General features: G+C 71.5%; 107 protein-coding genes (1 of these 107 only partly in view). 62 read left to right on the forward strand and 45 right to left on the reverse strand.

All coding sequences use genetic code 11. From position 1 onward, the window contains the following. Positions 1–57 precede the first annotated feature (57 nt). The 5 genes from AB0F13_RS01840 (at position 58) to AB0F13_RS01860 (ending at position 5,921) form a co-directional block, all read left to right on the forward strand. Positions 58–1,698 (forward strand): APC family permease, encoded by a 1,641-nt coding sequence (locus AB0F13_RS01840; RefSeq protein WP_362073479.1) that lies wholly within the window; start codon positions 58–60, stop codon positions 1,696–1,698. 156 nt (positions 1,699–1,854) lie between these two features. Further along, positions 1,855–2,034: an SPOR domain-containing protein gene (locus AB0F13_RS01845; protein ID WP_362073482.1), complete on the forward strand. Its 180-nt coding sequence runs from the start codon at positions 1,855–1,857 to the stop codon at positions 2,032–2,034. 177 nt (positions 2,035–2,211) lie between these two features. Beyond that, a complete protein-coding gene (locus AB0F13_RS01850; protein WP_362073485.1) occupies positions 2,212–2,634 on the forward strand; it encodes a (deoxy)nucleoside triphosphate pyrophosphohydrolase in 423 nt (140 codons plus the stop codon). A gap of 163 nt (positions 2,635–2,797) precedes the next feature. Next, a complete protein-coding gene (locus AB0F13_RS01855) occupies positions 2,798–3,217 on the forward strand; it encodes an ATP-binding protein (protein ID WP_362074455.1) in 420 nt (139 codons plus the stop codon). Between the two features lie 130 nt (positions 3,218–3,347). Next, entirely contained in the window at positions 3,348–5,921 is a 2,574-nt protein-coding gene (locus tag AB0F13_RS01860; protein ID WP_362073488.1) for a SpoIIE family protein phosphatase, read from the forward strand. A 103-nt stretch (positions 5,922–6,024) separates the two neighbouring features. On the opposite strand, the gene AB0F13_RS01865 is transcribed toward AB0F13_RS01860, so the two are convergent. The 5 genes from AB0F13_RS01865 to AB0F13_RS01885 form a co-directional block, all read right to left on the reverse strand. Further along, a complete protein-coding gene (locus tag AB0F13_RS01865) occupies positions 6,025–7,794 on the reverse strand; it encodes a TPM domain-containing protein (RefSeq protein WP_362073490.1) in 1,770 nt (589 codons plus the stop codon). A 167-nt stretch (positions 7,795–7,961) separates the two neighbouring features. Next, positions 7,962–8,729, reverse strand: a complete 768-nt coding sequence (locus AB0F13_RS01870; protein WP_362073493.1) for a succinate dehydrogenase/fumarate reductase iron-sulfur subunit — start codon at positions 8,727–8,729, stop codon at positions 7,962–7,964. Continuing rightward, the gene (locus AB0F13_RS01875; RefSeq protein WP_362073496.1) at positions 8,726–10,711 is read right to left on the reverse strand and encodes a fumarate reductase/succinate dehydrogenase flavoprotein subunit; all 1,986 of its coding nucleotides are present in this window, start codon (positions 10,709–10,711) and stop codon (positions 8,726–8,728) included. Before AB0F13_RS01875 ends, AB0F13_RS01870 begins: the two co-directional genes overlap by 4 nt. A gap of 17 nt (positions 10,712–10,728) precedes the next feature. Then, complete coding sequence (locus tag AB0F13_RS01880) at positions 10,729–11,574, reverse strand: hypothetical protein (RefSeq protein ID WP_362073499.1); 846 nt, start codon at positions 11,572–11,574, stop codon at positions 10,729–10,731. A gap of 50 nt (positions 11,575–11,624) precedes the next feature. Continuing rightward, positions 11,625–11,933: a hypothetical protein gene (locus AB0F13_RS01885; protein ID WP_362073502.1), complete on the reverse strand. Its 309-nt coding sequence runs from the start codon at positions 11,931–11,933 to the stop codon at positions 11,625–11,627. 273 nt (positions 11,934–12,206) lie between these two features. Here AB0F13_RS01885 and AB0F13_RS01890 point away from each other — a divergent pair, with 273 nt between their 5' ends. The 7 genes from AB0F13_RS01890 (at position 12,207) to AB0F13_RS01920 (ending at position 22,670) form a co-directional block, all read left to right on the forward strand. After that, entirely contained in the window at positions 12,207–14,252 is a 2,046-nt protein-coding gene (locus AB0F13_RS01890) for an ABC transporter substrate-binding protein (protein ID WP_362073505.1), read from the forward strand. A gap of 243 nt (positions 14,253–14,495) precedes the next feature. Continuing rightward, complete coding sequence (gene typA / locus AB0F13_RS01895; RefSeq protein ID WP_362073508.1) at positions 14,496–16,400, forward strand: translational GTPase TypA; 1,905 nt, start codon at positions 14,496–14,498, stop codon at positions 16,398–16,400. Between the two features lie 381 nt (positions 16,401–16,781). Beyond that, positions 16,782–18,395, forward strand: a complete 1,614-nt coding sequence (locus tag AB0F13_RS01900) for an ABC transporter substrate-binding protein (RefSeq protein WP_362073511.1) — start codon at positions 16,782–16,784, stop codon at positions 18,393–18,395. Positions 18,396–18,541: 146 nt separating this feature from the next. Continuing rightward, entirely contained in the window at positions 18,542–19,471 is a 930-nt protein-coding gene (locus AB0F13_RS01905; protein WP_362073514.1) for an ABC transporter permease, read from the forward strand. Beyond that, positions 19,464–20,456 (forward strand): ABC transporter permease, encoded by a 993-nt coding sequence (locus AB0F13_RS01910; protein ID WP_362073517.1) that lies wholly within the window; start codon positions 19,464–19,466, stop codon positions 20,454–20,456. Before AB0F13_RS01905 ends, AB0F13_RS01910 begins: the two co-directional genes overlap by 8 nt. Positions 20,457–20,467: 11 nt before the next feature. Beyond that, positions 20,468–21,526, forward strand: coding sequence for an ABC transporter ATP-binding protein (locus AB0F13_RS01915; RefSeq protein WP_362073520.1), 1,059 nt, complete (start codon positions 20,468–20,470; stop codon positions 21,524–21,526). Then, a complete protein-coding gene (locus AB0F13_RS01920) occupies positions 21,519–22,670 on the forward strand; it encodes a dipeptide ABC transporter ATP-binding protein (RefSeq protein WP_362073523.1) in 1,152 nt (383 codons plus the stop codon). The genes AB0F13_RS01915 and AB0F13_RS01920 overlap by 8 nt, the downstream gene beginning before the upstream one ends. Positions 22,671–22,807: 137 nt before the next feature. Here AB0F13_RS01920 and AB0F13_RS01925 read toward each other — a convergent pair whose 3' ends face one another. Beyond that, positions 22,808–23,221: a nuclear transport factor 2 family protein gene (locus AB0F13_RS01925; protein ID WP_362073526.1), complete on the reverse strand. Its 414-nt coding sequence runs from the start codon at positions 23,219–23,221 to the stop codon at positions 22,808–22,810. A gap of 212 nt (positions 23,222–23,433) precedes the next feature. On the opposite strand from AB0F13_RS01925, the gene AB0F13_RS01930 reads away from it, so the two are divergent. Further along, entirely contained in the window at positions 23,434–23,709 is a 276-nt protein-coding gene (locus AB0F13_RS01930; RefSeq protein ID WP_362073529.1) for a hypothetical protein, read from the forward strand. Positions 23,710–23,919: 210 nt separating this feature from the next. On the opposite strand, the gene AB0F13_RS01935 is transcribed toward AB0F13_RS01930, so the two are convergent. The 5 genes from AB0F13_RS01935 to AB0F13_RS01955 form a co-directional block, all read right to left on the reverse strand. Next, entirely contained in the window at positions 23,920–24,453 is a 534-nt protein-coding gene (locus AB0F13_RS01935; RefSeq protein ID WP_362073532.1) for a MepB family protein, read from the reverse strand. A 189-nt stretch (positions 24,454–24,642) separates the two neighbouring features. Continuing rightward, entirely contained in the window at positions 24,643–24,840 is a 198-nt protein-coding gene (locus AB0F13_RS01940; RefSeq protein WP_362073535.1) for a hypothetical protein, read from the reverse strand. Continuing rightward, positions 24,833–25,186 (reverse strand): hypothetical protein, encoded by a 354-nt coding sequence (locus AB0F13_RS01945; RefSeq protein WP_362073538.1) that lies wholly within the window; start codon positions 25,184–25,186, stop codon positions 24,833–24,835. The genes AB0F13_RS01940 and AB0F13_RS01945 overlap by 8 nt, the downstream gene beginning before the upstream one ends. 54 nt (positions 25,187–25,240) lie before the next feature. After that, positions 25,241–25,870, reverse strand: coding sequence for an XRE family transcriptional regulator (locus AB0F13_RS01950; protein WP_362073541.1), 630 nt, complete (start codon positions 25,868–25,870; stop codon positions 25,241–25,243). Positions 25,871–25,893: 23 nt separating this feature from the next. After that, positions 25,894–26,136 carry a winged helix-turn-helix domain-containing protein gene (locus AB0F13_RS01955; RefSeq protein WP_362073544.1) on the reverse strand — a complete coding sequence of 81 codons (243 nt, stop codon included), beginning with the start codon at positions 26,134–26,136 and terminating at the stop codon, positions 25,894–25,896. A 362-nt stretch (positions 26,137–26,498) separates the two neighbouring features. Here AB0F13_RS01955 and AB0F13_RS01960 point away from each other — a divergent pair, with 362 nt between their 5' ends. After that, positions 26,499–26,741, forward strand: a complete 243-nt coding sequence (locus AB0F13_RS01960; protein WP_362073547.1) for a hypothetical protein — start codon at positions 26,499–26,501, stop codon at positions 26,739–26,741. Between the two features lie 38 nt (positions 26,742–26,779). On the opposite strand, the gene AB0F13_RS01965 is transcribed toward AB0F13_RS01960, so the two are convergent. Further along, complete coding sequence (locus AB0F13_RS01965; RefSeq protein WP_362073550.1) at positions 26,780–28,198, reverse strand: DUF6177 family protein; 1,419 nt, start codon at positions 28,196–28,198, stop codon at positions 26,780–26,782. Positions 28,199–28,249: 51 nt separating this feature from the next. Between AB0F13_RS01965 and AB0F13_RS01970 the strand changes: the two genes are divergently transcribed. Further along, positions 28,250–28,675, forward strand: a complete 426-nt coding sequence (locus tag AB0F13_RS01970) for a hypothetical protein (RefSeq protein WP_362073553.1) — start codon at positions 28,250–28,252, stop codon at positions 28,673–28,675. Positions 28,676–28,956: 281 nt separating this feature from the next. Here AB0F13_RS01970 and AB0F13_RS01975 read toward each other — a convergent pair whose 3' ends face one another. From AB0F13_RS01975 to AB0F13_RS01990, 4 genes are all read right to left on the reverse strand, one after another. After that, positions 28,957–29,190, reverse strand: a complete 234-nt coding sequence (locus AB0F13_RS01975; protein ID WP_362073556.1) for a hypothetical protein — start codon at positions 29,188–29,190, stop codon at positions 28,957–28,959. Positions 29,191–29,296: 106 nt separating this feature from the next. Then, positions 29,297–29,524, reverse strand: a complete 228-nt coding sequence (locus AB0F13_RS01980) for a hypothetical protein (RefSeq protein WP_362073559.1) — start codon at positions 29,522–29,524, stop codon at positions 29,297–29,299. Next, positions 29,521–32,184 carry a hypothetical protein gene (locus AB0F13_RS01985; protein WP_362073562.1) on the reverse strand — a complete coding sequence of 888 codons (2,664 nt, stop codon included), beginning with the start codon at positions 32,182–32,184 and terminating at the stop codon, positions 29,521–29,523. Before AB0F13_RS01985 ends, AB0F13_RS01980 begins: the two co-directional genes overlap by 4 nt. Continuing rightward, on the reverse strand, positions 32,181–32,555 hold the full coding sequence (locus AB0F13_RS01990) for a DUF6507 family protein (RefSeq protein WP_362073565.1): 375 nt from the start codon (positions 32,553–32,555) through the stop codon (positions 32,181–32,183). The genes AB0F13_RS01985 and AB0F13_RS01990 overlap by 4 nt, the downstream gene beginning before the upstream one ends. A gap of 337 nt (positions 32,556–32,892) precedes the next feature. Here AB0F13_RS01990 and AB0F13_RS01995 point away from each other — a divergent pair, with 337 nt between their 5' ends. From AB0F13_RS01995 to AB0F13_RS02015, 5 genes are all read left to right on the forward strand, one after another. Further along, positions 32,893–34,518 (forward strand): ABC transporter substrate-binding protein, encoded by a 1,626-nt coding sequence (locus AB0F13_RS01995; RefSeq protein ID WP_362073568.1) that lies wholly within the window; start codon positions 32,893–32,895, stop codon positions 34,516–34,518. A 138-nt stretch (positions 34,519–34,656) separates the two neighbouring features. Beyond that, entirely contained in the window at positions 34,657–35,580 is a 924-nt protein-coding gene (locus tag AB0F13_RS02000; RefSeq protein ID WP_362073571.1) for an ABC transporter permease, read from the forward strand. After that, positions 35,573–36,547 (forward strand): ABC transporter permease, encoded by a 975-nt coding sequence (locus AB0F13_RS02005; protein ID WP_362073574.1) that lies wholly within the window; start codon positions 35,573–35,575, stop codon positions 36,545–36,547. The genes AB0F13_RS02000 and AB0F13_RS02005 overlap by 8 nt, the downstream gene beginning before the upstream one ends. A gap of 13 nt (positions 36,548–36,560) precedes the next feature. Further along, complete coding sequence (locus tag AB0F13_RS02010) at positions 36,561–37,544, forward strand: ABC transporter ATP-binding protein (RefSeq protein ID WP_362073576.1); 984 nt, start codon at positions 36,561–36,563, stop codon at positions 37,542–37,544. Further along, positions 37,534–38,598 carry a dipeptide ABC transporter ATP-binding protein gene (locus AB0F13_RS02015; RefSeq protein ID WP_362073578.1) on the forward strand — a complete coding sequence of 355 codons (1,065 nt, stop codon included), beginning with the start codon at positions 37,534–37,536 and terminating at the stop codon, positions 38,596–38,598. The genes AB0F13_RS02010 and AB0F13_RS02015 overlap by 11 nt, the downstream gene beginning before the upstream one ends. Before the next feature lie 50 nt (positions 38,599–38,648). Here the strand turns inward: AB0F13_RS02015 and AB0F13_RS02020 are convergent, their stop codons facing one another. From AB0F13_RS02020 to AB0F13_RS02045, 6 genes are all read right to left on the reverse strand, one after another. Beyond that, positions 38,649–39,692 carry an oligopeptide/dipeptide ABC transporter ATP-binding protein gene (locus AB0F13_RS02020; protein ID WP_362073581.1) on the reverse strand — a complete coding sequence of 348 codons (1,044 nt, stop codon included), beginning with the start codon at positions 39,690–39,692 and terminating at the stop codon, positions 38,649–38,651. A gap of 18 nt (positions 39,693–39,710) precedes the next feature. Next, positions 39,711–40,775: an ABC transporter ATP-binding protein gene (locus AB0F13_RS02025; protein WP_362073584.1), complete on the reverse strand. Its 1,065-nt coding sequence runs from the start codon at positions 40,773–40,775 to the stop codon at positions 39,711–39,713. A gap of 19 nt (positions 40,776–40,794) precedes the next feature. Beyond that, a complete protein-coding gene (locus tag AB0F13_RS02030; protein WP_362073587.1) occupies positions 40,795–41,772 on the reverse strand; it encodes an ABC transporter permease in 978 nt (325 codons plus the stop codon). Between the two features lie 58 nt (positions 41,773–41,830). Continuing rightward, positions 41,831–43,636 (reverse strand): ABC transporter substrate-binding protein, encoded by a 1,806-nt coding sequence (locus AB0F13_RS02035; RefSeq protein WP_362073589.1) that lies wholly within the window; start codon positions 43,634–43,636, stop codon positions 41,831–41,833. Between the two features lie 62 nt (positions 43,637–43,698). After that, the gene (locus tag AB0F13_RS02040; protein ID WP_362073592.1) at positions 43,699–44,718 is read right to left on the reverse strand and encodes an ABC transporter permease; all 1,020 of its coding nucleotides are present in this window, start codon (positions 44,716–44,718) and stop codon (positions 43,699–43,701) included. 233 nt (positions 44,719–44,951) lie between these two features. Further along, entirely contained in the window at positions 44,952–47,072 is a 2,121-nt protein-coding gene (locus tag AB0F13_RS02045) for a prolyl oligopeptidase family serine peptidase (RefSeq protein WP_362073595.1), read from the reverse strand. 211 nt (positions 47,073–47,283) lie between these two features. Between AB0F13_RS02045 and AB0F13_RS02050 the strand changes: the two genes are divergently transcribed. The 8 genes from AB0F13_RS02050 (at position 47,284) to AB0F13_RS02085 (ending at position 55,330) form a co-directional block, all read left to right on the forward strand. Beyond that, positions 47,284–47,478, forward strand: coding sequence for a hypothetical protein (locus AB0F13_RS02050; RefSeq protein ID WP_362073598.1), 195 nt, complete (start codon positions 47,284–47,286; stop codon positions 47,476–47,478). 79 nt (positions 47,479–47,557) lie between these two features. After that, complete coding sequence (gene mshB, locus AB0F13_RS02055) at positions 47,558–48,454, forward strand: N-acetyl-1-D-myo-inositol-2-amino-2-deoxy-alpha-D-glucopyranoside deacetylase (protein WP_362073601.1); 897 nt, start codon at positions 47,558–47,560, stop codon at positions 48,452–48,454. Between the two features lie 17 nt (positions 48,455–48,471). After that, positions 48,472–48,864: a DUF6113 family protein gene (locus tag AB0F13_RS02060; protein WP_362074458.1), complete on the forward strand. Its 393-nt coding sequence runs from the start codon at positions 48,472–48,474 to the stop codon at positions 48,862–48,864. Between the two features lie 181 nt (positions 48,865–49,045). Continuing rightward, complete coding sequence (locus AB0F13_RS02065; protein WP_362073604.1) at positions 49,046–51,511, forward strand: hypothetical protein; 2,466 nt, start codon at positions 49,046–49,048, stop codon at positions 51,509–51,511. Positions 51,512–51,661: 150 nt separating this feature from the next. Further along, positions 51,662–52,615 (forward strand): ABC transporter ATP-binding protein, encoded by a 954-nt coding sequence (locus AB0F13_RS02070; protein ID WP_362073607.1) that lies wholly within the window; start codon positions 51,662–51,664, stop codon positions 52,613–52,615. Then, complete coding sequence (locus AB0F13_RS02075; RefSeq protein WP_362073610.1) at positions 52,612–53,352, forward strand: ABC transporter permease; 741 nt, start codon at positions 52,612–52,614, stop codon at positions 53,350–53,352. The genes AB0F13_RS02070 and AB0F13_RS02075 overlap by 4 nt, the downstream gene beginning before the upstream one ends. Before the next feature lie 93 nt (positions 53,353–53,445). Continuing rightward, entirely contained in the window at positions 53,446–54,642 is a 1,197-nt protein-coding gene (locus AB0F13_RS02080) for a sensor histidine kinase (protein ID WP_362074461.1), read from the forward strand. Positions 54,643–54,676: 34 nt separating this feature from the next. Beyond that, positions 54,677–55,330: a response regulator transcription factor gene (locus AB0F13_RS02085; protein WP_362073613.1), complete on the forward strand. Its 654-nt coding sequence runs from the start codon at positions 54,677–54,679 to the stop codon at positions 55,328–55,330. A 13-nt stretch (positions 55,331–55,343) separates the two neighbouring features. Here AB0F13_RS02085 and AB0F13_RS02090 read toward each other — a convergent pair whose 3' ends face one another. Both AB0F13_RS02090 and AB0F13_RS02095 read right to left on the reverse strand, forming a co-directional pair. Then, on the reverse strand, positions 55,344–56,183 hold the full coding sequence (locus AB0F13_RS02090; protein WP_362073616.1) for a transglutaminase-like domain-containing protein: 840 nt from the start codon (positions 56,181–56,183) through the stop codon (positions 55,344–55,346). Between the two features lie 65 nt (positions 56,184–56,248). Beyond that, positions 56,249–57,271 carry a GNAT family N-acetyltransferase gene (locus AB0F13_RS02095; protein WP_362073619.1) on the reverse strand — a complete coding sequence of 341 codons (1,023 nt, stop codon included), beginning with the start codon at positions 57,269–57,271 and terminating at the stop codon, positions 56,249–56,251. Between the two features lie 114 nt (positions 57,272–57,385). Between AB0F13_RS02095 and fdxA the strand changes: the two genes are divergently transcribed. Further along, a complete protein-coding gene (fdxA, locus tag AB0F13_RS02100; RefSeq protein WP_362073622.1) occupies positions 57,386–57,709 on the forward strand; it encodes a ferredoxin in 324 nt (107 codons plus the stop codon). A gap of 111 nt (positions 57,710–57,820) precedes the next feature. Beyond that, positions 57,821–58,918, forward strand: coding sequence for a succinyldiaminopimelate transaminase (gene dapC / locus AB0F13_RS02105; RefSeq protein WP_362073624.1), 1,098 nt, complete (start codon positions 57,821–57,823; stop codon positions 58,916–58,918). Between the two features lie 79 nt (positions 58,919–58,997). Here the strand turns inward: dapC and AB0F13_RS02110 are convergent, their stop codons facing one another. Both AB0F13_RS02110 and AB0F13_RS02115 read right to left on the reverse strand, forming a co-directional pair. After that, positions 58,998–59,396: an ATP-binding protein gene (locus AB0F13_RS02110; protein ID WP_362073627.1), complete on the reverse strand. Its 399-nt coding sequence runs from the start codon at positions 59,394–59,396 to the stop codon at positions 58,998–59,000. A gap of 288 nt (positions 59,397–59,684) precedes the next feature. Next, positions 59,685–60,644, reverse strand: coding sequence for a hypothetical protein (locus AB0F13_RS02115; protein ID WP_362073630.1), 960 nt, complete (start codon positions 60,642–60,644; stop codon positions 59,685–59,687). 73 nt (positions 60,645–60,717) lie between these two features. Between AB0F13_RS02115 and dapE the strand changes: the two genes are divergently transcribed. After that, the gene (gene dapE / locus AB0F13_RS02120) at positions 60,718–61,797 is read left to right on the forward strand and encodes a succinyl-diaminopimelate desuccinylase (RefSeq protein WP_362073633.1); all 1,080 of its coding nucleotides are present in this window, start codon (positions 60,718–60,720) and stop codon (positions 61,795–61,797) included. A 94-nt stretch (positions 61,798–61,891) separates the two neighbouring features. Next, positions 61,892–62,641: a TIGR00730 family Rossman fold protein gene (locus AB0F13_RS02125; protein ID WP_362073636.1), complete on the forward strand. Its 750-nt coding sequence runs from the start codon at positions 61,892–61,894 to the stop codon at positions 62,639–62,641. A 46-nt stretch (positions 62,642–62,687) separates the two neighbouring features. On the opposite strand, the gene folP is transcribed toward AB0F13_RS02125, so the two are convergent. After that, positions 62,688–63,548, reverse strand: a complete 861-nt coding sequence (folP, locus tag AB0F13_RS02130) for a dihydropteroate synthase (RefSeq protein ID WP_362073639.1) — start codon at positions 63,546–63,548, stop codon at positions 62,688–62,690. 79 nt (positions 63,549–63,627) lie between these two features. Between folP and AB0F13_RS02135 the strand changes: the two genes are divergently transcribed. Together AB0F13_RS02135 and AB0F13_RS02140 are read left to right on the forward strand one after the other, a co-directional pair. Then, positions 63,628–64,116, forward strand: a complete 489-nt coding sequence (locus tag AB0F13_RS02135; RefSeq protein WP_362073642.1) for a cell division protein DivIVA — start codon at positions 63,628–63,630, stop codon at positions 64,114–64,116. Then, positions 64,113–64,706, forward strand: a complete 594-nt coding sequence (locus AB0F13_RS02140) for a DNA-3-methyladenine glycosylase I (protein ID WP_362073646.1) — start codon at positions 64,113–64,115, stop codon at positions 64,704–64,706. The genes AB0F13_RS02135 and AB0F13_RS02140 overlap by 4 nt, the downstream gene beginning before the upstream one ends. Positions 64,707–64,734: 28 nt before the next feature. On the opposite strand, the gene AB0F13_RS02145 is transcribed toward AB0F13_RS02140, so the two are convergent. Then, the gene (locus AB0F13_RS02145) at positions 64,735–65,535 is read right to left on the reverse strand and encodes an enoyl-CoA hydratase-related protein (protein WP_362073649.1); all 801 of its coding nucleotides are present in this window, start codon (positions 65,533–65,535) and stop codon (positions 64,735–64,737) included. Between the two features lie 341 nt (positions 65,536–65,876). Here AB0F13_RS02145 and AB0F13_RS02150 point away from each other — a divergent pair, with 341 nt between their 5' ends. Beyond that, on the forward strand, positions 65,877–66,044 hold the full coding sequence (locus AB0F13_RS02150; RefSeq protein WP_179198936.1) for a DUF3117 domain-containing protein: 168 nt from the start codon (positions 65,877–65,879) through the stop codon (positions 66,042–66,044). A 109-nt stretch (positions 66,045–66,153) separates the two neighbouring features. Here AB0F13_RS02150 and AB0F13_RS02155 read toward each other — a convergent pair whose 3' ends face one another. Next, positions 66,154–66,822, reverse strand: coding sequence for a class I SAM-dependent methyltransferase (locus AB0F13_RS02155; protein WP_362073652.1), 669 nt, complete (start codon positions 66,820–66,822; stop codon positions 66,154–66,156). Between the two features lie 177 nt (positions 66,823–66,999). Between AB0F13_RS02155 and sigE the strand changes: the two genes are divergently transcribed. The 5 genes from sigE to AB0F13_RS02180 all read left to right on the forward strand — a co-directional run bounded on the left by sigE (position 67,000) and on the right by AB0F13_RS02180 (position 71,945). Then, complete coding sequence (sigE, locus tag AB0F13_RS02160) at positions 67,000–67,812, forward strand: RNA polymerase sigma factor SigE (RefSeq protein ID WP_362073655.1); 813 nt, start codon at positions 67,000–67,002, stop codon at positions 67,810–67,812. After that, complete coding sequence (locus tag AB0F13_RS02165) at positions 67,809–68,558, forward strand: zf-HC2 domain-containing protein (RefSeq protein ID WP_362073658.1); 750 nt, start codon at positions 67,809–67,811, stop codon at positions 68,556–68,558. The genes sigE and AB0F13_RS02165 overlap by 4 nt, the downstream gene beginning before the upstream one ends. A gap of 106 nt (positions 68,559–68,664) precedes the next feature. Then, positions 68,665–70,539, forward strand: a complete 1,875-nt coding sequence (locus AB0F13_RS02170; protein ID WP_362073661.1) for a trypsin-like peptidase domain-containing protein — start codon at positions 68,665–68,667, stop codon at positions 70,537–70,539. A gap of 106 nt (positions 70,540–70,645) precedes the next feature. Then, positions 70,646–71,089 carry a sec-independent translocase gene (locus tag AB0F13_RS02175; protein WP_362073664.1) on the forward strand — a complete coding sequence of 148 codons (444 nt, stop codon included), beginning with the start codon at positions 70,646–70,648 and terminating at the stop codon, positions 71,087–71,089. Between the two features lie 115 nt (positions 71,090–71,204). Next, positions 71,205–71,945 carry a hypothetical protein gene (locus tag AB0F13_RS02180; RefSeq protein ID WP_362073667.1) on the forward strand — a complete coding sequence of 247 codons (741 nt, stop codon included), beginning with the start codon at positions 71,205–71,207 and terminating at the stop codon, positions 71,943–71,945. 128 nt (positions 71,946–72,073) lie between these two features. On the opposite strand, the gene AB0F13_RS02185 is transcribed toward AB0F13_RS02180, so the two are convergent. From AB0F13_RS02185 to AB0F13_RS02195, 3 genes are read right to left on the reverse strand one after another with little or no spacing between them, the layout of a single operon-like run. After that, on the reverse strand, positions 72,074–73,231 hold the full coding sequence (locus AB0F13_RS02185; protein WP_362073670.1) for an Mrp/NBP35 family ATP-binding protein: 1,158 nt from the start codon (positions 73,229–73,231) through the stop codon (positions 72,074–72,076). A gap of 43 nt (positions 73,232–73,274) precedes the next feature. Further along, positions 73,275–73,859 carry a DUF1003 domain-containing protein gene (locus tag AB0F13_RS02190; protein WP_362073673.1) on the reverse strand — a complete coding sequence of 195 codons (585 nt, stop codon included), beginning with the start codon at positions 73,857–73,859 and terminating at the stop codon, positions 73,275–73,277. After that, positions 73,846–75,159, reverse strand: a complete 1,314-nt coding sequence (locus tag AB0F13_RS02195) for a CBS domain-containing protein (protein ID WP_362073676.1) — start codon at positions 75,157–75,159, stop codon at positions 73,846–73,848. The genes AB0F13_RS02190 and AB0F13_RS02195 overlap by 14 nt, the downstream gene beginning before the upstream one ends. A gap of 181 nt (positions 75,160–75,340) precedes the next feature. Here AB0F13_RS02195 and AB0F13_RS02200 point away from each other — a divergent pair, with 181 nt between their 5' ends. Beyond that, positions 75,341–76,102, forward strand: coding sequence for a hypothetical protein (locus tag AB0F13_RS02200; RefSeq protein WP_362073679.1), 762 nt, complete (start codon positions 75,341–75,343; stop codon positions 76,100–76,102). Between the two features lie 268 nt (positions 76,103–76,370). On the opposite strand, the gene AB0F13_RS02205 is transcribed toward AB0F13_RS02200, so the two are convergent. Next, complete coding sequence (locus AB0F13_RS02205; protein WP_362073682.1) at positions 76,371–76,877, reverse strand: hypothetical protein; 507 nt, start codon at positions 76,875–76,877, stop codon at positions 76,371–76,373. Between the two features lie 176 nt (positions 76,878–77,053). On the opposite strand from AB0F13_RS02205, the gene AB0F13_RS02210 reads away from it, so the two are divergent. Further along, positions 77,054–77,929: a DMT family transporter gene (locus tag AB0F13_RS02210; RefSeq protein ID WP_362074464.1), complete on the forward strand. Its 876-nt coding sequence runs from the start codon at positions 77,054–77,056 to the stop codon at positions 77,927–77,929. Between the two features lie 10 nt (positions 77,930–77,939). Here AB0F13_RS02210 and AB0F13_RS02215 read toward each other — a convergent pair whose 3' ends face one another. Further along, positions 77,940–79,049 carry a magnesium and cobalt transport protein CorA gene (locus AB0F13_RS02215; protein WP_362073685.1) on the reverse strand — a complete coding sequence of 370 codons (1,110 nt, stop codon included), beginning with the start codon at positions 79,047–79,049 and terminating at the stop codon, positions 77,940–77,942. A 487-nt stretch (positions 79,050–79,536) separates the two neighbouring features. On the opposite strand from AB0F13_RS02215, the gene AB0F13_RS02220 reads away from it, so the two are divergent. The 4 genes from AB0F13_RS02220 (at position 79,537) to AB0F13_RS02235 (ending at position 82,678) form a co-directional block, all read left to right on the forward strand. After that, positions 79,537–80,133, forward strand: coding sequence for a suppressor of fused domain protein (locus AB0F13_RS02220; RefSeq protein ID WP_362073688.1), 597 nt, complete (start codon positions 79,537–79,539; stop codon positions 80,131–80,133). 109 nt (positions 80,134–80,242) lie between these two features. Further along, on the forward strand, positions 80,243–80,884 hold the full coding sequence (locus AB0F13_RS02225) for a DUF6758 family protein (protein WP_362073691.1): 642 nt from the start codon (positions 80,243–80,245) through the stop codon (positions 80,882–80,884). Positions 80,885–81,026: 142 nt separating this feature from the next. Beyond that, positions 81,027–81,899, forward strand: coding sequence for a PHP domain-containing protein (locus tag AB0F13_RS02230; RefSeq protein WP_362073694.1), 873 nt, complete (start codon positions 81,027–81,029; stop codon positions 81,897–81,899). Positions 81,900–82,072: 173 nt separating this feature from the next. Continuing rightward, the gene (locus AB0F13_RS02235; protein ID WP_362073697.1) at positions 82,073–82,678 is read left to right on the forward strand and encodes a MarC family protein; all 606 of its coding nucleotides are present in this window, start codon (positions 82,073–82,075) and stop codon (positions 82,676–82,678) included. A gap of 71 nt (positions 82,679–82,749) precedes the next feature. Here the strand turns inward: AB0F13_RS02235 and AB0F13_RS02240 are convergent, their stop codons facing one another. Beyond that, positions 82,750–82,902, reverse strand: coding sequence for a hypothetical protein (locus tag AB0F13_RS02240; protein ID WP_362073700.1), 153 nt, complete (start codon positions 82,900–82,902; stop codon positions 82,750–82,752). Positions 82,903–83,068: 166 nt separating this feature from the next. Between AB0F13_RS02240 and AB0F13_RS02245 the strand changes: the two genes are divergently transcribed. Both AB0F13_RS02245 and AB0F13_RS02250 read left to right on the forward strand, forming a co-directional pair. Beyond that, a complete protein-coding gene (locus tag AB0F13_RS02245) occupies positions 83,069–84,010 on the forward strand; it encodes an NYN domain-containing protein (RefSeq protein ID WP_362073703.1) in 942 nt (313 codons plus the stop codon). A 204-nt stretch (positions 84,011–84,214) separates the two neighbouring features. Further along, the gene (locus AB0F13_RS02250; protein ID WP_362073706.1) at positions 84,215–85,000 is read left to right on the forward strand and encodes a VOC family protein; all 786 of its coding nucleotides are present in this window, start codon (positions 84,215–84,217) and stop codon (positions 84,998–85,000) included. 31 nt (positions 85,001–85,031) lie between these two features. Here the strand turns inward: AB0F13_RS02250 and AB0F13_RS02255 are convergent, their stop codons facing one another. Continuing rightward, complete coding sequence (locus AB0F13_RS02255; protein WP_362073709.1) at positions 85,032–85,904, reverse strand: alpha/beta fold hydrolase; 873 nt, start codon at positions 85,902–85,904, stop codon at positions 85,032–85,034. A gap of 76 nt (positions 85,905–85,980) precedes the next feature. Here AB0F13_RS02255 and AB0F13_RS02260 point away from each other — a divergent pair, with 76 nt between their 5' ends. Next, on the forward strand, positions 85,981–86,721 hold the full coding sequence (locus AB0F13_RS02260) for an SDR family oxidoreductase (protein ID WP_362074467.1): 741 nt from the start codon (positions 85,981–85,983) through the stop codon (positions 86,719–86,721). A gap of 91 nt (positions 86,722–86,812) precedes the next feature. Here AB0F13_RS02260 and AB0F13_RS02265 read toward each other — a convergent pair whose 3' ends face one another. After that, the gene (locus AB0F13_RS02265; RefSeq protein WP_362074470.1) at positions 86,813–89,317 is read right to left on the reverse strand and encodes a DEAD/DEAH box helicase; all 2,505 of its coding nucleotides are present in this window, start codon (positions 89,315–89,317) and stop codon (positions 86,813–86,815) included. A 514-nt stretch (positions 89,318–89,831) separates the two neighbouring features. Between AB0F13_RS02265 and AB0F13_RS02270 the strand changes: the two genes are divergently transcribed. Then, complete coding sequence (locus AB0F13_RS02270) at positions 89,832–90,590, forward strand: ferritin-like fold-containing protein (RefSeq protein ID WP_362073712.1); 759 nt, start codon at positions 89,832–89,834, stop codon at positions 90,588–90,590. 56 nt (positions 90,591–90,646) lie between these two features. Here AB0F13_RS02270 and AB0F13_RS02275 read toward each other — a convergent pair whose 3' ends face one another. From AB0F13_RS02275 to AB0F13_RS02290, 4 genes are all read right to left on the reverse strand, one after another. Beyond that, on the reverse strand, positions 90,647–90,925 hold the full coding sequence (locus AB0F13_RS02275; protein ID WP_362073715.1) for a hypothetical protein: 279 nt from the start codon (positions 90,923–90,925) through the stop codon (positions 90,647–90,649). 225 nt (positions 90,926–91,150) lie between these two features. Further along, positions 91,151–91,378, reverse strand: a complete 228-nt coding sequence (locus AB0F13_RS02280; RefSeq protein ID WP_362073718.1) for a DUF3107 domain-containing protein — start codon at positions 91,376–91,378, stop codon at positions 91,151–91,153. A gap of 164 nt (positions 91,379–91,542) precedes the next feature. Further along, positions 91,543–92,181: a TetR/AcrR family transcriptional regulator gene (locus tag AB0F13_RS02285; RefSeq protein WP_362073721.1), complete on the reverse strand. Its 639-nt coding sequence runs from the start codon at positions 92,179–92,181 to the stop codon at positions 91,543–91,545. A 192-nt stretch (positions 92,182–92,373) separates the two neighbouring features. After that, positions 92,374–92,592, reverse strand: a complete 219-nt coding sequence (locus AB0F13_RS02290) for a hypothetical protein (protein WP_362073724.1) — start codon at positions 92,590–92,592, stop codon at positions 92,374–92,376. 153 nt (positions 92,593–92,745) lie between these two features. On the opposite strand from AB0F13_RS02290, the gene AB0F13_RS02295 reads away from it, so the two are divergent. From AB0F13_RS02295 to moeZ, 12 genes are all read left to right on the forward strand, one after another. Next, positions 92,746–93,741, forward strand: a complete 996-nt coding sequence (locus tag AB0F13_RS02295; RefSeq protein WP_362073727.1) for an alpha/beta hydrolase — start codon at positions 92,746–92,748, stop codon at positions 93,739–93,741. Continuing rightward, positions 93,734–95,173 (forward strand): DUF3152 domain-containing protein, encoded by a 1,440-nt coding sequence (locus AB0F13_RS02300; RefSeq protein WP_362073730.1) that lies wholly within the window; start codon positions 93,734–93,736, stop codon positions 95,171–95,173. The genes AB0F13_RS02295 and AB0F13_RS02300 overlap by 8 nt, the downstream gene beginning before the upstream one ends. Before the next feature lie 65 nt (positions 95,174–95,238). Beyond that, positions 95,239–95,331, forward strand: a complete 93-nt coding sequence (locus tag AB0F13_RS02305; protein ID WP_362073733.1) for an Ms4533A family Cys-rich leader peptide — start codon at positions 95,239–95,241, stop codon at positions 95,329–95,331. 159 nt (positions 95,332–95,490) lie between these two features. Further along, the gene (locus AB0F13_RS02310) at positions 95,491–97,215 is read left to right on the forward strand and encodes an ABC transporter substrate-binding protein (protein ID WP_362073736.1); all 1,725 of its coding nucleotides are present in this window, start codon (positions 95,491–95,493) and stop codon (positions 97,213–97,215) included. Further along, positions 97,212–98,204 (forward strand): ABC transporter permease, encoded by a 993-nt coding sequence (locus AB0F13_RS02315; protein WP_362073739.1) that lies wholly within the window; start codon positions 97,212–97,214, stop codon positions 98,202–98,204. Before AB0F13_RS02310 ends, AB0F13_RS02315 begins: the two co-directional genes overlap by 4 nt. Next, the gene (locus tag AB0F13_RS02320) at positions 98,201–99,190 is read left to right on the forward strand and encodes an ABC transporter permease (RefSeq protein WP_362073742.1); all 990 of its coding nucleotides are present in this window, start codon (positions 98,201–98,203) and stop codon (positions 99,188–99,190) included. The genes AB0F13_RS02315 and AB0F13_RS02320 overlap by 4 nt, the downstream gene beginning before the upstream one ends. Next, a complete protein-coding gene (locus tag AB0F13_RS02325; protein WP_362073745.1) occupies positions 99,187–100,845 on the forward strand; it encodes an ABC transporter ATP-binding protein in 1,659 nt (552 codons plus the stop codon). Before AB0F13_RS02320 ends, AB0F13_RS02325 begins: the two co-directional genes overlap by 4 nt. Positions 100,846–101,000: 155 nt before the next feature. Continuing rightward, the gene (locus AB0F13_RS02330; protein ID WP_362073748.1) at positions 101,001–102,536 is read left to right on the forward strand and encodes a DUF3492 domain-containing protein; all 1,536 of its coding nucleotides are present in this window, start codon (positions 101,001–101,003) and stop codon (positions 102,534–102,536) included. Then, positions 102,533–103,723 carry a hypothetical protein gene (locus tag AB0F13_RS02335; RefSeq protein ID WP_362073751.1) on the forward strand — a complete coding sequence of 397 codons (1,191 nt, stop codon included), beginning with the start codon at positions 102,533–102,535 and terminating at the stop codon, positions 103,721–103,723. The genes AB0F13_RS02330 and AB0F13_RS02335 overlap by 4 nt, the downstream gene beginning before the upstream one ends. Before the next feature lie 46 nt (positions 103,724–103,769). Continuing rightward, a complete protein-coding gene (locus AB0F13_RS02340; RefSeq protein WP_362073754.1) occupies positions 103,770–104,684 on the forward strand; it encodes an NAD-dependent epimerase/dehydratase family protein in 915 nt (304 codons plus the stop codon). After that, complete coding sequence (locus AB0F13_RS02345) at positions 104,681–105,451, forward strand: spherulation-specific family 4 protein (RefSeq protein WP_362074473.1); 771 nt, start codon at positions 104,681–104,683, stop codon at positions 105,449–105,451. Before AB0F13_RS02340 ends, AB0F13_RS02345 begins: the two co-directional genes overlap by 4 nt. A 97-nt stretch (positions 105,452–105,548) precedes the next feature. Next, positions 105,549–106,727, forward strand: a complete 1,179-nt coding sequence (gene moeZ / locus AB0F13_RS02350; protein ID WP_362073757.1) for an adenylyltransferase/sulfurtransferase MoeZ — start codon at positions 105,549–105,551, stop codon at positions 106,725–106,727. 138 nt (positions 106,728–106,865) lie between these two features. Here the strand turns inward: moeZ and AB0F13_RS02355 are convergent, their stop codons facing one another. The 4 genes from AB0F13_RS02355 to AB0F13_RS02370 all read right to left on the reverse strand — a co-directional run. Next, the gene (locus AB0F13_RS02355) at positions 106,866–108,419 is read right to left on the reverse strand and encodes an alpha/beta hydrolase (protein WP_362073760.1); all 1,554 of its coding nucleotides are present in this window, start codon (positions 108,417–108,419) and stop codon (positions 106,866–106,868) included. Positions 108,420–108,482: 63 nt separating this feature from the next. Further along, positions 108,483–109,589, reverse strand: coding sequence for a hypothetical protein (locus AB0F13_RS02360; protein ID WP_362073763.1), 1,107 nt, complete (start codon positions 109,587–109,589; stop codon positions 108,483–108,485). A 192-nt stretch (positions 109,590–109,781) separates the two neighbouring features. Further along, positions 109,782–111,323, reverse strand: coding sequence for an alpha/beta hydrolase (locus tag AB0F13_RS02365; RefSeq protein ID WP_362073766.1), 1,542 nt, complete (start codon positions 111,321–111,323; stop codon positions 109,782–109,784). 144 nt (positions 111,324–111,467) lie between these two features. After that, a protein-coding gene (locus AB0F13_RS02370) for an ABC transporter permease (protein WP_362073769.1) crosses the window boundary here: on the reverse strand, positions 111,468–113,150 show its 3' portion. Its footprint extends 366 nt past the window's final position; only the last 1,683 of its 2,049 coding nucleotides appear in the window; its start codon lies off the right edge, out of view; the stop codon is at positions 111,468–111,470.

The raw sequence follows: 113,150 nt of genomic DNA on the forward strand, positions 1-113,150 counted from the left end.
GATGGCGCGGTTTGTATTCCGCCCGTGAGGGAGCAGAGAGAAAAGGAGATCCGGGGTTTGAGCACCGAACAGGGTTCCCACTCGAATTACCGCCGGACCCTCGGCACGACGGCTCTGACCGCCGTCGGGCTCGGGTCGATCATCGGCTCCGGCTGGCTGTTCGGTGCTGAGCGTGCCGCCGTGCTGGCCGGTCCGGCCGCCATCTTTTCCTGGGTCATCGGCGCCGTCGTCGCGCTGACCATCGCCCTCACCTACACCGAGCTCGGCTCGATGTTCCCGAAGGCCGGCGGCATGGTCCGGTTCGGGCAGTTCTCGCACGGCTCGCTGGCCGGTTACATGGCCGCCTGGGCCAACTGGATCGCGATCGTCTCCGTCATTCCCGGTGAGGCGACCGCTTCCATCCAGTACATGAGCTCCTGGAAGTTCGACTGGGCCGAGCGCCTGTTCGACGGCAAGGAGCTCACGGGCACCGGTCTCGCCGCCGCCAGCGTGCTGGTGGTCTTCTACTTCTTCCTGAACTGGTTCGCGATCACCCTGTTCGCCAAGACGAACAACGCGATCACCGTGTTCAAGGTCGTCGTGCCGGTGCTGACCGCGGGCGCGCTGATCTTCGCGCACTTCGACACCAGCAACGTCACCGACCACGGCGGTTTCGCGCCCAACGGCTGGAGCGCCGTCTTCAGCGCCGTCGCCGTCGCCGGCATCGTCTGGGCCTTCAACGGCTTCCAGTCGCCGCTGAACATGGCCGCCGAGGCCCGTAACCCCGGCAAGTCGCTGCCGAAGGCCGTCATCGGCTCGATCCTGATCGCGCTGGTCATCTACATCGCCCTGCAGATCGCCTTCCTGATGGCCGTCCCGGCGGCGGACCTGTCCGGCGGCTGGAACGCGCTGGCCTACAAGTCCCCGCTCGCGGACCTCTCCGTCGCCTGGGGCCTGAACTGGCTCGCGCTGCTGCTCTACGCGGACGCCTTCGTCTCCCCGTCCGGCACCGGCATGATCTACGCGGCCACCACCTCGCGCATGATCCACGGCGTTCAGGAGAACGGCCACCTGCCGAAGATCTTCGGCAAGGTCGACCCGAAGACCGGTGTGCCGAAGCCGGCCCTGCTGCTCAACCTGGCGATCTCCTTCATCTTCCTGGCCGTCTTCCGCGGCTGGGGCTCGATCGCCGAGATCGTCGGTGTCGCCACCGTCATCTCGTACATCACCGGCCCGGTCGCCGTGATGTCGCTGCGCCGCATCGCGCCCGACATGAAGCGCCCGGTCAAGCTGAAGGCCATGCCGGTTATCGCCCCCATCGCGATGATCTTCGGCTCCCTGGTCATGTACTGGGCCCGCTGGCCGCTGACGGGCAAGGTCATCTTCATCATGGCCATCGGCCTGCCCATCTGGGCCTGGTACGAGCTGCGCAAGCCGTGGGCCGAGCTGAAGCCGCACCTGCAGGCCGGTGCCTGGATGGTGACCTACCTTCTGGTCATGGCGTTCGTCTCGTGGGCCGGCGGCACCGAGTTCGGCGGCAAGGGCTACCTCGCCCAGGGCTGGGACATCGTCGTCGTTGTCCTGATCGCACTCGCCTTCTACATGTGGGGTGTGCGCAGCGCGTGGCGCAACCCGACGCTTGTTCAGGTCGAGAAGGAAATGACGGAGGCGCACGCGGCCGAGGAGTCCCAGGAAGCGGAGCTCGCGCAGGCCAAGTAACCCTCACGGGTGGCCGAATGCGTACCTCTTCGTGAAAAACCGTATCCGCTGCGTAAAGGTCGGGCGTACGCTCGGGCATATGCGGACTGCGGTTTCTTCGGAGGTCACCGAAGGGCGTGCGCCGGTGCGCGCGGCGACGGCGGAAGGGCAGGAACGATGACTGACACCGGACCGGTCCTGCCCTGGCTGGTGATCCGCCAGGACGAGAACGGCAACCGCTACCGCGTCGGGCGCTACGCCACGAGAACGGAAGCCGAGCGCGTGGCCGACCGGCTGGACGCCCACGGGCACCAGCAGCTCTACACGGTCGAGAGGGTCGGCCGCACCGTCTCCTAGCCGCTTCCCGGGGAGGCCGGCGCGCGAAGGCGCACCGCATCCCCGGGTGTGTGCCCCGGGCGCCGCCCACCCGGGCCCGGTGCCGTCCCGGGCCGGTGCCGTCCCGGGCCGGTGCCGTCCCGGGCCGGTGCCGTCCTGGGTCCGCCGCGCTCCGGCCGGGCCGTAGGCTTGCCCCTCATGACGACGGTGCGTGTGGTGGTGGGCGGAGCGGTGTTCCACCAGGGTCGGCTGCTGGCCGCGCGGCGCAGCGCCCCGCCCGAGCTGGCAGGGCGCTGGGAGCTGCCCGGCGGCAAGATGGAGCCCGGTGAGTCGCCCCGGGAGGCGCTCGTGCGGGAGCTGCGCGAGGAGCTCGGCATCGAGGCCGAGCCGCTGGAGCGGATCGACGGTGAGTGGCCCCTGAAGCCCCCGTACGTCCTCCAGGTCTGGACGGCGCGGCTGCTGGCGGGCGAGGCCCGCCCCCTCGAGGACCACGACGAACTGCGCTGGCTCACCCCCGACCGCGTCGGCGAGGTCGACTGGCTCGAGCAGGACCGCCCCGCCGTGGCGGTGGCCGCCCGGCTGCTCGCCGAGGCCGGCTCCGCGCCCCCTCGCACCCGCTGACCTGCGGCTCATGCGCCTGGAGCGCACATCGCCTACGCCGAATGCGGCATCCGTGACGGACAGGGCCGCAGGCGGGAGATAGGCCGACCCCTATACCGGGTATGTGCTGATTATTATCCCCAAAGCCGGACATGCCGGAGTGGGGCCGACAGCGGTCTGGGAAGTGGTCGGCGTGAGCGACAGCGCAGGGACCTTGGCATGGACGCCCGGCTTCGCCGAGTGGAGCTTTCCCGCCGAGGCCGGCGCCGTACGGACCGCCCGGACCCTCGTCCGCGACACCTTGCGCCAGTGGGGCCTGGAAGCCGTCACCGATGTGACGGTGCTGCTGGTCAGCGAGCTCGTCACCAACTCCCTGCGGTACGCCAGCGGACCCATCGGCGTCCGGATGTACTCCCACGCCGGTCCCACCCTTCTGGTGGAGGTCTCCGACCCGCTGCCCGACCCGCCCCGTGAGCGCGTCGCCGACGCCGACGACGAGGGCGGACGCGGGCTGCAGCTGGTGGCTTTGGCCTCCAGGCGCTGGGGAACCCGTCCGGGCAACACCGGCAAGACGGTGTGGTTCGAGCTGAGCCTGCCCGGTTAGTAACCGGGGAGGAGACATAGCGGGATGAGACCGTGCTGTGATCGTGAAGTCCGTGTTCCGAAGGGCCCCTGTGCTGGATACTCGGCCTTCTGATGCCGGTGCGAGCACATGAGCCGGAGGGGACGGGCACGTGAGCGAAAAGCCAGCGGGTACTGCGGGCAGGTCAGAGGGTAAGGACGCCACCTCGCTGTGGCAGAACAGCCCGCCCGGCTCCCTCTACGACTACATTCGCGTGGCATCTTTCTCCCTGGGTTCGGACGGCCGGATCGAGCAGTGGAGCGAGCGGGCGACCGAGCTGTTCGGAATAGCGGCCCGGAAGGCCGTGGGCAGGGACCCCATGGAGGTGTTCGCGCCCGTCGACGCCCACCAGGGGCCATGGCGCCCCACCGCGCCCTTTCTCGCCGAGGGCGGTCTCGACGGCCGGGCGTGGACCGGACTCGTCCCGTACCAGCGGGACGACCGCCAACCCGGCCTCGCCGAGATCTATGTGATGCCCAGTGAGAACAGCGACGGCGACCGTGCCGCGCTCTGCGTCGCCGTCGATGTCCGGGCGCTGCGCGGAATAGAGACGGACATCGCCGCTTCGGAAGCCGTTTTCGGCCAATCTCCCCTCGGCTTCTTCTTCTTCGGCACCGACTTGACCCTGTTGCGCGTCAACGAGAGTTTCGCCCAGACTTTCGGACGCCCCGCAGCCTGGCACCGCGGGCGTACGCCGCACGACTTCCTGCCGCGCACGGAGGCCGAGCGGCTGACCGCCGCCCTGCGCCAAGTCCTCGACAGCGGAAAGCCGGTGGCCGACATTCAGCTCGTCGGGCCGGTGCCCGGGCACAGCGAACGGCGGCGCTGGTCGGTATCGCTCTACCGGCTGCACAGCGGCAGCGGCCGGCCGATCGGGGTGGCCGCCATCGCCACCGACGTCACCGGCCGCCGGCGCGCCGAGCGGGAGGCCGCGGGCGTACGCCGCAACCTGGCGCTGCTCAACGAGGCGGGCGCGCGCATCGGCAACTCCCTCGACCTGGAGACCACCGCGCGCGAGCTGCTCGACGTGGCCGTCCCGCAGTTCTGCGACCTGGCCTCCGTCGACCTCTACCAGGGCCTGCTCGTGGGCGACGAGGCACCGCCCGGCCTGGCCGACGGCAGCGCCGAGCTGCGCCGCGTCGCGTACTCCAGTGCCGTCTCCGGGGCGCCGGTCGACCCCGACGACAAGCCCATCCAGGTCGGCGAGGTGCACCGCTACGCCTTCCACTCGCCGTGCGCCCAGGCCCTGCGGACGGCCCATGTGCAGGTCCTCCCCGGCCGCGAGAGCGAAGAGGGCGGCTCCGAGCTGGGCGCGGTCGTGCAGTCCACCCTCGCCGTGCCGATGGTGGCGCGGGACACGGTCGTGGGGCTCGCGCAGTTCTCCCGGACCAAGGGCAGCGAGCCGTTCGGCGAGCGGGACACCGCTCTCGCCGTCGAGCTGGCGGCGCGGGCCGCCGTCTGCATCGACAACGCCCGCCTCTACCGCCGCGAGCACGAGCGCGCCCTGATACTGCAGCGCAGCCTGCTGCCCCCCGGCGACCCGGAGGCCGCCGGCGTCGACATCGCCTGCCGCTACCTGCCCGGCAACGCCGCCACCGAGGTGGGCGGCGACTGGTTCGACGTCATCGAGCTGCCCGGGCACCGCACGGCGCTCGTCGTCGGCGACGTCATGGGCCGCGGGCTGCGGGCCGCCGTCGCCATGGGCGAGCTGCGCACCGCCGTGCGCACCCTGGCCATGCTCGACCTGGAGCCCGCCGAGGTGCTCTCCGCGCTCGACGAGATCGCCCACGGCCTGGGCCGGCCCGGCGGCAAGCAGTCCGCCTCACGCGGCGTGCGCGGCAGCGTACGCCCCGCCGACCTCTCCGAGGTCTACCTCGCCACCTGCGTCTACGCCGTCTACGACCCCGTCACGCGGCGCTGCACGGTCGCCAACGCCGGCCACCTGCCGCCGGTGCTGGTCGAGGCGGGCGAGCCCGCGATGCTCCTGGACGTGCCGCCCGGCATGCCGCTGGGCGTCGGCGGCGAGCCCTTCGAGGAGACCGAGGTCGAGCTGCCGGACGGTGCGCTGCTGGCCCTCTACACGGACGGTCTGGTCGAGTCCCGCGACCATCCCCTGGACGAGGGCCTGCAGGCCTTCCGCGACGCCCTCACCGACCCCGACCGGCCGCTGGAGGACGTCTGCGACCACGTCCTGAGCGCCCTGGACACCCACCACGGCGAGGACGACATCGCCCTCCTCATGGCCCGCCTGCGGGGCCTGAAGCCCGGCTGCGCCGGCGACTGGACGCTACCGCCCGAGCCGCGCTCGGTGGCCCGGGCCCGCGAACTGGCCCGCGACCAGCTGGAGGCCTGGGACCTGACCGACCTGGTCGACACCACCGAGCTGCTGGTCAGCGAGCTCGTCACCAACGCCCTGCGCTACGGCGAGGGCGAGATCCGCCTGCGTCTGCTGCTGGACCGCACCCTCGTCTGCGAGGTCTGGGACGGCGGCCACGTCCAGCCGCGGCGGCGGCGGGCCCGCGACACGGACGAGGGCGGGCGGGGGCTTCAGCTCGTGGGCCTGCTGAGCGCGGCGTGGGGCAGCCGTCGCACGCCGCACGGCAAGACGGTCTGGTTCGAACTCGGCCTGCCGGAGGAGGGCTCGCCGGCTCCGGACGCGGTGGAGGCCCTGCTGAGCCTGTACTGAGGCCTCAATCTCCCCCGGCTACCGCTGGGAGGTGCCCCCGGACGGGCTCACAGTGGGCCCGTCCGGCGATTGAGGACACAAGCACAGCAGCGGGTACGGGAAATCACCCCGCCAGCCGCCCCCGCGTCCCCCCTCCGCCGAACGTCGCCGGCAGCAGCCCCGCCAAAATGATGCCCCCCAGCAGGGCCCCGCCCAGGATCCGCGTGGGATGCGGAGCGGTCGGCGCGGCGTACGCGATGACGTCGTCCTCGGCCAGTTCGCGGGCCTCGCGCGCGAGCTCGGTGGCGCGTACGGCCTCCTCGACGGCGGACGCGTCCGTGGCCAGCGACAGGCGGCGCTCCGCCTCGGACAGCCGGGTGCGGGCGCGGCAGCCGATCGCCCCCCGGTGGGTGGTGATGTAGTCGCGTGCCGCTGCCACCTCGCCGCGGGCGCCGAGCACCGTCCGCCCGGCCCGGGCCGCGGGGCCCGTCCGGGCGGGCTCGGTCATGGTCAGGCCGTGGGCGTGGCGCAGTACGGCCGAGGTGAGGATGCGGGCCTGGGAGAGGGCGGCTTCGGCGGCGCGCAGGGAGACCGCGGCGTGGTCGGTGTCGCCCGTGGTGAGCGCGGCGTGCGCCTCGGCGAGGGCGGTGTCGGCGAAGGCGAGCCGGTCGCGGGCCTCGCCGGGGTGCGCGGCGACGGGGGCCAGCGCGCTGTCCGCCCGGTACGGCGCGAGCGCGGCCAGGGCGGCCTCGGCGGTGGCGACGCGCGGCGTGAGGGTCCGGGCCGTCGCCTCGGCCTGGGCGAGGATGAGCGTGCCGTTGGCCTTGAGGTCGCGCAGCCGGTCGAAGGCCTCGGACTCGGCGTCCAGGCGCCGGTTGGCGCTGGTGCACCGGGAGCAGATCTCGTCCAGCACGTGCCGTCGTATGCCCTCGTCCTGGTACGGCGCGTCGTCGAGCCGCTGCTGCAGCCGGAAGGCGTCGGCCAGCTCGCCCCGGGCCCAGTCCACGGCCTCCGCGAAGGGCCGGGTGGCGGCCTCGCCCAGCTGGCCGGTGGCGAAGACGAGTTCCTCGGCGCTGGTGCGGACGGCGTCGTCGGTGCAGACGAGGCTCACCGCCGCCTCCGCGGCCAGATCGGGCAGCGGAGTCAGCGGTTGCGCCATCCGGGCGAGCCCGGGCCGGGTGGTCGTGGGGACGAGGGCCGGGCGGTCCCGTGCCGGGCCCCGCAGCCGCCGGGCGGCCCGGGTGCGCCGGGAACACACGTACAGCCCGGTCAGGCAGAGCGCGGCAGCCCCGGCGACGGGCAGCCAGACGCCCCGTTTGCCCGGGACGAGGCCGTCGCCGCCGGGGTCGCTGCTGCCGGGGTGGATGACGGGCGTGCGCACCGGCTCGCCCTGGAGCACGGCCCGGTAGCCGTCGGCGGCGCCGACGGCGGCCCCCGCCCAGTCGTGCTGCTTGAGGGCGGGCTCGATGGCCGTGGTGGCGACCTGTTTGAGCTGGCCCTTGTGGAAGCCGGACTCCTTGTCGGCGGAGACGGCGTACTGGCGCGGGTAGGTGGCGATGGCCAGCAGCACGTCCTGCGGGCCGAGGCCGTTGCGGTCGGCGGTGGCGTCGGCCCAGCCGCGGCCGGGGCGGCCGGAGAAGTCGCGCACGTAGGTGACGTACAGCTGGATGTGGTGGGAGGCGTGCAGCCGTTCGAGCGCGGCCTCGACCTGGCCGCGGCGGCGGCCGAGGGCGCCGACCGTGTCGGTGATCCGGCCGGAGGCGTCCAGGTCGAGGGGCGTGTCGGCGCGCGCGGCGGGTGTCGTGGGGAGCAGGAAGGCGCCCAGCGCGAGGAGGGCGCAGATCATGGCCCAGCTCGGCGCCCTCGGCCCCCACCACCACGAAAGCCGCGTCACATTTTGGAGAATATGACCGGATTGGCCGATCCGCTACCGGGAGGGAGCGACCTTCTACGGAGCGTGTTCACACCTGTTCCGGGGATCCCGGAGGCCACTCCCACCGGGGGTTATGCACCCCGGGCGCTGCGCTCCCCGGGTTTCGCGCCCCCTCTCGCGCCCTTGGCTCACACTCCCCGGCGGCGGATCTTGCTGCCCAGCCAGACCAGCGGATCGTAGGAGCGGTCGACCACCCGTTCCTTCAGGGGGATCAGCGCATTGTCGGTGATCTTGATGTGTTCGGGGCAGACCTCCGTGCAGCACTTGGTGATGTTGCAGTACCCCAGCCCGTGGTCCTCGCGCGCCCCGCGCCGGCGGTCGACGCCGGCCTCGGCGGCCGCGTCCAGCGGGTGCATGTCCAGCTCGGCGACGCGCATCAGGAAGCGCGGACCGGCGAAGGCGCCCTTGTTCTCCTCGTGGTCCCGCACCACATGGCAGGTGTCCTGGCACAGGAAGCACTCGATGCACTTGCGGAACTCCTGCACCCGGCCCACGTCCTCCTGGTGCATCCGGTACTGCCCGGGCCCCAGCTCGGCGGGCGGGGCGAACGCCGGGACCTCGCGCGCCTTGGCGTAGTTGTACGACACGTCCGTCACCAGGTCCCGCACGACCGGGAACGCCCGCATCGGGGTGACCGTGATCGTCTCGGCGGGGTCGAACACCGACATCCGGGTCATGCACATCAGCCGCGGCCGCCCGTTGATCTCGGCGCTGCACGAGCCGCACTTGCCGGCCTTGCAGTTCCAGCGCACGGCCAGATCGGGCGCGGTGGTGGCCTGCAGGCGGTGGATGATGTCGAGGACGACCTCGCCCTCGTTGACGGCCACCTCGTAGCCGGCGAGGGAGCCGCCGTCCGCATCACCCCGCCACACCTTGAAGCGGGCCTGATAACTCATGACGTGAGCTCCTCGTCCGTCAGGTACTTCGTCAGCTCTTCCTTCTCGAAGAGCGCCAGCAGATCGGGCCGGATCGGCGGCGTCTCGCACCGCTCCAGCCGCACCAGGCCCAGCGCGGAGTCGCTCACGGCGGGCTGCGCGGACTCGTCCGCCAGCCGGCACACCAGATGCACCCGCCGCCACCGCCGGTCCATCGCCGGGTGGTCGTCGCGCGTGTGCCCGCCCCGGCTCTCCGTGCGCTCCAGGGCCGCCCGCGCCACGCACTCGCTGACCAGCAGCATGTTGCGCAGGTCCAGGGCCAGGTGCCAGCCGGGGTTGAACTGCCGGTGCCCCTCCACGCCCGCCCGCCGGGCCCGGGCGCGCAGCCCGGCCAGGCGGTGCAGCGCCTCCTCGATCTCGCCGGCCCGGCGGATGATGCCCACCAGGTCGCTCATGGCCTGCTGCAGCTCCTGGTGCAGGGTGTACGGGTTCTCGGGAGCGCTCTCCGGCCCGCCCGCCGCACCGCCCTCCGCCCCGAACGGGCGCAGCGCCTCCGCCTCCGCCAGCTCGATGTCGGCATCCGAGACCGCAGGCACGGCACCGGTGGCGAAGCCGGCCGCGTAGCGGGCCGCGTGCAGCCCGGCGCGACGGCCGAAGACCAGCAGGTCGGACAGGGAGTTGCCGCCGAGCCGGTTCGAGCCGTGCATGCCGCCCGCGACCTCGCCCGCCGCGAAGAGCCCGGGCACCCCGGCCGCGGCGGCGGTGTCCGGGTCGACCTCGATGCCGCCCATCACGTAATGGCAGGTGGGGCCGACCTCCATCGGCTCCGCGGTGATGTCCACGTCCGCCAGCTCCTTGAACTGGTGGTGCATGGACGGCAGCTTCCGCTTGATCAGCTCGGCGGGCATCCGGGTGGAGACGTCCAGGAAGACGCCGCCGTGCGGGGAGCCGCGCCCGGCCTTCACCTCGGAGTTGATGGCGCGGGCCACCTCGTCGCGGGGCAGCAGCTCGGGCGGGCGGCGGTTGTGGTCGGGGTCGGTGTACCAGCGGTCGCCCTCGGCCTCGGACTCGGCGTACTTCTCCTTGAAGACGTCCGGGACGTAGTCGAACATGAACCGCTTGCCCTCGCTGTTGCGCAGCACCCCGCCGTCACCGCGCACCGACTCGGTGACCAGGATGCCCTTGACGGACGGCGGCCAGACCATGCCCGTGGGGTGGAACTGCACGAACTCCATGTTCACCAGGCGCGCCCCGGCCAGCAGCGCCAGGGCGTGGCCGTCCCCGGTGTACTCCCAGGAGTTGGACGTCACCTTGAAGGACTTGCCGATGCCGCCCGTGGCGAGCACGACGGCCGGGGCCTCGATGACGAAGAAGCGCCCCGATTCGCGTTCATAGCCGAAGACGCCGGACACGCGCCCCCCGAGCCTCCGGCCGGGGGAGACCCCCGTCTCGCTCCGCTCGTCCTCCTTCAGCACGCGCGTGACGGTGTACTCCTGAAAGACCTTCAGCCGGGCCTCGTAGTCGCCGTACTCGCGGTGGTCCTCCTGCTGGAGGGCGACGATCTTCTGCTGGAGCGTGCGGATCAGCTCCAGGCCCGTACGGTCGCCCACGTGCGCCAGGCGCGGGTACTCATGGCCGCCGAAGTTGCGCTGCGAGATCCGCCCGTCGGGCGTACGGTCGAAGACCGCGCCCCAGGTCTCCAGCTCCCAGACCCGGTCCGGGGCCTCCTGGGCGTGCAGCTCGGCCATCCGCCAGTTGTTGAGGAACTTGCCGCCGCGCATGGTGTCGCGGAAGTGCACCTGCCAGTTGTCGTTGTGATTGACGTTGCCCATGGAGGCGGCGATGCCGCCCTCCGCCATGACGGTGTGGGCCTTGCCGAACAGCGACTTGCAGATGACCGCGCAGCGCAGCCCCTGTTCGCGCGCCTCGATGGCGGCGCGCAGCCCGGCGCCCCCGGCGCCCACCACGACCACGTCCCAGGACTGCCGGTCCACCCGTGTCATCGAAAAAGGTCCCTCTCCTAGAAGAAGCGCGGGTCGTCGAAGGCGCCACTGGCGACCAGGTACACGTAGAAGTCGGCCACCGCCACGCTCACCAGAGAGGCCCACGCCAGCAGCATGTGGCGGGCGTTGAGCGCGCTCACCCAGCCCCACATGCGGTAGCGGACCGGGTGCTTGGAGAAATTGCGCAGCCGCCCGCCGACGATGTGCCGGCAGGAGTGGCAGGAGAGGGTGTACGCCCAGATCAGCGCGATGTTGGCCAGCAGCACGAGCGTGCCGAGGCCCATGTGGCCCCACGCGCCGTCATCGTCGCGGAAGCCCAGGACCGCGTCGTAGGTCAGGATGCCCGCGACGAGCACCGCGAAGTAGAAGAAGTAGCGGTGGACGTTCTGCAGGACCAGCGGGAAGCGGCTCTCGCCGGTGTACTTCGCGTGCGGCTCGGGGACCGCGCAGGCCGGGGGCGACGCCCAGAAGCCCCGGTAGTAGGCCTTGCGGTAGTAGTAGCAGGTCAGCCGGAAGCCCAGCGGGAAGATCAGCACCAGCAGCGCGGGCGACAGCGCCCACCACGAGCCGACGATCTCCCAGTCCGCCCCGGCCGGCATCTCCGCGCAGTTCTCCGCGAGGCAGGGCGAGTAGAACGGCGAGACGTAGGGGGCGGCGTAATAGTCGTCACCGGCGAACGCGCGCCAGGTGGAGTACACGATGAACGCCAGCAGCCCGGCGGCCGTGGCGGCGGGCTGCAGCCACCAGCGGTCGGCCCGCAGATGACGGGCCGGGATCGCGGCGCGCGTGGCGTGGTGGACGCCGCGCGCGGGCGGATCCCCCGCGTCGGCGGCGGATACTTCGGGGTCGGTACCAGTGGCCAAGGGGGACTCCGGTCAGGAGTGGGACGGGGGGATCGCCGCTGCCGGGGTGGTCAGGGCGCACGCCGGTCCCGGCACCCGAGCCCCTCGTCGTCCGCGTCCTGCCACAGCGAGGCGTCGTAGGGGGCGTCGGGGATCGGCACCATCTGCTGCAGGCCGGGCCGGCCGGCGTGCGGCGGGTCCGCGGGTCCGCCGCGGCCCGCCCGCAGCAGGGCGACGCTCTCGCGCAGATGACCGGCGTCCGTGCGGATCCGGCGCACGTCGAGCACGCCCTTGCCCAGGTGCTGCTCCAGCCGCCCGATCGCGCGGTCGAGGTCGTCGAGGCACCGCTGAACAGCGGTCAGTTCGTCTTTGACGGACATGATGTGGCCTTCCGCGTCGGGGGTTGCGGGTGGCGCCCGGTCATGCGACTGAGAGTGTCGCGCGTCACACCCCTCGAGGGGAAGATAGCCGCCGCGATCCCACCTTTACGGGAGCGCATTCACTGGCCGCCCCCTTTTGGCCTCCTCCTCGTTCGTCCGTGCGGGTGGCGTGCGCGGCGGCAGCGTCGTGTCGGCGCATTTTCGTACAAGTCGTCGCTTTCAGTTGACGCCGTCTGTGCACGATCCCGGACCGGCCCGGCGGAGGTAGCCCCCATGTCGTCCCAGCGCACGCGGTCCCGTACCCACCGCTCCGCCGTCCTGTTCACCGTCGGCCTGCTGCTCCCCCTGCCGGTCCTGGCCGGCTGCGCGGGCGTGGGCGGCGACGAGGCCGACGGCCCGGCCGCCCCGCAGGACATCGGCACGGCCCCCCGCGCCAAGGTCGCCGACAAGGGCACCTTGACCTGGGCCGTCAACACGCTGCCCGCCACCTTCAACACCTTCCAGGCCGACGCCGACGAAGCCGCCCAGCGGGTCGCCGGCGCCGTCCTGCCCACCCTCTTCACCCTCGACGGCCGCGGCCGCCCGCAGCGCAACCCCGACTATCTGGCCTCCGCCGCCGTCAGCCGGCGCGAGCCGCGCCAGGTCGTGGTCTACAAGCTCAACCCCAAGGCCGTGTGGAACGACGGCAGCGCGATCACCGCCGCCGACTTCGAGGCCCAGTGGAAGGCGCTGCGCGGCAAGGACAGCACCTTCTGGACGGCCCGCAACGCCGGCTACGAGCGGATCGACCGGGTCGAGCGGGGTGCGAACGCCCAGGAGGTCAAGGTCACCTTCGCGAAGAGCTACGCCGACTGGGCCTCGCTCTTCGCCCCGCTGTACCCGAAGTCGGTCATGGGCAGCGGCAGCGCCTTCAACGACTCCGCCCGCAAGGAGCTGAAGGTCGCCGCCGGGCCCTTCAAGGTCGGCGCGACCGACAGGAAGCAGGGCACGCTGACGCTCGTCCGCAACCCCAAGTGGTGGGGCGAGCCGGCCAAGCTCGACCGGCTCGTCCTGCGGGCCGTGCCGCCCGAGCAGCGGGTCGAGGCGCTGGCGAGCGGAAAGCTGGACCTCGCCGAGATCACCCCTGGTGCGGCCGAGCGCATCACCAAGGCGAACACGCCGTCGAAGAAGGACAAGTCCGACAAGGGCCGCGCGGGCGCCGGCACCGGCGCCAGCGCCAGGCCGGAGGGCGCCCGGGCGGCCCAGAGCCGGCTGGACGGCGCGAACAAGCCCGTCGCGGCCGATGTGACGGCCCTGCGCGGCCTGGTCGTCCGCCGCTCCCTGGAGCCCGCCTACACCCAGCTCGCCCTCAACGGCTCCTCCGGCCCGCTCGCCGACGAGCGCGTGCGGCGCGCGATCGCCCGGGCCATCGACCGCAAGGCCATCGCCGAGTACGTGCTGGCGCCGCTCGGGCTGCCCGCCGAGCCGCTCGGCAGCCACGTCCTGGTGGCCGGCCAGCGGGGATACGAGGACACCAGCGCCGCCATCGGCCCGGTGGACCCCAAGGCGGCCCAGGCACTGCTCGCGGACGCCGGCTGGAAGGAGGGCCACGGCGCCGCGCCGCAGAAGAAGGCGGCGGACGTGGGATCCCCGGTCAGGGAGCAGGACCTGCCGGCCGAGGAGGACCCGCAGGCCGGGCCCGACGGCAGCGAGCAGGAAGGCGCGCCGGGGGAGGAGCGGGAGAGCGGCGCGGAAGGCGACGGCAAGGGCTCCCTCGACACCGGCGACAAGGCCGGCGCCTCACCCGCCCGCTACAAGGACGGCAAGAAGCTGATTCTCCGCTTCGTTCTGCCGAAGGGCGCCGGAGCCGAGCCGCTGCGCGCCGTGGGGGAGCGCATCGCACGCCGGCTGGACGCGATCGGCATCCGCACGGAGATCATCAAGGTCGACGACGCCTCCTATTTCAAGGACCACATCGCCTCCGGCGACTTCGACCTCGCCCTCTACGGCTGGCCCACCGGGGCCTTCCCGGCCACCGACGCCCGGCCGATCTTCGCCAAGCCGCAGCCCGCCCCCGACGGCTCGCTGATCGTGGAGCAGAACTACACCCGGGTCGGCACGGACCAGATCGACCGCCTCTTCGACCAGGCCTCCACCGAGCTGGACGCGGACGCCTCCCACGACCTGGTCACCCGGGCCGACGCCCGCATCTGGGCGGCGGCCGGCTCGATCCCGCTGTACCAGCGCCCGGAGCTGGTGGGCACGCGGAGGACCGTCGTCAACGCCGGGGCCTTCGGTCTGGCGACGCCCCGGTACCAGGACATCGGCTTCCTGCGCTGAGCGGACTGATTTTCAGCCCGTCCGGGGGCACCTCCCAGCGGTGGCTGGGGGAGTTCGAGGACCGGGTCCGGGGCGGAGCCCCGGGGTATCAGTGCAGGTCAGAGCCGCTACCAGCGGCCTGGGGCGGCCAAACGGGGCAGCGCCCCGTACCATGGAGAGTGGCCGCGGCGTGATCTGCCCGGCGGGCGCGCGTACCGGACCGTACGCGACGCCATCCTCAACCCGGGAGAAGCGCCGCAAGTTATGCCCACCCGCCACGACATTCGTAACGTCGCCATCGTCGCCCACGTCGACCACGGCAAGACGACCATCGTCGACGCCATGCTCAAGCAGGCCGGTGCCTTCGCCGCGCACGCCGCCGAGTCCCTCGACGACCGCATGATGGACAGCAACGACCTGGAGCGTGAGAAGGGCATCACGATCCTGGCCAAGAACACCGCGGTCAAGTACCACCCGAAGGACGGTGGCGACCCGATCACGATCAACATCATCGACACCCCCGGCCACGCCGACTTCGGTGGCGAGGTCGAGCGCGGTCTGTCGATGGTGGACGCGGTCGTGCTGCTCGTCGACGCCTCCGAGGGTCCGCTGCCGCAGACCCGCTTCGTGCTGCGCAAGGCGCTCGCCAAGCGGCTGCCGGTCATCCTGTGCATCAACAAGACGGACCGTCCGGACTCCCGCATCGACGAGGTCGTCAACGAGACGTACGACCTCTTCCTCGACCTGGACGCCGACGAGGACCAGATCGAGTTCCCGATCGTCTACGCCTGTGGCCGTGACGGCGTCGCCTCGCTGACCAAGCCGGAGGACGGCACCGTCCCCGCGGACAGCACCAACCTGGAGCCGTTCTTCTCCACCATCCTGGAGCACGTCCCGGCCCCGACGTTCGAGGAGGACGCGCCGCTCCAGGCCCACGTCACCAACCTCGACGCCGACAACTTCCTCGGCCGTATCGCGCTGCTCCGCGTCGAGCAGGGCGAGCTGCGCAAGGGCCAGACCGTCGCGTGGATCAAGCGTGACGGCACGGTCTCCAGCGTCCGCATCACCGAGCTGATGATGACCGAGGCCCTCACCCGCAAGCCCGCCGAGGTGGCCGGCCCGGGTGACATCTGCGCCGTCGCCGGTATCCCCGACATCATGATCGGCGAGACCCTGGCCGACCCGGAGAACCCGATCGCGCTGCCGCTGATCACGGTCGACGAGCCCGCGATCTCCATGACCATCGGCACCAACACCTCGCCGCTGGTCGGCCGCGGTGGCACGGGCAAGGGCGCGGAGGCCAAGTCCGCGGTCAAGGACCGCAAGGTCACCGCCCGCCAGGTCAAGGACCGCCTCGACCGCGAGCTGATCGGTAACGTCTCGCTGCGCGTCCTGGACACCGAGCGCCCCGACGCCTGGGAGGTGCAGGGCCGCGGTGAGCTGGCGCTGGCCATCCTGGTCGAGCAGATGCGCCGCGAGGGCTTCGAGATGACCATCGGCAAGCCGCAGGTCGTCACCAAGCAGGTCGACGGCAAGACCTACGAGCCGGTCGAGCGCCTCACGGTCGACGTGCCCGAGGAGCACATGGGCGCGGTCACCCAGCTCATGGGCACCCGCAAGGGCCGTATGGACAACATGTCCAACCACGGCTCCGGCTGGGTCCGCATGGAGTTCGTCGTCCCGTCCCGTGGCCTGATCGGCTTCCGTACGGAGTTCCTGACGAACACCCGCGGTACCGGTATCGCCCACTCCATCCACGAGGGCCACGAGCCGTGGTTCGGCGAGCTGAAGACCCGTAACAACGGCTCCCTGGTCGCCGACCGCGCCGGTGCCGTCACCGCCTTCGCGATGACGAACCTCCAGGAGCGTGGCGTGCTGTTCACCGACCCGGGCACCGAGGTGTACGAGGGCATGATCGTCGGCGAGAACTCGCGCGCCGACGACATGGACGTCAACATCACCAAGGAGAAGAAGCTCACCAACATGCGCTCCTCCTCCGCCGACTCCTTCGAGGCGATCGTCCCGCCGCGCAAGCTGTCGCTGGAGCAGTCCCTGGAGTTCTGCCGCGACGACGAGTGCGTCGAGGTGACCCCGGAGTCGGTCCGCATCCGCAAGGTCGTCCTGGACCAGAAGGAGCGCGGCCGCACCGCGTCGCGCGCCAAGCGCTGACGCTTCGTCGCCTTCATGGAGGCCCGGCACCGGATATCCGGTGCCGGGCCTCCGGCGTATCTGTCCGGATACCGGTCCCCACGCTCCGGATGTCGTGTTAACAGTCCGTTTCGGGGGTGTCTGTCTGCACTGTCTTTGTCCGCATTTCGGACGAGACGCGATGATCGATGTGACCAAAGCGAGACCCTATAAGAGTGGTTTAAAGGGCGGTGTTACTTAATAGTTGGGTTCACTGAGCTCGGGTCAATGGGTCACGCGCTGTGGGGAGCGCCGACTCACGAGCACACTGAAGGTGCCGGTTCCGTCTCCGCTGTCAGGGGTGTCAGCGTGGGGCCGGTGCCTCTCTTGTAGCGATTAGTGGACTCTTGAGGAGGCATACCCATGCGCGGTGCCAAGAGCGCCAAGTGGGTCGCGGGCGCGATAGTCGTAGCGCTGGCCGCGACCGCTTGCAACGGCGGCGACGGTAAGAGCAGTTCTGGTTCGGGCAAGCCCGAGGGATACGTGTCCGTCGATGTCGGCGAGCCGCAGAACCCGCTCTACCCGACGGACACCAACGAGACGTTGGGCCACAACGTCATCACCGCCATCTACTCACCGCTCGTGAAGTTCGACGACAAGGGCAAGATCGTCAACGTCGCCGCGGAGTCCATCACCACCGAGGACTCCAAGACGTGGACCATCAAGCTCAAGGCGGGCTGGACTTTCCACAACGGCGAGAAGGTCACCGCACAGTCGTATGTCGACGCCTGGAACTGGGGCGCCAACATCAAGAACAACCAGAAGAACGGCCTCTGGTTCAACGACATCAAGGGCTACGAGGACGTCCACCCGGAGAAGGGTGACCCCAAGTCCGACAAGATGTCGGGTCTGACGGCCAAGGACGAGCTCACGCTGAGCGTCGAACTCAACCACCCCGTCCCGTACTTCCAGTACAAGCTCGGCTACGTGCCCTTCATGCCGCAGCCGCAGGCCTTCTTCAAGGACCCGAAGGGCTTCGGTCAGAAGCCGGTCGGCCAGGGCCCGTACAAGTTCGAGAAGTGGGACCACAAGAAGCTCATCCAGGTCGCCGCGTACGACGGCTACAAGGGTGACGACAAGCCCAAGAACAAGGGCATCCAGTTCAAGCAGTACTCCACGGTCGAGGCGGCTTACCAGGAGCTCCGGTCGGGCAACCTGGACATGATTCGCCAGATCGGCCCGAAGGACCTGCCCAAGTACAAGTCCGACCTGGGCGACCGGGCGATCGACCAGCCGTACGCGGCCGTGCAGTCCATCGTCCCGGCCTTCTACAGCGAGCCGTTCAAGAACGTCGACCCCAAGGTCATCCAGGGCCTGTCGATGGCGATCGACCGCGAGACCATCACCAAGACGGTCCTCAACGGCACCCGCACGCCGGCCACCAGCTTCACCCCGCCCGGCGTCGAGGGCAACCAGAACGACCTGGGCGTCGACGTCTTCAAGTTCAACCCGCAGAAGGCCAAGGACCTCATCAAGGAGGGCGGCGGCGTTCCGGGCAACAAGATCTGGATCCAGTTCAACGGCGACGGCGGCCACAAGGAGTGGGTCACGGCCGTCTGCGAGAACATCCGCCAGAACACCGGCGTCGAGTGCCTCGCCGACCCCAAGCCCGACTTCCAGGCCGACCTGGACCTGCGTGACCAGAACAAGGTCAAGGCGATGTACCGCGGCGGCTGGGTCGCCGACTACCCGCTGAACGTCAACTTCATGCGTGAGCTGTACCGTTCGGGCGCCGAGGCCAACAGCGGCCGCTTCTCCGACAAGAGCATCGACGAGCTCTTCGACAAGGGCGACAACGCCAAGACGCTGGACGAGTCGGTCAAGCTGTACCAGGAGGCCGAGAAGGCCATGGCGCAGAAGATGCCGTCCATCCCGCTGTGGAACTACCGGATCAACGGTGGCCACTCCAAGAACGTCGACAACGTGAAGGCCGACTTCCGTGGGGACTACGTCCTCACCGACGTCACGCCCAAGTAGTCCGTCCGCGGAGTAATCCCGCATCCGGTTCCCCCGCATCCCCCGCAACCCGGTAAGGGCGGGAAGGTACCGGGGACCGCTCCTCCCGCAGTGTTCGCACTGTGCGCGAGCGGTCCCCGGTGCCGTCGTATCCACATGGAGGCACCATGGGGCGCTATGTCGCACGGCGACTGCTCCAGATGATCCCGGTGTTCATCGGGTCAACCTTGCTGATCTTCCTCATGATGTACGCGCTGCCCGGTGATCCGGTGCGGGCGATGTGGGGAGAACAGGCCATCGACGAGGCGCAGATCGCCGCGGTGAAGCACGATCTCGGCCTCGACCTGCCGTTGTGGCACCAGTACTGGAACTACCTCAGCGGCTTGTTCCAGGGTGACTTCGGCACCCAGATCGCCAGCCAGAGGCCCGTCGCCGACGTCATCGCGGACGCGATTCCGGTGACCCTGCGACTGGCGCTGTTCGCCTTCACCTTCACCGTCGTCGTGGGCGTCAGCCTCGGCGTTCTCGCCGGCCTGAAGGCCGACCGGTGGCTGGACAAGGGCGTTCTGTTCCTCACCCTGCTGCTGGTCTCGGTGCCGTCCTTCGTGCTCGGCTACCTCTTCCAGTTCATCTTCGCCATGCAGCTGGACTGGCTGACCCCCACCGTGCAGAACTCCGAGGACTTCGGGCAGTTGTTCATGCCGGCCGTAGTGCTGGGTTCGCTGTCGCTGGCGTACGTCACCCGGCTGACCCGCACGTCCATCGCCGAGAACTCCCGCGCCGACTACATCCGCACCGCCGTCGCCAAGGGCCTGCCCCGTCGCCGCGTCATCGGCGTCCACCTGCTGCGCAACTCCATGATCCCCGTGGTCACCTTCCTCGGTACGGACCTCGGCGCCCTGCTGGGCGGCGCGGTCGTCACCGAGGGAATCTTCAACGTCCAGGGCATCGGCCGGGAAATCTACGAGGCCCTCAACCGACACGAGGGTTCCACCGTCGTCGGCATCGTCTCGCTGCTCGTCATCGTCTATCTCTGTGCCAGTCTGATCGTCGACCTGCTTTACGCGGTCCTGGACCCGAGGATCCGTTATGCCTGAGGCAATCGAGGGCTCCTTCGTGGACCCGGCGACCATCGCCGAGAAGGTCGAGAGCCGGAACTCCGAGGGCGGGAAGGACACGGCGAAGGCCGCCGGCCCCGGCAGCGGTGGTTCGGTCGGCAAGCCGCGCAGCCTGTGGAGCGACGCCTGGCGCGACCTGCGCCGCAACCCGCTGTTCGTGGCGTCCACGGTCCTGATCGTGCTGCTGCTGACGATGACCTGCTTCCCCGGCCTGTTCACCAGCGCCTCGCCGCGCAACGGCAACCTGACCGGTGCCTTCCTCAAGGAGCCCGAGTTCGGGAAGGTCTTCTCGGCCGAATGGCTCGGCTACGACGGCCAGGGCCGCAGCATCTGGGCCCGTCTCGTCTACGGTGCCCGCGCCTCCGTGATCGTGGGCGTCGTGGTCACAGCCACCGTCACCCTCTTCGGGGGCCTCGTGGGCATGCTGGCCGGATACTTCGGCGGCTGGATCGACAGCCTGCTCTCCCGCCTCACCGACGTCTTCGCGGGTATCCCGTTCCTCCTGGGTGCCATGGTCGTCCTCACCTCATTCGAGGTGCGCACGGTGTGGGTGGTCTCGGGGGCTCTGATCGTCCTGGGCTGGACCCAGATCGCCCGTGTCATGCGCGGCTCGGTGATCTCCATCAAGCAGCAGGACTACGTCATGGCCGCCAAGGCGCTGGGCGCCGGCACCGGCCGGATCCTGATCCGCCACATCCTGCCGAACGCTGTCGCACCGGTCATCATCGTCGCGACCACCGCGCTCGGCGGTTACATCTCCGCCGAGGCCACGCTGTCGTACCTGGGTATCGGTCTGGCCGACCCGGCCATTTCCTGGGGCATCGACGTCTCGGCGGGCAAGGACCAGTTGCGCAACGCACCGCACGTGCTGCTGCTCCCCTCCCTGATGGTTTCGATCACCGTCCTTGCCTTCATCATGCTCGGCGATGCGGTGCGCAACGCCCTCGACCCCAAGCTGCGCTGAGGGAGGCGTACGTGACCACCATGGAGAAGACCGCGAAGGTTCCCGAGCCCCGGCCGTCCGACGCCGCGGGCACCCCCCTGCTCGAAGTCCGCGACCTGCACGTGGAGTTCCACACCCGCGACGGCGTCGCCAAGGCCGTCAACGGCGTCAACTACACCGTCAACGCGGGCGAGACCCTCGCCGTGCTCGGCGAGTCCGGGTCCGGCAAGTCCGTGACCGCGCAGGCCGTCATGGGCATCCTCGACATGCCGCCGGGAAAGATCCCGCAGGGTGAGATCCTCTTCCGCGGCAAGGACATGCTGAAGATGTCCGCCGAGGAGCGCCGCAAGATCCGCGGCAGCAAGATCGCCATGATCTTCCAGGACGCGCTGTCCTCCCTGAACCCCGTGCTGAGCGTGGGCTACCAGCTCGGCGAGATGTTCCGGGTGCACCAGGGGCTGTCCAAGAAGGCCGCCAAGGCCAAGTCCATCGAGCTGATGGACCGCGTCCGTATCCCGGCCGCCAAGGAGCGCGTCAGCGACTATCCGCACCAGTTCTCGGGCGGTATGCGCCAGCGCATCATGATCGCGATGGCGCTGGCCCTGGAGCCGGACCTGATCATCGCGGACGAGCCGACGACGGCCCTGGACGTGACCGTTCAGGCCCAGGTGATGGACCTGCTCGCCGAGCTGCAGCGCGAGTTCAACATGGGCCTGATCCTCATCACCCACGACCTGGGCGTGGTCGCGGACGTCGCCGACAAGATCGCGGTGATGTACGCCGGCCGGATCGTCGAGACCGCCCCCGTCCACGAGCTGTACAAGCGCCCGGCCCACCCCTACACCAAGGGCCTGCTGGACTCGATCCCGCGCCTGGACCAGAAGGGCCAGGAGCTCTACGCGATCAAGGGCCTGCCGCCCAACCTGCTGCACATCCCGCCGGGCTGCGCCTTCAACCCGCGCTGCCCCCTGGCGCAGGACATCTGCCGCACGGACGTGCCCGTCCTGCACCAGGTGGCCGAGCGGGACGGCGCGGAGCTCGACGGCCGCGGCAGCGCGTGCCACTTCTGGAAGGAGACGATCCATGGCTGAGACCGGCAAGAAGGACGAGGCCATGGCCGAGGCGACGCCCAACGTCACCGACGTGGAGGTCAGCGACGCGAGCACGACCGCCGAGGTCGAGGCCGTCCTGGACGCCCCCGTCGAGCGCGGCGAGCCGATCCTGCAGGTCCGCAACCTCGTCAAGCACTTCCCGCTGACCCAGGGCATCCTCTTCAAGCGGCAGGTCGGCGCCGTCAAGGCGGTCGACGGGGTCTCCTTCGACCTCTACCAGGGCGAGACGCTGGGCATCGTCGGCGAGTCCGGCTGCGGCAAGTCCACGGTCGCCAAGCTGCTGATGACCCTGGAGACGGCCACCTCCGGCGAGGTCTTCTACAAGGGCCAGGACATCACCAAGCTGTCCGGGCGCGCGCTGAAGGCCGTACGCCGCAACATCCAGATGGTCTTCCAGGACCCGTACACCTCGCTGAACCCGCGCATGACGGTCGGCGACATCATCGGCGAGACCTTCGAGATCCACCCTGAGGTGGCCCCGAAGGGCGACCGGCGGCGCAAGGTCCAGGAACTCCTGGACGTCGTGGGCCTCAACCCCGAGTACATCAACCGCTACCCGCACCAGTTCTCGGGCGGTCAGCGGCAGCGCATCGGCATCGCGCGCGGCCTGGCGCTCAACCCGGAGATCATCATCTGCGACGAGCCGGTCTCCGCGCTCGACGTCTCCGTCCAGGCGCAGGTCGTCAACCTGATGGAGAAGCTGCAGGACGAGTTCAACCTCTCCTACATCTTCATCGCCCACGACCTGTCCATCGTGCGCCACATCTCCGACCGCGTCGGCGTGATGTACCTGGGCAAGATGGCCGAGATCGGCACGGACGTGCAGATCTACGACCACCCGACCCACCCCTACACCCAGGCACTGCTCTCCGCCGTCCCCGTCCCGGACCCGGACGCGCGCGAGCGCCGCGAGCGCATCATCCTGACCGGCGACGTCCCGTCCCCGGCGAACCCGCCGTCCGGCTGCCGCTTCCGCACGCGCTGCTGGAAGGCGCAGGACAAGTGCGCCGAGGAGATCCCGCTGCTGGCGGTGCCGGAGGTCTTCGCCGGCCGCGACACCCCGGCGGCGCACGAGTCGGCGTGCCACTTCGCCGAGGAGAAGGACGTGGTGGGGGCGGCGTAGGGGCTGCTTCCGCTGTGTTGTGCGGGTTGGGGGCTGTTGGGGGCTCTCCTGGCGAATGCCGGGGGAGCCCCCGCTCTCGTGTGGTGGGCCGGTGCCGCGCGGCCTGACTCAGGAGGAGCGCCTCGGCCGCCTCGGCGTCAGGAGAAGGTCCGGCCCCCTGCGCCCGAGGAGACCGACCACACTTCGGTGATGCGCCCGCCGATGAAGGTGAGAATGTCGGTCCCACTGCGGGACACGGTCTGCCCGCTCTCATTGAGGAAGCTCGCGAGATAGGGCCGGGCCACGCTTCCCTGTGGCGCCGCTCCGTCGGGCATCGCTATGTCGACAACCGCGGGCCCTTCGGCGGTGAATCGCAGCCCGGGGCGTTGGCGATGCCAGCCCGCGATGGCGGCGCTGAGCTGCGCGGGATGCCGGATGTCATCGAACGCCTCGGTGCCCGCCTGTGCATAACGCAGGCGGAACTCCGGCGCCATGATCTCCGCGGCAAGCCCCGTGTCCCCGTTCCACAGGGCAGTCCACCGGTCGTACAGCTCAACTCCGAATTGGCGCATGCGAATCTCTCCCCCGTCGGTCCTGCCCCGTCAGCGATCCGGACTACTGGAACGGACTGTAGTGGGAGGGTCTGACAACACCTGTCCGGTGCGGGTGGAGCCGCCTCCACCGGAGGGTCCGGGTGGCTCGGATGGCGGGTGTGGCGGGAGTCACCTACGGTTGTCTGGGATGTTCGAAATTTCGAACACATGAGCCTTTCATGGAGGTCACCATGAACTGCCTTCGAACCCTCGCCCTGACGGCCGCGCCCGCCGCGATGCTGATAGGCCTGGCGGCTCCCGCGATGGCCGCAGATGATCCCGCACCGAAACCGCCGGCAACCGTGAGCACCAGCCCCGTGCAGGCCCAGGTCAAAACGTGGCACTGGATGGGCAACTACGGATCGGTCTACGACGTGGCCAATGCCGCGAACGGCTTCGGAGCCGGGGCCGGGGAACTCATCACCCAGAACATCGGCGGCGCGTACGCGACATTCATGTACTACTGAGCCAAGGCGGCTCGGTAGTCCCGGCACCATCACCCAAGAAGCGCGCAGTGCCCGTCCGTGGCCGCACGCCACGGGCGGGCACCTGCGCGGCTTCTGGCTTCTGGCTCCGGGCGTGAGCGGCCGGCAATCGGCTCATGGACGTCGCCGACGTCGCCGAGCTGCTCGAATCCGTTTTCTTGCGGCTCTGCCGGGGCGTGGGGGTGCGGCGCCCTACGGGTGGTAGAGGGCCCGGGCGCGGGCGGAGTCGATCGGCTGGCCCTCGGGTATGTCCAGGAAGTACGTCAGCTGCCAGGTCTGCGAGCTGCGGGCCTGACGGTTGGGCGTCGTCACCCAGGGCGGGTAGACGCGGAACCCGCGCTTTCCGCCGGAACCGTTCCTCGATATGACGCCCCGCTCGCAGAGCACGTCCCGGGGAAACACGAACTGCCCGAAGTGGCCACCGTCGCGGGTGCTGATGACGAAGAGGTCGACAGGGTCGTCGGCGTCGAACGGCTGGATGGGCCCGCCGCCCTCGGCCCGCTTCCACACCGTCACGAACTGGCCGACCTTCGTCGGCGTCGTCTTCGCGGCCCGGAACCTGACGGACAGGCCGTCCAGCCTGAACTCGTACGCCCCGTACTCGGCGCTCTCCGCCTCCGGCGTCGGCTGGGAGCAGGCGAATCCGCACGGGTCGAACACCAGCGACTTCGCCGCGAGGAGGTCGCCGTGGACCGGTTTCGAAGATTCCCCGCGTTGCGTCGTCATTCCGTCATCCTGTCATTGCGGTCTGTCGACTGCGCTGACTGCCCGGTCCCCCTCGGCCTGGGTAGTCGTCAGGCTCGCGCGTGCTCTCTTCAAGTCGGCACCGCAGAGCGGGGGATCATAAGCGATGGACCGTTTACCGTGCCGGGTGGCCGGGAAACAAGGTCGGCCACGTCAAGGACATGACCGACATCAAGAAAGCCGGTGGCGCGGCGCTGCTCCTACTGGACGGAGTCCCGGCCCGGAACCGGTGTAGGACACGCCGTCGAGGAAGACCATGGAGTCGCGCATGGCGATCTCTTTGGCCAGGCGTTCGACCTCAGCAGTCGCTTCAGGAGGAAGGCCGTCGAGGAGGTCGTCCGGATTGTGCTCCCAGTGCCAGTCAGCCACCCTCGACCTCACGACGTGCGGCGCGGACGATCTCACCGATCTCTCGGATCGCCTGTTCTCTCGTGTCCGTGTCATCGCTGTCCATCGATCGTTCCGCGTCGTGCAGACGTCGCGCGGTCACCGGGTGGCGTTCGATCTCGACGACCACGCCCCAGCGCCGGTAGAACATCCGGATCGGGACGACGCTGCCTTCCTCACCGGCCTGGACGAAGGCGTTCTGCATGTCCTCGAAGAACTCGGACAGGCGCGATGGTGCCACGGCGGCGAGGGCCTGACGCAGGGCGGGCAGGGTGAGGGCGGGCTTGGGGACGATCGGGCCGTCGTGCTCGGCGTGCTCTGCGGTCATGCGCCGTCCCTCTCCATTGCGGAATTCCCTGGCAGCCGGCGGTCAGGACAGCGCTTACGGCTGGGGCGGCAGGCCGGGCTGTCCTGGCTTGAGCGATGGTTCCGCGATCGGGACACCCCGGGACCACAGCTCCTCGGCGTGCTCCACGAAGCGGGAGAACATCCCTCGGTCGCCGCGCCGCCGGAGATGTAGCAGGGGAGAATCATGGCCTACCAGCCGTGCCAGGTGCGGGGTGACGAGCACTTCGTCGTCGAAGCGGAAGACTGACAGGGAGACGTGATTCGTGGCGTCGGCAGGGGCGGAGAAACGGGCCTCCAGCCCCTCGACCTCGCCCATCCGGGCCAACTGCTCCATCGTCGTCCTGATGCGCGTGGACACCGTCATGGCCACGTCTTCGATCTCTTCCCGCTGGCGGGTGACCGAACTGTTCGGATCCCCGAGCAGGAAGCGGACGCGGCAGCCGTTCGCCGCCTTCTGCCGGAGCAGTTCCGGCAGGGCGGGCACGTGGGTCCAGAGGAAGTAGGACGTGTACCCGCCGAAGAACAGGTCGCGGGTGGCGTCAGCGATGAGGTCACCCCACACCGTGGACGGGCACGCCGACCGGTACGCGTAGCTCTGGACGATCTCCTGGTCGCCGCCAGCCCTGGGCCAGCTGCCCCGGACGGCCTTCAGCCATGACTTCACGTCAGCCCTCCCGCTTATGGCGGTCAGTCGACTTGCGCGTCCTTCGAGACGTAGGACCCCATGCCGGGCTCGGTGTAGATGAGGCCCTCGGCGCGCAGGGAGCGGTGCACCTTATGGGCCGTCATGGTGGCGATGCCGAACTCTTCCATGAGTTGGACGATGGACGGTACACGCGATCGAGGTGGGTACGTGCCGTCCTTTATGCGCTGCCGAATCACATCGGCGACTTGACGCCAGCGCGGAATATCAGGAGCAAATTCGATCACATCAGCACGCTACGTGCACTAAGCGTTTCGTGCAATGGATAGCTTTGCTCGTTTTGTCGATGCTCTAAGTGCTCTATAGAGCTACTCTGCTAGGGTCTCGATCCACTGGAAACCCCGGCGGCCGCTGACACGGCCCCGGGGCATGGCCAACGCTGCCCAAGGAGCGCCGACATGGCGAAGCTTAACGTCCGATGGTTCGGCTGGACGAGAGCTCTGCTCGCGTTCACGAAACTCAACCGCACCGCCCGTTCTTGTGCCGCAGCCCCCACGGTGCGGCCGCCTGCGACGCCGCCGCAGCCGGACTTCACCGTTCGCGTGTCCGTACACGGCATCGACTTCATCCCCCGCCCGGAGGTGGCCCGATGACCGAGGCCCAGTCGGCACGCACTGGCGACGCGCTACGCGCGAAGGTCGCCGACGCCAACGAGCGGAGTCGGCGGGGGAGAGGGCACCCCGGGGCGGCGGTGCCCCCACTACCGCGGTGCCAGACCTGCTGGGACATCAAACGCCGGCGCTACCGGGCCCTCGACGCCGGTGATCGGCAGGAAGCCGCCCGTATGGCGGAGGTCATGGGCCTTCACCAGCGGGAGGCGCACTCGGAGTGACTGACGGAGGGGCGCTGTCCGGGGGCGGCGCCCCTCGCTCAGCTCGCCGGGTCCACCTTGAGGTGGGCGGCGAGTTGCTGGAGGACCGTCCACGCCTGGGCGTCGGTCCCGTCGCCGAGGGCGTAGTGAAGGGCGGGCGCGGCCTCCGGCCCGAGTGGTACCGGCCGGAGGTCGAGCGGTGGGCGGCGCGCGTGGTCGAGGCCGACGCTGCGGACGTCGGTCGCGCCGAGGGTGAACGAGAGGGGGATGGGCGGCGCCTCGAAGTGCGCGGGCACGGTGAGGTCCCGGCGGCCCCGGCGCAGGGAGGCCAGCATGGAGACGAGACCGTGCTCGGTGACGAGGGCGCGGGCGAGGGGCTCGACTGCGTCCAGCGGCGGAGTCTCGTCCTCGCCGTAGCCGAGGGTGAGGGTGATGTCCTCGGCGACGCCGTTCTCGGTGCGAGTGATGCGGTGGGTCGCGAGGGCAGGGCGGCCGGGATCGCCGACGGCGAGCAGGTGGGTCGGCTCGGGGGAGCGCTCGCGCGCGAGGTCGGTCAACTGGGACGTTGACCAACGGAGGTTGATGGGCTCGGCGGTGCCCCACCCGGCGGGAGCGGCGCCGGTCAGAGCCGTCCAGGCGGCCTCGAGGGCCCGGCCGAGAACGAGACTGTCACTGGGCTCGTGCAGGACGCGGTACGCGACGACGAGCTGCCGTTCCTCGGCGAGCGCGGCCCCGGTGAAGGCCTCGGCCACGGGCGTCTCCCCGGCCTCGTCACGCGCGGGGGCGAAGGTGCCGTTCTGCCAGCGCAGGACGGCACCGGAGAGCCCGTCGTAGTAACCGCAGCCGGGGTCCTGGACGACCCACCGGTTGGGCGCACCGGCCAGTGCCGCGCGCAGCGGCAGGCTCAGGCGTACGTGGGGCGGGGTGACGATCTGCAGGGCGAGGCCGCCAGCGGTGACCGTGCGCAGGACCTCGGACAGCCAGGCGTTGAGGGCGACGACGGGCCGGTCGGCCAGGACGACGGCCGTGCTGTCGGTGAGGACGTCCACGGCGAGCTGCGCGTCGTCGGACGCCGCGCTCGCGGTGACGTCCCCCTCGGCGGACGTCTCGACCACGTCGGTCGTGGCCGCCCCGGGAGGCCACACCGTGCCGCCGAGCAGCGCGGTCAGACGCCCGGCGACGGACCCGGCGAGCGGCGCCGCCTCGGGAACGGCGGTAGAGGCCCGCACCTCGGTCCACCAGTACGGCACCTGAGGCGCGGAAACGCCGCTGCCGAGCAGACGCTCCGCCTCGCCGGGCACGTGGACGAGCAGCGGCGCTTCGAGGGAGACGAGCGGACGGCCGTCCCGGCCGAACAACTGCACCACGGCACCGTCGTGAACGCTGCCGACGTCGAGATCGGGCCCGCCCGCGTACAGCCCGGCCACGACCGACCAGGAGTCGGGCATCTTCGGGGTGAGGGCTATGACGTCTTTCATGGGGCGTCCTATCGGGCGGGGCGGGCGTTACGGGTTTCTAGGCTGCCAGGCATGAGCGATCTGTATGAACTCCAGCTGGCGTGGGAGCTGGACGACACCTTGCCGGGCGAGGTCCTTGACGAACTCCGGTGGCACTTGGGGCTCCGGCCCCCTGCTGGCAGTGACCTTGACCGGGAACCACTACTGGCGCTGCAGGGAGGGGCGTTGCGTATCGGCGGAATCTTGGGCAGTGAGTTCCAGCCCGGTGAACGCGGCTGGTATCTCGCCGCCAGGCAGGAACTGCACGCCCAGGAACTCCCGGACCTGTACGAGCTCTTGAGCAGCGTTGCTCCCTATGCCGTCACGACTGACCCGGTGGGTCAACTGAGGCACTACGAGGACGACATCGCGGATCTCTTGCTGGTCCATGGCGGCACGGTCGTCCGCCAACCGCAACATCCCGCTGACGCGCAGCCCGCGCCCTCCCTCAACGCCTGACCCGACAGCGCGCCGCATCCGGTACGCCGCCCGTCGCCGCAGAGCCATCCGGCTCCGCTTCCATTGGCGACGGGCGCGGCCCGTTCTGCCGACTCAGTCGGAACCGCGGAGTCAGCCCGCTTGAGCGTCCACCGCGTCGAGAGCGGACCGGTCGAGCGAAATGATTGGCTCCGCTGCGACGTTTGCTCTGAAGGCTCCAACTCTCTGTATTCAGTCATGGCCATTCCCTAAGCCGCTCTCACTGCGCCCCACGACTGGATCAGATGGGCGATGAGGCAAGATCAGTCGCTTCGCTCCGTCTTTGTGCTTTCTGCTTCAGCCTCTTGGCGAATCTGGGCGTAGATTGCATCCATTCCTGCCTCGTATTCATCCTGCTGCTCGGGACTGGCCTCGTCCGGATAGTCGACGCTGTACTTCTCGCAGAATTCGTAGAACCATTCGGATGTCAGCCGGTGTCGCTTGGTCACCAGGAAGTGCACCGGATCCGATGGTCCGAGCCTGCCGCGCTCCGTCACAACCAGTTCCTCAGCTTTTCCACTCCGCGTGGCCATAGGTCGGCACCGGGCGCAGCCCGCCCTGACTGCGCCCAAACAACCCAGTTCAGCAACCAGGTGAGTTGGATCAGTCGCCCTGCTTCGCCATTTCGGCGTCATACTCTTCGCGGATTTTGGCATAGATTGCTTCCATGCCTGCGTCGTATTCATCTTGCTGTTCAGGAGTCGCCTCGTCCGGCTCGTCCACGCCGTACTTGGCGCAGAACTCGTAGAACCATTCCGACGAAAGCCGGTCTCGCTTGGCCAACAAGGGGTGGACCGGATCTGACGGCCCCAGCTTGCCGCGCTGTGTCACAACTGCTTCCTACCTTCCCAATTCTGTTTCACGAGAACGCGCTTCCCGAAGAAGTCATCCCGACCCGTTCCTCGCCCTATTCTCGAAATTTCAATGGGGGCAGGGTAGTTGGGGCTTCCGAAGGGGTTGGTTCTCGCGCGGTTCACTATATCCTGAGCAGCCTCAAACTCCTCCTTGGTGAGCGACCACTCGGCGTCCCTCATCTTCACATTGATGCGGTTTATGATTTTCTTGGCCGATTTCTCATCGGCCCAGCTGTAGCCTCGCCGTGCCCACGTGTAGGCACCGTTCTCCTTGCCCGCCGTGAGCCGGATCTCCGAGACGCCGGACTGGCGGTACCAGTTCTCCAGTTCTCGACTGATGGCCGTTCCGACTCCCTTCCCGCGGAAGGCCGGATCGTCGATCTTCATAATCATGTGTTTTACGGCCAGCGTACCGTCTTCTTTTCGGATGAAGTCGCGCTCCATTCTTCCGACAGAGTGCCCGGCCTCGTCGACCAAGCTTGCACTCCAGCCCAGGACGTTGTCCGAGGGGTACACGCCCTCAATCTTGATCCGAAGTCCCCCGTAGTTCCCGTCAAGGGCCTTCTGCAGCTGTTCCTGGAGCTGCTCCGGGGTCAGCTGCGTGCCCTTGCCGCCCGGAATGAGATCACCGACAGGTTGGCGGGGCGGGCCCGGGGCGTGCGGCGGCGGGGTGGCGTCACCCGGGACGTGAGCGTCGCCGGGGGCGGAGTGGTTCGGCCCGCCGGTCTCGGGCGTGTGGGCGCCGTCGCCGTTGTGCGTGTTGCCCGAGGGAGCGTCGTGGCCGTTGCCGTGGCTGCCGTCGTGGGGCGGACGCGCGTCGTCCGCCGGGCGGGGCGCCTCGTGGTCATGCGGGCCCGACGGGGAGTCGTGTCCGCCGTGGCTTCCACCGTTGTGGCCACTCGTGCCGGATCCCGGGGTGTCGTGGGCGGGATGGGTGGGCGTGCCGTGGCCACCGCTTCCACCACTCCCGCTCGGGGTCTCGTGACCGGCCCGGGGCGGCAGGTTCTCGCCGGAGTGGGCGCTGCCCCCAGGGGTGTGGTGGGCGGAGCCACCCGGCGCGTGGCTCGCCGCGCCGCCCGGCGTATGGTCCGCCGACCCACGTGGCATGTGGTCCGCCGACCCGCCCGGCGCATGGCCACCCGCCCCACCCGCCCCGTGCGCGGGCACGTGCTCGCCGCCGTGCCCCACCGACGCCCGTACGTCGCCGCCGGAGCGCGCGCCCGCGCCCACCAGCAATGGGTCCCGCTGCGTCCGGACCTCCGGCTGCTTCGCCGCGGCGGAACGTTCCTCCGCTGACAGTTCCTTCTTGACGTCCTTGGCGGGCTGGAACTCCTTGCCGTGCTCGTCGTACAGCGCGCCGGTCTTCTTGTCCATGTAGACCGGCTTGTCGTTGTGGTCGAGGAACGTGGACACGTCCTCCGGCAGGTTTGCCGGTCGCTTCGGCAGGGCGGGGGTGGCGGCATCACCCGGAACCCTGAACGCCTCGTCCGCGATGTGGACGGTCGTGCCGACCCGCAGGTTCTTCAGTCCCGACAGCAGATCGCCGACCTTGACGTAGCCGAACTTGGCGGCCTTGCCGACGTATGTGATCGGGTCGACGATGCGGCCGGCCTTGCCCAGGACCGAGACGGTCTTGGCGATCGCGCCGCCCTTCGCCGCGGTGCCCGAGCCGCCCGTGAAGACGGTGGTGAGGACGTTGAAGGTGACGCCACCGGCGGCGCGGGCCGGGTTCTTGCCCCACTGGTCGTAGGCGACGAGGGCCTTGCCGGTCTCCTTGACCGCGGTGCGGGAGTCGCGCACCCAGCGGGGCAGTTTGTCGTCCGGGAGCAGCCAGTACGCGGCCCCCAGGGGACTGGACGAGATGACCAGGCCCGTGGCCAGCTTGCCCAGGCCCGTCCAGGCCTGGCCCGCCTTGTCCCAGCCGTCGGTGCCGACGAGGGTGCCCAGGCCCGTGATGGTGCCCCAGACGCCGTCGACGATGAAGCCGTCCCAGACGAAGCTCTTGACCTGATGGCCCAGCCAGGCGAGGCCCGTGTACTCGCGCTCGGCCATCGAGCCCCAGGGCGTCTTCTCCGCGTGGTCGAGGTCGCTCGCCTTGTAGCCGTACATGTTCGGCTTGTGCGAGCCGTCGTCGGGTATGAGCGGAGTGCCGCCCTTGACCAGCGCGACGATCTTGTCGTGGCAGGCGCGCTCGGCGTCGTGGAAGGCGGCCACGGTGGCGTTGACGCTGTGCCACAACGTGTTGTTGTGCTCGACCTTCTTCTTGTCCCTGCGCCAGTGGTCGTCGCCCTCGACGCTGCTGACGAACGCCACGGCCTCCTCCTTGAGGCTGCCGAGCCTGTCCGCCAGGGGCCGCACCGTGGACGCGTAGGAGCTCAGCGCGGAGGAGACCTTCTCCAGGTCGTCCGCGAACGCGTCCGACTTCGTGGCCACCGGCGCGGTGGTGGCGAACAGCTTGTCCGCCTCCGGCGCCTTGTAGCAGGCCGAGAGCCCCTGGAACGTGGAGTGCACCGACGCACCCGAGTCCCGGAAGAGCTTGGCGTCGGCGGTCAGGGCCTTGGTGTCGGTCTCCAGGGTGCCCAGGTTGCCGATGAACTGCGGGATGCCCGACGGGATGATGAGTTCTTTGTCGCTCACTTCTTCCCCTCCCCGGGCATGTCTATCTTGGGCTCGGCCAGCGCCTCGTGCTGTGCGTTCGCGGCCAGCTCAAGGTCGCCCTCGACGTACTTCCTGGTGGCCTCGGCGGCCCCGTTCAGTGACGCGGCGGTACGTTTCGCCACGTACTGAAGATCCGCCCCCCACTTGTTGGCGAACTCGGCCAGCGCCGCCCCGACGGGGCCGCTCGGGGCCGGTCCGCAGTACATGCCGCTGATCGTGCCGGCCGCGCCCGCGGCGCTCGGCAGGGTCTTCTGTACACCCTGGCCGGCCTTCGACAGGCCCTCGGCCGCCGTCGCCGCCTTGCTGAGGACGCCGCTCACCTCGGATGGCCTGATGTCCCAGGACGTCATGAAACTCCCCCCGATCCTGATCCCTGATCCCTGACTGATCCCTGATCCCGATCCCCGGTCCCCGTTCCCCTGGCGTGCGCCCTCGTCACACATGGCTGCACCCCGGAGGGCTCTCATGTCTATCGAATGTATGTAGCAGCTGCAATGTGATTATGGATCAATTGCCCTCATCTGCACCCTGGTGGGGCTCTTCTCCGCTCACACCTCCAGACGCACTCACGCATACGGGCGGTTTCTCGCCCCATGCGCACCGGGAGCACCACTTCGAGTCACTTCATAAGGTGTTATTTGGGCCTGAGTGAGACTTCGCACGACTTGGGACCCGAGGAGGCACTCCATGCGTGGACGCATGCGCGCCACAGCCGCCCTGGCCGCCTGTGCGGCCGGGGTCGCGCTGGCGGCCACCGGATGCGGCGGCGGAGGCGGCAGCAGCGGGGCAGGGTGGGTGCGGGCCTCGTGGGGGGACCCGCAGGGGCCGCTCGAACCGGCCAATACCAATGAGGTGCAGGGCGGCAAGGTTCTCTCGTTGATCTTCCGGGGGCTGAAGGAGTACGACCCCAAGACCGGCGAGGCCAAGAACGTGCTCGCCGAGAAGATCGACAGCACCGACCAGCAGACGTTCACCATCACGGTCAAGGACGGCTGGACGTTCAGCAACGGAGAGAAGATCACCGCGAAGTCCTTCGTCGACGCCTGGAACTATGCGTCGCTGGTCGAGAACAAGCAGAAGAACGCCTCCTTCTTCCAGGACATCGAGGGCTACGACAGGGTCCACCCGGCCAGCGGCTCCGGCAGCGCCAAGACCCTCTCCGGCCTCGTGGTGAAGGACGAGCGCACCTTCACCGTCAAGCTGCGCACCAAGTTCTCCACATGGCCGGACACCCTGGGCTACGCCGCCTACGCGCCGCTGCCCCGGGCGTTCTACGACGACCACGCGAACTGGCTGAAGAAGCCCGTCGGCAACGGCCCGTACATGATCGACTCGTACACCAAGGGCTCGTCGATGAGGCTCAGCCGGTGGCAGGGGTACCCCGGGGAGGACAAGGCGCAGAACAGCGGGGTGGAGCTGCGCGTCTATACGGACAACAACACCGCCTACACCGACCTGCAGGCCGGCAACATCGACCTCGTCGACGACATCCCCAGCGCACAGCTGAAGAACGTCAAGAACGACCTCGGCGACCGTTACATCAACCAGCCCGCCGGCATCATCCAGACCGTCGTCTTCCCCATGTACGACGCGAACTGGTCCACGGCCGGGATGGAGAAGGTCCGCCGGGGGCTGTCCATGGCCATCAACCGTGACCAGATCACCGAGCAGATCTACCAGAAGACCCGGACCCCGGCCACGGACTGGACCTCTCCGGTACTGGGCGACAAGGGCGGCTACAAGGCGGGCCTGTGCGGCGACGTCTGCACGTACGACCCCGGCCGGGCGAAGAAGCTGATCCAGGAGGCCGGCGGCCTGCCGGGCGGCAAGGTCACCATCACCTCGAACGTCGACACCGGCTCCCACCGGGTGTGGATGGACGCCGTCTGCAACAGCATCAACAACGCCCTGGGCAACGACCAGGCGTGCACGGTCAACCCCGTCGGCACCTTCGCGGACTTCCGCAACCAGGTCTCCGAACAGCGGATGACCGGCATGTTCCGCTCCGGCTGGCAGATGGACTACCCGCTCGCCCAGAACTTCCTGCAGCCGCTCTACTACACCAACGCCTCCTCCAACTACGGCAAGTTCAGCGACGCCCAGTTCGACAAGCTGGTCGACGAGGCCAACGCCGAGTCCGACACGGTCAAGGCTGTCGGCAAGTTCCAGGACGCGGAGAAGATCCTCGCCGAGCAGATGCCGGCCATTCCGCTCTGGTACCAGAACGGCAGCGCCGGCTACTCCCAGAGCATCGGCGACGTGGAGCTGAACTCCTTCAGCGTGCCCGTCTACGAGCGGATCACCGTCAAGTAAGCGGAGATCGCCGTCGAGTAAGCGGAGATCGCCGTCAAGCAAGCGGAGATCACCGTCAAGTAGCCCGTACGGACGGGCGGTCCGGCCCGCGCCCCGCACCGGACCCGTCCGCTCCAGAAACCCCCGGAGTGAGTCCTCATGGGACGGTATGTGATCCGGCGGCTGCTCCAGATGATCCCCGTGTTCATCGGCAGCACGTTCCTGATCTTCTTCATGGTCTACGCCCTGGGCGACCCCATCGCCGCGCTCTTCGGCGACAAGGCCCCCGACCCCGCGACCGCCGCGCGCATCCGCAAGGACCTCTACCTCGACGCGCCGCTCTGGAAGCAGTACCTCCACTACATGCGGCAGATCCTCACCGGGAACTTCGGCACCGCCTTCAACGGCCAGGACGTCACCGAGCTGATGGCCGACGCCTTCCCGGTGACCCTGCGCCTGACGATCGTCGCCGTCCTCTTCGAGATCGTCGTCGGCATCACCCTCGGCCTCCTCAGCGGGCTGCGGCGCGGCCGTTCCGTGGACACCTCCGTCCTGCTGGTCACCCTGATCGTGGTGTCCATCCCGACCTTCGTCAGCGGCTATGTGCTGCAGTACCTCTTCGGAGTGAAGTGGGGGACCGTCTCACCGTCCGTATCGCCCGCCGCGCCGTTCGACGAACTGCTGCTGCCGGGTGTCGTGCTCGCCCTGACCTCGCTGGCCTACGTGACCCGGCTGACCCGCACGTCCATCGCCGAGAACTCCCGCGCCGACTACCTCCGTACAGCCGTCGCCAAGGGCCTGCCGCGCCACCGCGTCATCACCCGGCACCTGCTGCGCAACTCCCTCATTCCCGTCGTCACCTTCATCGGCACGGACATCGGCGCCCTGATGGGCGGGGCCATCGTCACCGAGCGGATCTTCAACATCCACGGTGTCGGCTACCAGCTCTACCAGGGCATCCTGCGGCAGAACTCGCCGACCGTCGTCGGCTTCGTGACCATCCTCGTCATCGTCTTCCTGGGCGCGAACCTGCTCGTCGACCTCCTCTACGCCGTGCTCGACCCGAGGATCCGCTATGCCTGAGCTCGATCCTTCCGAGCCGAACGCAGCCATCACCCCCGCGGGCGGCGGCGCGATGTCCCTGGCCACCAGCGACGCCGAGACCCTCGAAGGCGGGCCGATCCCCGGTGGCACCGCCAGCGGCAAGGCCCGCAGCCTGTGGTCGGACGCCTGGCACGACCTGCGGCGCAACCCCGTCTTCGTCCTCTCCGCGCTGGTCATCGTCTTCCTGGTGGTCATCGCTCTCTGGCCCGGGCTCATCGCGAGCGGCAACCCGCTGAAGTGCGACCTGTCCAAGGCCCAGCAGGGCTCCCAGCCCGGCCACCCCTTCGGCTTCGACGGCCAGGGCTGCGACGTCTACACCCGTACGGTCCACGGGGCGCGGGCCTCCATCGCCGTCGGCGTCTGCGCCACGACCGGGGCCGCGCTGCTGGGCAGCGTGCTGGGCGGGCTCGCCGGGTTCTTCGGCGGCTGGTGGGACGCGCTGCTCTCGCGGCTCGCCGACATCTTCTTCGGCATCCCGATCATCCTGGGCGGGCTGGTCTTCCTGTCCGTCGTCACCAGCGGCTCCCTCTGGCCGGTGGTCGGCTTCATCGTGCTGCTGGGCTGGCCGCAGATCTCCCGCATCGCGCGCGGCTCCGTCGTCGGCGCCAAACAGCACGACTACGTCCAGGCCGCCCGCGCGCTGGGCGCCGGCAACCGCCGGCTGCTGCTGCGGCACATCGCCCCCAACGCGGTGGCGCCCGTCATCGTCGTCGCCACCATCGCCCTCGGCACGTACATCGCCCTGGAGGCGACGCTGTCGTTCGTCGGCGTCGGCCTCAAACCGCCCACCGTCTCCTGGGGGATCGACATCTCCAACGCCTCGAACCAGATCCGCAACGCCCCGCACATGCTGCTGTGGCCCGCGGGCGCGCTGAGCATCACGGTGCTCGCGTTCATCATGCTCGGCGACGCGGTGCGCGACGCCCTCGACCCCAAGCTGCGCTGAGGAGCCCGCTGCCGTGACCACGTTGCTCGACGTGCGCGACCTGCACGTGGAATTCCGCACCCGCGACGGGGTGGCCAAGGCCGTCAACGGCGTCAGCTATACCGTCGCCGCCGGGCAGACGCTGGCCGTGCTCGGCGAGTCCGGTTCCGGCAAGTCCGTGACCGCGCAGGCCGTCATGGGCATCCTCGACACACCGCCCGGTTTCGTCACCGGCGGCGAGGTCCTCTTCCGCGGCGAGGATCTGCTCACCATGGGCGAGGAGCACCGCCGGCGGGTGCGCGGCGCCAAGCTGGCCATGATCTTCCAGGACGCGCTGTCCTCGCTCAACCCCGTGATGACCGTGGGCGCGCAGCTCGGTGAGATGTACGAGGTCCATCAGGGCATGACGCGCAAGGACGCCCGCGCCCGGGCCGTCCAGCTGATGGACCGCGTCCGTATCCCGGCCGCCAAGGAGCGCGTCAGCGACTATCCGCACCAGTTCTCGGGCGGTATGCGCCAGCGCATCATGATCGCGATGGCGCTGGCCCTGGAGCCGGACCTGATCATCGCGGACGAGCCGACGACGGCCCTGGACGTTACCGTCCAGGCCCAGGTGATGGACCTGCTGGCCGAGCTGCAGCGCGAGTTCAACATGGGCCTGATCCTCATCACCCACGACCTGGGCGTGGTCGCGGACGTCGCCGACAAGATCGCGGTGATGTACGCCGGCCGGATCGTCGAGACCGCCCCCGTCCACGAGCTGTACGCGGCGCCCGCGCACCCGTACACCAAGGGCCTGCTGGACTCGATCCCGCGCCTGGACCAGAAGGGCCAGGCGCTCTACGCGATCAAGGGCCTGCCGCCCAACCTCACCGCCATCCCGCCCGGCTGCCCCTTCAACCCCCGCTGCCCCATGGCCCAGGACATCTGCCGCACCGACCGGCCCCCGCTCTTCCCCGTGGCCGCGGGACGTGCCAGCGCCTGCCACTTCTGGAAGGAGACCCTCGATGAGAGCTGACGGCGAGGCGATCCTGGAGGTACGGGACCTGGTCAAGCACTACCCGCTGACCCAGGGCGTGCTGTTCAGGAAGCAGGTCGGCGCTGTCCACGCCGTCGACGGGATCTCCTTCGACCTCCGCCGCGGCGAGACCCTCGGCATCGTGGGGGAGTCCGGCTGCGGCAAGTCCACGGTCGCCAGGATGCTGGTCAACCTCGAACGGCCGACCGCCGGGGAGATCCGCTACAAGGGCGAGGACATCACCACCCTGTCCGGCCGGGCCCTGAAGGCTGTACGCCGCAACATCCAGATGGTCTTCCAGGACCCGTACACCTCGCTCAACCCGCGCATGACCGTTGGCGACATCATCGGCGAGCCCTACGAGATCCACCCCGAGGCCGCACCCAAAGGCAGCCGCCGCCAGAAGGTGCGGGAGCTGCTGGACGTCGTCGGCCTCAACCCCGAGTACATCAACCGCTACCCGCACCAGTTCTCCGGCGGCCAGCGGCAGCGCATCGGCATCGCCCGCGGGCTGGCGCTGCGCCCGGAGGTGATCGTCGCCGACGAGCCGGTCTCCGCGCTGGACGTGTCGGTGCAGGCGCAGGTGGTGAACCTGCTGGAGCGGCTCCAGAACGAGTTCGAGCTGTCGTACATCTTCATCGCGCACGACCTGTCCGTGGTGCGGCACATCTCGGACCGGGTCGCCGTGATGTACCTCGGTAAGCTGGCCGAGGCCGGCACCGGCACCCAGATCTACGAGCACCCCACGCACCCCTACACCCAGGCCCTGCTCTCCGCCGTCCCGGTGCCCGATCCCGCGGCGCGGGACCGGCGCGAACGGATCCTGCTGACCGGCGACGTGCCCTCGCCGGCACACCCGCCGAGCGGGTGCCGCTTCCGGACGCGGTGCTGGAAGGCGCAGGAGAAGTGCGCGCGGGTAGTGCCGCCGCTGGAGGTACCGGAGTGGTTCCGCGACGGCGGGGGGCCGGCGGCGCACGTCTCGGCCTGCCACTTCGCGGAGGAACGGCGGGTGGTACCGACGGAACCCGGCGATTCCGGGGAGGCGGAGGGCTAGCGTTGCGTTCCGGTGTCCTCAATCGCCGGACGGGCTGGATTTCCAGCCTGTTACGGGAAGGGGCGGGGCTGGGGAAAGTGACACGCGGACAAGTGCCCCTCGGCGCTGCCCTCCGCACGCGTCAACGCCGGCTCCTCCGTCGCGCAGCGGTCGCGGGCCTTCCAGCAGCGGGTGCGGAAGCGGCAGCCGCTCGGCGGGTGGATCGGGGACGGTACGTCGCCGGCGAGGCGGATGCTCCCCCGGCTACCGCCGGGAGGTGCCCCCACGCGGCCCGTGCCGTCGTGACCGTCGTGACCGTCGAGGTCCGACGTCTCCGGCACCGCGGACAGCAGCGCGTGCGTGTACGGGTGGCGCGGGCGCTCGTAGATGTCGTCGCGCTCGCCCACCTCCACGATCTTGCCGAGGTACATCACGGCGACGCGCTGCGAGAAGTGCCGGACGACCGCGAGGTCGTGCGCGATGAAGAGGAACGCGATGCCCAGCTCGCGCCGCAGCCGCTGCAGCAGATTGACCACCTGCGCCTGGATGGAGACGTCGAGCGCGGAGACCGGTTCGTCGGCGATGATGACCTTGGGGTCGAGCGCGAGCGCCCGGGCGATGCCGATGCGCTGCCGCTGGCCGCCGGAGAATTCGTGCGGAAAGCGGTTGTAGTGCTCCGGGTTGAGGCCGACGGTCTCCAGCAGCTCGCGTACGCGCGTCTCACGCCCGGCCGCCGGAAGGATGCCGTTGATCTCCATCGGGCCGGAGATGATCTTCCCGACCGTCTGCCGGGGATTGAGTGACGAGTACGGGTCCTGGAAGATCATCTGGATCTCGGAGCGGATCGGGGCGAGCTGCCTGCGGCCGGCGTGGGTGATGTCCTCGCCCTGGTAGAGGATCCGCCCGGCCGTCGGCTCCAGGAGCCGGGTCAGCAGCCGTCCGGTGGTGGACTTGCCGCAGCCCGACTCGCCGACCAGGCCGAAGCTCTCGCCGGCCCGTACGGTCAGGTCCACGCCGTCCACGGCCTGCACGGCGCCGACCTTCCGCTTGACCGGAAAGCCGCCCATGATCGGGAAGTGCTTGGTCAGCCCCTCGGCGACCAGGATGTCGGTCATGGCTCTCGCTTCCGCTCGTCAGCCCAGCCGGGGCTTGATCTGCTCGGTGAAGACGGTCCGTTTGCGTTCCGCGCTCAGGTGACAGGCGGCGCCGCGCCCCTCCGGCAGCTCCGGGCGCTCGGTCCGGCAGCGGTCCCCGCCCACTTCGGCGACGAAGGCGCAGCGGGGGTGGAAGGGGCAGCCGGGCGGCGGTGCCAGCAGGCTGGGCGGCGTGCCCGGGATGGGGATGAGCGGCTCCCCGACGTCCGAGGTGAGGCGGGGCATGGAGCCCAGCAGGCCCCAGGTGTAGGGGTGCTGCGGCTCGCGCAGCACCTCGCGGACCGTGCCGCGCTCGACGGCCCGGCCGGCGTACATCACCAGCAGCTCGTCCACGGTGTTGGCGACGACGCCGAGGTCGTGCGTGATGAGGATGATCGCCGAACCGGTCTGCTGCTGCAGGTCCTTGAGCAGGTCGAGGATCTGGGCCTGGACGGTGACGTCCAGCGCGGTCGTCGGCTCGTCGGCGATCAGCAGCTCGGGGTCGCAGACCAGCGCCATGGCGATCATCGCGCGCTGGCGCATGCCGCCGGAGAACTGGTGCGGGTAGTCGTCCACCCGCAGTGCCGCGTTGGGGATGCCGACCTTCTCCAGCATCTCGACCGCCCGCAGCCGGGCGTCCCGCTTCGAGGCGCCGGTGTGCTTGCGGAACGGCTCGGCGATCTGCCGGCCGACGGTGTAGTACGGGGAGAGCGCGGTGAGAGAGTCCTGGAAGATCATCGCCATCTTGTCGCCGCGCAGCTTCTCCAGCACCGCCTCCGGGGCCCCGGTCAGCTCCTGTCCGTCGAGCAGGATCTCGCCCCGGATCCCGGCCTGGCGCGGATCGTGCAGGCCGAGCACGGCCAGGCTGGTGACGGACTTGCCCGACCCGGACTCGCCGACGATGCCGAGCGTGCGGCCGCGCTCCAGGCCGAAGGAGAGGCCGTCGACGGCCCGTACGGTCCCGTCCTCGGTGGCGAAGCGTACGTACAGGTCCTGGACGGAGAGGAAATCCCGGGAACGATCCGGGGAATGAGCCGGGGAATGATCCGGGGAACGATGGGTCACGGTCGCGGTCTCCTGACGGCTAGGCGAGCCGCACGCGCGGGTCGATGAAGGCGTAGGCGGCGTCGACGACGATGTTGGCGACGACGATCGCCGTGCAGCCGACGAGCATCACGGCCATCAGCGTGGGCAGGTCCGTCTCGCTCACCGAGGAGACCGCGAGCCTGCCGAGCCCGTGCAGGCTGAAGGTGAACTCGGTGATGATCGCCCCGCCGAAGAGCGAGCCGAGGTCGATGCCGAAGATGGTCACGATCGGGGCCAGCGCGCCCCGCCAGGCGTAGCGGAAGAAGACCGTACGCCTGGAGAGGCCCTTGGCGCGGGCGGTGCGCACATGGTCCTCGGTGAGCTGCTCGATCATCTGCGAGCGGGTCATCCTGCTGTAGTTGGCGATGAAGATGATGGAGAGCACCAGCCAGGGGATGAGCATGCCCGTGAACCACTTCGCGGGGTTCTCGGTGATCGGGTGGTAGGCGGGGTTGTCCATCCAGTGCAGGCCGCTGACGAGGACGGCCAGCGCGACGACGCCGACGAAGTAGATCTGCAGGGCGCTGCCGATGAGCGACAGGGAGCTGAAGAACTTGTCGATCCACGTGCCCCGGAAGGCGGCGGCCGTCATGCCGATGCCCACGCCGACGACCAGGAAGACGACGGCCCCGCCGAGGGTGATGGACAAGGTGGTCGGGAAGCGGTCGACGATGGTGCCCCAGACCGGCTGCTGATTGGAGAAGGAGTAGCCGAAGCAGGGCGCCGGGCAGTGGCCGACGGTGAAGTCGCGGCCGGTGAAGATGCCGGTCATGTAGTGCCAGTACTGGACGGGGACCGGCTGGTCCAGGCCCAGGTTCTTGTTGATGACCGCGATGGCGTCCGGCGTGCAGTTCTTGCCGCAGGACATCAGGGCGGGCTCGGAAGGCAGCGCGAAGAAGAGGAAGAACGTGATCGCGCTGATCAGCAGGATGATGACGATCGCGCCGAGGGAGCGGCGGGCGAGGAATCTCAGCATGGTTCTTCCGGGGGTGACGGATGAGCCGGCCGGGCCCGGGCAGGTCCGGCCGGGACGGCTACTTCACGAACACACCGGTCGGGTCGGCGGTCCCGTAGACCGGGTGGTACTTGACCCCGCCGAGGTTCGAACCCCACAGCGAGAACTGCCGGTTGTAGAAGACCGGCACGCCCGGCACGTCCTCGGTGAGAATGCGGTCGGCGAGCTTCTGCCACTCGGGCGCCGCCTTCTTCACATCGGGGATGGCGTTGATGCGGTCGACGTCCTCGTTGACCTTGGGGTTGTTGAGGTGGCCGTAGTTCTGGGCGCCGTCGGCGATCTGCCGGCCGTCGAAGAGCGGCGGTACGACCGTGGAGGAGACGGGCCAGTCCGCGCCCCAGGAGGAGCGGTAGATGTCGAACTTGTTCTTCACCTCGGCGATCGCGGTCCGCCAGGTGTTGGAGTCGACCTCTTTCTTCTGCACCTTGAACCCCGCCCGCTCCAGGGCCTGGGTGACCACGACCGCCACCTTCTGCTGGACGTCGGTGTTGGCGTAGGCGTAGACGATCTCCTGGCCGGTCTTGCCGGCCTCCTGCAGCAGCTGCTTGGCCTTGTCCGCGTCACCGGCGGGCTTGGCCTTCTTGCCGAACGGGTCGGTGGGCTGGAAGCCGTCCATCGCGGGGGAGAGGTAGTTCGTGGCCAGCAGGGCCGCCGTCGCCCCGCCCATCTGCTGGACGATCTGCCCGTTGGGCATGGCGTAGGCGAGGGCCTTGCGGACCTTGACGTCCCGCAGCCGGTCGGTGTTGAAGCTGATGTAGTCGACGTACGGCTGGATCTCCACGAAGCGGCGCGCCTTGGTGTCGGCCTGGCCCAGGACCTTCTCGGTCATCTCCGGGGCGGCGGCGTTGGAGAACGACAGGGCGTTCTTGTCGTCGCCCTGGTCGGCGAGGAAGCGCCGGGTCGAGTCGGCGAACTGGTGGCCGAAGCTGATCTCGAATCTGTCGGCGTACTGGTGGCGGACGGGATCCGTCTTCGCGTTCCAGTGCTCGTTGCGCACGAGCGTCAGCGACTTGCCGACCTTGTAGTCGCCGACCTTGTACGGACCGGAGGCGAAGGGCGCGTTGTCGTACTTCTGTTTGGTGTCCTTCTCGGCCTTGACCGGGCCGACGTTCGGCATGGCCGTCGCGAAGGGGGTGTCCGCGTGCGGCTTGAGGAAGTGGAAGATCACCGTCTTGTCGTCCGGGGTGTCCAGCACCGACGACGGCAGGTGCTTGCCGTCGTACGGTCCCTCCGGCAGCGCCTTGCGGAAGTCGTTGCCGTCCCCCGAGAGCCACTGGGGGATGTAGAGCGGGCCGTCGGTCTCGAAGGGGGCGTAGAGCCGCTCGATGCCCCACCGGATGTCCTTGGCGGTGATCGGCGAGCCGTCCTCGAACTTCAGTCCGTCCTTGAGGGTGAACTTCCAGGTCTTCCCGCCGTCGGAGGAGGTGCCGGCGTCGGTGGCGAGGTCGCCGACGACCTTGACCTTGCTCTTGTCGTCCACCTTGTAGGAGGTGAGGGTGCGGTTGTAGAGCATCTGGTTGGTCAGGACGTCGGAGTAGTAGATCTGGCCCGGGTCGAGGTGGTTGAAGGCGTCGCGCTGCAGGACGCCGACGGTGCCGCCCTTCTTCGCGCCCGGGACCTCGGGGGCGGGGCCGGCGGAGTCGGCCTTGGTGCCGATGGAGTAGTTCGCGGACCCGGTCTTGTCCTCGCCCGGCCCCTGGCTCTCCTTGTCCCCGCCTCCGCCGCCACCCCCTCCGCTGCTGCACGCGGAGAGCATCAGAGCGCCTGCTGCCAGGGCCACGGCGGAGAGCCGGGCTCTGCGCCCGGGGAACATCGTCGGAGTCATGGATGCACCTGCCTGTCGGTTGCCTGTCGGCTGCCGGTCATGGACGACGTGCGAGGGAGCTGTCAGCGCCCGGTCCGGGGGTCGAACGCGTCCCGGACCGAGTCCCCGAGGAGGTTGAAGGCGACCACGAAAGCGATCATCGCCAGCCCGGGGAAGAAGATGTAGGTGATGTCGCTCTCGTAGTAGTGGGCACCGTTGGCGAACATCCGGCCCCAGTCGGGCGTGGGTTCCAGGATGCCGACGCCGATGAAGGACAGCCCCGCCTCGATGGTCACGATCGACGGGAGCATCAGCGTGGACTGCACGAGGATCGGCGTCCACAGGTTGGGCAGCAGCTCCCTGGTGATGATCCGCCACGGCGAGGCGCCGGTCACCTTCGCCGCCTCGATGAACTCCCTTTCCCGCAGGCTGAGCACCTGCCCGCGCAGCAGCCGCGCCAGACCCATCCAGCCCAGCACCCACAGCACCAGGATCAGGGTCAGCACCCGCAGGTACGTCGGTGTCTCCTTCTCGGGGCTCACGAAGAGCGAGTAGACGACCGGGGTGAAGGCGATGAACGACAGCTGGCTGGGGAAGGCCAGCAGAAGGTCGATGAAGCGGCCCAGGAAGTAGTCGGTCCTGCCGCCCGCATAGCCGGCCGTCACCCCGATCACGACACCGGTCAGTACGCACAGCACGGTGGCGGCGGCAGCGATCAGCAGCGAGGTGCGGATGCCGTAGACGAGCTGGGTGAGGACGTCACGGCCCAGGGTCGGCTCGACGCCGAACCAGAAGTCGCCGGAGATACCTCCGTTGGGCTTGACCGGGTAGCCGAATTCGTTCAGCAGGCCCGGCTCGTCGAGCCCGTAGGTGGTGGTCGGATCCTTGCCGTAGACCTTCGAGAGCAGGGGTGCGGCAAGGGCGACGACGAAGAAGAAGACCACCACGAAGGCGGAGACCACCCCCGGCCGGTCGCGCTTGAACCGCCGCCACATCAGCTGTCCGGGCGAGCGGCCCACGAGCTCGGCGGGCAGCCCGGCCGGCGCGGCCCCGGAGGGGACCGGGGCAGGTACCTGGGAAGGTGTCTGGGAAGGACTCGTCATCGCGCAGATCCCCCGCACTGTGGTCTCGTCGGCCCGTCGCGTCCATCGCGGACGCGGGTGGGGCTCAGCGGACTTTCGCAACGGACGTACAGCACCGTCAAGGGGGCTGTCGTGGACGATGCGCTCTTCCCCGGCATCTTGAGCGAAGGTTGTGCAGATCGAGGTGGCGGCGTGCTTGACAGTCCGTCAAGCACGCCGCGTCCCCGACCACTCCAACGGGGGCGCTCAGGCGGTCACTTCATGCCCAAGGACCTCTTGAGGAAGTCGACTTGCAGCAGCAGAAGGTTCTCCGCGACCTCCTCCTGCGGGGTCATGTGGGTGACCCCCGACAGCGGCAGCACCTCGTGCGGACGGCCCGCCGCCAGCAGCGCCGAGGAGAGCCGCAGGGTGTGGGCGGCGACCACGTTGTCGTCCGCGAGCCCGTGGACGATCATCAGCGGACGGGTTTGTTCCGCGGGCGACGACAGACCGTCGTCGGTGACGAGGGAGTTGTGGGCGTACACCTGCGGACGCTCCTGCGGCATGCCCAGATAGCGCTCGGTGTAGTGGGTGTCGTACAGCCGCCAGTCGGTGACCGGGGCGCCCGCGATGCCCGCGTGGAAGACGTCGGGCCGGCGCAGCACGGCCAGTGCCGCCAGATAGCCGCCGTACGACCAGCCGCGGATGCCGACCCGGCCCAGGTCCAGCGGGTGGTCCGCGGCCAGCGCCCGCAGCGCCTCGACCTGGTCGTCGAGGGTGACGCCCGCGAAGTCCTCGTGGACGGCCTTCTCCCACTCGGGAGAGGTGTGCGGGGTGCCCCGGCCGTCGGCGACGACCACGGCGAAGCCCTGGTCGGCGAACCACTGCGACGTCAGATGGGCGTTGTGCGCCGCGGCCACGCGCTGCCCGTGCGGGCCGCCGTAGGGGTCCATGAGCACCGGCAGCGGCCCGTCGCCCTCGCGGTAGCCGGACGGCAGCAGCACCGCGCACGGGATGCCACGCGCGCCGGCCCGGGTCAACCGGGCGCGGGCGGCCAGCACCGGCGTCTCGGCGTACGAGGGCACGGTGGCGATCTGCTTGCCGTCGCGCAGCACCCGCACCTCCGCGCCGGGGCGGTCCAGGGACGCCGACGCCGTCACCGTCACCGCGCCCGAACGCACCGCCGAATGGCGTCCGGGCGTCTGCGAGAGCCGCTCCACGCCCAGCTCGTCGACGCGGTACACATGGGCCTCACCGGTCTCCGGGTCCGCAGCCTCGGGCCCCGCCGCGGCGGCGATCAGTACATCGCCCTCGGCGATGTCCAGCACCGACAGCACGTGCAGCTGCGGGCCCGTCAGCGCCCGGTCACCGACGACCAGCACCCGGGCCCCGCCCTCGTCCGCGATGCGCACGAGCCTGCCGTCGGGGGTCCAGGCGGGCACACCGTCGAAAAGTTCAAGCCACTTGGGGTCCTCGTCCGCGTGCAGCACGCGGGTGGCCCCGGTCGTGGTGTCGACGCCCAGGTATGCCTGCGACCGCTGGTCGCGGGACTGCACCAGCAGCAGCGGCGGCCCGTCCGCCGACCAGTGCACGCGCGCGAGATAGGGGTAGCGCTCGTGGTCCCACTCGATGTCGGTCCGCGAACCGTCCAGGCGCAGCAGGGACAGGGACACCACGGCGTTGGGCGTGCCGGCCGCCGGGTAGGCGACCTCGGCCGGCTCGCTGCCGGGGTTGGCGGGGTCGGCGATCCACCAGCGGTGCACGGGTGCGTCGTCCGCGCGGGCGGCCAGCAGCGCGTCGCTCCCGGGCGACCACCAGAAGCCGCGCAGCCGGTGCATCTCCTCGGCGGCGATGAACTCCGCCAGGCCCCAGGTGGTGGTGGCGCTCTCCGGCCCGGCCAGCGCCCGGTCGCCGCCGCCGTCGGCTCCCACGACGCGCACGGCGCCACCCGCGACGTACGCCACGTGGCGCCCGTCGGGCGAGGGCCGGGGGTCGGCCACCGGGCCCGGCACGGGAAGTTCGCGGGCCGTGCCGCCACGCAGCTCGGCCACCCACAGGCGCCCGGAGAGCGCGAAGGCGGCCAACTCCACGGCCCCGTCCACCGCGTAGCCGACGACGCCCGCCGACCCCTCCCGGCTGCGCTCACGGCGCGCCCGTTCCTCGGCGGACAGCTCCTCGCCGGCACCGCCCAGCAGGGTCACCGGGTCCGCGGCCGGGTACTCCCGGCCCGTGTCGAGGTCGAGCACCCACAACACGTTCGCCCGGTCGGTGCCGGAGCGCGAGCGCAGGAAGGTGACGCGTGAGCCGTCGGGCGACACGCCGAAGGAACGCGGGGCACCAAAGGAGAAACGCTGGGTGCGGGCGTGCTGCCGAGGGAACGAGAGCTGTCCGGTCATGCCGGGAGCCTACGGGCCTTACCACCGGGTTCACCCAAGACGGCGAGAACTCACCGTGCGCCCCGTGTTTGCCCCCGTGCACCGAGTCATGCGCACGCACGGAAAGTTATGATCGCTCGCGCATAGTGGGTATGACTCCCTGGCGTCGTATGCCCACACCGGGCATTCGTATGCCGTCCTTCCGACCGCACGTTCCTGGAGGTGAGCCGCTGTGGCACTTTCGATTTCGGCGGTGGTGCTGCTGGCGATCATCGTCTTCCTGCTGGTCCGGAAGTCCGGGTTGAAGGCCGGTCACGCCGCTGTGTGCGTGCTGCTGGGCTTCTACCTTGCGAGCTCGTCCATCGCCCCGACCCTCAACCAGCTGACCACCAGCGTCACGGGCATGATCAGCAACATCAAGTTCTGACGGACCACGTCGTCGCGGCGAAGGGGCGCGGCCGCCCGGGCGGCACCCGGTGGGCCGGTACGACTCGTAGGCTGTTCTCATGACCGACCGTTCCCTCCTGCCCGGCCGCCGGCTGCTCCTGGTGCACGCGCACCCGGACGACGAATCGATCAACAACGGCGCGACCATGGCCAAGTACGCCGCCGAGGGTGCCCACGTCACGCTCGTGACCTGCACCCTGGGCGAGGAGGGCGAGGTGATCCCGCCCGGCCTGGCGCATCTGGCCGCGGACCGGGACAACACCCTCGGCGCCCACCGCCTCGGCGAACTGGCGGCCGCCATGGAGGAGCTGGGCGTCACCGACCACCGCTTCCTCGGCGGCCCCGGGCGCTACCGGGACTCCGGCATGATGGGCGCCCCGCAGAACGACCGCCCCGAGTGCTTCTGGCAGGCCGACGTCGACGAGGCCGCCGCGTCCCTCGTTGAGGTGATCCGTGAAGTGCGGCCACAGGTCCTGGTCACCTACGACCCGGAGGGCGGCTACGGCCACCCCGACCACATCCAGGCCCACCGCGTCGCCATGCGTGCCGTGGAGCTGGCCGCCGAGCCGGCGTTCCGCCGCGACCTCGGCGACGCGCACGACGTCGCGAAGGTCTACTGGAACTGCGTCCCGCGTTCGGTGCTCGAAGAGAGCTTCGCGCGGCTGCGCGAGGCCGGCCGGGAAGGTGCGGCCTTCCCGGGCATCGCCTCGCCCGACGACGTGCCCGGCGTGGTGCCCGACGAAGAGGTCACCGCGGCGCTCGACACCGCCGCCTACGCGCCGGTGAAGGCAGCGGCGATGCGGGCCCATGCCACGCAGATCGCCGTGGACGGCCCGTTCTTCGCACTCTCCAACGATCTGGGGCAACCCCTGTTCCCCACCGAGTACTACAAGCTCGTCCGCGGCCGCGCCGGTGCCGGCCGCGAGGACGACCTCTTCGCGGGGGTGGACGCGTGAACGGCGGTCCGAGCGGCATGAGCGACGGCCTGCTGAAGCTGCCCGGCGCCGGGCGCCTGTGCGGGTACGCCGGCCTGGCCGTGCTCGGCTTCCTGACCGGCGTCGCCGGATCGCTCGTGCAAGGCGGCTGGTTCCCCGGCGGGTTGCTGCTGGCCCTGCTGGGCCTCGCCGGGCTCTGCTACGGCGCCGTCGTGGCGACGCGCCGCAGAGCCGGTGGCGCGGCCACCGGTGTGGGGTGGCTGATCGCGGCGCTGTTCCTGGCCGCGAACCGGCCGGAAGGCGACTTTCTCTTTCAGGCCGGAATCGGGTCATATGCCTTCCTGCTGGGCGGGATGGCCGTGGCTGTGATGTGCGCCACGGTTCCGAAACTGCCGCAACCGGACGGGCCGGAGGCCCGACTTGGCAAGTGACGTGGCGATTTTTACCTGACTGCTCTCCACCGGCCAGGGGAGTCGACCAGCGGTCGTCGAGTACGGGCCCGTGGTGCCCAGTATGGTGGTGCGCGCCGCCGAGCCTCCCCTGGCCTCCGGCGATGGGCGACCCGAAGCGAGGTCAAACGAGGGCGGCGAAGAGTAACCGGGAGAACCTGCTTTGAGCCGTGCATCTGACAGTTCGTCCTCCGGGCCCCAGGGTCGCGGCGGTGCCGCCTACCCTTCGGGCACCCCGCCGTACGGAACCCCCTCCGGCGAGGAACCGGCCACCGGAGCCGCCGCTTCCGCGGCGCCGCCCGCCAAGCCGGGTGAGCCCAAGACCGAGACCACGATGACGACGCGGATCCGCATCAACATCCCGGGCTCGCGGCCGATCCCACCGGTCGTCCTGCGGACGCCCGTCGGTGACGAGGCGCCGGCCGCCGACGCGGCCCCTGCGCCCGCCGCGGGCCGTGACGCCGCGGAGCGCAGGGAGAGCCTTCCGACGCGGCCCAAGTCCGACCGGACGTCCGCCGCCCCGGCGGGGTCGGCCGGCGCCGCGCCGTCGGCCGACCCCGACCGCCCGGAGAAGGCCAGCGACTGGTTCGCGCCGCGCAAGTCGGGCCCGGCCGCACCGCCCGCACCGGCGCGCCGTCAGCCCAAGTCCGCTCCGGCGGCGGCCCGCGGCAAGCAGCCGCCGCTGCCGCGCCGCGGCGCCGCGGACCCGGCCCCCGACCAGCGGCCGCCGGTGCGGGGCGCTTCGGCGGGCGCGGCCGCCAACCCCTGGCCGGGCGACGCCTCGACGACGGGTGCCGTCCCGCAGGTCCCCGCGTCCGGTGGCGCCGCCGCCGACGGCACGCCCCCCTGGCCGGGCGGCGACCCGTCCACCACGGCCGCGACGCCCTGGCCGAACGGTTCCCCGGCCGGTGCCATGCAGCACCCGGCGCCGGGTGTCCCCGGCGCGGGCGGCGGCGCGCCGTGGCCGGGCGACGCGCAGAGCAGGGGCACGAACCCCTGGCCGGGCGACCCCTCGACGACGGGTGCCGTCCCGCAGGCCTCCGCCCCCGGCGGCGGCGCCGCGAACGGCGCGGCTCCCTGGCCGGGCGGTTCCCCGGCCGCGAGTGCCGACGACTGGCCCGGCGGCGCCTCCACCACCGGTGCCGCACCGTGGCCGGGCGGCAGGCAGGCCGCCGGCGCCACGCCGGGTCAGTCCGACACCCCGCCCTGGCCGGGCGGCCAGGCCGTCCCCGGTGCCGCACCGGGGGCTCAGGCACCCTCGACCACGCAGCAGTTCCCCGCGCCCACCGTCGGGGCCACCATCGGCGGCGTCCCCGCCGGTGGCGCCGCCTACGCGACCGGGCGTACGGACACCCCGCTCGAAGGCTTCCCGGCCGTCGGCACCCCCCAGCCGGGCTCCGGCAACCCGGCGGCGCAGGGCCAGGCACCGGCCAAGGGCAAGAAGAAGCGCGGCCCGAAGGCACCCGCTCCCGTCGGCAACCAGCCCGGCGAGACGCTGGTCAGCGGCGTACCGCCGGTGTCCCCGGCAGCGGGGCAGGGCACGAAGGGCCCCGTGGACAGCGGCGCGCCCCGCGTGCCCGTGCCGAAGCCCAAGCCGGCCGCGGCCGCCGGTCAGCCCGCGCCGGCCGTCCCCAAGCCCCCGGCGAAGAGCGCCCCCAAGAGCGCGGCGAAGCGCGCGCCCAAGAAGAAGGGCCGCTCCAAGCTCGTACTCCTGGGCGGCGGGCTCGTCGCGCTGGTCGGTCTCGCGTACGGCGCCGGGCTGCTGCTCGACCACGCCGACGTGCCGAACGGCACCACCGTGCTCGGCATCGACATCGGCGGCAAGTCCAAGGACCAGGCCGTACAGACGCTCGACTCCGCGCTCGGCAAGCGCACCGGCGCCCCGCTGAAGGTCTCCATCGGCGGCAAGTCGGCCGACCTCAAGCCGTCCGTGGCGGGGCTGTCGATCGACACCCAGGCCACCGTGCGCGCTGCCGCCGGACGGGACTACAACCCCGTCACCGTCCTCAGCTCGCTCATCGGCGGCAGCCGTACGGCCGAGCCCACCGTGATCGCCGACGAGGAGAAGATCGCCGCCGCGCTCAAGACGCTGGCCGGCGAGACCGGAACGGCCAAGGAGGGCACGATCAAGTTCGAGCCCGGCAAGGCCGTGCCCGTCTACGGACAGCCGTACCAGGGCGTGGACGTGGACGCCTCGGTCGAGGCGGTCTCCAAGGCCTTCCGCGACCGCGCGGCCACCGGCCAGGACAAGCCCATCGTGCTGGCGACGTCCGGCCAGCAGCCGAAGGTGGCCAACGCCGAGGTCGACCGGATGATGAAGGACTTCGGGGCGCCCGCGATGTCCGGCCTGGTGACCATCCAGACCGACCCGGCGCACAAGATCCAGTTCGGTCCGGACCGCTCGCTGCCGAAGATCCTCTCCGTCAAGGAGGTCAACGGCAAGCTCGTCGAGAGCTACGACCTGGAAGCGCTCAAGGAGCTGTACGGGAACGCCTTCAACGGCGTCCTCATCGCCCGCGGCAACGGCAGCAAGACGCCCGTCCAGCCGACGGATGTCGCGGGCGCCCTCGGCAAGGCGCTGCGCGGCAAGGCACCCGCCGAGCGGATCGGCACGATTCCGCTGAGCTGAGCCGAGCCGAGCCGAACGACAGCGGGTGAGCCCCCGTGCCGCACCCGGCACGGGGGCTCACCCATGTCAGGGCACCCATGACATCTGTCATCACCTGTTCACGACGGCTGACACTGCCCCGCGCCGCGCCGGCCCGCGATGATTTTCCCCATGACCACCACTGCAACCGCGTTCACGGGGGACGGGCGTCGCACCGGCGCACCCGTGGTCAGCTTCGAGAACGTCAGCAAGAACTACGGCACCGTGCGGGCCGTGGCAGATCTGGACCTCACCCTCCACCCGGGCGAGACCGTCGCCCTTCTCGGCCCGAACGGAGCGGGCAAGTCCTCGGCCCTCGACCTGCTGCTGGGGCTGCGCAACCCCGACGCCGGCCGCGTCGAGGTCTTCGGCATGACCCCGGGCCAGGCCATCGCACGGGGCAGGGTCGGCGCGATGCTGCAGTCCGGCGGCCTGATGGAGGATGTGAAGGTCCGTGAACTGGTGAAGGTCGCCTGCGACCTGCACCCCCGGGCGTTCCCGATCGAGCAGGTGCTGGCGGCCGCGGATCTCACCGACATCGCCGACCGCATGGTCAACAAGCTCTCCGGCGGCCAGGAGCAGCGGGTGCGCTTCGCCCTCGCGACGGCCGGCGCCAACGACCTCATCGTCCTGGACGAGCCGACCACCGGCATGGACGTCTCGGCGCGGCAGGCGTTCTGGGGCGTGATGCGCGAGCAGACCCGCCAGGGACGTACGGTCCTGTTCGCCACTCACTACCTCGAAGAGGCCGACGCGATCGCCGACCGGGTGATCGTGCTGCGCCAGGGCCGCGTCCTGGCCGACGGCTCGGCCGCCGAGATCAAGGCGAGGGCCGGCGGCCGCCGGATCGTCTTCGACCTCGACCAGCCGATCGGCGAGGCCGCGCTGCGGGAGCTGCCGTTCCTCTCCTCGCTGGAGATGTCCGGCCGCACGGTCCGCATCCAGTCCCAGGACGCCGACGCGACCGTCCACGCCGTCTACGGGCTCGGCCTCTACCCGCGCAACCTCGAGGTCGCGGGCCTCGGCCTGGAGCAGGCATTCCTCGCCATCAACGACGCAGCGACCGCCGAGGAGGCGGCCCGATGAAGACTCTGGTCAAGCTCGAGATCACGCGCACCCTGCGCAACAAGAAGTTCGTGTTCTTCTCCGTGCTCTACCCCGTGGTGCTCTACGTGCTGATCGCGGGTGGCGCGAGCGAGGACGAGCTGGTCAAGGGCACGAAGCTGACGCTGCCGCTGCTGATGATGGTCTCCATGGCCTCCTTCGGCGCCATCACCGCCGTCCTCGTCGGCAACAGCGAGAAGATAGCCAAGGAGCGCGAGAAGGGCTGGGTGCGCCAGCTGCGCCTCACCGCCCTGCCGGGCCGCGGCTACGTGACGGCCAAGGTCGCCTCCGCCGCCGTCGTCTCCCTCCCCTCGATCCTCGCCGTCTTCGCCGTCGCCGCCGGCGTGAAGCACGTCCGCCTCGACGCCTGGCAGTGGGGCGCGCTCACGGGCTCGATCTGGGCCGGCAGCATCGTCTTCGCCGCGCTCGGCGTGGCCATCGGCTATCTCGCCACGGGCGACGCCGTACGGCCCATCACGTTCATCATCTACTTCGCCCTGGCCATCCTGGGCGGCCTGTGGATGCCGACGACGACCTTCCCGCAGTGGCTGCAGGACATCGCCGCCTGGACCCCCACCCACGCCTACGCCGCGCTCGGCCAGGCCATCGAGGTGGGCGACGCGCCCCACCTGAAGGACGTGTCGCTGCTGGTCGCCTATCTTGTGCTGTTCGCCGGCGGGGCAGCGTGGCTGTACCGCAAGGACACCCGCAAGGCCTGAGACGGCCGTGCGGGGCGGTGACGAAGAGACGCGGAAGACTGGAGACGGGCGATGGCCGGACGTGAGCGGCGCTGGAATCCATGGCGCGCCGCCATGGAGATCGAGGACGACCCGTCGCACTTCAGCGGCATCGGGGGCCGTCCCGTGGGCCGCCGCCAGGTAGTGATCAAGCTGATGTGGACCTCCATCTGGTTCGCCTACCTGGCGGCCCCGGCGGAGGACGTCCTCGGCGACCACCACACCACCGTCGCCGACATCCTCGGCGGGGCGGGCCTGACCGCCTTCGTGACCTCCTACCTCGTCCTGGTCTTCCGGCACACGTCCCGGTCGCTGGAGCGGGACCGGGTGCTCGCCTGGCTCGGTGTCCTCATGGCGCTCGCCGTCGTGCTGTCGCTGACGCTCGGGGCCGCCTGGCTGGTGCTCTTCGTCTTCGTGAGCATCGCCTCCGGCGCGGTCCTGCCCACCAAGCTCGCACGCATCGTGATTCCACTGGTTACGGGGGTACTGGTGGCCATCGGTGCGAACCTGCGGGGCTCGGCGGCGGAGTTCCTGGCGGCCCTCATCATCCCGGCGCTGCTCGGCGGCTTCGCGATGATGGGGGTGCGGCAGATGGCCCTGACGACCCGTGCGCTGCGTGAGGCACGGGCGACGGTGGCTCACCTCGCCGCCAACGAGGAAAGGTTGCGGCTCGCCCGTGACCTGCACGATCTGCTCGGCCACTCGCTCTCGCTGATCACGCTCAAGAGCGAGCTGGCCGGGCGGATGCTGCCGGACAAGCCCGAGGACGCGGCCCGCCAGGTCGCCGACATCGAACAGGTCAGCCGCCAGGCCCTGGTGGACGTCCGGGAGGCGGTGAGCGGCTTCCGCCGCCCCACGCTGGAGGCCGAACTCGCCGGGGCCCGTACCGCCCTGGACGCCGCCGGCATCGCCCTCGACCTCTCCGGGGCCACCACCGGAAGCCATGCCGACCTGCCGCCCGACGAGGAGGGCGCGCTGGCGTGGGCGCTGCGGGAGGCGGTGACCAACGTGGTGCGGCACAGCGGGGCGCGCCGCTGCGAGGTAACGCTCGCGGAGTCGGGGCACGAGATGTGCCTGACCGTCACCGACACCGGCAGCGGCCCGGGCGGTTCGCCCGGCAACGGACTGACCGGTCTCGCCGAGCGGCTGGCCCTGGCCGACGGCCGGCTGGAGACCGGGGCGGGCCCGCGCGGCGGCTTCCGGCTGCGGGCGTACGTGCCGCTGTCGCGACCGGTGGCGGCACCGGTCACGGTGGTCCAGCGGCAGACGTGAGCTGCGCGGCGCCGGCGCCGCCTACGCTGTCGCTGTGACTGCAGACCGGCCCGCGACGCCCCATGACGCCCACGACCGCCCGGCCATCCGGGTCCTCCTCGCCGAGGACCAGTCGATGGTCCGCGAAGCACTGGCCGCGCTCCTGGGCCTGGAGGGGGACATCGAGGTCGTCGTCCAGGTGGCCCGGGGAGACGAGGTCGTGGACGCCGCCCGCCGGACACCGGTCGATGTGGCGCTGCTGGACATCGAGATGCCCGGGATGACCGGGCTCGACGCGGCGGCGCTGCTGCGCCGCGAGCTGCCGCAGCTCAAGATCGTCATCCTGACGACCTTCGGGCGGCCGGGCTATCTGCGCCGGGCCATGGAGTCGGGCGCGGACGCCTTCCTGGTCAAGGATGCCCCCGCCGCGCGCCTGGCTGAGGCGCTGCGCCGTGTGCTGCGCGGCGAGCGCGTCATCGACCCGACGCTCGCCGCGGCCGCGCTCGCGGAGGGGGCGAACCCCCTCACCGACCGCGAGCGCGCCGTCCTGACCGCCTCCGCCGACGGCTCGACCAACGCCGAACTGGCCGCGGCCCTCCACCTCTCGCACGGCACGGTCCGCAACTACCTCTCCACGGCCATCCAGAAGGCGGGCGCCCGCAACCGCACCGAGGCGGTCCGCATCGCCCGCGACAAGGGCTGGCTCTGAGGGCCGGGCCCGCTCAGTTCAGCATGGCCCGGGCGGCGAGCGCCTGGTGGCGCACGGATTCCGCCGCCGTCGGCTCCAGCGGGGCGATCACCTCCGCGTACTCCTCCAGCTCCCGCGCGCCGCGGGCGAAGTCGCCGCGCTCCACCAGGAGCTCGGCGCGCTCGTAGCGCAGGCGGGCCGGGTGGGCGGGCAGCAGCAGCGAGAGCTCCACCGCCCACAGCTGGACGTCGCTGCGCTCGGGCCGGGCGGCGGCCCAGGCGCGGATGTTGTTCAGGACGCGCAGCACGATCTCCAGCGGCTCGGCCGGGGAGAACATCGACGGCGCCAGCGGAGCACCGGTCGCGCCCGCGACCAGCAGGCCCGCGTCCTCCTCGGACAGGGGCCGGCCCCCGTCGAAGGGGTCGGCCAGCACATGGCGCCCGAACGGGTCGCCGAAGCCCACGACGAAGTGCCCGGGCAGTGCCACCCCGTACACGGGCGCCCCCGCCCGGCGGGCCACCTCCATCCAGACCACGGACAACAGGATCGGCAGCCCGCGCCGCCGCTTGAGCACCTCGTCCAGCAGCGAGGACTCCAGCCGCCGGTAGTCCGCCGGTGAGCCGTGGAACCCGCAGCGCTCGCCGAGGAGCTCCGCGAGGGCCTCCGCCCAGCGCCGCGGCTCCGCCCCCCGGCCCAGCGCCGGCAGCAGCCCGGCCAGCCGGTCCAGCTCCATCTGCGCGGCGTCGATCGCCTCCTCGCCCAACCCCGCCCCTGCCTCGGCAGAGACCAGCAGACACAGCAGCGCCAGGTCGGGCCGGTCGTCCCGGGCCGTCTCCGCGAACCGCCGCCGTCGGTCAGTGGTGTCGTCGTACATGCGTGCCTCGTACCCCTCGAGGCGGTGGCGCAGCCACCGCCACTGTCCATGGTGCGACCCCGCGGCTACCGCAGCGGCTCACGGCGGTAGTGGTAGGCGTGGTGCGTGGTGAAGCCGAGCTCGTCGTAGAGCGCGGCCGCCGCGCCGTTGCCCGTCTCCACCTGCAGGTATGCCGCCGAGGCGCCCTCGCGCAGCGCTTCCTGGGCCAGCCGGGCCATCACCAGCGTGCCCAGCCCCTGCCGCCGCCGGTCCGGGCTCACGTCCAGCGCGGCGAAGCCCGCCCACCGGCCGTCGATCACGCACCGCGCTATGGCCGCCGGCCGGCCCTCCGGCTCCTCTCCCGGCCCGTCCTCCTCCGCCACGGCCGCGAACCAGACCGACGGGCCCGCGGCCAGCACGGCCACCGCGTCGTCCCGGCCGGCGCCGGTACGCCCGTATGCCGCCAGCCACGCCTCGTCCGGCTCCCGGGACAGCACCACCCGCGCCGCGTCCACCTCCCGGTCGGCGACCGGGGCCAGCGCGGCCGTCCGCATCAGGGCGTGGCGCTCGGCCGTCCAGCCGCGCTCCGCGAGCTCCGCGTCGAGCCGCTCGTCCGCCGCCGGGTCCTCCGTGGTGACCTGCACCAGCGCGGGCAGCCCGCGCTCGGCGTACCAGGCGGTCACCCGGTCCAGCGCCGCCGGCAGCGGCATCCCGCAATCGCCCAGGGGGAGGGCCGAGTTGGCGCGGGCGGTGAAACCGCCCGCCGCACGCAGCGTCCAGCCGCCCAGCCGCTCCGTCTCGCGGGCGGGCCAGCCGCGGGCCGCGACCTCCTGCAGTTCGCGGCGGCTCGCCACGGGACCGCGCCGCCGGGCCGGGGCTGCCGGGACGACCTTGCCGGCCACCAGAGAGGTCTCCGTGACATCGACCGTTTCACCGTTCCGGCGTGTGATCCGCAGCACACCGCCCGTCCAGGAAGTGAGGACACCGACGGTGTCGGTGAAACGCTCCGGCGAACTCCCGGAGTCGTTCAGGCGCCGCAAGGAGACCCTTTTTCCCACATCTGCCGCGGTGATCCGTACTGCCGGCCCTCCGCCCGTGGTGAATTCCACAGCTCTGCCCGCCCCTCTTGTTCGTCATGTGCCCGGGGAGGGAGATACTAGGTGTGGGCATCGACGACGCCGCGCTCCCGCGCGAGATGAGCCCTACCGAGGAGGAACGACAGCGTGACCTACGTCATCGCGCAGCCTTGTGTCGACGTGAAGGACAAGGCGTGCATCGAGGAGTGCCCCGTCGACTGCATCTACGAGGGCTCCCGGTCCTTGTACATCCACCCGGACGAATGCGTTGACTGTGGTGCCTGTGAGCCGGTCTGCCCGGTCGAGGCGATCTTCTACGAGGACGACACTCCGGAAGAGTGGAAGGACTACTACAAGGCGAACGTCGAGTTCTTCGACGAGCTCGGTTCGCCCGGTGGAGCCTCCAAGCTCGGCCTGATCGAGCGGGACCACCCCTTCATCGCCGCGCTGCCGCAGAACCCCAACGGCTGAGCAGCGCTGCCGCGGCCCCGTACGGCCTACGCCGTACGGGGCCGCGGCGTTCTTGCCCCCACGCACCCCCCAACGCACCCGCACGAAGCAAGAGAGCGAGCAGCGAACACCGTGAGCGCAGTCTCTTCCCGCCTCCCCGTCTTCCCCTGGGACCGCCTCGAGCCCTACAAGGCCACCGCGGCGGCCCACCCCGACGGCATCGTCGACCTCTCGGTGGGCACCCCCGTGGACCCGGTGCCGGCCCTGATCCAGCGGGCCCTGGCCGGTGCCGCCGACAGCCCGGGCTATCCCACGGTATGGGGCACGGCCGCGCTGCGGGACGCGCTGACGGGCTGGGCCGAGCGCCGCCTGGGCGCCCGGGGGCTGGACCACACCCACGTGCTGCCGGTCGTCGGCTCCAAGGAACTGGTGGCCTGGCTGCCGACCCAGCTGGGCCTGGGCGCCGGCGACAAGGTCGCCTACCCCCGGCTGGCCTACCCGACGTACGAGGTGGGCGCGCGGCTCGCGGGCGCGGAGCCGGTCGTCTACGACGACCCGACGGAGCTGGACCCCGCCGGCCTCAAGCTGCTCTGGCTGAACTCGCCGTCCAACCCGACCGGCCGGGTGCTGTCCAAGGAGGAGCTGCGCCGCGCGGTCGCCTGGGCGCGCGAGCACGGCGTGCTGCTCTTCAGCGACGAGTGCTACCTGGAGCTGGGCTGGGAGGCCGAGCCGGTCTCGGTGCTGCACCCGGATGTGTGCGGCGGCTCCTACGAGGGCATCGTCGCCGTGCACTCCCTCTCCAAGCGCTCGAACCTGGCCGGCTACCGTGCCGCCTTCATCGCCGGTGACCCGGCCGTACTCGGCGAGCTGCTGCAGATCCGCAAGCATGGCGGAATGATGGTCTCCGCCCCTGTTCAGGCCGCCACCGTCGCGGCCCTGGGCGACACGGCGCACGTCACCGAGCAGCGGGCCCGCTACGCCGCCCGCCGGAGCGCGCTGCGTACCGCCTTCGAGGGCGCGGGCTTCCGGATCGAGCACAGCGAGGCTTCGCTGTACCTGTGGGCAACGCGTGACGAACCGTGCTGGGACACGGTCGGCGAGCTGTCCAAGCGCGGCATCCTCGTCGCACCGGGCGATTTCTACGGCACCGCGGGCGGGCGTTTCGTCCGGGTCGCCTTCACCGCCACGGACGAGCGCGTCGAGGCCGCGGTCCGGCGTCTGGCCGAGTAGCTCCTACGCCCGTGCGTACACGCACAGGGGGCCCGGGACGACACGTCCCGGGCCCCCTGCGCGTGCTCCATGGCGTGGCTCAGCCGAGGGGCAGGCCCTTGGCCGACAGCGCCTGGGTGGGCAGGCCGCCCTTGGTGAGGCCCTGCGTGGTGTTGCCCAGCGCCTGGCCGGCGCCCGCCACCTGGCCGACGGCCTTCTGCGCGGCCGGGACCTGCTCCTTGCTGGCCTTGCCCACGGTGCTCGTGGTGGTACCGACGGCCTTGTCGCCGACGCCGGTCGTCGTGCTCCCGGCCTGCTGGGTGGCCGCGTCGACGCTGGGGCCCAGGCTCGCGCTGTCCACCGCGCTCAGGCCGCCGAGGTCGGGGGCCTTGACCGGCTCGGCGGCGCTCGCGGCGCCGGCCGCGGCGCCGACGAGGGGGGCGGCCGCCGCGACGAGCAGGGCGGCCCGGGCGATGCGACGCGTGAGGGGGAGGGACATGTTGCTCCTTTGACGGAGTGGGAGTTCGGTTGCTGTCCGGCGAGCGGACGCTGTGACTACCGCGTGAGCCCGGCGAAGGTTGCGGTGAACCAAGGTAAAGAGTAAGTAATGCGTCGCATTATCAGCTCTGTTGAAACCCCGGCAAACCGGGCAGGTTGTCCATCAATGCCGAAGGCTTAAAAGCCTTTAGTCACAAGGTCGCCAGGGGTGTTCGGGAACGCGTGCGGATGCCGGTGAAGGCGGCAACTCCCGTATGCGGCAGGTACCCCCGTGGAGGGGCCTCTCGCACTACTGAGCGGTCGTGATTCTTACCGCCGCCGGGCTGTCCCCGGCCGCCCCGCTCCCCGATTTCCGCCAGCCGTCCGCGGAATTCTCCGCCGTCCACACCCGGTCGCCGAAGGAAACGCGCTCCACGCGCAGTTCCGCCGCGTGCGCCACCGCCCAGGACGCCAGCTCCCAGCCGCGCCGCCCCGGCATGTCCTGCGCCGACGCCGCGGCGGGCTGCACCGGCACCGTCAGCGTGCGGGAGGCCCCCGGACCGCCGGAGGCCCCCGAACCGCCGGAGCCGCCGGTCCTGCCGTCCCCGGCCGGTCCACCGGTCACCACCGGCAGCACGCCGGGGCCGAAGTCGCGCGTCAGCCTGGCCCGCACCGCCGACGCGTCGCCGGGCTTGCCGTCGCCCGGGCTCCTGGTGCAGCTGAACGCGCCCTCCGCGCGGCCGGTGAGCGCCGACGACAGCAGCGAGGCGTCCGGCTCGTGCTTGGCGTACGCCTGCGGGAAGCCGCTGCGTTGCACCTTCTGCGCCGCCACCGTCAGCGGCAGCCGGGAGTAGCCCGGCACCTGCACCAGGTGGTCGTAGAACTTCCCCGCCGCGTAGACCGGGTCCGTGATCTGCCCGGCCGTGCCCCAGCCCTGGGTCGGCCGCTGCTGGAACAGCCCCAGCGAATCCCGGTCTCCGTGGTGGATGTTGCGCAGCCCCGACTCCTGCATCGCCGTGGCCAGGGCGATCGTCACCGCCCGCTCCGGCAGCCCGCGCGCCGACCCCACGGCCGAGATCGTCGCCGCGTTCACGGCCTGCTCGGGAGAGAGGGAATACGACTGCCCGTTCGCCCGCACCGTGCAGCGCGGCGCCCCCGGGCCGCCCGTCACCAGCTGAGCGATCCCGTACCCGATCAGCGCCAGCAGCACGGCGCAGGCGGCCACGGTACGCAGCAGTCGGCCACGGCGGGTGACGGTGATGCGGGACATGCGGCTCACGTTACTTGAGGGAGTGCCCACCGGCGGCGCTGGACCTCACCGGCGGTCGCGTTAGGCTCGCGGCATGGATCACGCCGCACTGGACCTGTCCCTCGACGCAGCCGCCCTCACCGCCCGGCTCCTCGACTTCCGCTCCGAGAGCGGTGACGAGAAGGCCCTCGCCGATGCCATCGAGCGGGAGCTGCGCGCCCTGCCGCACCTGACCGTCGACCGGCACGGCAACAACGTCGTGGCGCGCACGGACCTCGGACGCCCCGAGCGGATCATCCTGGCCGGCCACATCGACACGGTGCCCATCGCGGACAACGTGCCCTCCCGGCTCGACGAGGACGGCGTGCTGTGGGGCTGCGGCGCCAGCGACATGAAGTCCGGCGTCGCCGTGCAGCTGCGCATCGCCGCGACCGTCCCCGAGCCCAACCGCGACCTGACGTTCGTCTTCTACGACAACGAGGAGGTCGCCGCGCACCTCAACGGCCTCGGACACATCGCCGCGGCTCACCCGGAGTGGCTGCAGGGCGACTTCGCGATCCTGCTGGAGCCCTCCGACGCCCAGGTCGAGGGCGGCTGCCAGGGCACCCTGCGGGTGCTGCTGCGCACCCAGGGGGAGCGGGCCCACTCCGCGCGCGGCTGGATGGGGTCCAACGCCGTCCACGCCGCCGCCCCGATCCTCGCCCGCCTCGCCGCGTACGAGCCGCGCCGCCGGGTCGTCGACGGACTCGAGTACCGCGAGGGCCTCAACGCCGTACGGATCTCCGGCGGCGTCGCGAACAACGTCATCCCCGACGAGTGCACCGTGACGGTGAACTTCCGCTACGCCCCCGACCGCACCGAGGAGGAGGCGCTCGCGCACGTCCGCGAGGTCTTCGACGGGTGCGGCGTCGCGGAGTTCGTGGTCGACGACCACAGCGGCGGCGCCCGGCCGGGGCTCTCGCACCCGGCCGCCGCGGCCTTCATGAAGGCCGTGGGCGGCACGGCGCAGCCCAAGTTCGGCTGGACGGACGTCTCGCGCTTCAGCGCGCTGGGCGTGCCTGCCGTCAACTACGGTCCCGGCGACCCGCTGTACGCGCACAAGCGGGACGAGCACGTGGCGACCGCGAAGATCACGCACTGCGAGGAGCGGCTGCGCGCCTGGCTCACCGGCTGAGAGTCCGGTGGCCGGGGCGGTTCCGTCCTACGCTGAGGCGCAACGAATCCGACGATCTGCGGTTTTCGACGAACCGCAGCGGAGGGAGCACGGTATGGGCAATCCCGAGGCGTCGCGCACGCGAGGGGAGCAGCGCCGGGGACCGGTCGTGCGCCGGCTCGGCCAGATGCTGGCGGGCACCACCGACCAGCACCTGCTCGACACCAGAGGAACGGCCGACTGGGTCCACGAGGACCCGTTCCGGGTCCTGCGCATCCAGTCCGAGTTCGTCGAGGGCTTCGGAGCGCTCGCCGAACTGCCACCGGCGATCAGCGTGTTCGGCTCGGCCCGTACGAGGCCGGGCACGCCGGAGTACGAGTCCGGGGTGGCCATCGGGCGCGGCCTGGTCGAGGCGGGCTTCGCGGTCATCACCGGCGGCGGCCCCGGCGCGATGGAGGCGGCCAACAGGGGCGCCATGGAGGCAGGCGGCGTGTCCGTCGGCCTCGGCATCGAACTGCCCTTCGAGCAGGGGATCAACCGCTATGTGAACCTCGGGGTCGACTTCCGGTACTTCTTCGTCCGCAAGACGATGTTCGTGAAGTACGCGAGCGGGTTCGTCGTGCTCCCGGGCGGACTCGGCACGCTGGACGAGCTGTTCGAGGCGCTCACGCTCGTCCAGACGAAGAAGGTCACCCGCTTCCCCATCGTCCTGTTCGGGACCGACTACTGGCAGGGCCTGCTCGACTGGCTCAAGGACACACTCGTCGCCGAGGGCAAGGCGGGCCCGGCGGACCTGCAGCTCTTCCATGTCACGGACGACGTGGAAGAGGCGATCGGGGTCGTCACGAAGGAAGCGGGTACGTGACGTCCGCCGCCGGGACGAGCCCGTCCGGCACCCTTGGACACGGCGCCTAGGCGAGTCCCCGCCGGGCCACCGCAGGGGCGCGGTGGCCCGCGATGGACGCCACCATGTCCAGTACCTGCCGGGTCTCCTCGACCTCGTGGACCCGGTAGACCTGCGCGCCCAGCCACGCCGAGACGGCCGTCGTCGCGAGCGTGCCCAGCACCCGCTCCTTGACCGGCTTGTCGAGCGTCTCGCCCACGAAGTCCTTGTTGGACAGCGAGACGAGCACGGGCCAGCCCGTCTCCGTCATCTCGCCCAGCCGGCGGGTGGCCTCCAGCGAGTGACGGGTGTTCTTCCCGAAGTCGTGCCCCGGATCGATCATCACGGCGTCGCGGCGGACCCCCAGCTCCACCGCCCGCTCCGCCAGGCCCACCGTCACGCGCAGGATGTCGGCCATCACATCCTCGTACGCGATCCGGTGCGGGCGCGTGCGCGGCTCCACGCCGCCCGCGTGCGTGCACACCAGGCCCGCACCGTAACGGGCCGCGACCACCGCCAGTCGGGGATCCACGCCGCCCCACGCGTCGTTCAGCACATCGGCGCCCGCTTCGCAGACGGCCTCGCCGACCTCGTGCCGCCAGGTGTCGACGCTGATGACCACGTCGGGATGGCGCCGCCGTACCTCGGCCACGAAGCCGACCGTGCGGCGGGCCTCCTCCTCGGCACTCACCTCCGCGCCGGGACCCGCCTTGACCCCGCCGATGTCGATGATGGCGGCGCCCTCGGCGATCGCCTGCTCCACCCGGGCCAGCGCCGGCTCGTCGTGGAAGGTCGCCCCCTGGTCGTAGAAGGAGTCGGGCGTCCGGTTCACGATCGCCATGATCACCGGCTCGTGAGCGTCGAACTCGCGTCGTCCCAGCCGCAGCATCTTCCGTACTCCCTCTCCGTGGTCCGCCAGCGACCTTAACTGTCAGTGCGGCATGGCACGATCGGGGTGGACGGTTTGGATGATGAAGGACGACGGGGAGACGGCCGTGTTCTGGTTCTTGCTCATCGCGCTGGTCGTGGTGGTCGCCGCGGTCACGCTCGCCGTCGCCGGGGGCGGCAGCGACGCCACCGGCGGCCTGCCCGAGCCCACGCAGGACCGCATGGCCTGGCCGCTGCCCGCCGGGCGGCCGGTGGCCCGGGCCGACGTCGAGGCGCTGCGCCTGCCGATGGTGCTGCGCGGCTACCGCATGACCGACACCGACGACGCCCTGGACCGGCTCGGGGCAGAGCTGGCCGAGCGGGACGCCCGGATCGCCGAGCTGGAGGCCGCGCTCGCCGGCGCCCAGGCCGCGGCCATGGGCGGCCACCGGGGCCTCATCGACGGGGAGGGCCGGGAGGACCGGGCGGGTCATGAGGGAGCCGCCGTGGAGGACGAGGACGCGCGGCCCGGGCAGCAGGCGGACGAGCCGGCCGGCAGGCCCGAGGGCGACGAGGGGGAGAAGTCATGAGCGGCGGGGGAGCGGTCGTCGGACCGGACGGGCTGCCGCGCTGCCCGTGGGGCCTGGAGGCGGAGTCCCGGGCGGACTACCGCGCCTACCACGACACCGAGTGGGGCCGCCCGGTCCACGGCGACGACGCCATTTACGAGCGGATATGCCTGGAGGCCTTCCAGTCGGGGCTGTCCTGGCTGACGATCCTGCGCCGCCGCGAGGGTTTCCGCACCGCCTTCGCGGGCTTCTCCATCGCCGGGGTCGCGGCCTTCACGGACGCCGACGCGGACCGGCTGCTGGCCGACCCCGGCATCATCCGCAACCGCGCGAAGATCGCGGCGGCCATGGCCAACGCGCAGGCCGCGGCCCGGCTGGCGCCGGGGGAGCTCGACGAGCTCGTCTGGTCGTACGCGCCGGAGCCCCGCCCGGTGCCGCGGACGTTCGCCGACGTGCCGGCGATCACGCCGGAGTCCACCGCCTTGGCCAAGGACCTCAAGAAGCGGGGCTTCCGCTTCGTGGGGCCGACGACGGCGTACGCCCTGATGCAGGCCTGCGGCCTGGTGAACGACCACCTCGCCGGCTGCCACGTGCGGGGAACCGCTTCTTGAGGAGCGGAGCCCCGGTTCGGGAAGCCGCTCAGCGGCCCACGAACCTCGGCTTCTCCTTGTCCAGGAAGGCCGCGACGGCGATGCCGTGGTCCTCGGACGCACCGGCCCGGCTCTGGAGCTCGTCCTCCTTGGCCAGTGACTCGGCCAGCGAGTGGTCCGCCCCGTACTCCAGCGACTCCTTGATCGCCGCGTAGGCCGCGGTCGGGCCCCCGGCCAGCCGGCGCGCCACGGCCTGTGCCTCGGCGGCCAGCTCCGCCGCCGGTACGACCTTGTTGGCGATGCCCAGCTCGTACGCCTCCTGGGCCGGGACGTTGCGCGGGAAGAGCAGCAGGTCCGCGGCGCGGCTGCGGCCGATGAGGCGGGGCAGGGTCCAGGAGACGCCCGAGTCGGCGGTGAGGGCGACCCCGGCGAAGGAGGTGTTGAAGGTGGCTGCGTCGGCGACCACCCGGTAGTCGGCGGCGAAGGCGAAGCCCGCACCCGCGCCCGCCGCGACGCCGTTGATCCCGGCGACGACCGGCTTGGGCATCCGGGTGATCGCGGTGACGATGGGGTTGTAGTGATCCTTGACGGTGTCCATGGTCGTCCGGGTGCCGCTCTCGCGGTCGGCGGCCAGGGAGGTCACGTGCTCCTTCAGGTCCTGCCCGACGCAGAAGGCGCGCCCGGTGGCCGTGAGCAGCACGGCCCGTACGGCCGTGTCGGCACCGGCCCGGCCCAGGGCGTCGCGGAGAGCGACTTTGAGCTCCGTGTTCAGCGCGTTCATGGCGTCGGGACGGTTCAACGTGATCGTCGCGAGCCCGTCGGTCACCTCGTACAGCACGGTGTCGGCCATGGTGTGCGGCCCCTCCCTCGGTCGGCTGCGGATGGGGTCGGCCCCATACCGTTCAAGCTGTGAGCGTGCTCAGCATGCCGGAGATCATCGGGGGCCGATATGTGACCTGCGTCAAACAATCGAGTGCCGCTATGTCCCTGAGGGCGACGCAGGAACAGAGCGTGATCCCCGAATTGAGTGGTTTTGCGGCAGCGCGTTGCCGAAGGGATGCAGACCGATGTTGGTCATTGGGTCGCGCGATGCGGGATAATGACCTGGAAGCAATGTGTTCGATGCCGGTGACGCGTGCCCTTCCATGGGGCCGTCGGCACGATGAGCTGGTTTCAGGAAGGGGAACGAGCATGGCGGCCATGAAGCCGCGGACGGGCGATGGCCCGCTCGAGGTGACCAAGGAGGGGCGGGGCATCGTCATGCGGGTTCCGCTCGAGGGCGGCGGTCGTCTCGTCGTCGAGCTGACCCCTGACGAGGCCAAGGCTCTCGGCGAGGCCCTGGAGAAGGTCACCGCCTGACGTACGGGTGACGTACAGGCCCACGAATCCCGCACCGCCCCGGCTGCCGGTCCACCCGGCCACCGGGGCGGCGGCGTGTCCGCCGTCCCCCGGGCCCCTGCACGGCGCGTCAGCCGCCGCGGCGGACGGCGCACAGCAGCCCGTCGCCGACCGGCAGCAGGGACGGCACCAGCACGGTCGATTCCCGCACGGCCCGCAGCAGTTCCCGCAGCCGCTGCACCTCGGCCGGCGGCAGGGCCGAGTCGACGGTGCGGCCGTCCGCGAAGACGCCCTCGAAACAGACCAGCCCGCCGGGGCGCAGCAGGCGCAACGATTCGGCTAGGTAGTCGAGGCACTCCAGCCGGTCACCGTCACAGAAGACCAGGTCGTAGCCCCCGTCGGCGAGGCGCGGCAGCACCTCCAGGGCCCGGCCGGGGATGAAGCGCGCCCGGTTGCCGGCGAAGCCGGCGGCGCGGAACGCCTGCCGGGCGAACTGCTGGCACTCCGGGTCGCTGTCGACGGTCGTGAGCACGCCGTCCGGGCGCATGCCGTGCAGGAGGTGGATGCCGGAGACTCCGGTGCCGGTGCCGATCTCGGCGACGGCCTTGGCGTCCGCAGCGGCGGCGAGCAGGCGCAGCGCAGCGCCGGTGCCGTTCGACACCGAGCGGAGACCTGCCTCGTAGGCCCGGTCCCGGGCCCAGCGCAGCGCCTCGTCCTCGGCGACGAACACATCGGCGAACGCCCAGCTCGTCTGCTGGTTGCCGGTAATGGCCCTCTCCTGTCCCCGTAGTCGACGCAACCGTGACTGTATCCGCTGACCACGGGAACCCGCAGATGGGACCGGGCGTTGAGGAGGTGGAGGGCAGGGGAAATCGGCGGGAACCGACCGGCGCCGGCCGGTCGTCACGGATCACAGCAGATCAAGACCAAAAAGCGGGTCAAAAATACTTATCCGGAGCTAACGGGCGAGGTGGATATGGTAGGGGCTCCACTGGACACCACCAGAGCCGACAGGGGAGGTGCGGCTGCGGGCGGCGACCGCCGAGGGGCGCTGATGAGGCGCTTCCGCAGGTCCGCTCCGGAGCCGAAATCCGTGACCTACACCGCTGACAGCCCCCATCGCCCGAACGGCACGGCAGGGGCTCCCATCCGCGCCACCAGCTCCGCAACCACCGCGACTTTCGCCACCGATGCGGACCCGCAGGCGTGGACACCTCCCACCTGGGAGGAGATCGTCAGCACGCACAGCGCACGGGTCTACCGTCTCGCCTACCGCCTCACGGGCAATCAGCACGACGCGGAAGACCTGACGCAGGAGGTCTTCGTCCGCGTCTTCCGCTCGCTGTCCACCTATACCCCGGGAACGTTCGAGGGGTGGCTGCACCGCATCACCACCAACCTCTTCCTCGACATGGTCCGGCGCCGCCAGCGCATCAGGTTCGACGCGCTGGGCGAGGACGCCGCCGAGCGGCTCCCCAGCCGTGAGCCCTCCCCCCAGCAGCACTTCAACGACACGCACTTCGACGCCGACGTCCAGCAGGCGCTCGACACCCTCGCACCGGAGTTCCGCGCCGCGGTCGTCCTGTGCGACATCGAGGGGCTCTCCTACGAGGAGATCGCCGCGACGCTGGGCGTCAAGCTCGGCACCGTCCGCAGCCGTATCCACCGCGGCCGCTCCCACCTGCGCAAGGCGCTCCAGCACCGCTCGCCCGCCGCCCGGGCCGAGCAGCGCGCCGTGGTGGGTGTGGCCCCCGGCGTTCCGGTTGGTGGGGAGGTAGGGATCGCGTGACCGGTTCAGGCGGTCGGTCCTCCGCCGAGCACCATCTCGGCGACCGCCTCGCGGCCCTGGTCGACGGGGAGTTGGGACACGATTCACGGGAGCGGGTGCTCGCGCACCTCGCCACCTGCTGGACATGCAAAGCCGAAGCCGACGCGCAGCGCCGGCTCAAGAGCGTCTTCGCGGAGGCCGCGCCTCCGCCGCTCTCCGACTCCCTGCTCGCCCGGCTGCAGGGCCTGCCCGGCGAGCGGCTCCCCGACGACCGTGACGGCGGCGGTGATGGCCCGGCCGGCGGAAGAGACAGAGACGGCTCCATCGGCCGGATGCAAGCGTTCGCCCTGCTCCCGGTGATGGCTCCGCAGACCCGTGAACGCGGCTTCCGCATTCACGAGGTCGAGCCGCGCGGTGGCTCGCGCGGGCGCCGGTTCGCCTTCGCGGCCGCCGGTGCCGTCTCGCTGGCCGCGTTCGCGCTGGTCGGTGCGCAGCCCCTGGAGACGGCCGTGGAGGCGCCCAGGGCCCGGGGCGGCGGCCCGAGCTCCGCGACGACCTCGCTCGCGATGACGCCGGGCCAGGTGCGCGAGGAGCGCGACCTGAGCCGTACGCGGCCCGCCGCGAAGGAGTTGCCCGCCGCCCTCATGGCTCCGGCGTCCGCCGGCGTATCGCTGCTGCGCCCGTCCGGCGCACCGGTGCTGCCGCCGCTGGTACGGATCTCCCTCCCCCTCCCGGTGGGGCCGGACCAGGTGGCTGCCTCCCGCTGATTGCGGCCCCCTCCCCCCTCCGCACCCACGGGAGGACCTGGTGTAATCGTCGGTGGGGCGCGGGTGCCACCGGCATGCTCGCCCTCGGACGAACGGTGGGAGAGCAATGGACGAGGGGAAGGCACGGGTGCCCGGACCCAAGCCGCAGTGGTGGAGCCGTCGGCGCCGGAATCCCGACGACTGGCCCCTGCAGGAGCCGTCGGGCGCGCCGGCCGGCCCCGCCGCCGAGGACGCCCCGCACCCGCTGTCCGGGCCCGAGCCCGAGCCCGACGAGAGCACCGCGCCCGGCACCGGCACGGCGGCCGCCCCCGAGGGCACCCCGCACCCGCTGTCCGCGCCCGTTTCCGGCGATGCCACGGACGTCGGCCCCGCGTCCCGGCACCCGGGCCAGCAGCCCGATTCCCACGCGGGCACCGCACCTGTCCCCGGCGATGCCACGGACGTCGCCCCCGCTGCCGCATCTCCGTCCCCGCACCCGGTCCAGCCGCCCGAGCCCCACGCGAGCACCGCGCCCAGCACCGGGACGGCAGCCCTTGCCGCCCCCGACGACGCCCCGCACCCGCGCGCCGCGCCCGTTCTGGACAGCGGGCCCGTGCCCCTGCACGCGCCCGACCCGTACGGCACCCCGCCCTATGGGCGGCCCGGGCCGTGGGCGCCTGCGCCGCCCGTGCAGCGGCCCGCGGTGACTCCGGCGCACGGCATGCAGCTGCCGCCCGTGGCACCGGTGGCCCTGCCCGCCTACCCGCAGGCGCAGGATCGGCCGCAGCCCGAGCCGCAGGCGTACCCCTACGCCGGTTCCGCCCCGGCCCCGCGGGGCCCGTGGGCCTACGACCCGTGGGCGGCGCCCGCCAAGGGCCCGCAGGAGGGGCCGGCCGCGGCGCTGTCGCGGGGCCGGATCCTGGCGGGGGCCGTGGCCGTGGCGCTGGTCGCCGGGGGGCTCGGTGCCGGCGTCGGGGTCTACCTGGAGCGCGACGGCGGGGTGTCCCCGCGGGTGACGCTGCCCCAGGCGGCGCCCGGCAGGACCGACCGCGCGCCCGGCAGCATCGCGGGGATCGCCGCCCGCGCCCTGCCCGGCGTCGTGACGATCCATGTGCGCGGCGGCGGCGAACAGGGCACGGGCACCGGCTTCGTCCTGGACGACAAGGGCCACATCCTCACCAACAACCACGTCGTGCAGCCCGCCGGCTCCGACGGCTCGATATCCGTGACGTTCAACGGCGGCCAGACCGCCAAGGCCACCCTCGTGGGCCGCGACGGCGGCTACGACCTGGCCGTCATCAAGGTCTCCGGGGTCTCCGGGCTCACCCCGCTGCCGCTCGGCAACTCCGACTCCGTCCGCGTCGGCGACTCAGTCGTCGCCATCGGCGCGCCCTTCGACCTCGCGGGCACGGTCACCACCGGCATCATCAGCGCCAAGCAGCGGCCGATCACCGCGGGCGGCAAGAAGCAGGACGGCAGCGACATCAGTTACGTCGACGCCCTGCAGACCGACGCCCCCATTAACCCGGGCAACTCCGGCGGCCCCCTGATGGACTCCGCGGCCCGCGTCATCGGCATCAACAGCGCCATCCGCTCCGTCGGCGACTCCGACGCCGGCGGCCAGGGCGGCAGCATCGGCCTGGGCTTCGCCATACCGGTCAACCAGGCCAAGCGGGTCGCCGAGGAACTGATCAACACCGGCAGGGCCACCCACCCGGTCATCGGCGTCTCCCTCGACATGGGCTACGCGGGTGACGGCGCACGGGTGAACACCGACACCTCCAAGGGCCCGGCCGTGGTCCGCGGCGGCCCCGCCGACAAGGCGGGCATCCAGTCCAAGGACGTGATCAAGAAGGTCGACGGGGCGCCCGTCCACAGCGGCCAGGAGCTGATCGTCAAGATCCGCAGCCACCGCCCCGGTGACACGCTCGGCCTGACCGTCGAGCGCGACGGCCGGGAGCGGGCCGTGCGGCTGACCCTGGGGTCGGCGAGCACCCGCTGAGCTTCGCCCGGTGTCGGCCGAGGTGTCTCCCGCGGCTCCCGCCGGGCCAGGTACCGTGATAGGTGGCCGGGACCGCGGCCGCCGACGCCACAAGGAGCTGTGCAACGTGCTCGACATAGGACCCCTCGAGCTGGTCGCGCTCGTCGTCCTCGCCGTGCTCATCTTCGGCCCCGACAAGCTGCCGAAGATGATCCAGGACGTGTCGCGCACGCTGCGTAAGATCCGGCAGTTCTCCGAGAGCGCCAAGGAGGACATCCGCTCCGAGCTCGGCCCCGAGTTCAAGGACTTCGAGTTCGAGGACCTCAACCCCAAGACCTTCGTCCGCAAGCACGTGCTGGAGAAGGACGAGCTCGGGCTGAAGGAGATCCGCAACGGCTTCGACTTCAAGTCCGAGATGACCGAGGTCACCGACGCGGTGCACGGCCGCGGCACCGACCCGGCCGCGCCCGCCCCGGCGGCCGCCACCGGCTCCGGCACCCCCGACCTGCTGAAAAAGCGCGAGAGCCCGCAGCCCGGCGAGCATCCGCCCTTCGACGCCGACGCCACCTGAGCCCGCGTATGCCGGGCCCCATTGACGGGGGTGGCTATCCTCCCTTTGTTTGGGGTGTGTCGCCCGCGGGGCGGGTATGCCCAGAACAAAGGGGCTACAAGGAGGCGCCGCGCAGATGGAGACGACGAGTCGGGTAGGGGCGCAGGGGGTCGGCACGTCCGGCGGGTCCGCCGTGGACGGGCAGGGAGTGCCACCCGACGGGCCCGGTTCCCGGCGCTCGGTCGACGGCTATCTCCTGGCGTCGTTCCCGTGGTACGGCCTGGACGAGGCCTACACCGGGCCGCGCTGGCTGATGCAGGTCGGCGCCGCCGCCGACGGCACCGTGGAGCACGGGGCCACGGGCCACGGCGCGGAACCCTCGCTGCGGATGGGGCGGATCGAGCACGACACGGGCACCCAGCGCTTCGCGGTCGTGGTGACCGTCGCCAGCCGCCCGGTGCGGCGCAGCGCCGACGGTACCGGCGTGCTGGAGGCCACCTCGGTCTCCTCGGCGGCCTGGCTCGCCGGTTCGGGGCTGCTGGCGTGCACCTGGCCCGCCCAGATGGAGCGTGCCCTGCGGCAGGACTGGCTGGACCAGCAGACGGCCCTCGCCTGGGAGCTGGCCGACCAGCTGGACGAGTCGCCGTGGTCGACGCTGTCCCTCCCGGTGGACGGGGTGCCGACCGACTTCCGCTACCGCGAGTCCGAGTACGGCTGGGTCCTCGCCGGTTCCACCGTGGATGGGCGCGGCGACAGCCACTCCAGTGGAGCCGGTGCTTGCACTGGGGGAGTCCACGTGGGCGCGTACGGGCGGGGGATGAGCGCGTACGGAATGGGCTTCTCGGTGATCAAGGACATCACCGCCTACGAGCACTGATCCGGCCACGAGCACTGATCCGGCCACGAGCACCGGCCCGGCCATGGGCCACGAGCACCGGCCCGGCCCATGGGTAAGGGGCGGCCTCCTAAGGAGGCCGCCCCTTACCCGGCGGGTGTCCCGCGTGCTCAGAACTTGTTGCGCGGCGTGATGCCGAGCGACATGCCCGACAGCCCGCGCTGCCGGCCGCCGAGCTTGCCCGCGATGGCGCGCAGCGCGCTGCCGGCAGGGGACTCCGGGTCGGTCAGGACGACCGGCTTGCCCTCGTCGCCGCCCTCGCGCAGCCGCACGTCGATGGGGATCGAGCCGAGCACCGGGACGTTCGTACCCGTGGTCCTCGTCAGGCCGTCGGCGACCTTCTGGCCGCCGCCCGTGCCGAAGACGTCGACCATCTCGTCGCAGTGCGGGCACGGCAGCCCGGACATGTTCTCCACGACGCCGACGATCTTCTGGTGGGTCTGCACCGCGATCGAACCGGCGCGCTCGGCGACCTCGGCGGCGGCCTGCTGAGGGGTCGTCACCACCAGGATCTCGGCGTTCGGCACCAACTGCGCCACGGAGATGGCGATGTCGCCGGTGCCCGGCGGCAGGTCCAGCAGCAGCACGTCCAGGTCGCCCCAGTAGACGTCCGCGAGGAACTGCTGCAGCGCACGGTGCAGCATCGGGCCGCGCCACACCACGGGGGCGTTGCCCGGGGTGAACATCCCGATGGAGATGACCTTCACGCCGTGCGCCGACGGCGGCATGATCATGTTCTCGACCTGGGTGGGCCGGCCGTCCGCGCCCAGCATGCGGGGCACCGAGTGGCCGTAGATGTCCGCGTCGACGACGCCGACCTTCAGGCCGTCGGCCGCCATGGCCGCCGCCAGGTTGACCGTCACCGACGACTTGCCGACGCCGCCCTTGCCGGAGGCGACGGCGTAGACGCGCGTCAGCGAGCCCGGCTTGGCGAACGGCACCTCGCGCTCGGTCTGCCCGCCGCGCAGCGAGGACGCCAGCTCGCGCCGCTGCTCGTCGCTCATCACGTCGAGCTCGACACTGACACCGGTGACGCCCTCGACGGCCGAGACCGCCTCGCTCACCCGGCTGATGATCGTCTCCCGCATGGGGCAGCCGGAGACTGTCAGATAGACCGCTACAGCGACCGAACCGTCCGCCGCGATCTCCACCGATTTGACCATCCCGAGGTCGGTGATGGGTCGGTGGATCTCGGGGTCGTTCACCGTCGCGAGCGCGTCACGGACCGCGTCCTCGCTCGGAGACGTTCCGTTCGTATCGGTAGCCATATGGAGATGGTACGGCGCGGGAGGGGGCCTCCGGAAAGGCCCGTCAACGGTCGCGTTCCTCACTCTCCTCCGGGAATACCCGGCGCTGTTCCAGATCCTTGACGAGTTCCTGGAACTCCGAGCGGATCCAGTCCCGCGTCGCGACCTCGCCGAGGCCCATGCGCAGCGCCGCGATCTCCCTCGTCAGGTACTCGGTGTCCGCGATCGAGCGCTCGTTCTGCTTGCGGTCCTGTTCGAGGTTGACCCGGTCGCGGTCGTCCTGCCGGTTCTGTGCCAGCAGGATCAGCGGCGCCGCGTAGGAGGCCTGCAGCGACAGCATCAGGGTCAGGAAGATGAACGGATAGTTGTCGAACCGCAGGTGCCCGGGGACGGTGGTGTTCCACACCACCCAGATGATGATGACGACCGTCATCCAGACGATGAACCGCCCGGTGCCCAGGAAGCGGGCGATCCGTTCCGAGGTCCGCCCGAACGCCTCGGGGTCGTACTCGGGCAGCCAGCCGCGCCGCCTGACGAGCGGCAGGTCCAGCCGTACGCGGGGCGGCGGATGCGGCCGGTCGTGGGCGGCCGCGCGTTCGGCGGCCCGCTCGCGCAGCTCGTTGCGTTCGACGCGCTCAGCCCCGCCCATCGGCCGCCTCCGGCAGGTCGCTCATGCCGAGCGCGCCCTGGAGCAGCTCGGTCTCCCGCCAGTCGTCGGGCAGCAGGTGGTCCAGCACGTCGTCGACGGTCACCGCGCCGAGCAGCGAGCCGCTGTCGTCCACCACGGGCGCGGCGACCATGTTGTACGTCGCCAGGTAGCTGGTGACGGCCGGCAGCGGGGTGTCCGGCGGCAGCGGGCGCAGATCGGTGTCGGTGATCGAGCCGACGAGCGCGAAGGGCGGGTCGCGCAGCAGCCGCTGGAAGTGCACGGTGCCCAGGTACTTGCCCGTCGGGGTCTCGTCCGGCGGACGGCAGACGTAGACCTGCGCGGCCAGGGCGGGGGAGAGGTCGGGGTTGCGGACCCGGGCGAGGGCGTCGGCGACGGTAGCGTCGGGGCGCAGCACGATCGGCTCGGTGGTCATCAGGCCGCCGGCGGTCCGCTCCTCGTACGCCAGGAGCCGCCGCACGTCCGCCGCGTCGTCCGGCTGCATGAGGGTCAGCAGCCGCTCCTTCTCCTCCTCGGGCAGCTCGGAGAGGAGGTCGGCCGCGTCGTCGGGGTCCATGGCCTCCAGCACGTCCGCGGCGCGCTCCTCCTTCAGCTTGCCGAGGATCTCGATCTGGTCGTCGTCCGGCAGCTCTTCCAGGACGTCCGCGAGCCGGTCGTCGTCCAGGGCGGCCGCGACTTCCGCGCGCCGCTTGGGGGAGAGGTGGTGCAGGACGTTGGCGAGGTCGGCGGGGCGCAGCCGCTCGAAGGTGGCCAGGAGGTTCTCGGCGCCCTGGCCGTGCTCCTCCAGCGAGAAGCCGGTGACCGCCGACCACTCGACGGTCAGGGTCTCGCCCTTGCGGCGCAGGGCGCCGCCCTTGCCCCGGCGCACGAAGACCTTGTCGATCTCCCAGTCACGGCGGGCCGGCAGCTGGGTGATCGACACGTCCAGGACGGTGACCTCCTCGTCCTTGCCGGCCTCGTCCTTGCCGACGAGGCGCACCCGGCGGTCGAGCAGCTCGCCGAGGACCAGCGTCTCGGTCGGCCGCTGTTCGAAGCGCCGCATGTTGACCACGCCGGTGGTGATCACCTGGCCCGACTCCACGCCGGTGACGCGCGTCATGGGAATGAAGACCCGGCGGCGGCTGACGACCTCGACGACGAGCCCCAGGACGCGCGGCGGGCGGCCGCCCACGCGGAGCATCGCCACGACGTCGCGCACCCGCCCCACCTGGTCGCCGTTGGGGTCGAAGACGGCCACGCCCGAGAGGTGCGACACGAACACCCGGTAGGCGCCTGCTGCCATTGCCGAGCACCTCCTCATCGGCCGGGTGTCCGATTCAGGCTAACGTGACCGGCTTCGCCGGGCGCGGGAGAGACGGCCGTACGGACTCTTCGCGCATCCTGTACGGACTCACGGCTTCCGCTCCCGGGCGGCCCGGGTACGCTGCCGCCGTATCCCACCGGTAACAGGAGGCAGAGCAGAGGTGCGAACCCGTAACGCGGCTCTCGTGGGGACGCTGTGCGTCGGCCTGTCCGCGGTGCTCACTGCCTGCGGCGGTGGCGAGGACCCCGACGCGGGGACCAACGGCGTGGGCAAACTCGAGGCCACCGCCATCCAGGACAGGGCCCGCGCCGCCGCGCGGGGCGCGGAGACCGTCCACCTGTCCGGAAACGTCGTCAGCCAGGGGCGGACGTACCGCATCGACATGCGGCTGAAGAAGAACGGCGGGCGGGGGCAGGTCTCCTCCTCCAACGCCAGCGCGTTCGAGCTGCTGCGGGTGGGGGACGAGCTGTACCTCAAGGCTCCCGCCGGCTTCTGGGCCCGCGGGGCCACGCCCTCCCCCGCCGCGCCCACGGCGAAGGCGGACGCCGCGGCGGCGGCCGGCAAGCTCGACGACAAGTACGTCAAGGTGCCCGCCGACGACCCCTCGTACCAGCAGCTCAAGGGCTTCACGGACAAGGACGTCCTCCTCGACGGCCTCATCGGGCTGCACGGCACGCTCGCCCGCGGCGAGCACGGCGCGGTCGGCGGCGTCCGCACCATCCGCGTCACCGGCGCGAAGGGCGGCGGCGGCACGCTCGACGTCTCCCTCACCGGCACGCCCTATCCCCTGCGGGTGCAGCGCGCGGGCGGCGCGGGCCAGCTGGAGCTGGACAGCTGGGGCAAGGACTTCGCCCTCGCCGTCCCGGCGAAGGAGCAGACCGTGGACTACGGCAAACAGCTGCACATCCCCAGCGGGGGCTGAGCGCCTGCCGTGGCCGGGCGGTGCCTTTGCCCTGGCCGGGCGGTGCGGGGGGTTGGGCTCGGCCGTGGTCGTGTCCGCCGCTGCGGCGGGGGCGTGCGGTGTTGTGGGGGCTGCGGCCCCGGGGCGTTCCATGCGGGCCGGCCGGGCACCGCCGGGCTGCGCCGAGGTGGGTGCGCGCCGCAGCCGCGGCGTGGTCCGTCGCCCTTCCGCCGGTGGGGGCCGCGCTGTCCCGGTGCGCGGCCGGTTCGCCGCCGTCGGAAGGCCCTGGCTAGCGGCCCTTGCGGCCCCTGCGCAGGAGCTTGGGGAGCGCTGCCGGCATGGGGTGGCGGGTCGTCGCCGACGTGGGCAGGGGCGCCGCCGTCAGGGAGTCCGACGGGAGCTCCACCGTGGTGCCGGACGGCGACAGGCGCAGAACGCGGCAGTCCCGGGCCCAGCGGTCCTCCAGCCGCTCCGCGTCCGGCGCGTTCAGGCGCTTGGCCTTGAGCTCGGCCACGGCGGCCGTCCAGGCCTCGCCGCGCGCCGGGAGCTCGCTGACGTCCGCGGTCCAGGTGACGAGCCGCCCGCCCTTGTCCTTGCTGCGGACGGTGACGGTCGCCGTGCCGCCGTCCACCAGGCCCAGCGCCTCCACCGGCTGCTCGCCGGGGCCGCCGACGATGTGGGCGCCACCCTCGTGCCAGACGTGCCACAGCGCGCGGCTGGGCCCGGCCGGGCCCTGCACCCAGATGAGACCGGACTTCTTCGTGGCCTCTTCGATCAGCGCCTGCGTCATGGTCATGGGCTTACCTTAAAGGCCCCCTTCCAGTTACTGGGCGGGATACCCGGGCCTACGCTAGGGGAGTGAGTGCTGCCCATACGCGCCGTGAAGCGATACCGACCGCCCAAGCCGCGCGGAATGCCCGGGCCGCGCAGGCCCCCGACGCGACGGCGGCGCCCCCTTCCGCCCGTACGGAGCTGCTCCTGCTGGCGACGGCCGTCGCAGCCGTCTCCCTCTCCGCGCCGCTCATCGCGGCCACCGCCGCCCCCGCCCTGGCCATCGCCTTCTGGCGCAACGCCATGGCCGTCGGCGCGCTCACCCCCCTCGCCCTGCTGCGCCACCGCCACGAGCTGCGCGCCATCGGCCGCCGGGCGGCGCTGCTCGCCGTCGCCGCCGGGGCGCTGCTCGCCCTGCACTTCGGCGTATGGCTGCCGAGCCTGCACATGACCTCGGTCGCCTCCTCGACCGCACTGGTCACCACCACCCCCATCTGGACCACGCTGCTGCTGCGGCTGCGCGGCCACCGTCCGCCCGCGCTCGTGTGGGCGGGCACCGGGCTCGCCTTCCTCGGCGTGGTGATCCTGACGGGCGTCGACCTGTCCCTGTCCCCCCGCGCCCTGGCCGGGGACGCCCTCGCCCTCGCGGGCGGCATGGCGGCGGCCGGGTACGTCCTGCTGGGCGCGCAGGTGCGCCGGACGGTGGGCACCATCGCGTACTCCTACGTCTGCTACGCCACCACGACCGTGCTGCTCCTGGCCGTCTGCCTGGTCTCGGGCACCCCGCTCGGCGGCTACAGCGGTGAGGCCTGGCTCAAACTCGCCGTCCTGACGCTCACCGCGCAGCTGCTCGGCCACTCACTGATCAACAGGGTGGTCAAGGGCCTCGGCCCCTCCGTCACCTCCACGGCGATCCTGCTGGAGACGCCGGGCGCGGCACTGATCGCGGCGCTCTGGCTGGGCCAGCTGCCGCCGGCCGCGTCCTACCCCGCACTCGTCGTGATCATGGCGGGCCTGGTTCTCGTGATCATGGGTGACCGCAGGCGGGCGCCCGTCGTCCCGGAGACCGGGGTCTGAGGAAGGCTCGCTAGAGCCAGCCGTTCCGCTTGAAGCCCCGGTGGATCGTCACACAGATCGCGACCGTGACGGCCATGACCGCCGGGTAGCCGTACTTCCAGTGCAGCTCCGGCATGTGGTCGAAGTTCATGCCGTAGATCCCGGCGATCATCGTCGGGACGGCGAAGATGGCCGCCCACGAGGTGATCTTGCGCATGTCCTCGTTCTGGGCGACGGACGCCTGCGCGAGGTTGGCCTGGAGGATGGAGTTGAGCAGGTCGTCGAAGGAGACCACCTGCTCGTGCACGCGCGCGAGGTGGTCGGCGACGTCGCGGAAGTACTTCTGGATGTCGGGCTCGACCAGCCGCATCGGCCGCTCGCTCAGCAGCTGCATCGGCCGCATCAGTGGGGTGACCGCCCGCTTGAACTCCAGGACCTCGCGCTTGAGCTGGTAGATCCGGCCGGCGTCGCCACCGCGCCGGCTGCCCTTGCCGGGGTCGGAGAAGACATCGATCTCGACCTCGTCGATGTCGTCCTGCACGGCGTCGGCGACCGCTATGTAGCCGTCGACCACCTGGTCGGCGATGGCGTGCAGCACGGCCGAGGGGCCCTTGGAGAGCAGCTGGGGGTCGTCCTGGAGCCGGTGGCGCAGGGCGCGCAGCGAGCCCTGGCCGCCGTGCCGGACGGTGATGATGAAGTCCTGCCCGGTGAAGCACATCACCTCGCCGGTCTCCACGACCTCGCTGGTGGCGGTGAGTTCGGCGTGCTCGACGTAGTGGATGGTCTTGAAGACCGTGAAGAGCGTGTCGTCGTACCGCTCCAGCTTGGGCCGCTGGTGGGCGTGGATCGCGTCCTCCACCGCCAGCGGGTGCAGCCCGAACTCCCGGGCGATGCCGGTGAACTCGTGCTCCGCGGGCTCGTGCAGCCCGATCCAGGCGAAGCCGCCCTCGCTGCGCACCCGGCGCATGGCCTCGGCCGGGCTGACGTGGTCGCTCGCGCGCTTGCCGTCGCGGTAGACGGCGCAGTCCACGACGGCGCTGCTGGCGGAGGGATCGCGGGTGGGGTCGTAGCCACCGCCCTGGACGGGCACCCGGCGCAGGGCGGGGCGTACGGCGGCACGCAGGTCACGGATCATCGACATGGCTGGCTCCTTCACGGGCCGGCCGTCAACCGGTGCGCGCGGCGCAACGCTGCCTGAAACGAAGACGTGGTGGCCGGGGGCCGGGGTGCTGGCTACGTCCGCAAATCGGGCGGCGCTTCGTGCGGTGCGTACAGCTGACGGCAGTTCGCGGAGAACTTCGCAGAGAACACGGAACAAAGCGAGGGCAGGCGCTCTTCCGCCAAATGCTGCGGGCGTTGGAAGGACTTCCGGAAACGACGCCGGCAGGAGGGCCGGGCACGGAAGGCTTCAGGTCACGGGGTGACGCGCGTCCGGAGCGGGAAGACGGGAGAACTGTCGGTACTGCACGGTCGACTAGGATCCACCGCAGCCCCACCTCCTCCGGCCGGTCCCCGCTGGGGGACGAACGTAGCGCCATGACCAGAGGTCAAGGCGAACCAAGGCTAGCAGTAGCGCGACGCGTCAAGGCCCCGCTTTGCCTGTTCGATACGCGTTCTATGCTCACTGCATGTCAGACGTTCTCGCACGTGTCGAGGCCAGGCTGGTGATGGCACTCGGTGAGCCGGACGCGCGCGCCGCGGTGACCTTCCTCGGCACGGACCGGATCGAAGTCCTTCGCTTCCATGCCGCCGACGACGGCGCGGACGTCGTCCGCTACGCCACGCTCGGCATGTCCGCCCACCCGATGACCGACCCCACGGCCACCCTCGCCGACCCCTTGCGCGGCCCGCGCGCCGAGCTGCTCCTGACGGTCCGCGGCGGCCGGGCCGATACCGATCAGGTGCTCCGCCCGCTGGCGGTGCTCGCCGCCTCCCCGCAGGTCGAGGGCCTCGTCGTGGCGCCGGGCGCCTCGCTCGACACCGGTGAGCCGCTGTGGCCGGGCGCGCCCTTCACGTCCGTCCTCGTCGCGGAGCCCGGCGGCATCGTGGAGGACCTGGAGCTGGACGACCTCATGGACCCCGTCCGCTTCCTGCCCCTGCTGCCGATGACGCCCAACGAGGCCGCCTGGAAGCGCGTCCAGGGCGCGGCCGCGCTCCAGGAGCGCTGGCTGCGGCACGGCACGGACCTGCGCGACCCGCTGCGGGCCGGGGTGCCGCTCGGCTGATCCGCGCCCCGGCCGGGGCGGCGGGAAGGCCGGAACGGTGTGACGGCATCGACTCCGGACGGGTGATCGTCCTTGACGGGAGGGCGGCCTGGTAGGACCGTTGGAGGCTATGAGGGGCGAACCCAGTTGCCCGAAGTGCGGTGGCCGGGTGCGAGCGCCCGGTCTCTTCGCCGACTCCTGGCAGTGCGCTGTGCACGGCATGGTGCACCCTCTGCAGCCGGTCGTCCCGCCGAGTGTCGAGGCGCTGGCCGTCGTGGTGGGCCGGGCCCGGGTGCCGGTCTGGATGCCCTGGCCGCTGCCCGTCGGATGGCTCTTCACCGGTGTGACCTGCGCGGGCGACGACCGCAGCGGAGGGCGGGCGACGGCCGTCGCCTGCTCGGGGCCGAGCCCGCTGGGCGGCCCCGGTGAGCTGCTGCTGGTGGCGGAGGAGCTCGGCGTGGGCCTCGGCGCGCGCTACGCCGGCATCGACGGCCCCGACCCCGGCCGCAACCTCCGCATGGACCGCTCACCGCACGCCAAGGTGCACGCGGCCGGCCGCCCCACCCCCCTGTGGCACGTCGACAACGCGCCCGCCGACCGGGCCGTCTTCGCCGGCGAGGCCCGCGGGCTGTGGCTGTGGGCGGTCGTCTGGCCGGAGCACTCGGGCCTGCTGATGTACGACGAGCTGGTGCTCACCGACCTGCGCGACGCCGGAGCCGAGGTGGACCTGCTGCCCTGCGGAGCGCTCTCACCCCGCATCCTCTCGCCCTGACCCCGGCCTCTCCCACGCCGACCGGTCGTACGTACTGCCGGGTGCGGGGCGCCCGCGGGGCTCGGCCGACGGCGATCGTTGAAACGACAGTTATCCTGAAGCGGTCCTGCCCGTTCCACTCGCCGTTGGGAGCCGTGTCGTCGTGCGTATCGACCTGCACACCCACTCCACGGCGTCGGACGGTACGGACACCCCCGCCGAGCTGGTCCGCAACGCGGCCGCCGCCGGGCTGGACGTCGTCGCCCTGACCGATCACGACGGCGTCGGCGGCCACGCCGAGGCCATCGCGGCCCTGGCCGGCCTCGACCGTCCCCTGACCCTCGTCACCGGCGCCGAGCTGTCGTGCCGCCTCGACGGCGGGAACGGCATGAGCCTGCACATGCTGGCCTACCTCTTCGACCCGGCGGAACCCGAGTTCGCGCGCGAGCGCGAGCTGGTGCGCGACGACCGCGAACCGCGCGCCCGGGCCATGGTCGCCAAACTCAACGCGCTCGGCGTCCCGGTCGCGTGGGAGCGCGTGGCGCAGCTCGCCGCGGGCGGGGCCGTGGGACGCCCGCACGTGGCCAGTGCCATGGTCGAGCTCGGCGTGATCGACAGCGTCTCCGACGCCTTCACCCCCGAGTGGCTCGGCAGTGGCGGCCGGGCGTACGCCGAGAAGCACGAACTCGACCCCTTCGAGGCGGTCCGCCTGGTCAAGGCCGCCGGTGGGGTCACGGTCCTCGCGCACCCGATGGCGCTCAAGCGGGGCCACTGTGTGCCCGAGAGCGCGATAGCCGAGCTGGCCTCGGCCGGACTGGACGGCATCGAGGTGGACCACATGGACCACGACGCCCCCACCCGGGCCCGGCTGCGCGGCCTCGCCGCCGAGCTCGGCCTGCTGACCACCGGCTCCAGCGACTACCACGGCAGCCGTAAGACCTGCCGGCTCGGCGAGTTCACGACCGACCCGGAGATCTACGGCGAGATCACCCGCCGCGCAACGGGCGCGTTCCCCGTCCCGGGCGCCGGCGGCTGACCGCCCCTCACCCCGCGCCCGTGCGTGTGTCCACGTGCGGGTGACGGTGTTCGTACGCCCTCGTCGCCGTCTTCGCGGACCGCGCGCGGGCCGGCCGTACGAGGCCACTCCCTCTCCCGTGCAGTCCTTCGCTTCCCCGCTCCTGCTCGCACCACTCCCGCAAGGCCCTCACTGTGTTCGACATCGCTGTCTTCGGCTCCCTCTTCCTCACCCTTTTTGTGATCATGGATCCCCCCGGGATCACGCCGATCTTCCTCGCCCTCACCTCGGGCCGCCCCGCCAAGGTCCAGCGGCGGATGGCCTGGCAGGCCGCGGCGGTCGCCTTCGGTGTGATCGCCGTATTCGGCATCTGCGGCCAGCAGATCCTGGACTACCTGCACATCACCACGCCCGCCCTGATGATCGCGGGAGGACTGCTCCTGCTGCTCATCGCGCTCGACCTGCTGACGGGCAAGTCGGAGGAGCCCACCCAGACCAAGGACGTCAACGTCGCGCTCGTGCCGCTCGGCATGCCGCTGCTGGCCGGGCCCGGTGCGATCGTCTCGGTGATCCTCGCGGTGCAGCACGCACAGTCCTTCGCCTCTCAGGTGTCGGTGTGGGCGGCCATCGCGGCGATGCACGTGGTGCTGTGGCTGGTGATGCGGTACTCGCTGCTGATCATCCGGGTGATCAAGGACGGTGGCGTGGTGCTGGTGACGCGGCTCGCCGGCATGATGCTCTCCGCGCTGGCCGTGCAGCAGATCATCAACGGCATCACCCAGGTGATCTCCAGTCACTGATCCCCGACGCGGAACACCCCCGTACGGTTGTCCGTACGGGGGTGTTCCGTCCGCGGGGCCACGCGTGAGCGTTACCGGACCGCGGAGTGGGCCGGGCGGATGTAGATGCGCTGGCCGATCGAGGCGGCCTGCTGCACGATCCGGTTGACGGAGGCGGCGTCCACGACGGTGCTGTCGACGGCCGTACCGTCGACGTCGTCCAGGCGCATGATCTCGAAGCGCAAGGCTTCTCCCTTCGTCTGATCCTCCTGAGGAGAACTATGAACACTGACGCGCGCGGCGACGATGCTGCGCGCGTTGCATATGTGTCCAACGAGGGCAGTGTGGAAAACATTCCCTACGCTAAAGAAATTTTTAACATGACTAACCACTGACGCTGGTGAGACCTGTATGAGCGACGTGAACCATCCCTCCGGCGGCCCCCGGCCCCCCGGCCTCGGCGAGATCGCCGCCGGCATCGAACGCACCAATGAGCTGCTCACCCGCGTGCTGGCCGAGGTCGCGACCACCCCCTCCACCCACGCGGTCTTCGTGGACGCCGGCTACGCCTACGCCGCCGCCGGCCGCCTCGTCGCCGGCACCGAGGACCGGCGGGCCTTCGGCCTCGACGCGGAGGGGCTGATCGAGGCATTCATCGACAAGGCCCGCACGATCTTCCCCGACAGCCGGCTGCTGCGCGTCTACTGGTACGACGGCGCCCGCCGCCGCATCCACACCACCGAACAGCAGAGCATCGCCGAGCTCCCCGACGTCAAGGTCCGCCTCGGCAACCTCAACGCCAACAACCAGCAGAAGGGCGTCGACTCCCTCATCCGCACCGACCTCGAATCCCTCGCCCGGCACCGCGCGATCAGCGACGCGGTACTCATCGGCGGCGACGAGGACCTCGTCTCGGCGGTCGAGGCGGCACAGGGCTACGGCGCCCGCGTCCACCTGTGGGGCATCGAGGCCGTCGACGGCCGCAACCAGGCCGAGCCACTGCTGTGGGAGGTCGACAGCCAGCGCACGTTCGACCTCGAATTCTGCCGGCCCTACGTGACGCGGCGCAGCGTCTACGAGCCCTTCGGCGAGGCCCCGGCCCGGCCCGGCCCCGCCCCCTCCCGCGGCGACGTGCGCTTCGTCGGTGCCCAGGTCGCGGCGCAGTGGCTGGGTTCGCGCGGCCGCGCCCCGCTCGCTGAACTGCTGCCCGGGCACCCCTACCTGCCCGGCACCGTCGACCAGGAGCTGCTCGTGGAGGCCGAGGCGCTGCTCGGGCTGTCGCTGCGCGGCCACGCCGACCTGCGGCGCGCCCTGCGCGACGGCTTCTGGGACCATCTGCGCACCCAGTACTGACCGTGGCACGCGCCCGGACGCGCGAGCCGACCGGGTTGTACGCGGGACGAACCGGGCGCGTCACGCGCGCGCCGGAATGCGCGCGCGGGACGCGAGTGGAACCCTGGCAGGGGGGTGGCAGCGGCGCGGCCGGACAGCCTCCGCCGCCGCGTACGACCTCCGCGGGAACCGCAGCACTCCGGAACAGAAACGAGGCGATCGGCCATGTCGGCCACTGACCGCACGGTGGGGCTGGGACAGCCCTGCTGGGTGAGCCTGCTGACCGCGGACCTCGCCGCCGCGAAGGACTTCTACGGCGCGGTGCTGGGCTGGAGGTTCCGCACCGGCTCGTTCGGCGAGGGCTTCGTCGTGGCGATCTCCGACGGGAAACCCGTCGCCGGCCTCTCCGACGCCGCACGCCGCATGGGCATGGCTGTCTCCTGGACCTCCTACTTCGCCGTCGCCGAAGCCGACACGGTGGCATCACGGGTCCGCGAGCGCGGCGGTACGGTCGCCGTCGGCCCGCTCGCGGTGGGCGACGGCCGCGTCGTGCTGGCCGCGGACCCGGCCGGAGCCGTGTTCGGCTTCTGGGAGGGCAAGAACCTGCCGGGCTGGCGCATCGGCAGCGGCGGCGCGCCGGCGTGGCTGGAGCTGCGCACCCGGGACGCCTTCGCTGCGGCCATGTTCTACGGTGAGATCTTCGACTGGGCCGTCGACCGCCCGGACCGCCTGGAGGTCCGCTACGAGGACGACGCGGTGACGGTCCGCTCGGGTGAGCGCACGGTCGCCTGCCTGCGCGGCGGCGCCGTCGAGGCCGACCCCGACCCGCGGATCCGGCCGCGCTGGCACGTGTTCTTCCGCGTGGACGACGTAGAGAAGGCCGTGGAAGCGGCCCTCGCCGCGGGAGGCGCGGTCGTCTCCGAGCCCACCCACTCACGGGTGGGGAGCGAGGCGACGCTGCGGGACCGCGAGGGCGGACTGTTCACGGTGACCGTGAAGCCGGGCTGCTAGAACCGGCCGGCCGCGGGGCCGGGCCGGGCCGTCAGGCCAGGTCCCAGAAGCGGATGAGGGCCTCCGCCGTCGCGGCGGGCCGCTCGGCGTTGGGGGAGTGGCCCGCACCCTGGACGACCGTGCGCCGCGCCGACAGCTTCTCGGCCATGGCGTCGATCTCCGGCACCGGCCAGGCGTAGTCGAGCGCCCCCGAGACGACGTGCTTGGGCAGCTCCACCTTCGCCAGCTCTGCGGTGCGGTCCGGCTCATCGGTCAACTGCCGCCCGGTCGCCATCAGTTGTTCGGGCACTGTGCCGAGCCAGCGGCGGTGCAAGAACTCCGCGAGCGCCGGGGAGGTGTCGACGGCGGTCGCGTTCGCCGTGCTTTCGATGTTCTCGCGCTGCATCTCCTGCCAGACGCTCTCCATGTCCAGCACACCCAGGGCCTGGATCAGGCGCAGCGTACGGGCCTGCTGCGACGCGGAGATCGCGGCAGGCCCGCTGCTCATCACCGTCAGCGAGCGGAACGGTGACGGATCGGCGAGCACGGCGGCCCGCGCGATCAGCCCGCCCAGGGAGTGCCCGAGCAGATGCACGCCACCCCCCGTGCCACCGTTGAGAGCGGCCGCCTGCGCGAGAACATCCTGCGCCAACTCGCCCTGGGCATAGGCGAATACATCACGGGGCCCCGGGCTCTCGTGCTGTCCGCGCCCGTCCACGGCCACGGCCCGGTACCCGGCCGCCGCCAGCGGCTCCAGCAGCGCGACGAAGTCCTCCTTGCTGCCCGTGAACCCCGGCACGAGCAGCGCCGTGCCGCGCGGCTCGGCCGCGGGCCGGGCGTCGTGCACGGCGAACTCCCCGCGCCGGGTGGTGAGGCGGTACGCGCGTGCGCACGCGGGCAAGGTGAGGAACGGCGGCCTGCTCATGCCACGAGGCTAACGCGACGTCCGATCACCGCCGGAACCGCGGGCCCGTACGGACGACGATCGGGCCATGACGCACATGAACACGCTTCAGGGCAAGGCCGCACTGGTCACCGGCGGCAGCAGGGGCATCGGCGAGGCGGTCGTCCTCCGGCTCGCACGGGAGGGCGCGGACGTCGCCCTCACCTACCGGACGAACGAGGCACGGGCGGCGGACGTCGTCGCCCGGGTGAAGGAGCTCGGCGGCCGCGCCCTGGCCGTACGGGCCGACGCGGCGGAAGCCGAGGCGGTACGGGCCGCGGTGGCCGGGGCGGCCGCGGAGTTCGGACGGCTGGACATCCTGGTCAACAACGCGGGTACGGGCGTGCTCGGGCCGATGGAGGAGCTGTCCCTGGAGGACGTCGACCGCGTCCTCGCGGTCAACGTCCGGGCGCCCTTCCTCGCGGCCCAGGCCGCGCTGCCCCACCTGAGCGAGGGCGGCCGCATCATCACGATCGGCAGCTGCATGGCCGAACGCGCCGCCTTCCCCGGCGGCACGCTCTACGCCACCAGCAAGACGGCCCTCACCGGCCTGACGAAGTCCCTCGCCCGGGAACTCGGCCCCCGGGGCATCACCGCCAACCTCCTCCACCCCGGCCCCGTCGACACGGACATGAACCCGGCCGACGGACCGGCCGCCGGGACGCAGAGCGGCCTGACCGCGCTCGGCCGCTACGGCCGCCCGGCGGAGGTGGCCGACACGGTGGCCCACCTGGCGGGCCCGTCGGGCGCGTACATCACGGGCGCGTCCATCGCGGTGGACGGCGGCTTCGCGGCGTGATCCACCGCCGGCCCCGACGGGCCGGGTACGCCGACGGCCGGCCACCCCGCAGGGGGTGACCGGCCGTCGCGTATGCGGTGCGGTGCCCGGGTTACGCCTCGGCCTTCTTGACCGTGCGCGTGCGCTTCGGCTTGGCCTCGGCCTCCGCCACCTCGGCGGTGGCGGCCTTGGCACGCGTGCGCTTCGGCTTCGCCTCCGGCTCGGCCTCGACGGCCACGGCCTTCTTGGCGGTGCGGGTGCGCTTCGGCTTCGCCTCAGCAGCCTCGGGGGCCTCGGGGGCGGCCACGGCCTTCTTGGCCCGCGTGCGCTTGGGCTTGACCTCAGCGGCCTCGGCGACCTCGGCGACCTCGGCCGTCTCCACGGCCTTCTTGGCGCGGGTGCGCTTGGGCTTGGCTTCGGCGGCTTCGGCGGTGTCGGCGGCGGCTTCGGCCTTGGCGGCGGCGGCCTTCGTCGTGCGGGTCCGCTTCGGCTTGGCCTCGGCGGTCTTGACGATCTCGGCGGCCTCGGCCGTCTCCACGGCCTTCTTGGCGCGGGTGCGCTTGGGCTTGGCCTCGGCTGTCTCCGCGGTGTCGATGGCGGCTTCGGCCTTGGCGGCGGCGGCCTTCGTCGTGCGGGTCCGCTTCGGCTTGACCTCAGCGGCTGCGGCGACCTCGGCGACCTCGGCGACCTCGGTCACGGTGGCCACGGCCTTCTTGGCGCGGGTGCGCTTGGGCTTGACCTCAGCGGCCTCGGCGACCTCAGCGACCTCGGCCGTCTCGACGGCCTTCTTGGCGCGGGTGCGCTTCGGCTTGACCTCGGCGGCTGCGGCGACCTCGGCGACCTCGGCGACCTCGGCGACCTCGGTCACGGTGGCCACGGCCTTCTTGGCGGTGCGGGTGCGCTTCGGCTTCGCCTCGGCCGCCTCCACGACGTCGACGGCCTCGGCCGTCTCCACAGCGCTCTCCGCCACGCGGGCGGCCGGCACGGACGCCGTTACGGCCTCAGCAGCCTCGATGACCTCGGTGCCGGTCACGGCCGCCATGGGCGCCGCCTGCGCCGCGCCACGGGTGCGGCGCCGCCTCGACCGGGCCGGAGCCTCCGGCTCCGCCGCCGGGGCCGATGCGGCCGGCGCCTGCTCGGTCACGGGCGTCGTCGCGGCCACGGCCGGAGCCGAGCCCGCACCGCTGCGCGTACGGCGGCGACGGCGCGGCCGTGCCGGCGTCTCCGGAGCTCCGGACGCGGGGGCGGCCGTCTCGCCGGAACCGGCGACCGGAGTGCCCTCCACGGCCGAGACCGGCGCGCCGTTGCGCGTACGGCGGCGCTGGCGCGGGGTACGGGCCGGGCGCTCCTCCTGGACGCGCTCACGGTCACGGTCACGGTCGCGCTCACGGCCGCGGCCGCCGTCACGGCCGCGCCCGCGGCCACCCGGCTCGCCGAGGTCCTCGAGGACCTCGGCGTCGAGCCCGGCCAGGGTCCGCTCGGCGCGGGGCAGGATGCCCTTCGTGCCGGCGGGGATGCCCAGCGCCTCGTACAGGTGCGGGGACGTGGAGTACGTCTCCTCCGGCTCGTCGAAGGGCAGTTCCAGCGCCTTGTTGATGAGCTTCCAGCGCGGGATGTCGTCCCAGTCGACCAGGGTGATGGCCGTGCCCGCCTTGCCCGCGCGGCCGGTGCGGCCGGTGCGGTGCAGGTAGGTCTTCTCGTCCTCGGGGGTCTGGTAGTTGATGACGTGCGTGACGTCGTCCACATCGATGCCGCGCGCGGCGACGTCCGTGCAGACCAGGACGTCGACCTTGCCGTTACGGAAGGCGCGCAGCGCCTGCTCGCGGGCGCCCTGGCCGAGGTCGCCGTGGACCGCGCCGGCGGCGAAGCCGCGGCGGAGGAGCTGGTCGGCGATGTCCGCGGCGGTCCGCTTCGTGCGGCAGAAGATCATCGCGCGGTTGCGGCCCTCGGCCTGCAGGATGCGGGCGACCATCTCCGGCTTGTCCATGTTGTGGGCGCGGAAGATGTGCTGGGCGATGTTGGCGTGGGTCTGGCCCTCGTCGTCCGGCGAGGTGGCGCGGATGTGCGTGGGCTGCGACATGTAGCGGCGCGCGAGCGAGATGACGGCGCCCGGCATGGTGGCCGAGAACAGCATCGTCTGCCGCTTGGCCGGCAGCATCGTGATGATGCGCTCGACGTCGGGCAGGAAGCCCAGGTCCAGCATCTCGTCGGCCTCGTCCAGGACGAGCGCCTTGACGTGCGCCAGGCTGAGCTTCTTCTGGCCGGCGAGGTCGAGCAGACGGCCGGGCGTGCCGACGATCACGTCGACGCCCTTCTTGAGCGCCTCGACCTGGGGCTCGTAGGCGCGACCGCCGTAAATGGCCTGGACCCGCACGTTGCGGACCTTGCCGGCGGTCAGGAGGTCGTTGGTGACCTGCTGGCAGAGCTCACGGGTGGGCACCACGATGAGGGCCTGCGCGGCGTCGGTCAGCTGCTCGGGCTTCGCCCGGCCGGCCTCGACGTCCGCGGGGACGACGACGCGCTCCAGCAGGGGCAGGCCGAAGCCCAGCGTCTTGCCGGTGCCGGTCTTGGCCTGGCCGATGACGTCGGAGCCCGAGAGGGCGACGGGGAGCGTCATCTCCTGGATGGGGAACGGATTCACGATGCCGACAGCTTCGAGCGCTTCGGCGGTTTCGGACAGAATCCCAAGGTCTCGGAAAGTGGACAGAATCTTGCCTCTTCTGTGAGACGCGGCGCGAGCGGCGAAGGGGGTCGTACGAAGGGAACGTACGGACCGCGCCGGTAGGGAGCCGGTTGCCAGAAGCATCCGGTTGGCGCGGGACCACTGCCTTCACTCGAGCGCACGTGCCGCGAGCGGATCCCTCCTGGTGTGCGTACGTCCCGTACGTACCGCGCGGAGGGCGGTCGGTTTTGTGGAAGCCGATCGGGCCACCGACCGGGCATCCGCTGCAGTCCTGAAGACAGGCCTCCAGAAGACACAGCATGAGTTCGGCCCGCCGAATACTCGGCTGGCCTATTAGCACTGTACCCCGGAAAGGCGCATGTGTGTCCGGACAATCCTGTGTCCGGATCAGGATGAACTGTCTGACCAGGGGGTTCGTCCTGTCGCACAGCGGGCTATCGTTCGCTGCATGGAGACGTCCGACACGCCAGAGAACGCCATCGAGCCCGGCACCCCCGACGCCGGGCAGCAGACCGGGATCGCCGCCCAGGACTGGGCCCAGGCCTCCGCCGACCCGCAGTACCGGGCGGCCGTCGTGGACCTGCTCGGTGCCCTCGCCTACGGCGAGCTGGCCGCCTTCGAGCGGCTCGCCGAGGATGCCAAGCTGGCACCGACGCTGGACGACAAGGCGGCCCTGGCCAAGATGGCCGCGGCCGAGTTCCAGCACTTCCAGCGGCTGCGGGACAGGCTGGAGGCCGTGGACGCGCCGCCGACCGCCGCGATGGAGCCCTTCGCGGCCGCGCTGGACGAGTTCCACCGCCAGACCGCGCCCTCGGACTGGCTCGAGGGCCTGGTCAAGGCGTATGTGGGCGACTCGATCGCCAGTGACTTCTACCGCGAGGTCGCGGCCCGCCTGGACTCCGACACCCGGGCGCTGGTGCTGACCGTCCTCGACGACACCGGGCACGCCTCGTTCGCGGTCGAGAAGGTGCGCGCCGCGATCGAGGCCGATCCGCGCGTGGGCGGGCGGCTCGCGCTGTGGGCGCGCCGGCTGATGGGGGAGGCGCTTTCGCAGGCGCAGCGCGTGGTCGCCGACCGTGACGCACTGTCGACGATGCTGGTGGGCGGCGTGGCCGGTGGCTTCGACCTCGCGGAGGTCGGAAAGATGTTCTCCCGGATCACCGAGGCGCACACCAAGCGGATGGCCGCGCTGGGCCTGGCCGCCTGACGCGGTCGCGACACCGCGCAGCACTGCCGGATCCGGATTCCTGCGGGCCCGCCGCCTCAAGCCGTGGCTGATCGGCGGGCCCGGCCGGCGGGGCGCAGCAGCAGGGAGAGCAGCGCGACGGCCACGCCGAGGGACACCGCCAGCGTGGCGACGGCGTGCCCGGGTCCCAGCACCGAGTGGGCCAGCAGCGCGCCGAACAGTGCGGCGACCGGTCCGGTCGACAGGGTGAGGACCCGCGAGCGGAACTGTCCGTAGCGCGTGGGAAGCCAGCGCAGGGCTCCGTAGGAGACGGCGAGGCCGATGAGGACCGAGCCGAGCGCTTCCCAGAGGATCATGCTCATTCCCTCCCGTGAGGTGGCCGAGAAGCAGGGGGTGCAAATCGGTCGTAGCGGTCTTACCCCATGACCGCTTCGAGCAACCCTCGTCGCCGATCCCGGTGTCACCTACGACAGTCACATACGAACAGCGCCTACGACAACGGCGGGGCCACGGTGAATTCCACACCGTTGCCCCGCCGTTCATGTCCGGCCGGAGCCGGACATGTCAGGATCATCGCGCGATCACATCGCGCCGAATCCGACCTTGCGGACGGTCGGCTCGCCGATCTCCACGTACGCCAGCCGGTCGGCCGGGATCAGCACCTTGCGGCCGCGGTCGTCCTCCAGGCTCAGCAGCTGAGCCTTGCCGGCGAGCGCCTCGGCCACCGCGCGCTCCACTTCCTCGGCAGCCAGCCCGCTCTCCAGAACGATCTCGCGGGGCGCGTGCTGCACGCCGATCTTGACCTCCACGGTCTGTCCCTCCGAAGGTGTGCGGTCCCCGTGGCGTAGCCCAGGGGAGGGGTGCGCGGCCAGCCGCGCCGTACGTTCCACACATTAGCCCGGTACGGGGGCGAGCCGGGCCCGGCCCCGCACGCTCGCAGCGAACACACGCCACAGGGCATGACGCTCGGGGATCAGTGCTGCTCGGGTGCGACCTTCGGGAAGCCCGCGATGCCGCGCCAGGCCAGCGACGTCAGCAGCTGGACCGCCGTGTCGCGCGGGACCGCGCTCTCGCTGGAGAGCCAGTAGCGGGCGACCACCTGGGAGACGCCGCCCAGGCCCACGGCCAGCAGCATGGCCTCGTCCTTCGACAGGCCGGTGTCCTCGGCGACCACCTCGCTGATCGCGTCGGCGCACTCCAGCGAGACCCGCTCGACGCGCTCGCGCACGGCCGGCTCGTTGGTGAGGTCGGACTCGAAGACGAGGCGGAAGGCGCCGCCCTCCTCCTCCACGTACGCGAAGTAGGCGTCCATCGTGGCCGCCACGCGCAGCTTGTTCTCGGTGGTGGAGGCGAGCGCGGTGCGGACGGCCTGCAGCAGGTTCTCGCAGTGCTGGTCCAGCAGGGCCAGGTAGAGGTCGAGCTTGCCGGGGAAGTGCTGGTACAGGACCGGCTTGCTGACGCCCGCGCGCTCGGCGATGTCGTCCATCGCCGCCGCGTGGTACCCCTGGGCCACGAAGACCTCCTGGGCGGCGCCCAGGAGCTGGTTGCGTCGGGCTCGGCGCGGCAGGCGCGTGCCTCGCGGGCGCGCCTCGGTCTGCTCGATGGCTGTCACGCCGCCTCCCATGATTGTTCCGTGCACGGTGTGCACCGCCCGCCATCGTACTTTTGGGTAACCGGGCCGTGCGTGGTCGGAGCGGAGAATTTCACGGACCGGACGCTGTGGGAAGTCGACAAAGCCCCCAATCGGTACACGACGCCCAGCCGAGCCGGAACGCCGCGGCGGCGGCAGCCGTCCCCGCCCGGTTCAGCGGTAGTCGTCCTCGTCCAGTTCCACCACCCGCGCCTGCTCCGCGCGGTCGGCCTCGTTCGCCGTGTCCGGGTGGATGTCCGACTGGGGATCGTCGTGTCGCGGCGCGAGGTCCGCGTGCTGCTCGGCGGCGTCGGCCTCGGGGGCCTCGACGTCGATCTCCGTGGCATCCACCTCCTCCTCGAAGGTGTCCGGATCGGTCGGGTCGACAGGCATGCGGAATCCCTTTCCAGCATCCGAGAAGAGCGCCCTTGGTACTCCTTGAGTACTCCTTAGTAGGCAGCCTAGGAGACGCTGCTCCGCACCGCCAGACGATCTGTGACCGCCACCACAAAGGTTCGGGCGTGATCGTCTCGTAACATTGCCCGCATGTCTTCGACCGAGTCGCCGGATGCCCGCGCCGTACCCGTGGTGCCCCCAGCGCGCTCCTCGCGGGTCAGTGAGGGCGAGAAGCTGCGCACGGTGGCCCTGCCCGGGCTCACGCTGACCGTGCGCTCCCGGCCCCCGGCCGACGCCCCCGGCAGGCCGCTGCCGCCCGCCCTCTATGTCCACGGCCTCGGCGGGTCCTCGCAGAACTGGTCGGAGCTCATGGAACGGCTCGCGGACGTCGTCGACGGCGAGGCGCTCGACCTGCCCGGCTTCGGCGACGCGCCGCCGCCGGAGGACGGCGACTACTCCATCACCGGGTACGCGCGCGTGGTCATCCGCTACCTCGACGCCGTCGAGCGCGGTCCCGTCCACCTCATCGGCAACTCCATGGGCGGCGCCGTCGCCACCCGCGTGGCCGCCGTCCGCCCGGACCTCGTCCGCACCCTCACGCTCGTCTCGCCCGCCCTGCCCGAGCTGCGCCCCCAGCGCACGGCGGTGCCCACCGCGCTCCTCGCCGTGCCGGGCATCGTCTCCTTCTTCGCCCGCGCGACCAAGGACTGGACCCCCGAGCGCCGCACGCGCGAGGTGCTCGCCCTCTGCTACGGAGACCCGGCCCGGGTGACGCCCGAGGGGTTCGCCCTGGCCGTCGCCGAGTACGAGCGGCGCCTGGAGCTCCCCTACTTCTGGGAGGTCATGGGCCGCTCGGCGCGCGGCCTCGTCGACGCGTACACACTCGGCGGACAGCATTCGCTGTGGCGCCAGGCGGAGAAGGTGCTTGCCCCTACTCTGCTCGTGTACGGAGTGCGCGACCAGCTCGTCTCCATCCGTATGGCCCGCCGCGCGAGTAAGGCATTCCGCGACTCGCGGCTGCTGACGCTTCTCGAAGCGGGTCATGTCGCGATGATGGAGGACCCGGACGTGGTGGCTCGCGCCTTCCGGGAACTGCTCGCGGATACCGCCACGACATCTGAACGGAGCGCCCCGCCCCGTGGGTAAACACAGCGCACGCGCCGACCGGGCCCCTCGTGGGTCCGCCGCTGCCGCCGCTCCCGGTACGGGCCGCCGCCGCGCCCCGGACGGCGGCCCCGCCGTCCACGGCCGCGCCAACCCCGGGGCGGCGTCCGCCGTGCCGGGCCCGGGCCCGGGGCGCAGGCGCGGCGGCACCTCCGGCGTCGAGGCCGCGGAGCTGGCGGCCGACTTCGACGCCGGGTTCGGCCCCGACTACGACGCGGGCTACACCGCGGGCCTCGGCTCGGGGTCCGGCTCGGGCTCCGGCCCGGGCTTCGGTCAGGAGGAGACCGCCCGCCCGTCCGCGCGCGGCGGTCACCCCGAGCAGCGCGACGCGGTGCTCGGCTGGGGCGTCATCGGCGCCCAGCGCGCACAGGCGGCGGGCGCCGCCCCCGCCGTACCCGCCGGTCACACTCACTTCACGACCGGGTTCATGCCCGGCGGCACGACTCCCGGGGCCGCCGGGGGCTCCTCCGATGGCTCCGACGATGCCGTCACCCACACCCGGGTGCCCATGCCCGGCGGCGTGAGCGGCCGGAACGTCACCGCGGGCGACGGCTCCCGGCGCGCCGGCACCGCCGGTGCGTCCCGCGTCCCCGGCAGGAGGGTGGCGCGGACCGTGACCGGGGTCGCCGCCGCGCTGGTGACCGCCGTGCTGGCCGTCACGGTGGCCGGGCAGGTGCAGGAGAGCGCGGACGGCAAGGCGCAGGCGCACTCCGCGGACGTCGGCAAGCGCCCGGAGGCGGACATCGCCTCGCGCTCCGACAGCAGACCCACGCCCAACGGCGGCGCCGAGGTGCCCGTCACGTACGAGCAGAAAATGGCGAAGAAGTACCCACTGGAGGCGCAGGCGGGCGCTTCGGGTGAATTCGAGGCCGTGGGAGGCGAGGACAAGGCTCCCGGTAAGGGTGATGTCCTTCGTTACCGCGTTGACGTGGAGAAGGGGCTGCCGCTCGACGGCGCCCTCTTCGCCGAGGCCGTGCACCGCACGCTCAACGACGAACGCAGCTGGGGCCACGGCGAGAGGCGCACGTTCGAGCGCGTCTCCTCGGGCGACACCGACTTCGTCGTCACCCTCGCCAGCCCCCGGACGACGGCCACCTGGTGTGCCAAGTCGGGCCTGGACACCACCGAGGACAACGTCTCCTGCGACTCCGCCGCGACCGACCGTGTCATGATCAACGCCTACCGGTGGGCCCAGGGTTCGCAGACCTACGGCGACGAGATGCACGCGTACCGGCAGATGCTGATCAACCATGAGGTCGGTCACCGCCTCGGCCACGACCACGAGTCCTGCAGCGCGCAGGACGCCCTCGCGCCGGTGATGATGCAGCAGACGAAGTTCCTGACGACCGACGGCAGGACCTGCCGCCCCAACGCCTGGCCCTTCCCCGGCCCCGACCCTCGTCCCACTTCCTGAGACCTGGCGTCTTTCCATGTGAGACACCTTTGCCACGGGGCGAAAATTCGTTCAGTCTTCTCCGCATGTCGCACCACCACGCCTCCGAGATCGCCGGCTTCGAGCTGGCGCTGATCGGCGTGGCCGTGCACGCAGTCGCCGACATCCTCTGTCGCTGAGACCGCTCTTTCCCCCGCGCCCCTGCGCGCTGCCCGGCAGCGTCGCGTCCGCCGGGGGCGGTCCAGCGCTCCGTGCGCTTCCTGAAACCGCCTTCCGCGGGTGCTTCCTGCCCTCCTTCACCGGCACCCCGTCGCTTTCCGCGAAAGGCTTTACCTGTCATGCGTCACATGTCCGTCATATCCCGTCGGGTGGCCGCTGCCGCCGTCAGTGTGGTCCTGGTCGGCGGCGCGGCGGCGTGCGGCCCGGAGAAGAGCGGCGGCGACGCCGGGAACGGCGGCGCCGAGGGCGCGCCCAAGAAGGGCGGCACGCTCACCGTCCTCAACAGGGCGCCGCAGAAGCAGTTCGACCCCGCCCGCCTCTACACCTCCGGCGGCGGCAACATCCCCTCCCTCGTCTACCGCACGCTCACCACCCGCAACCGTGAGAACGGGGCCGAGGGCACCAAGGTCGTCCCCGACCTCGCCACGGACACCGGCACCCCGAGCGACGACGCCAAGACCTGGACGTTCAAGCTGAAGGACGGCCTGAAGTACGAGGACGGCTCGCCCATCACCTCCGCCGACGTCAAGTACGGCGTCGAGCGCTCCTTCGCCGCCGAACTCTCCGGTGGCGCCCCCTACTTGCGGGACTGGCTGATCGGCGGTGACACGTACCAGGGCCCCTACAGTGAGAAGAAGGGCCTCGACTCCATCGAGACGCCCGACGGGAAGACCATCGTCTTCCGCCTGAAGAAGCCCGAGGGCGACTTCCCCTACCTCGCCACCTCCACCCAGTTCGCCCCCGTGCCCAAGGCCAAGGACACGGGCGTCAAGTACGCGGAGCACCCGGTCTCCTCCGGCCCGTACAAGGTCGTCAAGAACGTGGGCGACGGCGAGCAGCTGACCCTTGAGCGCAACTCCAACTGGTCCGAGGAGACCGACAAGGAGCGGCACGCCTACCCCGACCGGATCGAGGTCAGGTCCGGCCTGTCCTCGGCGGTCATCAACCAGCGGCTGTCCACCGGCTCCGGTGCCGACGCCGCCGCCGTGACCACCGACACCAACCTCGGCCCCGCCGAACTCGCCCAGGTCTCGGGCGACAAGAAGCTCGCCGGCCGGGTCGGTACAGGCCACTTCGGCTACACGAACTACCTGGCGTTCAACCCGAAGGCCAAGCCGTTCGACAACCCGAAGGTGCGCGAGGCCGTCTCCTACGCGGTCAACCGCACCAGCGTCGTCAACGCCGCCGGCGGCTCCTCGCTCGCGGAGCCCGCGACGACCTTCCTGCCCGGCCAGAAGTCCTTCGGCTTCACGGCCTACGACCACTTCCCGGCGGGTGCCAAGGGCGACGCCGCCAAGGCCAGGCAGCTGCTGAAGGAGGCCGGTCACGAGGACGGCCTGGAGATCACCCTCACCCATTCCACCGCCCAGAACTTCGAGACCGGCCCGGAGATCGCCACCGCACTCCAGGCCGCGCTCAAGGACGCCGGCATCAAGGTCAAGCTGGAGGGCCTGGAGGACAACGACTACGAGGAGAAGGTCCACAGCGTCGACAAGCAGCCGGGCCTCTTCCTCGCCCACTGGGGTGCCGACTGGCCCTCCGGCGGCCCCTTCCTCGCGCCCGTCTTCGACGGCCGGCAGATCGTGAAGGACGGCTACAACTTCAACGCCTCCCGGCTCGACGACGCGAAGATCAACGACGAGATCGACGAGATCAACAAGATCACCGACCATGACGCCGCCGCTCAGCGCTGGGGCGCCCTGGACAGGAAGATCGGCGAGCAGGCCCTGACCGTGCCGCTCTTCCACCCGGTCTACAAGCGCCTCGTCGGCAAGGACGTGAAGAACGTCCTGATCAGCAACTGGACCGGTGTCCTCGACGTCTCGCAGGTCGCGGTCAAGTGACGGACCTCCTCATCACCCAGGAACCGGAGGCGGGAGCCGCTCCCGCCTCCGGCGCCCGGCAGGTCCGGCGGCGGCTGCGTGCGCGCAAGTCCGCGCTCGCGGCCGCCGCCGTGCTGGGCCTGCTCGTCCTCCTCGCCGTCGCCGCGCCCCTGCTGGCCGCGCTCGAGGGCCAGGACCCCAACGCCTACCACGACACCCTCGTCGACTCGGCGCGCGGCGGCGTGCCGCTCGGCGGCTTCGGCGGCGTCAGCGCCGAGCACTGGCTGGGCGTCGAACCGGGCACCGGCCGCGACCTGTTCGTACGCCTCCTCTACGGAGCCCGCGTCTCGCTGCTCGTCGCCGTCGGCGCGACCCTCGTCCAGATCCTGATCGGCGTCGGCACCGGCCTGGCGGCCGCGCTCGGCAACCGCTTCGTCGAGAGCGTGCTCACCCACGTCACCGATGTGATGGTGGCGATGCCCCTGCTGGTCTTCGCCATCGCCCTGATGGCCGTCGTCCCGGCCGACTTCCCGCGCCCGGTGCTGCTCGCCGTCGCCATCGGACTGCTGCAGTGGGGCGGCATGGCACGGCTCGTCCGCGCCCAGACGCTGAGCCTGAAGAAACTCGACTTCGTCTCGGCCGCCCGGCTGACCGGCGCCTCGACCCTGCGCGTGGCCCGGCGCGAACTGCTGCCCTCGCTCGCCGCGCCCGTGATCACCTACGCGGCCGTCCTGCTGCCGACCAACATCGTGCTGGAAGCGAGCATGTCCTTCCTCGGAGTCGGCGTGAAGCCCCCGACCCCCTCCTGGGGCCACATGCTCTCGTCCGCCACCACGTGGTTCCGCGCGGACCCCCTGTACGTGCTGCTGCCGGCGCTCCTGCTGTTCGTCACCACGCTCGCCTTCACCGTCCTCGGCGACGGGGTGCGCACCGCGCTCGACCCGCGCGAGGCCTCACGGCTCGGCGTCGGCAGGAGCCGGCGCAAGGCGCGTACGGGGGGCGCGGCATGACCGGATACCTCCTGCGGCGCGCCGCAGGCGCACTCGTCGTCGTCCTCGTGCTGTCCGCCGTCGTCTACGCGACCTTCTACATCGCGCCCGGCGACCCCGCGCGCCTGGCCTGCGGCCCGCGCTGCAACCCCGCGCAGATCGCCCAGGTCCGCGAGCAGCTCTCCCTCGGCGACCCCGTGTACGTGCAGTACTGGCACTTCCTGCAGGGCATCGTCGCCGGGCACGACTACTCCGCCGGCGCCGGGGTGCTGCACTGCGACGCACCGTGCTTCGGCTTGTCGTACCAGAACGACCAGCAGGTCACCGGCATGATCACCGAGCGGTTGCCCGCGACCGCCTCCCTGGCCGTCGGGGCCATGGCCGTGTGGCTGCTGCTGGGCACCGGCACCGGCCTGCTGTCCGCGCTGCGCCGCGGCGGGGTGACGGAACGGGTGCTGACCTGGCTCACGCTCGCCGGGACGGCCACCCCGGTCTTCATCAGCGGCCTCGGCCTGCTGATGCTGTTCTGCGCCTACCTGGCGTGGCTGCCCTTCCCGTCCTACGTGCCGCTGACCGAGGACCCCGAACAGTGGGCCTGGAACATGCTGCTGCCGTGGGCCGCGCTCGGGCTGCTGGAATCGGCGAAGTACGCCCGGCTGACCCGCAGTTCCCTGCTGGAGACGCTGGCCGAGGACCACATCCGCACCTTCCGCGCCTACGGGGTCGCCGAGCGGTCGCTCATCGGGCGGCACGCGCTGCGCGGCGCGCTCGCGCCCGTCATCGCGCTGACAGCGGCCGACTTCGGGTCGATGTTCGGCAACGCGGTCCTCACCGAGATGATGTTCGGCCTGCCCGGGATCGGGCAGCTGCTCGTGCACGCCACCACGAGCCTCGACCTGCCCGTGGTCGTCGCCGTGGTGATGGTCACCGGCACCGCCGTCGTCATCGCCAACATCGCGGCGGACGTGCTCTACGCCGTCGCGGACCGAAGGGTGGCCCTGCGATGACGACCGAACCCCTGGTCGCGGTGGACGGCCTGTCCGTCGCCTTCCCGGCCGCACCGGGCGCCGGCGACGGCCCCGTACGGGCCGTGGACGGCCTCTCCTTCGCCCTGGCGCCCGGCGCGGCGCTCGGCATCGTCGGCGAGTCCGGCTCCGGCAAGTCCACGGCCGCGTACGCGCTGCTGGGCCTGCACCGGGGTACCGGCGCCCGCGTCACCGGCTCCGTGCGCGTCGGGGGCCACGACGTGCTGGCGGCGGACGACGCCGAACTGCGCAGGCTGCGGGGCCCGGTGGCGGCCATGGTCTTCCAGGACCCGCTCTCCTCCCTCGACCCGTACCAGGCCATCGGCGACCAGATCGCCGAGGTCCACCGCGTCCACCGCCGCGACGTCTCCCGCCGGGCCGCCCGCGCCCGCGCGGTGGAGGTCCTGGACCGGGTGGGCATCCCGGACGCGGCCCGCCGCGCCCGCTCCCGCCCGCACGAGTTCAGCGGCGGCATGCGCCAGCGCGCCCTCATCGCCATGGCGCTGGCCTGCGAACCCCGGCTGCTGGTCGCCGACGAGCCCACCACCGCCCTGGACGTCACCGTCCAGGCCCAGATCCTCGGCCTCCTGCGCGAGCTGCGCGAGGAGACGGGCATGGGCCTGATCCTGGTCACCCACGACCTGGGCGTGGCCTCCGGCAACGTCGAGGAACTGCTGGTGATGAAGGACGGCCGGGCCGTCGAGCACGGCCCGGTGCACGGCATCCTCGACGCGCCGGCCAGGACGTACACCCGCGACCTGTTGGCGGCCGTCCCGCGCGTGAACATGCGCAGGCAGAGCACGCGCAGGGCCGGGTCCGACGACTCCGTGCTCCTCGAAGCCACCGGACTGCGGCGTGAGTTCGGGCGCGGCAGGCGGACCGTCACCGCCGTGGACGGTGTGTCGCTGACCGTACGCGCCGGCGAGAGCGTCGGCGTGGTGGGCGAGTCCGGCAGCGGCAAGACGACGCTCGGCCGGATGCTGGTGCGCCTGCTGGAGCCCACCGGCGGCGAGCTGCACTACCGCGGCCGCGACATCGGCGCCCTGAAGGACCGTGAGCTGCGTTCCTTCCGCAGCGAGCTGCAGATGGTCTTCCAGGACCCGGTCTCCTCCCTCAACCCGCGCCGCAGCATCGGCGAGTCCATCGCCGACCCGCTGCGGGCCGCCGGGAAGCTGGGTGAGGCTCAGATCCTGGCCCGGGTAAGGGAACTGCTGGAGCGCGTGGGCCTGGACCCCGGCGCCTACCACCGCTACCCGCACGAGTTCAGCGGCGGCCAACGGCAGCGCGTGGGCATCGCCCGCGCCCTGGCACCCGAGCCGAAGCTGATCGTCTGCGACGAACCGGTCTCCGCGCTGGACGTCACCACTCAGGCGCAGGTCGTGCGGCTGCTGGGCGAGTTGCAGCGGGACCTGGGGCTCGCACTGGTCTTCATCGCCCACGACCTGGCCGTCGTGCGCCAGGTCAGCGACCGGCTGGTCGTGATGCGGGGCGGGAAGATCGTGGAGGAGGGACCGGCGGACACCGTCTACGAACAGCCCCGGCACGCCTACACCCAGGGCCTGCTGGCCGCCGTGCCGGTGCTGGGCACCCCCCGCCGCCCGGCCGTGGGCACGGCCCACCGGACCCCCGCCGCATAGCGCGATCCAACGCCCCGCCTGCGGGAAAGTCACTCCTGTTCACCCCTTCCGGTGGCGCGACGGACAACCGTCCGCCGCGCCACCGGGAAGCGCGCATAGCGTGCTCCCCGCTGCCGTAACGGCGGCTGCCGACAAGGGAGAACGGGGGTGCGTTCGTGCGTGTGGGACTGCTTTCCGAGGGCGGGTATCCGTACGCCGCCGGCGAGGGCGGGGAGTGGTGCGACCGCTTGGTACGCGGGCTCGGCCAGCACGACTTCGAGCTCTACGTCCTGAGCCGCAGCGCCCGCCAGGAGGACAGCGGTTGGCACGCGTTGCCGGGCAACGTCCGGCGGGTCCGGGCGGCCCCCCTGTGGGGCGGTCCCGCGCCCGGGTGCGCGGGGCGCGCGTACGGCTCCTACGGACGCGACCAGCGGCGGCGGTTCACCGCCCACTTCGGGGATGTGGCCGCGGCCATCACCTTGCCGGGCGACCAGGCGTACCGTTTCGCCGACGGCCTCGACGGACTCGCCGACCTCGCCCGTGACGAAGGCGGCCTCGCCGCGGCCCTCCGCTCCGAACTGGCCCTGCGCGCTCTGGAGACAGCCTGCCGCGCGCCCGGCGCCCACCCCGCCGCCTACGGCACCCGGGTCGCCGACCTCCTCGTCGTCTCCGGGCTCCTCGAACGCGCCCTGCGACCGCTGTCCCTCGACTGGTACGGCACCGCCGACGGCGACCGCGGCCTGGCCGCCGTCGACCTCTGCCACGCCACCTCCGCCGGCCCCGCCGCCCTCCCGGGCCTGCTGGCCAAACGCTTCTTCGGTACACCGCTGCTCGTCACCGAGTACGAGGTCCGGCTGCGCGAGTACTGCCTGGCCGGCTCCGAGGGCCTCTCCCTGCCCGTACGGACGCTGCTGTCCGCCTTCCACCGGCAGCTCGCCGCACGGATCTACGCCGAGGCCGCCGTGATCACCGCCGGCGACGGGCAGGGCCGCCGCTGGCAGGAGCGGTGCGGCGCCGACCGCGCCCGGCTGCGCATCGTCCACCCCGGCATGGACGCCACCCTCTACGAAGCCGTGGGCGAGGACGACGGCCCGGGCGCCGACCACGGGCCGGCCCTGGTGTGGACCGGCGGCCCGCCCGAGCCCCACCTGTGGGAGGCCCTCGCCGCACTGCGGGACGCCGAACCGGGCGTACGGCTGCGCATCATCGGAGCACCACCGGAGTCCGCCGACAGCCCGGAAGGGGTCACCTACGGGCCGGCCTGCGGTCCCGAGGACTACGCCGGGGGCGGCGTCGTCCTCCTCTCCGGCGCCCTCGACGGCTTCCCGACGGCCCTCGCCGAGGCCATGTTCTGCGCCCGGGCCACGGTGTCACCGGACGTCGGCGCCGTCCGCGAAGTCATCGGCGGCACGGGCCTGATCGTCCCCCCGCGCGACCCGCGCGCCCTCGCCGAGGCCTGCCTGGCCCTGCTGCGCGAGCCCGGACGCCGGGCGCGCCTGGGCGCCGCCGCCCGGGCCCGCGCCCAGGAACTCTTCACCGTCGAGCAGAACGTGTCCGCGTTCGGCGCCGTCTACCTCGAAGTCCTCTCCCGCGCCCCCGTCCAGCACACCGCCCCCGACCCGTCCGTCCCCTTCTCCCACGCCGCGGGGTCCCAGCCGCCGCTCACCGCCTCCCCGCGCTCCGCCTCCCCCACCTGGGCGGGGCGCCCATGACCACATCGCTGCGACCCACCGGCGCCACCGCGACCCCCGTCGGCATAGCCGGACCCCCCGCGCACGCTCCGGACGGAGAGCACCCGGCCGACCCCGTGAAGGCGCTCATGCGACGCCACCACGCACTGTGCGCCGCGGCCGTCCACCCACTGGAGATCGCCGCGGGCCTGGAGAAGTGCGGCATCAACGACCGCGTCGCGGCGGAGTACCGCCACCGCGACGTGTTCTCCCTGGCGGAAGAGCTGCACGCGCGCGTGGAGCGCGACGCCGAGCCGCCCGGGCAGCCGTCGGCACACCCGCACGACCCGTGGCGGGCCGAGCGGGAACACGGCCCCGGCGCCTGCGCGGCGCTGCGCGGGGGCTGGGGAGCCGCCGGCACCCTGGCCTGGCTGTGGCTGGCCGCCTACGCCCTGGCCGGCGACTGGCTCGTCACCCTGCTGCTGCACGGCCGCCGGGGACTGGCCGGGCGCACCCTCGTGGCGGTCGCCGTCTCGGCCGCCGCCCCGACCGCGCTCGCCCTGGCCTGCGCGATCGCACCCGCGGCCTGGTGCGCGCACTGGTTCACCGCACGGGCGCGCAGGGTGCTCGCGGTGAGCCGGGGGCTCGCGGAGTTCGGCCGGCAGGTGCGGCCCGCCCTCCTGGTGGCGGTGGCGCTGTTCCTGGGCGCGCTGCTGGCCTTCCTGTGGCCCGCGCGCACGGCCCTGCCCACGGGCGGCCCGCTCGGCGCCACCACCCCGCCCGCCCTGGCCTATACGGCGGTGGCCGCCCTCGGCGGGCTGTTCTTCCTCGCCCGGCTGCTCGCCGCGCACGGCCTGGCCAGGCCGGCCGTCGCCGCCACCCTCGCCGCCGCCCTGGCCGAGGCCGTACCCCTGGGCACGCTGCTCGCGGCGCGGCTGCCCGGCTGCGAGGCCCTGCGGTGGCCCGTCGGCCGGGCGGCGAGCACGTTCGGGCCGGCCGCCCTGCCGCTCGTGGCGTGCGCCCTGCCGGCCCTCGCCCTGCTGGCGCACGCCGTCCCCGCGCTGTCCCGGGCCTCGGTCCACGGACACGCGGACGCCCCGCACCCGCCCCGTCCCGCCGTTCCCGTCCGCCTGGGGGCGTCTCCCGTGCCCGATGCACAGGGGCACACAAGGGGGAACAGCCCTCGCCCGGTGACCCCACACCCTGTCAGAGGAGAGCAAGCACGATGACCGTTCACCCCCTGCGCACCACCGGGCGAGAGCGAGGGCACGACCGATGAGAGTCCTGCTGCTCGGCGCCAACGGCTACCTCGGCCGGTTCGTGGCCGACCGGCTGCTCGCCGACCCCGCCGTCCAGCTGACCGCGCTCGGCCGCGGCGACGACGCGGACGTCCGCTTCGACCTGGCGAGCGGCAGCCCCGGAGCGCTCACCCGCTTCCTCAACGCCGTCCACCCCGGCGTCGTGATCAACTGCGCGGGCGCCACCCGGGGCGGGGCGCGCGAGCTGACCCGGCACAACACCGTCGCCGTCGCCACCATCTGTGAGTCGCTGCGCCGCAGCGGCTGCGGCGCGCGCCTGGTGCAGGTGGGCTGCTCCTCCGAGTACGGCCCCTCGCAGCCCGGCTCCTCCACCGCGGAGGACGCGGTGCCGCGCCCGGGCGGCCCGTACGGGGTGAGCAAGCTCGCCGCCACCGAGCTGGTGCTGGGCTCGGGCCTGGACGCCATCGTGCTGCGCGTCTTCTCGCCGGTCGGGCCCGGCACGCCCGCCGGGTCGCCGCTCGGCCGGCTCGCGGAGGCCATGCGCCGGGCGATGCAGAGCGGCGACAACGAACTCAAGCTCACGGGCCTGGGGGTGCAGCGCGACTTCGTCGACGTCCGCGACATCGCCCGCGCAGTCCACGCGGCCTCCCTGTCCGCCGCGCAGGGCGCCGTCAACATCGGTACCGGGCGGGCCGTGCGGCTGCGCGACGCCGCGACCCTCCTCGCACGCGTGGCGGGCTTCGGCGGCGCCCTGCACGAGCTGGACGACCCGCACCTGGGCAGCCCGCCCGCTTACCCCTACCCGGACGGCTGCGGCGCCTGGCAGCAGGCCGACGTGCGCACCGCCCGCGACCGGCTCGGCTGGCGCCCCCGCATCGGCCTGGAGGAGTCGCTGGCCGACATCTGGATGGAGGCGGCGTGTCGTATCTGATCTCGCCGGGGCACCGCCGATCCCTCTCGGCCCGCAAGGCCCCGCTGCGGCTCGCCGTGCCGGGCTTCGCGCACCCGCTGGTCGCCCCCGCCGAGTGGGGCGGGCTCCAGCGGACGGGGCTCCCGCTGGGCTGGGTGGTGATGGGCAGCAGCTCCCTGCGCGAGCCGGGTGGCCCGTGCGGCGGCCCCGGCTTCCGCCAGGACCCGTACTGGCTCTCCGCCGCCGTACCGCTGCGCACATCGGGCGTTCGGGTGCTGGGCCACCTGGACGCGGGGTTCGGCTCCCGCCCGTTCGGCGAACTCCTCTCGGACGCGCAGCGCTTCCTCAACTGGTACCGGGTGGACGGCTTCGCGCTGGGCCGCTGCCCGTCCGACGCCGCGGGGCTCGCGGAGACCCGGCGCGTGGCCGGCGCGCTGCGGACGCTGCTCGACGGGGCGTACGTGGTGTTCGTGCACGGCGCGCACCCGTGCTCCGGATATGCCGCCCTCGCCGACCAGTTGGTGACCTACGCCGGCCCGTGGTCCGGCTACCGCTGGTCGCAGGTCGCCGAGTGGACCGCGGAGCATCCGCCCGAGCGCTTCTGCCACCTCGTGCATGGCGTGCCGCGCTCCCACCTCGACGAGGCGCTGCGCATCGCCCGCTGGCAGGGGGCGGGCACCATCTACTTCACGGACCGCACGGACCATGACGAAGCGGACCCGTGGGAGTCCCTGCCCGGCTACTGGGACGAGATCGTCTCGCGCATCGGACCTGGTGTCTCGGAATGAGGCAGGGCGTGGCAGTGTTACGGGTAAGGGCACCTCGCACCTGCGAGGACGTTCGCGTATGCCTGATCACGTATGTCCACCGACCTACGGAGACCCCGTGTCGCTGCCACCCCTGGTCGAGCCGGCCGCCGAGCTCACCGTCGACGAGGTTCGCAGGTACTCCCGCCACCTGATCATCCCCGACGTGGGGATGGACGGACAGAAGCGCCTGAAGAACGCCAAGGTGCTCTGTGTAGGTGCGGGCGGCCTCGGCTCGCCCGCCCTGATGTACCTGGCCGCGGCCGGTGTGGGCACGCTCGGCATCGTGGAGTTCGACGAGGTCGACGAGTCGAACCTGCAGCGCCAGATCATTCACAGCCAGGCGGACATCGGCCGGTCGAAGGCCGCGTCCGCGCGGGACACGGTGCTCGGCATCAACCCTTACGTGAACGTCGTTCTCCACGAGGGCCGCCTCGAGGCCGACAACGTCATGGAGATCTTCTCCCAGTACGACCTGATCGTGGACGGCACGGACAACTTCGCCACCCGTTATCTGGTCAACGACGCCTGCGTGCTGCTGAACAAGCCGTACGTGTGGGGTTCGATCTACCGCTTCGACGGACAGGCGTCCGTCTTCTGGAGCGAGCACGGGCCCTGCTACCGCTGCCTCTACCCCGAGCCCCCGCCGCCCGGAATGGTCCCCTCCTGCGCCGAGGGCGGCGTCCTGGGCGTGCTCTGCGCGTCGATCGGCTCCATCCAGGTCAACGAGGCCATCAAGCTGCTCGCCGGCATCGGCGATCCGCTGGTCGGCCGCCTGATGATCTACGACGCCCTGGAGATGACGTACCGGCAGGTCAAGGTCCGCAAGGACCCCGACTGCGCCGTCTGCGGCAAGAACCCGACCGTCACCGAGCTCATCGACTACGAGGCCTTCTGCGGCGTCGTCTCCGAGGAGGCCCAGCAGGCGGCCGCCGGTGCAACGATCACTCCCCGCCAGCTCAAGGAGTGGATCGACGGCGGCGAGAACATCGACATCATCGACGTCCGCGAGCCGAACGAGTACGAGATCGTCTCCATCCCCGGCGCCCGGCTGATCCCGAAGAACGAGTTCCTGATGGGCAGCGCGCTGCAGGGGCTGCCGCAGGACAAGAAGATCGTCCTGCACTGCAAGACGGGTGTCCGGTCGGCGGAGGTGCTGGCCGTGCTGAAGTCGGCCGGCTTCGCGGACGCGGTGCACGTCGGCGGCGGCGTGATCGGCTGGGTCCACCAGGTCGAGCCGCACAAGCCGGTGTACTGAACCGCAGGGCTCCGACGGGGGCGGTCCGCTTCGTGCGGGCCGCCCCCGTCGTCCTTCCCGCCGCTCCATGAGGGCGTTCTGCGGGCGGTGTTCGGTCCAGGGGCGGTGTTCTGCGGGCGGTGTTCTAGGGGCGGTGTTCTACGAGCACGTCGTGCCGTCCGCCGGGAGCCTGCCCTCCAGCAGGTGGGCGTTCACGGCCTTCGTCGCACACGCGTTGACCCCGTACGTGCCGTGACCCTCGCCCTTGACCGTGAGGCGGACGCCGACGCCCCTGCCGAGCTTCTCGGCCATCCTCTCCGCCCCGGCCACGGGCGTCGCCGGGTCGCCGGCATTGCCGACCACCATGATCGGCGCGGAGCCCTCGGCATTCACCTCGGGGGTCTTCCACTTGCCCTTCACCGGCCAGTCGGTGCACGACAGCAGCGACCAGGCGGCGGACTCCCCGAAGACCGGTGAGGCCGCCCGGAACTCCGGCAGGCGCTGCCTGACATCGGCCACCGTGTAGCGCTGCTCGGAATCGGCGCAGGAGATCGCCCGGTTGGCGGCCTGCAGGTTGTTGTAGTGGCCGTTCGGGTCACGGCCGACGATGGAGTCGAAGAGCAGCAGCAGGGTGTTGCCGGTGCCCTTGCGCAGGGCCTCCTGGAGGCCGGCGGTCAGGTACTTCCAGGTGTCCTTGGAGTACAGCGCGGCGGCGATGCCGTTGACCGCCTCGTCCTGGGTGAGCTTGCGCCCCTGGGCGGTGGGCAGCGGCTTGGTGTCGAGGTCCTTCAGCAGGGTGGTGATCCCGTCCTGCGTCGGGCAGCCGCCCGCACCGCCCGCACCGCCCGACGTCCCGCAGTCCTTGAGGTAGTTGTCGAGAGCGAGCTGGAAGCCCTTGCTCTGGCCCAGGTTGCCCTGTACGGGGTCCTGGGTCGGGTCCACGACCGCGTCGAGGACGGCCCGGCCCACGCGCTTCGGGAACAAGTGGGCGTAGACGGCACCCAGTTCCGTTCCGTACGAGATGCCGAAGTAGTGCAGCTTCTCCTCGCCGAGCGCGGCCCGGATCAGGTCGAGGTCGCGGGCGGCGCTGACCGTGTCCACGTGGGGCAGGACCTTCGCGGAGTTCTTGGCGCACGCGTCGATGTACGCCTTGTTCGACGCCAGGGTCTCCCGCAGCTCGGAGTCGTCGTCGGGCGTGCCGTCGATCTGGAAGGCGGCGTCGAGCTCCTTGTCGCTCTGGCACCGCACGCCCGCGCTCTCACCCACGCCGCGCGGGTCGAAGCTCACCAGGTCGTAGCGGTCGTGCAGCTTGTCGTAGCTGTCCGCCAGGGACGGCAGGCCCGCCACGCCCGAGCCGCCGGGGCCGCCGAAGTTGAAGACGAGGGAGCCGATGCGGCCGGACTTCCCCCGTGCCTTGCTGCGGATCAGCGCCAGGTCGATCTTCTCGCCGTTCGGCTTCGAGTGGTCCAGCGGTACGGGCAGCTTCGCGCACTCCCACGCCTTGCCGGGCGTCTTGCCCGCGCCCTGCGCCGCTGAGGGAGCCTCGCACCGCTTCCAGGCGATCCTGGCGCCCGCGGACCCGTCCTTGCTGTCGGTGGTGCCGCTTCCGCTGCCCGTACCGCTCTCTCTTTGCCCGCCGCACCCGGTGGCGGCGAGGGCGAGCGCGAGGACTGCGGAGGCGAGGGCGGCGGCCCTTGGCCGTGTGGGACTCATTTCACCGACTCTACGGATGAATCCCGCGGGGGAAGGGCTCCGACCCCCGGCGTACGGTCGCCGTCAGACGGAGTGCAGGGGCGCACAGCCCATGCGGCCGGCCACGGCCTCCACGAAGGGGGGAAAGGCCTCGCGCGGGTCGTCCAGGCGGGTGCCGGTGCGGCCGGGGCCCGTGCGCATGGTGAACACCGTGGGGCGGCCGGCGCACTCGGCGCGGATGAGCGCGCCCGTCGCCTCGATACGGCCGAGGGCCCGCCAGCCGGGGGCGGGCGGGCTGTCGCCCGTGAGGCCGTCGAAGAGGGCGACGATCCGGGGCCGGGCGACCATCGTGAACCGGGCCGCCCACTGCCCGTCGCCGGCCACGGCACAGCTCTGGAAGCCGTCGTGTGTGCTGCTCACCGCGCGCCGGGGCGCGGTGAGGCCGGGTATCGGGGGCGGGCAGCCGCTGGATGAGGCGGATGAGGCGGGGAAGGCGGATGAGGCGGGGAAGGCGGGGAAGGCGGGGGAGGCGGCGCCCGGAGAGGGCGATGGGGTGGATGGGGCCGTTGGGCTGGATGGGCCCTGCGGGTCCTCTGGGGCCGGCAGGGGCCTGTCGGCCGGTATCCTCCCGGCGCAGCCCGTCGACTTCGTCGCGCGGTTGGCGGCCTCGATGAGGAGCCGGCTCGTTCTGGCGGGGCTGGAGTCGAAGGACCCCGTGACCGTCACGACCGAGGGCCGGCCGTTCACATCGCACGACTCGGGCAGGACCAGGGTGCCGGAACCGGCCGTGACGAAGCCCGGCAGGTCGTCCGGGAGGGCCGTATCGCCCCCCGCGAACAGCCCCGCCAGCCACGCCCGGCGCTCCTCCACTGCCTGCGGGCCCGTCTCGTAGCGGACCTCCAGCTGCCGGCGGGGCGCGTCCGGGCCACGGCCGCCGCGCCAGCTCAGCTGGCACCGGCCGCGGGGGCGCGCGGCCGTGGGAGCGGTCTCCCGGGCGGTGCGGTGATGGGCGTTCTCGCGGAACGGCCCCCCGTCGGCGCGCCAGGTGCCCCAGCAGTATTCCGGCTTGGTCAGCGGCCTGAACTGCGTCTGCCATAAGGCCATCAGGGCTGCCAGCAGCGCCGCGATGGCCAGGGCGCCGGTGAGCATGCGGGCTCTCCGGTCGGTGCGGCTGCGCGGTCGGTGCGACATCGCATGGCCCCCTATCCCCCCCGGTCTGCCGGCCGCAACTCGATCGCGCCGTGCGGGACTTCGCGCCCGTCGCCACGTCACTGAAGTCGCTGCGGAACTTCTGTGCGGGCGATCGTAGTGCGGGCCACTGACATTCGAGCCTGCGGAGTTCGTATTACCGGTGTGATGTGCTATGGGTGCTATGAGCACACCTTATGAGCAGATCTTATGGGAGTCCGGAACAGTACCTTCCAGCAGGTATGCGTCAACAGTGTTCTTCACGCACGCATTGCCGCTGTCGTACGCCCCATGGCCTTCGCCCCGGTACGTCATCTCCACCCCCACCCCCGGGCCCAGCTCCTGGGCCATCTTGTGCGCTCCCTCGTAAGGGGTCGCCGGGTCACCGGTGTTGCCGACGACGAGAACGGGCGCCGAGCCCTTCGCGCTCACATCGGGTGTCTGCCATTCGCCCTTTACGGGCCAACCGGTGCACTGCAGAAGGCTCCACGCCATGAACTCCCCGAAGACGGACGACGCCTTGCGGAACTCCGGCAGCTTGCCCTCGATTTCGGCCGCCGTGTAGCGCTGCGCGAAGTCCGCGCAGGTGACGGCGTTCAATGAGGCCTGGAGCGAGCTGTACCTGCCGTCCTGGCCACGGCCGTTCATGGAGTCGCCGAGCGCGAGGAGGATCTTCCCGTCGCCGTTCTCGGCGTCCTCGACGCCCTCGGTGAGGTAGTCCCAGAAATCCTTGGAGTACAGGGACTGCGCGATGCCGCTGGTGGCGAGGGACTGGGTGAGGTCACGGCCGCTGCCGCCCGGCACGGGACTCTTCTGGAGGCGGTCGAGGAGTCCGCCGATCTGCTGCTCCGTCGGGCAGTTGTCGGCCGTCTTCACGCAGGCCGTCATGTAGTTGCCGAGTGCCAGCTGGAAGCCGCCCGCCTGCGCGAGCGCGCTCTGCACGGGGTCGCTCGCCGGGTCCACCACGCCGTCCAGAAGGGCGCGCCCGACGTTCTTCGGGAACAAGTGGGCGTAGACGCCGCCCAGTTCCGTCCCGTACGAGACGCCGAAGTAGTGCAGTCTGGCGTCGCCCAGCACCTGACGCATCAGGTCCATGTCGCGGGCGGCATTCGTCGTGCCCACGTGCGGGAGGACCTTGCCGGAGTTCTTTTTGCAGGCCGAGGCGTACTGCTCGCCCCTTTCGACCAGGGACTTCTCCTCGTCCTTGGTGGTCGGGGTGGAGTCGGACGCGTAGTAGGCGTCCAGTTCTCTGTCGCTCAGACAGGTCACGCCGCTGCTGCGGCCGACCCCGCGAGGGTCGAAGCTGACCAGGTCGTAGCGGGTGCGCAGGGTGCGGTAGTCGTCGGCGAAGGCCGGGAGCGTGGTGATGCCCGAGCCCCCCGGGCCGCCGAAGTTGAAGATCAGCGAGCCGATGCGGTGGGCCTGGTCGGTGGCCTTGGCCCGGATCATGGCGATCCCGATGGTGTCGGCGCCGGGGTGGGCGTAGTCGAGGGGCGCCCGAAGCGTCGCGCACTCCCAGTCGCGGCCGGGGGGCCTGCCCGCCCCGCTGTCCTGGTTGCTGCTGGGCGCCGGGCACGGCTTCCAGTCCAGCTTCTGGCCGCCGGCCGAGGCGCTGGGGCCGGGGTCGCCGCCGTCGCCGCCGTTGCCGGCGCCGAGGCTGCTGTCGCAGCTGGTGACGGTGGCGATGAGCAGTACCACGGCGGAGAGCAGGGCCCCGGCCCGTACGGATCTGGACACGGGTCCCATACTCCGGGCGGGAGGGCGCGGGGCGCGCGCGGTGCGAGGCGTACGGGTTACGCAGCGTACGGGTCGGGCAGGGCGTAGGGGTTGTGCGGGGCGTACGGGCTGGGCAGGGCGTACGGGCTGGGCAGGGCGTACGGGTTACGTGGGGACGAAGGTGACCTCGGTCGCCTTGACGCTCACCCATACCGCGGTGCCCTCCGCCAGGGCGAGGTCCGCGGCGGCGGACGGGGTGATCTCGGCGACCACTTCCGGCTCGCCGTCCACGAGGACGCGCAGCCTGCTGCCCTGGGCGGTGAGCTCGCGGACCCTGCCCTGCCAGACGTTGCGGGGGCTGCTGCCGGTGGGGCGGGTGATGTGGACGGATACAGCCTCGGCGGGGACCACGGCGAGGCCGGTGGCGGGTGGGTTGCGGTCCGCCGTGGTCAGGCTCGCGCCGTTGTCCAGGAGGATCGTTCCGTCAGCCGTGGCGCTGCCGGGCCAGGCGTTGTGACCGAGCATGCGGGCCACCCACGGGGAGCGGGGGCGGCGGGTCAGTTCGGCGGGGGTCGCGTACTGCAGCGTGCGGCCGTCCTCCATGACGAGCACGTGGTCGGCCAACGACACGGCCTCCACGGGGTCATGGGTGACGATCAGGCAGACGCCGGGGAAGCCGGCGAGGTGGGTGCGCAGGGCCTGGCGTACGTGCGCCCGTGCCGACTGGTCCAGTGCGGCCAGTGGTTCGTCCAGGAGGAGCAGGCGGGGGCGGGCGGCCAGGGCGCGGGCCAGTGCCACGCGCTGGGCCTGGCCGCCGCTGAGGTGGGCGGGTCTGCGGTGGGCCAGGCCGCCTACGCCGAGGCGGTCGAGCCAGTGCTGGGCCTGGCGGTGGGCCTCCTTCCTGGGCACGCCCTGGGTGCGCAGGCCGTAGGCGGTGTTGGCCAGGGCGGTGAGACGGGGGAAGAGGGCGCCGTCCTGGGGGACCCAGGCGATGCGGCGGTGGTGCGCGGGGGTGGTGGCCAGGTTGTGGTCTTCGCCCAGGTGCAGCGTTTCTGCCGTGGCCCTGGTGGTCAGGCCCAGTAGCGCGCGGAGCAGCGTTGTCTTTCCGGCGCCGTTGGGGCCTACTACCGCGATCGTGGTGCCGGGTTTCGCGTCGAGGGTTGCTTGTGCGGCGCCGGTGACCGTGGTGCGCAGGGGGTGTTCGGTGGGGCGGGGCCGGGGCGGGACGGGCCCTTCTGGGGCTGCATGATTTACGGCCGGATCTGTTCCCTGTGCCGCGTACCCCGAATGCGGCCGCAAATCACTCCCCCAGCTACCGCTGGGAGGTGCCCCCAGGCCCCCGCCAGGGCCCGTCCCGCCCCGGCCCCTCCCGGCCGTCGGCGTCTGCAGCCAGCGGCCCCTGAGGGAGATGAGGACCGTGGTCGCGATCGCCAGGAGGAGCAGCGATACCGCCGTCGCGCCCTCGGGGTCGTCCTGGAGGAGCAGGTACACCTGCAGGGGGAGGGTCTGGGTCGTGCCGGGGAGGTTGCCCGCGAAGGTGATCGTCGCGCCGAACTCACCCAGCGCGCGGGCCCAGCACAGGGCCGCGCCCGCGAAGAGGCCCGGGACCACCATGGGCAGGGTGATGGTGCGGAAGGTGCGCAGGGGGGTGGCGCCCAGGGTCGTCGCCACCTCTTCGTAGCGGGGGTGGAGGGCGGCGAGCGATCCCTCCAGGCTGATCACCAGGAAGGGCATCGCCACGAACGCGGACGCGATCACCGCTCCTGTGGTGGAGAAGGGGAGGGTGATGCCGAACCACGAGTCGAGGCAGGTGCCGATGACGCCCCGGCGGCCGTATCCCTGCAGGAG

This window comes from Streptomyces sp. NPDC026206, assembly GCF_040638465.1.
Classification (GTDB): Bacteria; Actinomycetota; Actinomycetes; order Streptomycetales; family Streptomycetaceae; genus Streptomyces.

Excerpts from the sequence above, each read along its gene's own strand:
- AB0F13_RS01845 (WP_362073482.1), top strand. The coding sequence starts at position 1,855 with ATGACTGACACCGGACCGGTCCTGCCCTGGCTGGTGATCCGCCAGGAC.
- AB0F13_RS01850 (WP_362073485.1), top strand. The coding sequence starts at position 2,212 with ATGACGACGGTGCGTGTGGTGGTGGGCGGAGCGGTGTTCCACCAGGGT.
- AB0F13_RS01870 (WP_362073493.1), bottom strand. The coding sequence starts at position 8,729 with ATGAGTTATCAGGCCCGCTTCAAGGTGTGGCGGGGTGATGCGGACGGC.
- AB0F13_RS01875 (WP_362073496.1), bottom strand. The coding sequence starts at position 10,711 with ATGACACGGGTGGACCGGCAGTCCTGGGACGTGGTCGTGGTGGGCGCC.
- AB0F13_RS01885 (WP_362073502.1), bottom strand. The coding sequence starts at position 11,933 with ATGTCCGTCAAAGACGAACTGACCGCTGTTCAGCGGTGCCTCGACGAC.
- AB0F13_RS01890 (WP_362073505.1), top strand. The coding sequence starts at position 12,207 with ATGTCGTCCCAGCGCACGCGGTCCCGTACCCACCGCTCCGCCGTCCTG.
- typA (WP_362073508.1), top strand. The coding sequence starts at position 14,496 with ATGCCCACCCGCCACGACATTCGTAACGTCGCCATCGTCGCCCACGTC.
- AB0F13_RS01900 (WP_362073511.1), top strand. The coding sequence starts at position 16,782 with ATGCGCGGTGCCAAGAGCGCCAAGTGGGTCGCGGGCGCGATAGTCGTA.
- AB0F13_RS01905 (WP_362073514.1), top strand. The coding sequence starts at position 18,542 with ATGGGGCGCTATGTCGCACGGCGACTGCTCCAGATGATCCCGGTGTTC.
- AB0F13_RS01910 (WP_362073517.1), top strand. The coding sequence starts at position 19,464 with ATGCCTGAGGCAATCGAGGGCTCCTTCGTGGACCCGGCGACCATCGCC.
- AB0F13_RS01920 (WP_362073523.1), top strand. The coding sequence starts at position 21,519 with ATGGCTGAGACCGGCAAGAAGGACGAGGCCATGGCCGAGGCGACGCCC.
- AB0F13_RS01925 (WP_362073526.1), bottom strand. The coding sequence starts at position 23,221 with ATGCGCCAATTCGGAGTTGAGCTGTACGACCGGTGGACTGCCCTGTGG.
- AB0F13_RS01930 (WP_362073529.1), top strand. The coding sequence starts at position 23,434 with ATGAACTGCCTTCGAACCCTCGCCCTGACGGCCGCGCCCGCCGCGATG.
- AB0F13_RS01935 (WP_362073532.1), bottom strand. The coding sequence starts at position 24,453 with ATGACGACGCAACGCGGGGAATCTTCGAAACCGGTCCACGGCGACCTC.
- AB0F13_RS01945 (WP_362073538.1), bottom strand. The coding sequence starts at position 25,186 with ATGACCGCAGAGCACGCCGAGCACGACGGCCCGATCGTCCCCAAGCCC.
- AB0F13_RS01960 (WP_362073547.1), top strand. The coding sequence starts at position 26,499 with ATGACCGAGGCCCAGTCGGCACGCACTGGCGACGCGCTACGCGCGAAG.
- AB0F13_RS01965 (WP_362073550.1), bottom strand. The coding sequence starts at position 28,198 with ATGAAAGACGTCATAGCCCTCACCCCGAAGATGCCCGACTCCTGGTCG.
- AB0F13_RS01970 (WP_362073553.1), top strand. The coding sequence starts at position 28,250 with ATGAGCGATCTGTATGAACTCCAGCTGGCGTGGGAGCTGGACGACACC.
- AB0F13_RS01990 (WP_362073565.1), bottom strand. The coding sequence starts at position 32,555 with ATGACGTCCTGGGACATCAGGCCATCCGAGGTGAGCGGCGTCCTCAGC.
- AB0F13_RS01995 (WP_362073568.1), top strand. The coding sequence starts at position 32,893 with ATGCGTGGACGCATGCGCGCCACAGCCGCCCTGGCCGCCTGTGCGGCC.
- AB0F13_RS02000 (WP_362073571.1), top strand. The coding sequence starts at position 34,657 with ATGGGACGGTATGTGATCCGGCGGCTGCTCCAGATGATCCCCGTGTTC.
- AB0F13_RS02005 (WP_362073574.1), top strand. The coding sequence starts at position 35,573 with ATGCCTGAGCTCGATCCTTCCGAGCCGAACGCAGCCATCACCCCCGCG.
- AB0F13_RS02015 (WP_362073578.1), top strand. The coding sequence starts at position 37,534 with ATGAGAGCTGACGGCGAGGCGATCCTGGAGGTACGGGACCTGGTCAAG.
- AB0F13_RS02020 (WP_362073581.1), bottom strand. The coding sequence starts at position 39,692 with ATGACCGACATCCTGGTCGCCGAGGGGCTGACCAAGCACTTCCCGATC.
- AB0F13_RS02030 (WP_362073587.1), bottom strand. The coding sequence starts at position 41,772 with ATGCTGAGATTCCTCGCCCGCCGCTCCCTCGGCGCGATCGTCATCATC.
- AB0F13_RS02035 (WP_362073589.1), bottom strand. The coding sequence starts at position 43,636 with ATGACTCCGACGATGTTCCCCGGGCGCAGAGCCCGGCTCTCCGCCGTG.
- AB0F13_RS02040 (WP_362073592.1), bottom strand. The coding sequence starts at position 44,718 with ATGACGAGTCCTTCCCAGACACCTTCCCAGGTACCTGCCCCGGTCCCC.
- AB0F13_RS02045 (WP_362073595.1), bottom strand. The coding sequence starts at position 47,072 with ATGACCGGACAGCTCTCGTTCCCTCGGCAGCACGCCCGCACCCAGCGT.
- mshB (WP_362073601.1), top strand. The coding sequence starts at position 47,558 with ATGACCGACCGTTCCCTCCTGCCCGGCCGCCGGCTGCTCCTGGTGCAC.
- AB0F13_RS02060 (WP_362074458.1), top strand. The coding sequence starts at position 48,472 with ATGAGCGACGGCCTGCTGAAGCTGCCCGGCGCCGGGCGCCTGTGCGGG.
- AB0F13_RS02070 (WP_362073607.1), top strand. The coding sequence starts at position 51,662 with ATGACCACCACTGCAACCGCGTTCACGGGGGACGGGCGTCGCACCGGC.
- AB0F13_RS02075 (WP_362073610.1), top strand. The coding sequence starts at position 52,612 with ATGAAGACTCTGGTCAAGCTCGAGATCACGCGCACCCTGCGCAACAAG.
- AB0F13_RS02080 (WP_362074461.1), top strand. The coding sequence starts at position 53,446 with ATGGAGATCGAGGACGACCCGTCGCACTTCAGCGGCATCGGGGGCCGT.
- AB0F13_RS02090 (WP_362073616.1), bottom strand. The coding sequence starts at position 56,183 with ATGTACGACGACACCACTGACCGACGGCGGCGGTTCGCGGAGACGGCC.
- AB0F13_RS02110 (WP_362073627.1), bottom strand. The coding sequence starts at position 59,396 with ATGTCCCTCCCCCTCACGCGTCGCATCGCCCGGGCCGCCCTGCTCGTC.
- AB0F13_RS02115 (WP_362073630.1), bottom strand. The coding sequence starts at position 60,644 with ATGTCCCGCATCACCGTCACCCGCCGTGGCCGACTGCTGCGTACCGTG.
- dapE (WP_362073633.1), top strand. The coding sequence starts at position 60,718 with ATGGATCACGCCGCACTGGACCTGTCCCTCGACGCAGCCGCCCTCACC.
- AB0F13_RS02125 (WP_362073636.1), top strand. The coding sequence starts at position 61,892 with ATGGGCAATCCCGAGGCGTCGCGCACGCGAGGGGAGCAGCGCCGGGGA.
- folP (WP_362073639.1), bottom strand. The coding sequence starts at position 63,548 with ATGCTGCGGCTGGGACGACGCGAGTTCGACGCTCACGAGCCGGTGATC.
- AB0F13_RS02135 (WP_362073642.1), top strand. The coding sequence starts at position 63,628 with ATGATGAAGGACGACGGGGAGACGGCCGTGTTCTGGTTCTTGCTCATC.
- AB0F13_RS02140 (WP_362073646.1), top strand. The coding sequence starts at position 64,113 with ATGAGCGGCGGGGGAGCGGTCGTCGGACCGGACGGGCTGCCGCGCTGC.
- AB0F13_RS02145 (WP_362073649.1), bottom strand. The coding sequence starts at position 65,535 with ATGGCCGACACCGTGCTGTACGAGGTGACCGACGGGCTCGCGACGATC.
- AB0F13_RS02150 (WP_179198936.1), top strand. The coding sequence starts at position 65,877 with ATGGCGGCCATGAAGCCGCGGACGGGCGATGGCCCGCTCGAGGTGACC.
- sigE (WP_362073655.1), top strand. The coding sequence starts at position 67,000 with ATGGTAGGGGCTCCACTGGACACCACCAGAGCCGACAGGGGAGGTGCG.
- AB0F13_RS02170 (WP_362073661.1), top strand. The coding sequence starts at position 68,665 with ATGGACGAGGGGAAGGCACGGGTGCCCGGACCCAAGCCGCAGTGGTGG.
- AB0F13_RS02180 (WP_362073667.1), top strand. The coding sequence starts at position 71,205 with ATGGAGACGACGAGTCGGGTAGGGGCGCAGGGGGTCGGCACGTCCGGC.
- AB0F13_RS02185 (WP_362073670.1), bottom strand. The coding sequence starts at position 73,231 with ATGGCTACCGATACGAACGGAACGTCTCCGAGCGAGGACGCGGTCCGT.
- AB0F13_RS02190 (WP_362073673.1), bottom strand. The coding sequence starts at position 73,859 with ATGGGCGGGGCTGAGCGCGTCGAACGCAACGAGCTGCGCGAGCGGGCC.
- AB0F13_RS02195 (WP_362073676.1), bottom strand. The coding sequence starts at position 75,159 with ATGGCAGCAGGCGCCTACCGGGTGTTCGTGTCGCACCTCTCGGGCGTG.
- AB0F13_RS02205 (WP_362073682.1), bottom strand. The coding sequence starts at position 76,877 with ATGACCATGACGCAGGCGCTGATCGAAGAGGCCACGAAGAAGTCCGGT.
- AB0F13_RS02215 (WP_362073685.1), bottom strand. The coding sequence starts at position 79,049 with ATGTCGATGATCCGTGACCTGCGTGCCGCCGTACGCCCCGCCCTGCGC.
- AB0F13_RS02220 (WP_362073688.1), top strand. The coding sequence starts at position 79,537 with ATGTCAGACGTTCTCGCACGTGTCGAGGCCAGGCTGGTGATGGCACTC.
- AB0F13_RS02225 (WP_362073691.1), top strand. The coding sequence starts at position 80,243 with ATGAGGGGCGAACCCAGTTGCCCGAAGTGCGGTGGCCGGGTGCGAGCG.
- AB0F13_RS02245 (WP_362073703.1), top strand. The coding sequence starts at position 83,069 with ATGAGCGACGTGAACCATCCCTCCGGCGGCCCCCGGCCCCCCGGCCTC.
- AB0F13_RS02250 (WP_362073706.1), top strand. The coding sequence starts at position 84,215 with ATGTCGGCCACTGACCGCACGGTGGGGCTGGGACAGCCCTGCTGGGTG.
- AB0F13_RS02255 (WP_362073709.1), bottom strand. The coding sequence starts at position 85,904 with ATGAGCAGGCCGCCGTTCCTCACCTTGCCCGCGTGCGCACGCGCGTAC.
- AB0F13_RS02260 (WP_362074467.1), top strand. The coding sequence starts at position 85,981 with ATGAACACGCTTCAGGGCAAGGCCGCACTGGTCACCGGCGGCAGCAGG.
- AB0F13_RS02265 (WP_362074470.1), bottom strand. The coding sequence starts at position 89,317 with ATGACGCTCCCCGTCGCCCTCTCGGGCTCCGACGTCATCGGCCAGGCC.
- AB0F13_RS02270 (WP_362073712.1), top strand. The coding sequence starts at position 89,832 with ATGGAGACGTCCGACACGCCAGAGAACGCCATCGAGCCCGGCACCCCC.
- AB0F13_RS02275 (WP_362073715.1), bottom strand. The coding sequence starts at position 90,925 with ATGATCCTCTGGGAAGCGCTCGGCTCGGTCCTCATCGGCCTCGCCGTC.
- AB0F13_RS02290 (WP_362073724.1), bottom strand. The coding sequence starts at position 92,592 with ATGCCTGTCGACCCGACCGATCCGGACACCTTCGAGGAGGAGGTGGAT.
- AB0F13_RS02295 (WP_362073727.1), top strand. The coding sequence starts at position 92,746 with ATGTCTTCGACCGAGTCGCCGGATGCCCGCGCCGTACCCGTGGTGCCC.
- AB0F13_RS02305 (WP_362073733.1), top strand. The coding sequence starts at position 95,239 with ATGTCGCACCACCACGCCTCCGAGATCGCCGGCTTCGAGCTGGCGCTG.
- AB0F13_RS02310 (WP_362073736.1), top strand. The coding sequence starts at position 95,491 with ATGCGTCACATGTCCGTCATATCCCGTCGGGTGGCCGCTGCCGCCGTC.
- AB0F13_RS02320 (WP_362073742.1), top strand. The coding sequence starts at position 98,201 with ATGACCGGATACCTCCTGCGGCGCGCCGCAGGCGCACTCGTCGTCGTC.
- AB0F13_RS02325 (WP_362073745.1), top strand. The coding sequence starts at position 99,187 with ATGACGACCGAACCCCTGGTCGCGGTGGACGGCCTGTCCGTCGCCTTC.
- AB0F13_RS02335 (WP_362073751.1), top strand. The coding sequence starts at position 102,533 with ATGACCACATCGCTGCGACCCACCGGCGCCACCGCGACCCCCGTCGGC.
- AB0F13_RS02340 (WP_362073754.1), top strand. The coding sequence starts at position 103,770 with ATGAGAGTCCTGCTGCTCGGCGCCAACGGCTACCTCGGCCGGTTCGTG.
- AB0F13_RS02355 (WP_362073760.1), bottom strand. The coding sequence starts at position 108,419 with ATGAGTCCCACACGGCCAAGGGCCGCCGCCCTCGCCTCCGCAGTCCTC.
- AB0F13_RS02360 (WP_362073763.1), bottom strand. The coding sequence starts at position 109,589 with ATGTCGCACCGACCGCGCAGCCGCACCGACCGGAGAGCCCGCATGCTC.